Consider the following 115,343-nt stretch of genomic DNA (forward strand, 5'->3'; position numbering starts at 1 on the left):
GCAAATACAACAATCTTGCGAAAAAATATTTAAGCAATGGTTTTGGAGCCGTACTGTCTTTTGAACTAAACGGAAGCAAGGAAAATGCCACGCAGGTTATTGATCATTTGAAACTGGTTTCGCACCTAGCCAACGTGGGCGATGCCAAAACGCTGATCATCCAGCCATCGGCCACCACACACCAGCAATTGAGTGAAGAAGAACAACTGGCCGCGGGCGTAAAACCAAATGCCTTAAGGGTCTCAGTTGGGATTGAGCATATCGATGATATTAAAGCTGATTTCGAACAGGCATTTGCAGCCATTAACGCACAAGTTTCTACCGAGAGTTTATTAGCTTAAGCACATTTACCTTCCGATACAACAAAACAATGAGTACAGCATCAATATATAATCATCATAAACAGTTTAAATTAGAAAACGGAAAAAAAATCCGTAACCTGCAGGTTGCTTATCAAACTTATGGGAAACTAAATGCAGCTAAAGATAACGTTATCTGGGTTTGCCATGCACTTACTGCCAATGCAGATGTTTTTGAATGGTGGGAAGGTTTGTTCGGGCAAAATGCCTTGTTCAATTCTGCGGAACACTATATTGTGTGCGCCAATGTTTTAGGCTCTCATTATGGTAGCACTAGCCCCTTGAGTACAAATCCGGTAACAGGCCTGCCATATTACCTTTCTTTTCCACAGTTTACCATTCGCGATTTGGTGTCAGCACACCAGTTATTGGCTTCGCATTTAGGCATAAACTATATCAAGTTATTAATAGGTGGTTCTTTGGGCGGACAACAAGCAGTTGAATGGAGTATTTCAGACCCGAATAAAATTGAAAACCTGATTTTAATTGCCACTAATGCAGCACATTCTCCCTGGGGTATCGCTTTTAACGAAAGCCAGCGTTTGGCCATTACTACCGATAGAACTTTTTACGCTAACCAACCAAACGGTGGTAGCAAAGGTTTAAAAACTGCCCGTAGCATTGCACTTTTAAGCTATAGAACCTACGATGCTTATGGCAGTACACAGGTAGAAAGTGTTAACGATAAAACTGACCACTTCAGGTCGTCTTCTTATCAGAATTATCAGGGCGAAAAACTGATTAACCGCTTTAATGCTTACAGTTATTATTATTTAACTAAAGCAATGGACAGCCATAATGTTGGCCGTAACCGCAAAAGCATTGGCGATGCCTTAAAATTAATTAAGGCGAACACCCTGGTCATCGGAATAGAAAATGATGTGTTGTTCCCGCTTTCGGAGCAAAAATACCTGGCCGACCATATTGCCGGGGCAGAATTTATTGCCTTACACTCAGATTACGGACATGATGGTTTTTTAATCGAAACCAATGCATTGACCAATGTAATCGGAAATTTTATGAAAGAAAGCCGTAATAAGAAAATAATCAAACTACAGCATACGGCTTAGAAAGGTAGAGGGTTGAGGGTATAAAGGTAGAAGGTAAGAAAACTGGATACCGGAATAAAATTTGAAAAAAAATTACAAAAATAAGAACAGTTATATCGGTGTAACCGACCTATCTGTGTAATCATAAAAACAATAATGAGTAAGAATTTAAAAATTGGTTTATTTGGTTTCGGTGTTGTAGGACAAGGTTTATTGGATATTATCCAAAGCCAGAACTTAAACCTGGAGATCATTAAAATTGCGATAAAAGATCCGAGGAAGAAGCGTACCCTTAATCAAGATCTGTTTACTACTGATCGTAACGAGATACTGAATAATACGGAAATCAATACCATTGTAGAATTGATCAATGATGCCGACGCAGCCTATGAGATTGTAACGAGTGCATTAAAAAACGGTAAAAATGTAGTTTCTGCCAATAAAAAAATGATTGCCATACACTTAAAAGAGCTGGTTGATTTACAACAAAAGCACGGCACTTCACTATTGTATGAAGGTGCAGTTTGTGGCAGTATTCCGATTATCAGGAATTTAGAAGAGTACTACGATAATGAATTGTTTCATGCTTTGAGCGGAATTTTTAATGGCTCATCTAATTATATCCTTTCCAAGATATTTAATGAGAACCAAAGTTACGATTCGGCGTTAAAAGAAGCACAGGATTTAGGTTTTGCGGAAACTGATCCGATCTTAGACGTGGGCGGCTACGATCCAAAATACAAACTCGCGATTGCTACAGCGCATGCTTACGGTTTATTTGTTAATCCCGATGCTATTTTAAATATTGGTATACAGAACCTATCCAACAATGACATTAAATATGCCCGCGAAAAAAACTTTAAGATTAAATTGGTTCCTACCGCGCGTAAAGTAAATACAAAAGATATTGTGACTTATGTACTACCTAAACTCGTAGCTAAAGATGATTTTCTGTACAATGTAGAAAACGAATACAATGCAGTTGCCGTTCAGGCGGCTTTTGCGGATAAACAATTTTTCTACGGTAAAGGTGCGGGCGGCCACCCTACTGGTGCTGCCGTGCTTTCTGATATTGCTGCCTTAAGGTACGACTACCGTTATGAATACAAAAAATATCATTCGGAAAACGGCGTAAAACATACAGAAGAGATTCTTTTGGAAATTTATTTACGTTATGCAGATGAAGACCTGATTACGCTGTTGGAGTTTGATAACATTAGCGAGCGTTATGCGGCCAGCAGTTACAAATATGTAGTAGGTACGCTTAAGCTGGAAAGTTTGATCAGAAACCGTGATTTGCTTTTAGATAAATCTGTTTTTGTGGCCTATACGGGCAGACAGATTTATAAACAGGAGCAATTGAGCGAAAATGTTTTTGCTGCCGAACTGGCCAGCCTCTAACTTATTTTTTAAGGTTAATTTTTTTATTTGTTTTGTTGTTAAGTACAAAGGTCGGAGCGAGTCCGGCCTTTTGCATTATTTAAAATTATCCAAAATACGCTGCCGGTCTTCGTTTTCCTTATCATTTTTATGGTAAAGTTCAATAAAAACAATCTTTTTTTCTTCTGGGAAATAAGCATAAATTAATCTTAAACCTGAGTTTACTCCACGGCCTTTAAAAGATTTACAGGCCTTCTTTTTACTAAATCTTCTTGGGAAAGATCTTTTTCGAACGAAGGATAGCTATTCTTTCCCCGATTTCTTTTTTTGATATGTCATATGCCATAGTTCAACGATACAGCATGTTTCATAATAAAACAATAAGGTGATTGATTTTAAAACAAAAACACAATACTTCGCTTTGATTTGGAACTGCTAATTGCAAATAGCTATTGTTTTATTCTTAAGTATTTTTCGATTATCACCCGATCTACCCCTGCTGCTTCGACCTTTTCAACTCCTTTTTGGACCAGGGTATCTTGATGAATGTCTAGTTTGAAGTTAAACTTTTTGCCTTCCCAGTTTTTATTTTTGTAGTACTCAAGATGTTCAGTATAATCACTACCCTTCAAAACGAAAGTCCCTCCTCCTGCATCAAAGTTAGCAGTATCTTTCGGATCAAGGCTATGCCTTAGAAAAGCAAAATGGCTGTTATTAAATAACTTGATCATTTTTAGTTTTCCGGAATAATCAGTCGTTTCGCTTTTTCCTTTATCAATAGTTGTGGCTGAAACCAGTTGCCAGGTGCCTTGAATATCAAGAACTGAATCTTTTTTGTTTCCATCTTTGCGCTTACAAGCAAATAAGGAGAAAAGGAAAAGTAATATTAAGGTATATTTCATAAATCAAATGGTTTAGGTAATTAACAAATTTATCCTCTCCCGGCCATCTTAATCAGTTTGTGGGCTAGATCTTTCCCTAAATAACGATCGATAACCGTGTGTACAATATACAATATGGGCGTCATCAAGATAGCGACAATAAATTTATAGGTATAGTTAACCAAACCAATTGCAGCGACCATTTTCCAGCTATAATGGTATTGTGGATTTAAATAAAATGCAATAAAAATGACCACAAAACTATCGATCAGTTGAGAAACCAATGTGGAGCCGGTTGCACGCAGCCATAAGGCACGTTCACCTGTAATTTTTTTAATTCGGTGGAAAATGAGCACGTCTGCCATCTGTCCGATAATAAAAGCCGTAATGGAACCTGCAATAATCCACATGCCTTGCCCAAAAATCCCCGCAAAGGCATTATTCATATTAAGGTCTTCTCCATTGATGTTCTGATGTACCCAAAAATCTGCGGCACTTAAGTGCATTGATCCCCAAACCACCAGAAAAGCAAACGCAATTAAAATTGACGTAAGGATAGATAAGAACCGAACCTGTTTAACACCAAAATATTCGTTGATAATATCTGTCATAATGAAAATAATGGGCCAGGTTAATACCCCTGCCGACATCACAAAAGACAAGTTTGGAACACCCAGCAAATTGATATTGAACTTTTTAAAGCCCAATGTTTCCTCAACGCTGAATAGTTTAACCCCAATAAATTCTGATAATATAGCATTCGCTACAAAAAAGCTACCCAGAACAAGTAGCAAACGGCTTTCTTTTGTCTTAAAAGTCATAGGCAATAAATCTAAAAATAATCTGGCAAATTATCGAAGAGATTGGTTCATTTTAATAATTCGTATTTAATAACCCATCTGCCTTTTGATTGCGGCTCACAATTTTACAATCGTTCAACCTGTGGATTAGGTTAACAAAATTAATCTCCCAATCTTTGCGCCTCGGAAAATAATCAGATCAATGGCTAAAAAACAACACTTTTTATTAATCCTTATTTTAGGCTCGCTGGCTGCCCTCGGTCCTTTCTCTATTGATATGTACCTGCCTGGTTTTGTTGATATTGCAAAGGATTTAAAAAGTACAGAATCTACCGTAGCACTTTCTTTATCCAGTTTTTTTATTGGGATTTCAGCTGGTCAGTTATTGTATGGCCCGCTTTTAGATAAATTCGGCAGGAAAAAACCGCTATACTTTGGTTTGGCGCTTTATATTTTTTCTTCTTTTTTATGTTTAGCTGTAACTGATGTAAACCAGTTGATTGTGCTGCGTTTTGTACAAGCCATCGGAAGCTGTGCTACCGCTGTAGCCTCGGTTGCAATGGTTAGGGATCTGTTTTCGGTAGATGAAAGCCCAAAAGTATTTGCTTCACTGATGTTGGTAATTGCCGTTTCGCCTATGCTGGCTCCAACTGCAGGTGGATACCTGATCTCTGCGTTAGGCTGGAAATATGTGTTTGTATTTTTAGGGTTAATGGCCATCTTCATGCTACTGGCCTCCGTTTTCAAACTACCGGAGAGTTATACGCCAGATCCCAACTATTCTTTAAAACCTAAACCCATTTTAACCAATTTCCTTACGGTTTTAAAAGAACCACAGTTTTATACTTATGCGTTAATTAGTTCAATCACCTTTTCAGGTTTATTTGCTTATGTATCTTCATCCCCTACCGTATTTATGAAAATATATGAAGTAAGTAAAACCGGTTACGGATGGATCTTCGCCTTACTGTCGGTAGCGTTTATCGGTTCGAGCCAGGTAAATAGTCTGATATTAAAATGGTTTACCAGCAAAAAAATAGTCACTTATGCACTTATTGCTCAATGTATCGTCAGTTTAGTATTTTTGATCTTTGCCTTAAATAACTGGCTGGAGTTATACACTACCATTGGTTTTATCGCCTTATTTTTAGCCTGCCTGGGATTAATTAATCCTAATGCAGCTGCTTTATCACTCGCTCCGTTTTCTAAAAATGCAGGCAGTGCATCGGCCTTAATGGGCGCTTTGCAGATGGGATTGGGTGCCCTGGCTTCAGTAATGGTAAGTTTGTTTAGCGAACACTCGGTGGTGCCGATGCCATTGGTTATGACAGCCGCTGCCTTTATAGCTTTAGGCTGTCTGCTAATCGGCAGAAGGTTTATTACTTCTGAAGTGGAAGCCTCTTCAGATGCTGCCACAGTATCGCACTAATCTTTTCCCGTAAATTTCATAGCTATAATGATTCCATAGCTTCGAGTAAAACTTACCAAAACAAGTATTTAGTTTCTAAATAGTTATATACAAGCGCGTGATGATTTTCAACGAAATCCATATGCAATAATTGCTACAACCTATCATGGGCTTTTGCCATAGGCTTTCAAGTGTTAAACTTTTTTTTTCTATTTTCGCTTATAAGATGCTTCATATACAATCTAAACTTCCCGGCGTAAACACCACCATTTTTTCGGTGATGAGTAAAATTGCGGCTGAATATAATGCCATTAATCTTTCTCAGGGCTTCCCTGATTATTCATGTGATCCAAAACTAATTGAATTGGTCAATAAAGCCATGAAAGAAGGTTTCAATCAATATGCGCCCATGCCTGGTTCTATTTTTTTAAAAGAAACCATTGCAGAGAAAGTTGAAAAGCTATATAACATCAGGTATAATCCTGATACAGAAATTACCGTCACCGCAGGTGGAACACAGGCCATTTTTACTGCACTGGCATCCATTATTAATGCTGGTGATGAAGTGATTATTTTTGAGCCGGCTTACGATAGTTATGCACCTACTGTGAGACTGCTTGGAGGACTGGTCAAAACTTACGAATTAGCTCCGCCTGATTATGGCATTGACTGGGATATGGTTAAGAAGTTATTTACGGTAAAAACCAGGATGATCATCTTAAATAGCCCACAAAATCCTACGGGCAGTATTCTATCGTCAGACGATATGAAATCGCTTATAAAACTCGTGAGCGGTACCGATATTGTGATTTTAAGCGATGAAGTTTACGAGCACCTCATTTATGACGGGCAAACGCACCAGAGTGTAATGTCTTATCCCGAATTGAGGCAAAGAAGCTTTGTTGTGGCCTCTTTCGGTAAGCTCTTACATGCTACAGGGTGGAAACTGGGTTATTGCCTTGCGCCAGAGGATTTGACCAAAGAATTTAGGAAGGTACACCAATTTAATGTTTTCAGCGTTAATAGTCCCATGCAGCAGGCCATCGCCGAATACATTAAAGAACCCAAAAATTACACCGAAATTGGCAGTTTCTTTCAAATGAAACGGGATTATTTCAGAAATCTCCTGGCTGAAAGCCGCTTTAAACTTCTGCCTTGTAATGGTTCGTATTTTCAATGTGCAAGTTATAGCAGTATCAGTGATGAAAAAGATTCCGATTTTAGCATCAGGTTGGTGAAAGAGTTTGGAGTGGCCACCATTCCGGTTTCTGCATTCTACCAAAAGGCAACCGACCATAAAATTATCAGGTTCTGCTTTGCCAAAGAAAATGATACCCTCGCAAAGGCAGCCGAGAAATTAAAAAACGTTTAACCAGACCAACCGATATACCATGGAAGCACCTGTTTATACCCAAATAGAAAATCTGAAAGTAACTGTTTTTCAGGCTTATCTTTTCTGGGAGAACATTGATAAAAATCTTCTCAATCTGGCACTTCGACTGTCAATGGGTGTGAGGGAGAAAACCGATATCATTATTTTACCCGAAATGTTCAATACCGGTTTTAGTATGAATTCTGAAGCGTTAGCCGAAGAAATGGGTGGAAAAACGATGCAATGGATGCAGAAAATGGCACATCAGTACAATTGCGTGGTTACAGGTAGCCTGATTATAAAAGAAAACAAACAATATTTCAACCGCCTGATTTGGATGGAGCCAGATGGCAAGCACCAGCATTACGATAAACGCCATCTGTTTGGCATGGGCAATGAAGACCAGCACTTTAGTCCTGGTAAAGACAAACTCATTGTTGAGCTCAAAGGCTGGAAAATCAGATTGGCGATATGTTATGATTTACGCTTTCCGGTTTGGCTGCGTAATGTAGACGAAGAATATGATATTTTGCTCCTGGTAGCCAGCTGGCCTGATAAACGATCGGCACATTGGAAAGCCCTGATCCCCGCCAGAGCTATCGAAAACCAAAGTTATGTAATTGCCGTAAACCGTGTCGGGCATGATGGAAACCAAATTTACCATAGCGGATTATCAATGTGTCTGGATCCATACGGCAACACCGTTTATTATAAACCCGAAGATGAAGATTTATATACTTTCAGTATCAATTACGAAGAGCTGGTTAAAATCAGGAGGCAGTTTCCGTTTTTAAAAGATGCCGATCGATTTACCATTGAATAGCAATAATCAATGATCGAACCGCTATCTTTACACCATAGTAAAACGATTAATCTTGTTTTCGTAATTTTCAAACAACCCCAACCAATATTTCAATTAAACCGTTAACCAAACTACACCAATGTTTAACCGCCGTAAATTTATAAAGGCATCTGCCCTATCAGCCGGACTGATGGCTATTGATCAAAGTAGTATTGTCCAGGCTTTTCCAAAAAAATCATCAAAAGCAGTAAATATTCCGATTGTAATTTCTACCTGGGATTTTGGTATTGCAGCAAATGCTGACGCCTGGAAAGTTTTATCGTCTGGCGGTCGCGCTTTAGATGCTGTAGAACAGGGCGTTTGGGTGCCTGAAGCAGATGAGAAAAATCAATCGGTAGGTTATGGTGGTTTACCTGATCGTGACGGACACGTTACGCTGGATGCCTGCATTATGGATGAACTGGGAAATTGTGGTGCTGTTTTAGCACTGGAACACATTAAACACCCCATATCGGTAGCGCGCAAAGTAATGGAAAAAACACCACATGTGATGCTAGCCGGCGATGGTGCTTTGCAATTTGCATTAGAGCAAGGTTTTAAAAAAGAAAACCTGCTTACCCCGGCCAGCGAGAAAGCATGGAAAGAATGGCTAAAAACAGCCAAGTACGCGCCGGTAATGAATATTGAAAATAAACTTTACGAGAAAGCTGCTCCACAAAAATTACCAGGTAACCAATATAACCACGATACCATTGGGATGTTGGCTATTGATGCGAAAGGTAATATTTCTGGTGCCTGTACCACCAGTGGCATGGCTTATAAATTACATGGTAGGATTGGCGATAGTCCGATTATTGGTGCTGGCCTTTATGTAGACAATGAGGTTGGCGGTGCAACCTCAACGGGTGTGGGCGAAGAAGTGGTACGAAATGTGGGTTCTTTTTTAGTAGTAGAGCTCATGCGTCAGGGTTATACTCCGGAAGCAGCCTGTAAGGAGGCGGTGATGCGCATTATCAAAAAGAAGCCCGAAATAGCCAAAAATATTCAGGTTGGGTTTTTAGCCATCAATAAAAAAGGCGAATATGGCGCTTATGCCATCCAACAAGGTTTTAGTTATGCGGTCTGCAATGCGGAAAAACAGGATCTTTTAATCAAAGGCAAAAGTTATTATTAAGCTGAGTTCAAATATTTATCTGATTTTAATTTTTAATGGAGACTCGATTTGCAGCATCCTTACTTTTAAATAGACCCTGAAATAAACTTCCGGGTGACGATAAGAACCTTTTCCCGAATCCAAATACCATGAATAAAGAAGTAATTCCCTGCTTAGAAGTATGTGCCAATTCTTACCGATCGGCATTGGCTGCCCAAAATGGTGGTGCAAAAAGAGTTGAATTTTGTGATAACCTGGCAGAAGGTGGCACTACCCCAAGTTATGGTCAGCTGGCACTAGCCAAGAAAAATCTATCCATCGAAATCTGGCCGATTATCCGTCCCCGCGGAGGAGATTTTTTGTATTCCGAAATGGAATTCGAAATCATGAAAGAAGATATAAAAATTTGTAAATCATTAAATTGCGATGGTGTGGTTATCGGAATACTTAATGCAGATGGTACAATCGATAAAGAACGTTGCGCTGAACTCATTCAGTTAGCCGAACCTATGGGGGTAGCTTTCCACCGGGCATTTGATATGAGTAACGATATGGACCAGGCGCTGGAGGATCTGATCTCACTCCAGATCAAAAGGGTGCTTACCTCCGGAGGTGCTTCTTCAGCAATACTGGGCGCGGAAAAAATAGCGCAGTTGGTAAAAAGGGCAAACGGGCAGATTACCATTATGCCTGGTGCGGGAATCAATGAAAACAATATCAAAACCCTTATTGACCGAACCGGAGCCACACAATTCCACGCCTCTGCCAAGGCATTTGTTTCCAGTAAAATGGAATTCAGAAACACAGAAACCAAAATGGGCAGTATTGAAGACGAATATCGCTATGAACTCACTTCAGAAAACAAAGTGAAAGCGTTAGTTGACGTTATTAACAACGCGTTTAATTTAAAAGAAAACATACCTGGCAAATAGAATATCTCAATCATAGTGATCTCTACATCAGACATCGCTTCATCGTTCATCATACTATAACGCGAAATGTTATTGCATGGAAATTCGAAACGATCCCGCTTTAATCACCACTTCCAGGCACATAGTGTAACCCAGGTGTAAGGTAGTGAAGCAAAATCACCCTCGAATAGCGGTAGTTAATTGGCGACAACAATAACACACCTGATAATATCAGCCCAACATAGTACCATAGGTTATCATACACCAAATCCAATCCTAAGATATAAGATGCCACGCCGATAGTAATAATTTCAGCAACATTCATGGCATAACTCACAAACATGGCTACATAGAAAAATCCTGGTTCGCGCTCAAATTTCAGATTACAATGCGGACAGTGAACATTTGTTTTTTGCAACGTGAACGAATAAGCATTTCCTGTAAAAATATCTCCTTTGCGGCACCTCGGACACTTACATTGCAAAAAAGCCTGGAATTTCGATAACTCAGCCATAATCTCCTGATTTGATAGTACAAAGATAAGCCTTAGATTATTCAGTAATTTATGATCTAAGTCATGTTTTAAGCATTAGCTTAATGTTTCAACGGGTTATTGTTCATTTTATTGACTATATACCTATTGATCAGGAAGGTAGAGCAAGCCAAATGTTGCTAAACTTTAACAATTTTTCCTTTTACCGTTTTGATCAGGCCCTTTTCGACCAATAGTTTCGTTCCCCTGATCACCGTTTCTACCCGTAAACCAGTCATGTCAGCTAATTCCTGTCGTGTTACTTTTAAACTTTCGCCTACGTTCATGTCATTGAGGAGGTAATTGATGATGGTTAACAGGCGATGATCAGCCTTTTCGCTCGCCAGCTCTTCCAGCATCATCGATTTATAAAATAACCGTTTACTTAGCGTACGGATCAGCTCCATGCTAAAATCAGACTCGTTTTTAATTAATTCGAAAAAATCTTCCTTATTTACCGCAATAAGCTGTGAGTCTTTATTGGCAATGGTAAAAGCTAAGTAAGGCCGATCAATTAACATGGCTGGTTCACCAAAATATTGCCCGGCTTTGAAAACGCCCTGAATAAATTCCTTTCCTTCATCACTCACCGTAACCATGCGCACCTCACCCGATTTAATAAAATACACAAAGCGGGGCTGCATGCCGGGTTCGTAAATCACCGAATCTTTGGGATAATTTTTGAGTTTTAGACCTTTATCAATCAGTTTTTGAATGTTCATTGGTTCGCGGGCTTTGGCGAAATAGTATGTATCTATATCATTTTAAAATACCGATTTAGGAATACGTCGTAAAAAACCACATATACATAAACACAACGGTACTATTTAAAGATTCTTCATTGCATCCGGCATGACAAAGCTAAAGAAAACTATCCCAGCGTTTCTTTCATTAAACGGGTATAAAACTCTTTCAGGGTAATGCCCATTGCGGCGACTTGCTGTGGAATAAAACTGGTGGCTGTTTGTCCGGGAATGGTATTGATTTCTATAAAATAAAATTTACCGGATCCTTCTTCGAGAAAGTAATCAATGCGCACCACGCCCCTACAGTTCAACCTCCGATACACATCTTTTACCACCTGCTGCACACGGCTTAACTCTTCAGCATCCATTCTGCCTGGCGTAATTTCTTCCGTTGCACCTGGGGTATATTTGGCTTCAAAATCGAAAAACTCATTCTGCGGAATCACTTCCGTTGAAGGTAAAACAATCACTTTGCCTTCTGAACCAAAAATGCCGACCGAGAATTCCCTGCCGCTCACAAATTCCTCAATTAAAACTTGGTTATCCTCTTTAAAGGCTTTTTCAATGGCTTCTTCCAGATCATCAGCATGTTTTACCTTACTCATTCCAATGCTGCTGCCCCCGCTATTGGGTTTAACGAAATAAGGCAAGCGTAAATCCCGCTTAATCTGCACTAAATCATGGTTTCCACCTTTAAATATCTGAACAGATTTTGCAGTGAACAGGTTTTCAATGCCATTTACAATAGCTTTGGTATAACCTTTATTCATGGTAATGGACGAAGTTAATGCATCACAGGTGGTATACGGAATGCCCAGCATATCAAAATAGCCCTGTAATTTTCCATCCTCACCGGGAGAACCATGTATGGCAATAAAAACGCCGTCAAATTTAATTTTTCTTCCGTCCAGCGTTAAGGAGAAATCATTTTTATCAATTTCAATTTTAACAGAATCGGCAGGCTCATAAAACCAGCCTTTCTCGTTTAGCATAATCTTATACACATCGTATAAATTTGGATCGATATGCTGAGCAATGGTGGCTGCGCTTTTTACTGAAACAACCCATTCGCCTGTGGTACCGCCTGTTAACAATGCTATCGTTTTCTTCATGTTAAAAATCCTTTTATAAATAGAAATTGAATATAAATATATCCTCAAAAATATAAATATCTTTGTGCTTTAGTATGCCTGGATGAGAATTATTGAAAGCGTGTGATTGAACGATTGAGTGAAGAAATAGATTCGATCATCCCATCCATCATTTAAAATAGTTACATTTGAGCTTGTACGCATAACCCAAATTAAGATTCATGTCTAAATTTATAGAGTATTTAAAAACCAAATCGTTTAGAAACAACATTTTAGCCGCTATAGTAACAGTTATAGTTCTTTTATTGATTGCTTTTTTTAGTTTAAGATATTATACCAAACACGGCCAGGGCCTTAATGTACCGATGGTAAAAGGTTTGTCTTTCGAGCAGGCTGTGAAGAAACTGGAAGATGCCGGGCTAAAATATGAAGTAGATTCTGTTTTTATCATGGATCAGCCTCCTGGAATAGTGATTGATCAGGATCCTGACCCCAATACTTTCGTTAAAGATAACCGAACCATTTATTTAACCATTAACGCGGGCAAAACACCGAATACAAAATTCCCTGATATTGCGTTTAAAACACTAAGAGAAGCACAGGCGATTATAGAGAGTTCGAGATTAAAACTTGGCGATACTACCTATAAACCTGATGTAAGCCGTGATGTGGTATTAGAAGCTTCTTTTGGCGGCCAACCAATCACAGCGGGACAAATAGTGCCTGTTGGGTCAAGGATTAACCTGGTATTGGGTGATGGACGTGGAAACGAAGAAGTAGATATTCCGCAACTGATGGGCTTAACCATTGATGAAGCTAAATTTAGCTTGAGGGGATCGAACCTAAGTTTAGGCAATATCCTGTACGATGGGCCGATTACCGATAGTGCTGCAGCCATTATTGTTAAACAAGACCCGATGCTGCTTGATTCGGTAACCAAAGTGCCTATAGGCACCAGAATTAATATTACGCTATCTAACAAACAACCATAAACACGTATCTTAATTACAGATGACTGAAGTAGAAAAAAAAAATATGAGTACAGGCAAAAAAGCAGCGTTCGTGATTGCGCTTATAGTTGTCTTAATTGCCGGTTACTTTACATTGAATATTTACAGGCTTTACTTTGCCCCTAACGTTACCGAAAATCAAAAATACTTATACATCAAAACCGGAAGTAATTTTGATGATCTGGTTTCGGAAATCAAAAAGAAAGATCTCTTAAATAGCGTTTCTTCTTTTACAGCTGCCGCGCGGAAAATGAATTTAGCTGCAAGCGTTAAACCAGGCCGTTACCGCCTGAAAAAAGGGATGACCAACCGGACTTTAATTAACATGATCAAAGCTGGAAACCAGGATCCCGTTAAATTGAAATTCCAAAACATCCGTAAAAAAGAAAACTTTGCTGCCTACCTGGCCAACAATCTGGAAGCTGATTCGCTAAGTTTTATCAAAGTACTGGATTCTACAGCGCTGATCAGCAAGTATGGCTTTAATCAGGATAATGTGTATGCCATGTTCATTCCGAACACTTATGAAATGTACTGGAATGTTTCACCGGTCGATTTTTTTGAGCGCATGCACAAGGAATACGAAAAATTCTGGACAGCAGACCGCAAACAAAAAGCTGCAAGTTTAAACCTTACACCAGCTCAGGTGTACACTTTGGCTTCAATCGTTGATGCTGAGGCACTTTATGATAAGGAAATGCCGATTATAGCAGGTTTGTATTTAAACCGTTTAAATAAAGGCATATTGCTTCAGGCAGATCCGACGGTGATTTTTGCCAATAACGATTTTACAGTGAAAAGAGTAACCGGAAAATTATTGCAGGTACAATCGCTTTATAACACATATAAATATGCGGGTTTACCTCCAGGACCGATTATGATGCCGAGTATAAACGCCATTGATGCTGTACTGAACCGCGACAACAACGATTACATTTACATGTGTGCCAAGGAAGATTTCTCGGGTTACCATAACTTTGCCGAAACCAAAGAAGAACATGAGGTTAATGCACGGAAATACCGCGAGGCCTTAAACAAAAGAAATATATTTAAATAATGTTCAGTCACAGTACAAAAATCAGGGTTCGTTATGGCGAAACCGACCAGATGGGTTATATGTATTATGGCAATTATGCCCAGTACTACGAAGTAGGCCGGGTAGAAATGTTGCGCAGTTTAGGCATGAGCTATAGCTCAATGGAAGCTGCCGGGATTATGATGCCTGTGTTGGAACTAAAGTGCAAATACATTAAACCTGCCCTTTACGATCAGGAAATTACTGTAAAAACCATCATCAAAACCTTGCCAGGTGTCAGGATCTTTTTTGAGTACGAACTTTATAATGAAAAGGAAGAACTGATTAACATTGGTTCAACCACGCTGGTATTTGTTGACATGAAGAAAAATAAACCGACAAATCCACCCGAAAATTTTATGGAGAAATTATCGGTGTTTTTTAATTAATCAAATAATGGAATGGTTACACCGGCAGCTATTAAACCTTAAGCTCTATTCTAGATTTATTGAATGGACCAAAGGATGTATTTTGCCTGGTTTTAGCCCTCTTCCGTTATATACTGTAGCTACATTTTTCTTTCGTGAAATCGGAAAAGATGCATTGGTAAACAAGTCATCATCTTTGGCGTACAGTTTTATGCTGGCCATTTTCCCGGGGATTATCTTCTTGTTCACCTTAATTCCTTTTATTCCCATTAAAGGTTTCCAGGATCAGCTTTTAAATTTAATCCAGCTGGTATTGCCGCACAATGCATTTGACGCCTTTGAAGCGACATTGAAAGACATCATTAAAAATCAAAACCGGGGTTTATTATCTTTTGGTTTTTTATCGGCGCTGTTTTTTGCTACCAACGGGGTTAAAAACCTGATGAAGGCTTTTAATAAATCATCCTTAATCATCGAAACCAGAAGCTGGATCAAACAACGTTTAATCGCGCTTATACTTACCTTGATTATCTGTTTTTCCATCATCATTTGCATCAGTGCGATGGCCTTAGGTGAAATCCTGCTCAACAAAATCAATGATGAACTGCACCTGAAAGACAATTTTTTGAGTTATACCATCAAATTTACCCGTTGGGCCTTATTGGCCATCCTTTATTTCATTACCATCTCTATTTTATACCGCTACGGACCCTCACATACAAAAAAATGGCGCCTATTTAGTGCGGGTTCCTGGCTGGCTACCATCCTGGCCTTTCTTACCATCTGGGGATTTTCTTTTTACATTAACCATTTCGCGTCCTATAATAAGGTGTATGGCTCTATCGGCACATTAATCGTAGTGATGATCTGGCTTTACCTCAATTCGCTCATTTTATTGATTGGTTTCGAACTGAATGCCAGTGTTGATGTAAGTAAACGGAGTGTGAAAATTATCCGCCCGACGTTCAATTTGTTCAAAAAATCGGAGCCGATTGAAGAAAATATACAGAAGAAATAATTTTTTCTCCCTCTGTGTTAAGTAATTATCAAGTTTATATAAAAAAAAAGCTTTCCGAGTTTGCAGAGTTAAGCTGAGTTTGTACTTTTGCAGCGGAGAGCTGGCAGAGTGGTCGAATGCGGCAGTCTTGAAAACTGTTGACTGTAACAGGTCCGGGGGTTCGAATCCCTCGCTCTCCGCATCAAAAAAAGGAAGAATTAAATTAATTCTTCCTTTTTTTGTATATATACGAGGCCGAATCTTTAGGAGAATGGAAGCAATTATATTTTGTGGCATCCAGGCGACTGGAAAAACCACTTTTTTTAAAGAGCGGTTTTTTAAAACGCATGTACATATTTCCTTGGACTTATTAAACACGAGGAATAAAGAACTCAGATTTATTGAAACCTGCATCCTTACTTCTCAGCCTTTCGTGATAGATAATACGAACCCCTCTATAGAAGAGAGAGCAAAGTACATCAGCATTGCCAGAGCAAACAAATTCAAAGTAATCGGCTATTATTTTCAATCCAAATTAAGTAATGCTGTCGATCGTAATAATCAGCGCGTTGGTAAAGAGAAAATCCCTGAGATTGGTATAAGAGGAACTTTTAAAAGGTTAAATTTACCATCAATTAGTGAGGGCTTTGATGAACTTTATTATGTGAGTGCTGAGAATGATATATTTATTATAAAACCATGGTCAGATGAAGTTTAATGATTTAGATGCAAAGATGAGGGTTTATGAAACTGCTAATGATCGATGTATTTTACCTGCGATGTACATGGTTGCCAGAATTGATGGCCGCGGCTTTACCAGACTTACCAAGGAAGTGCACCAGTTTGAAGCTCCGTTTGATGAAAAATTCCGGAATATGATGATCGAGACCGTAAAACATTTGATGAATTGCGGTTTTAATATCATTTACGGTTACACGCAAAGCGATGAAATATCCCTGCTGTTTCACCCCAATGAAAATGTTATTGGGCGAAAGACAAGGAAATATATTTCTGTTTTGGCTGGCGAAGCCAGTGCTAAATTCTCCTCTCTTTTGGGAAGCGTTGGCGCATTTGACTGCCGTATTTCAGAATTGCCAAACAAAAAATTAGTTGAAGACTATTTCAGATGGCGCAGCGAAGATGCTCATAGAAATACCTTAAATGCCCATTGTTATTGGCGACTGAGGCAGGATAACCATACCAGAAGTCAAGCTTCAAACAAAATTGAGGGATTAAGTATTTCGGCCAAAAACGAATTACTTTTTCAATATGGCATCATTTCAACGATTTACCAGCCTGGCAAAAAAGAGGGATTGGACTTTATTGGCGATCCACAAAAAAACAGGGATTTAACCCCAAAACCAGTGAATATGTATTTTCAGATAAAAAGTTTCTTTATACAGATTTCGAGTTGCCGATGGGGGAAGAATACCATCATTTTATAAGTGATTTTTTCGGGGAATAACTGCATTCTAGCGCAAGTCTTAGTGCCGAAGGTCTTAGCCGTCGCCTGACTTGTTCTTTCATTAAATCAATCTTGATCAATCCTTGCAGGAAATATTTAAAAATGTTTACCAGAAAAGAATTTCACGTAGGCAAATAGACCGACATAAAAAAGCAAAGAAATTGCTAAGAGAATTCCCATTACAATTCCCATCAGTTTCCAAAAACCGATCTTTAATGTTTCAGTTTTCGTATTGTTCTGCAGTTTTATTGATGCTAAAAATCCAGCTACTATCACCAACAGCATTATTGCGAGTACAATCCGTACACGATAGATTTGATCTTTGAAATGCATCCACCTCGCACCAAGCTTTTCGCAACTTTCTATACCAACTGTGCAGGCATATTCGTTGCCTAGAAATGATCTTCCACACCTGATTGATACAGCTTTTCTATTTTTGAGGTAAAAGTAAACAAATGGCCTACCCTGAAAGGTATCAACTTTTTCAGCAATTTTTAGTGTTACCGAAGTAGAGTTGAAACTACTTTTGTAAAATACCTTACGAACCTCTATCACCTCCGCCCTTTTAAGACTTGGGGTTTTGATCGCTGAACTGATCAGAATATCACCGTTAACAACAATGTAATTGCCTGTAAACAGACCTAAAAGAGTATACATCACAAAATGCCCGATTGCTGAATACCATTTGTACTCTTTCGAAAAAACTGTTCTCACCGTTGCGTAGAGGCTGAAAGGTACGATGAGTATAAACAACCATTTCCACATTGATGAGGGTAAGTCGTCTGTATATATTTCCAGAAAAAACCTTGACAAAAGATACACTAACAACCAAATGGAAGCATACGCGATGAGGAAAATTTTTTCTATTAAGCGCAGATTTTTATTCAAAAGTTTAACTGTTTTTAAAACGGGTTTATATCTCCTAGTAGATATAAATTGCTGCTCAAGTAATATGCCATTGTAGTTATTGGGATTAAAAAATTAACCATCTTAGTTATTTCCCTTAGCATGAGAATTACTGTAACAATCTAGACCTCTTTTTTACAGCATTGATTAGATAGCATAAACTAGCGTTTATTTCAGTTTCCCACTCTAGCGCAGGTTTTCGTACTAAAAGTCTTAGCCGCCGCCTGACTTGTATGCTCATTAATACTTATCAATCTTGATCAATCCTTGCAGGAAATATTTTAAAATGCTAACCCGAGAAGAACGACATAGAAAAGCCAGGCAATTGTAAAATGAACTCCTGCTTTCATTAAATCGATAAATTAATTCTCCATAGAGTCCAATTGGTGAGGTAACACCGTGCTTTAGTAGGTGATCTTTTAATCTTTTTCCATTTTCTTATCATACTCCACCTGCAATTCATCCAGATAATCATAAAAGTTTTTCACATCCATAAAAGCAGCCGGATTATAGGAATCACCAGGTTTGTGTTTTTTGAGGAGATCAAATTGGATACCATGTGAGGCTACCCAGAGATCGAATTTTAAGTCTTTCATACTACGTAACGTATAATCGTAATCTTCTGCAATATGCGGATAAGCCGGAATATCTGTAAACTTTCTGTCTGTTACAATAGTCGGTAAATTGGCGATCAGCACCCTGTATATTCTGTTTTGGTCATTTACCGTGAACAAAAAACTGCACGAGCCTTTGGTATGTCCGGGGTGGTGAAGCATGACTAATTCCATTCCTCCAAGACTGATGATATCCTTATCGTGCAAAATGCGGTCTATTTTTACAGGTTTAAAAACTGAAACCTTACCATCCAGATCATAATCAGAGCGGCCACCATCAGCAGCTACCTGCGCATCTGCATAATCGACCATAAACTTGGCGCCTGTCGATTTCTTGATAGCAGCCATGGCGCCCAAATGATCAAAATGAGCTTGCGTCGTCAATAGGATTTTAGTGTCTGAAAGTTTAAAACCCAGCGTTTTGATGCTTTCCCTAATCATCTTCTCAGACGATGCCAGTCCGGTATTGATGAGGATATTTCCTTTTGGCGTAACGATGAGATAACAAGCCAGGTCGGCTGTGCCTACATAATACAGATTACCCACAATGCGAAATGGCGGGAAAGGTTTTGACCATTCAGGATGATTTTTTGAGGATGGCTCAAGTACTTCCTGCGCTTTTATGGTGCAGTGCAAAAGAGAAATGAAGATCAGCAACAGGATTTTTTTCATATATGGTTAAGACAATTTAATCTCTTATTTTTTAATTTCGAGGCCATAGCGATAAAGATCTTCATATATTTCGAAGAATTTATTTTCTTCCTGTTCGCTCAAAGAAGTATTGCTAAATAAGATAACTGCGACTTCTTTATTAAGATCAGAAAGCATAAAAACCCTTACTCCAGGGTCAGATCCATTATGGCCAATCCTCTTTGCTCCCATTTTTGTTGCCCAGAAAATACCTGAGTTTAATGTTTTAGGTTTTACATTTTCAGGGGTATAGGTTTCATCAAACTGAAACCTGAGCATTTCTCTAACCGTTTCTTCCTTAAGCACCTGCCTGTTTTGGTATTTTCCATCATTTAACAGACAAATGAAGAAATGGGTCAAGTCATCTACCGAACTGCGCACGCCACCATCAGGATAGGTGATACAACCATACAAAGGGATTTCCTGAATTTTATGATCCTTTTTCTCGTAAAGTTTGGTATGTTTTTTCAACTCTATTTCTGACAAAAACCATCCAGTATCATTCATTTTCAAAGGATTGAACAGGTATTTTTTACTGTATTCGTTCAATTTTTGACCAGTTCTGATTTCCACGATATAACCTGCCAGCGCTGCCCCGATATTGGAATACTCACGGAATGTTCCGGGTTTATGGTTCAGAAAGTTTTCTTTCGAATAATACTGCCCGCCCGGCATAAAATATTGCTGAAGAAAATTACCCAGTTCCTGTGGCGAATCTTTTCCATTAAAGTAAAGGCTATCGGTATAAAAGGGATATCGATCAGTCAGTCCTGAAGTGTGGGTAGCTAAATTTCGCAGCGTTACTTTAGCATCGGGAAAATATGGATTTCGGATTTGGAATGGAAGATAATGGTTGATATCCACGTCTAGTGACAGTTTACCCTGCTCTACTGCTTTCATGAGGCAGGCACCAGTTACCGTTTTGGAAACCGAAGCGATGTTCATTAAAGTCGAGGTAGTAAAAGCGGTTCCCGTTTCCCGATCAGAAAATCCGTATCCTTTTTTCCACGCTACCTTTTTATCAATAATAATGGCTGCACCGAGTCCAACGATACCACTCTCAGCCATTCGTTTTGTAATTAGGCTATCAATGTTCGTGCTTCCTGAGGTATCACCTTGTGCATAAACATTTGCAACAAGCAATAATGTAACCGAGCAAAAAAGGAGGATGTACCTGTAATACTTCATATAATTGATGTCTAAATTTAAATTAAAAATTTCATGATTGGTTCATTTAATTTTATCTGATTTAGCATTCCCATCATTTTAACTACATTTCAATAACCCGGTTCAAAGATCTCTTCAATCCGCTACACTATCCGTCGAGAATACGTTTTTTTTGGGATTCCGTAATGACTATTTCGTAAAGCCAGCAATCTGAAAATTACTGACCAGTACTCTCGCATCATTATCATATTGCCATGGTGCCGAGATATAAAAGTTTTTAGCCGCTGTAGGACTGAAAAGCACAGTATCGGCAAGTTTAACATTATCAAGATATACCGCCATTCGATCACCATTTACCGATAACACAACATGCAGTGGACGGTTGAGCCATGGCTCGAGGTCAAAGGTGGTACTCACGAATGTTTTAGGCTTATCACTGCCGATATTTACCTGGTCGGTATCGTAATAATGCAGTTGTACATAGGTCCCGATATTGCTATCATGCTGGCTGACACTGTTATCGCCTGCAAAGCCGAACGACATTGGAGCAATGTCTTTGATCTGATCTGCTTTTGCAATGATATCAAAAGCTAAGGTAAATTGCTTAGGGTAATTGAACTGGCGGGAAAATTTATAAATTGCCTTATCTTTTACATCCATCCATTTACCTTTTTGACCATTCATGGTTACAATATTAGCTACACCGTTTGTTTTGAAACTATTGGCTGTCGCACCGGTTTCAAATGAAGAAAAATCTTCTGCAAACAGAACCGAATCCCCAATAGCAACATTGCCGCTTCCTGAGTTAATTGCTGCTTTAGATTTCTTAGATGCGGCATTTTTGTCAATCTTTTTTTCAAGAGCTTTTTCCGCTTTCTCTTTGGCCTTTTCAAACAATCCGCCGAGTTGGGCATGTACCTCAATACTTGAAATCAATAGTATTAAAATTGTTATTGTTATATTTATTTTTGCTGTTTTCATAGGACTGGAGATTATGAGTTATCAATTAGTGTAATTTGACCTTAACTATTTCGCCGTTTTCCTTTACCTCCACAAATGTTTCAATGCGGTCCTGGATGTTTTTGAAATATTCTTTCTTCTGATAATAATCCGTTCTTCCGCCATAATCGTTATAACCCGAACCTGTATAGGCATTATAAGTACCTCTTAGCGTATAATCTAACATACCTTGTAAAAAATATTTACCTGGCTTCATATCCGGGAACGTAAATTCACCGTCGCTATTGGTGATGGCTTCCAATCTATAACGGTAAGCTTGGTCAGAGAGGTAAACAAAGCGTTTTCTTTTGATATTCTCTTTATCTTTTCTCAGTCGGTACCATTCCTCAAAATAAGGTGTTACGGGGAGTAGAACCACGGTAATTTTATTGGCAAGTATGCGTGGAGAAAAGGGAACGCTATAGCCTAACGGATGTTTCTGCTTGGTATAGGCAACCCCCTTGATAACGGCCGTGCCTTTAGCCAGCATCTTTTTTGCCAGCAAAGAGTCGAAAGGCATTTCCGGCCGGAAGATCTCTGCTTTATCTTTTTTCTCTGGTTCTTTGTACTGGGCATTAACCACTGTTATTGCTGATAACATACAAAAAAGTGTAAGGGCATATTTTTTAAGCTTCATGATATTGATATTAAGGATTAATGATTGTTTCGTAAGGAAGATTAAATGTACCATCGGTAATGCTGATGGCTTCTCCGGCCAGGTTTCTTACCGTACCGGAAAAAGTTCCTTTGATACCGGTTTTGCTTATGGCCTCAATTTTCACGGTAAATACATCGTCGCCATAAGAAGTATTGTAAATCAGCGTGCCATCACTTTTCTGGATAGCATAACGTGCGATCATATTTTCTGCAGGTGTAGCGTAAGTACCCGGGGTAATATTGCCGCCAATTTTCCAGATCTCAAAGTCCAAGGAAGGCGACACGGGGCCAGATGCGGGATAAGAAGTCTCGTGACCACCAATAACGATATGCTCGAACCGGTTATCATTGCCCCCGCCCTGAAAATTAACTTTATAGAAATTGATCGCTTTACCGCCCACTTTTGCACGGAGATAATAATCGCCGGTAGTTTCAACAACGCCGTCATCTTTTTTAGAACATGCCGAAAGGCATGTGATGATCATGATCAAACAAAGGATTGCCCAAAAACTGCCTGATGGATTTCGGATCGGCTTAGCTTTAGTTAAAAAAGCTCTCGAGGATAATATTTTCATAGTTTTATGCTATTTATGGTATAAGGGCAAAGCTATTGCAAGTATTGGCCAAAAGAAATACCGGTTTTTACCGTTTTTCTTCTACTGGTTTTCAGGTATTTTTCATTACTACCGGATGAAATGATGGCGGGTAAAGAATTATGTATGATATTTAACGATAAATTTGCTTACTGGCGAGATCAGCTCCTCTTCAGCCTGGCAAATGGTGTAAATTTTAAAGCATGACCAGATTTTTTTTATTCCTGATAGCGATTTTGATCTCATTTCAATCTGTTGGCCAACAGCAGGTTCCGCTTAATGAGCAGCATTATCTCGACAGCCTGAAGCATATTCTACAGAAAAAAATTCCAGACAGCTCGAGAGCAAATACGAATTTTCTCTTAGTAGAATATTGGAAATTCAAAGATACCTTGAAAAGTAAAGCTTATCTGGAAGCAGGTACAGCTGCCGCAAAAAACGATAAATATTTAAAGGCACTGGCACTTTTTTATAAAGGACAATATTATTTCAACTGGAATAAACCGAAAGCATCCGATGCTTTTAAAAGAGCCGCAGAAGCACTTTCGCCATTTAACACGAAAATTGCCTACGCCAAGCAGGCTGCATCCTGGTATAACTACGCTATCATGAACGTAGATAAAATGGGCTATGATTTTATCACAAAAATAACTTTGGAAAAGTCTATTCCCATTATAGAGAAAACCGGCGACCCAAAACGTATTGCCTATTATTATACACAGCTTGCCACTATTTTGATGAATAACTACCAATTTTCAAAAGCGGCAGATTATAATGAAAAAGCCATAACTTTACTGGAAAAAAAAGGCGCTGTTGATACCGATCTGTTATTTTCCTATCTTACCGGGGTAAGTATCTACTGTTACGATAACAAGGCCGACAGGGCTCATGTGCTTTTGGAAAAAGCACAACAGTTACTAAAGCCCTATCCTTCCTCTTTAAATTATCCGCTATACTATTATAATGAATCGCTTTACTATTTCACAAAATCGTCATTTGACAAATCACTTGCGAGTATAGACAAAGGCATTACGCTTGCCAAGAAATACAACCAGAAACAACTCTATCAACAGTTTTTCTTCCGCCGATATGAGATTTATCAGCAGCAAAAAAACTATGTAAAAGCGAGACAAATTTTACTGGATATCATTAAGGAAGGTACTTTAACTGCCAAAATTAATGACCGGGCCATGCTTTATTCGGAACTGGCCAAAGTAAATGAAAAGCTGGGGGATTATAAAGAGGCATACCGTTGGCTAAGTAAATACCGGCAGAGTAATGACAGCATAACCAACGACCAGACCAGGGTAAAAATCAATGAACTGGAAACGAAATATAGAACCGCGAAAAATCAGCAAAAAATACAGACCCTTCAATCGGAAAATAAGCAGGTACAGCTCAATGCCCGCAACGAACGTTTGTATAAGTTTATACTTGGGTTAGGATGCCTTTTTCTGCTTCTTTTATTGGTATTCGTTCTGCTCACCGCAAGGAACAGACGCAAACTGGCAGAACAAAAGGAGATTAATTACAAGCAACAGCTGAATGAAATGGAGAGAAAACAGCAGCTGAAGATTACCAAAGCCATGCTTGAAGGTGAAGAGTTGGAAAGAGAGCGGGTGGCCCGGGATCTTCATGATGGCTTAGGCGGGATGCTATCGGGTGTGAAAATTGGTCTTTCAGGCTGGACAGATACCCAACCGGCGATCTCAAACGATAAGGACCTGCATCGCATTATCGGACAACTAGATACTTCAGTTACGGAGTTACGTCGCATTGCCCGCAATATGGTGCCGGATACGCTACTTAAATTTGGGCTTGAAACGGCATTGAAAGATCTTTGTGAGTTCTATATGCGTGATGGATTACGCATAACCTCTGAAATGTTTGGCATTCAAAAAAATATTGCAATGAATGTGCAGCTCAATATTTACCGGATTGTGCAGGAACTTATCTCCAATGCAATCAAGCATGCGCAGGCAGATAACATCCTTTTGCAGTGCAGCCAAAACGAAAATACTATTTTCATCACTTTTGAGGATAATGGCCGGGGTTTTGATATGGCCACGCTTTCGGAGAAGAAGGGAATGGGACTGGATAACCTGAAGAACCGTATCGCATTTTTGCAAGGGAAATTTGAAGTGCATTCTGCTCCTGGCGAGGGAACAAGTATAGATATAGAACTTAAAACCAATATCAATGAATAAACTGCGTACGGTTATTGTAGATGACCACCCTATTGTTATTGAAGGACTGAAAACCTTGCTTAAAAATGAAGCTAATTTGGAAATTGTGGGTGGTTTTTCAGAAGGCACGGGGCTACTTTCTTATTTAAACACCAAGCCGGTAGATCTGATACTGCTGGATGTTACCCTGCCGGATATCAATGGAATGGACCTTTGCCAGATGATCAAAGAAAGATTTTCGACCATCACCATACTCATTCTGAGCAATCATACCGAGCGGAGTATTATTATGCAAACCATACAGAACGGTGCCAGTGGCTACCTGCTCAAGAACAGCTCACTTGACGAACTTCGGCAGTGCATTGCATCAGCAGTAACAGGAAATATCTGTTACAGTAAGGAAGTAGTTGAAATTATCAGCCGTCCGACTAAAAACCAGTTGCGCAATACGCCACAGCTCACCAGAAGGGAAAAGCAGATCCTATCACTTTTAGCAGAAGGAAAAACGAGTCAGAATATTGCCCAGGAACTATTTTTAAGTCCGCTGACAGTAGATACGCACCGGAGAAACCTGATACAGAAATTCGAAGTGAAGAATGTGGCCGAACTAATAGCAGCCGCTCACCAGCAACAATTGTTGTAAAACTACACTAATATTTATTTCCCCTACCCTATGAAAACGATCGCGTATAAATTGACATTGTTCTTTCAGCTTTTGTCATTATTTTCATTTGCACAGCAAAATGCCGGACTTAAAACCCTTTTAAATAAAAATAAGGAGTTTATTTTCCCTCAAACGCCAGAGAAAATCTCTGCAGTATTAGGTGTGAAAGCTGTTTTCTATGAGGATGCCAACGACGATGCCTATGCAAAATGGCTAACCAAATCAGGGCTGGAACTATACTGTAACCTAAGGGAAGACAAAACCATTACAGAAATGTTTTTTATCGTAGCTGATGATCAACCTATTGAGGTAGCGGGCCTGCCATTTAATCTGGTAATGAATAAGACAAGTCCTCAAGAAAGCATATTAAAGTTCAGTAAGTATAAAATCAGGAAAGAAAAGCTGGGAGAAGGCAGTCTATATCCCAGAGGTTTAAAATTGTATTTTAAGAAGGATGATCGTTTTATCACCCTTCTTTTTGACAGTAAAAACCTACTTAAATGTTTGTCGATTACAAATGAGATCATGGGGGCAGCCGTCAATTGATTTTGGAAAGGGGTTTCTATAGCTCGACCACATCTTTATTAAATTCACTTGTTTTTTTTAGTATACCAGTTTCTGACCTTTCCAATTGGTTTTGCGTAGAAAGCCTTCCCAGTTTAAGGTGCCAGGATCGATCCGTCGGCTCCATTCCAGATCCCGGTCCTTACTGAAATAACCGTATTCAACGGCAAATTCTGCCATACCTAAAATCTCACGTACCAAAATCTCATTCGACGCAAATTCCGGAAAATGCCGGAGCATTTCGTGCCTTTCGTATGCGGAACTATATTCGGCTTTTATTCCTGTAACTTTTGTAAAGGTATCAACCATTTCCTGTGGTGAAATGATATCGCCGATTACGGGCAATGATTTACCATCATATTGATCCGGATTGGACAGCATCTCTAAAACTGCAGGTCCTGTTGCAGTAAGCGGATCTACGAAAGGCGCAGCAAAATCCTTTGGTAAATAAATCGGAAATACGAGCGTATCGCCTATTAATTGAGGGGTATAAAACTCCATTAAGTTGGTAAAAAAGAATGCCATATAGATAAATGAACTCCGAACTGGTAGCGTACGGATATAGGCTTCCACTCTGGCTTTATCTGTAAAATGAGGTGCAAATAATTTTCCGTTTGTTAGCTTATCTACATTTTCCAGACTACTAAAAATAATCTGCTGTACTCCTGCTTCAACGGCTGCATCTGCCAGTTCTTTACCCAAATCAAATTCGTAGGTAGCCGGTGGGGCAATGTTGGGTGTCATTAGAAAAAGACTATCGGTGCCACGCAACGCTTCTGTAAATTCTTTCTTATAGCCGGGGATGAGCGGTAAGCCTATAAGTTCAACGCCCTGATCTGTAAGCTTAACTGCTTCAGGAACGTCAACACGGCGGGTTATGCCTCGTATATGGTATGCACCGCTTTCTAACAGTGTATGGGCAACACTGTAACCTTGTTTACCCAATATGCCAACAATGGTAACAACGGGTTTTTCCTTTTTCGAAGTTGACTGGTTTTCTATTGTATGATATAACATTTGCCTGATCTTTTTAAACTATCATTATTATAGTTGCAAAAGTATTTTGAGTAATCTACATTTGCAATAACTATCAAAATAGATAGCTAAAGGAAAAAATGATAAAAGCAGAATGTGTAGGCGATTATGTGGAATTAAAAGGCAAAATATACCCTTGTACGGTAAGCCTGACAATGGACTTGATCGGTGGAAAATGGAAGGCCGTAATTTTGTATCATTTAAAAAGCGGACCTAAACGATATAACGAGCTTCGTAAGGAAATGCCAGCCATTACCGAAATGACATTGAGCCTTCAGTTAAAGAAGTTGGAGAAAGATGGTTTGGTGCTTCGAAAAGTATATGGCAAAAAACCTCCCATTAAAGTTATTTATGATTTAACTGAATTTGGAAAAAGTTTTATTTCTGTATTGGATGCCATTACAAACTGTGGCAACTATGTGGCGAACGAATATGGAGCATTTATCAAAGGTTGATTGCATTCAATAGGTGTAATCAACAGATCAGCTTATAACCCACTCCCCTTAAACTCATGATCTGAACTTCAGGTTCGGTTTTTAACAGCTTGCGAAGGTGCGCCATAAAAACATCCATGCTACGGCCATTGTAAAAACTATCTTCACCCCAAATTTTGATCAATGCATCCTCACGTTCCAAAATGTTGTTGCGGTTCTTTAGTAGCAATTCGAGCAGAACGGTCTCTTTATAAGACAGCGAATATTCGCCAACAGAAGTTTTAAGCTTTTGGCCAACAGGATCTAGTTCACAGTTTCTGAACCGGTATTTTTTATCCAGCTCATTTTCATCTTTATTCACTGCACCAAACCTGTTTAAAAGTGATTCCATGCGCACCAGCAATTCATCAATACTAAATGGCTTTTTCAGGTAATCATTTCCCCCGCTTTTAAACCCTTTCACTACATCTTCGGTAAGTGCTTTTGCGCTTAAAAATATTATCGGAATGTCGGGGTCCGATTTCCTGATTTCGGTAGCCAGCGTATAACCATCTTTATGCGGCATCATGATATCGAGGATGCAGATATCGGGTTTGTTTTGATGAAATTGCATCCAGGCCAGTTGTCCATCCAAAGCCAGGTTTACGTCATAACCGCTACTGCTTAAGCCATCAAAAACAATACGTGCCAAAAATGGCTCATCTTCTGCATACAAAACCTTAATTTTCTTCATACAAAGGCAAAATAACCATAAAATTACATCCTTTTCCTGCTTTGCTGTACAACTCAACACGGCCACCATGCAACGCTACCACCTGTTTTACATAGTGAAGACCTAAACCAGATCCTTTTACGTTATGTATGTTATCCTGATTAAAAATCCTGAAAAAACGCTCAAAAACCTGCTGCTGATAAATTTCATTTATCCCGGGGCCATTATCCTTAAAACTGATTGTTAACTGATGACCAGCAATACTACAGGAAACATCAATTCTAGCATGAGGGGGAGAATACTTTACCGCATTATCAATCAGGTTGTAAAAAACATTCGAAATATGCATGGCATCGCCTTTGATAAATAACGGTTCATCTATCGGCAAAAAGATAATCGAAGCATTTTTCTCTTGTACCTGTACCTCCATCGCTTGAATGACCTGTTGCAGTATCGGCTGTATATCAATCAGGCTGAACTGCAATTTTGTTTCTCCCAGGTCCATCTGCTCCTGTTTAAGCACCTTTTCGATCATGGCCTGCAAGCGCTGTAATTCGTGGACACTGATGTTAATGTAATTCTCCAGTTTTTCCGGCTGGTCTATTAAATGATATTTTTTTATGGACTCCAGGGCTACCGAAATTGTTGAAATCGGGGTCTGTAGCTCATGTGTCATATTACTGGTAAAAGCTAACTTCGCCTGTGCATAAAGCTGCTGGTTTTTCATCAGCCTGATAAGCAGGTAAAAGGCTGCGGCCGTAAGGAAGAGCATTAGAAAAGATGATATAAGGTAATACCGCATTTGAAAAACAATCAGCCAGGTAATCGAAGGAACAATAAGTTGATACCTATTCTGAAACTTAAGGTTATAGGTATATTTACCACTTACGAAAGAAGAAACGGTTTGAGCAGGCAGCTGTCCCTTTATCAACCTCCCGTCCGAATAGTCATAAAGTGCATAATTTCTATTGATATGCCAACCCAAATGATCCAGCCGATGGTTTACCAAACTATCCATTATCTTTAGGTCACGCTGATCTTGCAATAAAACTTCCCGTTGCGATTTTCCATTAGTGACAGCTGAAGATTTATGATCGAATTTTAATTTAGCATCATTAAGAAACGACATTTTCATTTCTACAACGGAGCTATCATTGGTAATCCCATAATGGAACTGGCTTCGCAAATTATCAACCTTTAGTTCGTCAAAGGCCTGCCTTAATGCTAACCACTCCTGAGAAAGGAAAAACTGTTGGAAACGGCCACTTTTTTCGTGTCCTTTAGCGATACTTCGATAGGTTATCTGCTTGGAGGCATCACTGACTATGGATTCCAATTCTGTGGAAACCGATTTTTTTTGTGCCACGTACAACTGTCTAATCCATGCACACTGCAAACAGAGGCTGATGGCCAGTGTAATTACCGCCAATGGAAAAACATATCTGGATGTGAGCCATTTCATTCCCCTAAAATGAACAAATCATTTAAATGATGGAAGCACAGATTGAAGATTTAACCTTATTTAACCGAGCTTAACTTTGCTTTACATGGTGAGCCATTAGTTTTGGAACATGAAAAAGTTAGTCTTCCTCCTATTCTTCTGCCTCCCGTTCATGGCTTTTGCTCAATTACGTAAAGGTTTGGTAACCGATAAAAATGGTGTACCCATAGATGGGGTAACCATTAGCCTTCGGCATGCAGACTCTACTTTAGCCGTGCAGCTTTCTAAAACAGGTCTATTCAGTTTCCCACAGTCATTAAAAGGCACTTACAACTTAGCGTTACAGGCCGTCGGCTATAAGAATCTGACGAAAAGGCTTGATTTGCCGATCGATTCCGTTATCATTATAATGGCCAGTGATGAGAAAACATTGGAGCAAGTAACGGTATCGGCTTCAAAACCGGTTATTGTCAGAAAAATTGACAGGGTTATATTCAACGTCGAAAATAGTATTGTAGCCAGCGGCACCACTGTATGGGATGCATTGGGTAAAGCTCCAGGTGTACAAACAAAGTTTGATGGCGGAATAACAGCTAACAATAAAGGAGTAGTCATTTATATGGACGATAAACCGATTAGGTTATCCGGCGAAGATTTGGCTGCTTATCTGCGCAGTTTACCATCCGATAATATTTCGAAGATAGAAATTATTGCCAATCCAACAGCCAGATATGATGCACAGGGTGGTGCAGTAATTAACATCATTTCTAAAAAGCCAAAGGGTGATGGATATAATGCGGTACTGTCCGGCGGTTATACCCGATCAACTTACAGCAGCTACAATCCAAGTATGGTATTTAATTACCGGAAAGACAAGATAAATGTGTATGGCAGCTATGGTTACAGCCACCGTAAAAAAGATCATAGTGAAAGCGAATATGTTATTTTCGATTCACCAGCAAATTATGCAGACTGGAGGAATGAAAAATCAGGCATACGCATGGGCAATGCCAATAGTTATAAAATCGGTGCAGATTACAATCTTACAAAACAACAGGTAATCGGTATTTTGGTAAATGGCTACAACGGCGCAAACAACAGATCGAACCGTACACTAACGAATATCGTTAACAACCACGCTGCACTACCAGATTCTATTCTGCAAACCGAAAATGTTTCTGATGGGAAAGCAAGTCAATATAGTTTTAATTTCAATTACAAAATCAAATTAGATACCAACGGACGGAATATTAATGTGGATCTGGATTATGTGCCTTACCAGAATAAGAATAGCCAGCAGGTGGATACATATGGGATTTCGGGTAATGGTAGTCCACTACCAAATCAGTATCATATTTTTACGCCGTCTAATCAAAATATTGATATTTACTCTGGAAAAATTGATTATACGGATAAATTTTGGAAGAAATGGACATTTGAGTCTGGCTTAAAATATAGCAGCATCCGGACGCGAAACAGCTTTGATTTTTATAACAATCCGGCTACTGGTCTGCAATTGGTAAGCAGCCGCAGCGACCGTTTTGAGTATGCCGAAAATATATCAGCCGTTTATGCCAGTATAACTGGTGATGCAGGTAAATGGAGTTTTGAAAGCGGCTTAAGAGGTGAATATACCTATACAAATGGCAAGTCGATTGCATTAAATACCAATAATCAGAATCACTATTTTAAGCTATTCCCAACAGTTTTTATAGCATATAAGCTGAATAAAGATAATGAAATCAATCTTCACTATAATTCGAGGATCAGCCGCCCGGAATACTGGAGACTTAATCCTTTCAAATCTTACACCAGTCCTTACACCTACCTGGAAGGAAACCCTGCCCTGCAACCTGCGTTTATATACAACGGCGAGCTGGGTTATACCTACAAACAACAATATAACATTTCATTTTACCTCAGGCGTGTGGTTGATTATTTTAGTAATATTACCGTGCAGGATAACACCTCAAAACTTTTTTATGATACCCAGAGAAATCTGGATCTAAGCCAGGAGATTGGTTTCTCAGCATCTTTCCCAATTAAAGCGGCCGATTGGTGGGAAATTAACAATTATGCTCAGGGTTCTTATCGCCAGGAAAAGTCGGGATATTTACAAGCAAGATATGACTACCATGTTTGGGGCATTTATCTGAGTTCTAACCACGCCATTACCTTAAATAAGGCCCATGGTTTAAAGGCAGAAGTCAGCGCATGGTACTCTTCGCCTACCATACAAGGCATTTACAAACTGGCAAAACTTTATGATGTAAGCGCAGGTATGAGCAAAAGTATCTTTAAAAGCAAAGGAACTTTAAGGCTGGCAGTAAACGATATTTTCTATAGTAATGTTTATCGTATTGATGTAAATTATGACAACCAACGAAACGGCTTTGTTGAGAAAAGCGACACGCGAAGTGCTACTTTGAGTTTTTCTTACCGGCTGGGCGGAAACCCGACAGCGGCCAGAAAACGTACTTCTGCAAGTGAAGAGGAAAAGAAACGCGCACAGTAGAACCAGTTCATTGGTCATTAGTTTATTTGCAAACTAATTTATTGCGTGGTGTCTGATGGTTCCATCTGACACGGCGAAAAACGCTAACATAAATTATTTATATTTTAGAAAAGGAGTGCCTGTAGTGCTTCGGTTTTACCAGTCCCGCCCTTTGCTTAATCCCGATTAGCTCATCGTAAATAAGATGACTACTCAAATCGGGATAACGCTGCCGGTCGGGTTTATCTCACTCAGGCACACCGTTCTAACCTCCAGCGATGGCCATAGTGCCACTGCCAAGATACTGTTTGTGCTTAAAGGGTACTCCTGTTTGAATATAAAAGCTTAGTTTCAAAAGTACAAGTCAGCCCAACCGTCATTGTCCGGAGCACTAAGACTTGCGCTAGTATAGACTTGGGCTTGGTCAACTTAAAAGGCACAAGTCAGCCTGCCCGTTATCAAGGCAATAATACTTGCGCTGGCATCGGTTAATCTACTCCAAACTGCAAACGCCCAACTCTAAACTTATTCACCTACACTCTATCGAATGACCGTAGGTACCTGTATTTTTTGGTGAAAGAAATGGAATGCCCAAATCAGCGGAGCGTAAAATAAGTAAAGTGCCCATAAAAAGCATAAACCAGGGAACCAGCCTGTTGGTATTAAAACGGATGTACTTTTTCAGAAAGATCCCACCAAGAGAGATCATCAGCATGAGTGGCGTAGTCCCAAGGCCAAAAAGAAACATGAATGTAGCGCCGGATTGCACATTACCTGTATTTAAGGCAGTTGCCAGGGCCAGGTAAACCATACCACAGGGAATAACGCCATTAAGCATGCCTGCGAATAATGCCCATAATTTTAAATTAAAAACCTTGCCCATTAGTTTACTGAGTGGGCCCATCGCCTTCAACTGGAGGGCAGAGAACCGGTTTCTATAACGTTTATTAAATTGCAAAGCTGTGAATAGAATCAATATCAAGCCTATAAAAATACTCAGGGTTTTTTGATCGCTGAATAGGTTTATACTGCTCCCTACCAGGCCAACCAGCAAACCTAAAATGGTATAAACCGTAACCCTACCAAACTGATATAAAAGTAGTTGAAATGCGCTATAAAAAAAATCCTGTTTTCTGAATGGCATGCCCAGCATAATGGGGCCGCACATTACTGCGCAATGCAGGCTTCCAAATAGTCCCATCAAAAATGCCAATGGCAAATAGCCCGTCATAGGGTAATGTTATTTTTAAACAGATATTTCTTACCGGCGTTGTTACGCCAGGAAAGGTTAAGGAACCACATCCCCTTTGTCATTTTGGCCCGATCTACCAGGATAAGATTTGATGTTCCGGTTGTAGTTCCTTTTAGTTTAATATCGTCATTACTGTCGGCTGGACGCATGAGTAAAAGGTCATATTGTGCGCCATCTTTTAACTGTATAACTATCTGAGTACTGGTGATGGTAATTTTAGGTTTAGCATCATCTTGAAACACATTCTGTTTGGCATCGAATTCTGCATTGTAGTTGATTCCCTTTTCGTAATAATTCTCTTCAATCAGAGCGTCTTTACCGTGCATATGGAACATATAAATGACCATTGCAACAATAAAGACCATAAATGCAGACATCCCCATTACTATTTTCGTTCCCCAGTTCATATTCTTTATTTTAAATTTGAATGAGTGAATTTTTAATGAGAGAATGTTTAAAGCCAAATCGCTAAATTCAATATTCAATCATTTTATAATTCAATCATTCTCTAATTTTACCACTCTATCATTTCCCGCTCAATCATTCCCTTCCGGCTGCGCGAAAAAACTCGTTGTTGCTGTACTCACCACTTCGCCATTGGCAATCACTTCAAAAACTGCATCAGTTTTATATTTTTTAACCGAACTATTTTTTCTGATCAGAAAAAAGGTCAGGTATGCAGTACCCTCTTTTGGCAGTACTGTTGCCTTTTGGATAAAGTCGATCTCATCATTGCTATCCTGCGGCCTGAATGTAAATTTAACCTCCTTATTGGTTTTGTTTACCAGTTCTGCATTGTAAAGGTTGCTGGTTTTATCTGTTCCCCTGTTTTGATACAATGTACCACTGGCTCTTAAAACGGTAGTCTGAATATTTTCCCTTTTATAAATGAGTGAAGAGAAAACCATTAACACCACCAATAAAACAGCAGCATAACCATAGGATTTTAACGCAACTTTATAAGGTTTACGTTCTGCGATAAAATCCTGGTTAAAGAAACCGATCAGGTTTTTAGGCTTGCCTACTTTTAGCATCACCTCATTGCATGAATCGATACAGGCCGTGCAATTCACACATTCGAGCTGGGTTCCCTTGCGGATATCAATCCCGGTTGGGCAAACCTGCACACATAGCCCACAATCAATACAATCACCTTGTTTGTTCTCATGTGCATTTCGCTGCATATGTCCACGGGGCTCACCCCTGGTAAAATCATAAGCGACCACCAGGCTTTGGTTGTCAAGCAAAACACCCTGAAGCCTACCATAAGGACAGATTACCGTACACACCACCTCACGCACATAAGCAAATACGCCATAAAAAATAAAGGTAAACAGCCAGATGGATATAAAACCTGAAACATGTTTGGCGATCGGTTCTGTAATGATTTTAATCAGTACATCAGAGCCAATCATATAAGCCAGAAAAGTATTGGCAATGGCAAAAGAAATGATCAGGAAAATGAAATGTTTGCTTCCTTTTTTCCATACCTTTTCCACGGTCCAGGGACCTTCGTCCAGTTTCTTTTGCCTGTTTGCATCACCTTCTATCCAGTATTCTATCCTGCGGAAAACCATCTCCATGAAAATAGTCTGCGGACAGGCCCATCCACACCATAGCCTGCCCAACACTACTGTAAAACAGACAATGAAGATAATAAAGATGAGCATGGCCAGTGCAAACAGGTAAAAATCCTGTGGAGTAAAAATTAATCCAAAGAAAACAAATTTCCTTTCGATAAAATTTAACAGTACCAATTGCTCGCCATTGAGCTTTAAAAAAGGGCATGAAAACAGGAACAGCAAGAGTATATAACTTACCCATTTGCGGCAAGTATATAGTTTACCCGACGGTTTTTTAGGGTAAACTGGTCTTTTGTCCCTGCTTTTATTTCCAGGTTTATTTTTTGGTAACATCGGCTTGATTTACACTGTCTTTTGCGGCCTTCATCTCATTGTCTTTCACATCTTTCGCTTCGTACTTTTCGCCTTGCGGGGCTTTCGCACCGGCAGGATTACTTCCGTGTAAAGAAAGGATAAAATTGGCCACTGCACTGATCTGTTTAGGGTTAAGGTTTTTCTCCCAGCTGATCATTCCTTTCTCAGGAACACCATATTTAATCGTCTTAAATACGTTGTTGATTCCGCCGCCATGCAGCCAGTAATCGTCCGTTAAATTAGGACCGATCACGCCCTGTCCCTTATCGCCATGGCAAACTACACAGTTGGCATTAAAGATGGTCTTTCCTTCTTCCAGTACTGTAGGCGTATTATCAGCCTTTACCGAATTTTCGTCAATGGTATTGGCTGATTTTTCCAGGTAAGCTGTCTTTTCTACCTTAGCCTTAGCCATTTCATTTTCATATTCCTTATCCTGCAATTCGCCATACCCACCGATGTGGTAATAAAAGAGATAACATGCAGCAAAAATCATGGTGCCATAAAACAGGAAGTTAAACCATGCGGGTACCGGGTTATTCAACTCTTTAATACCATCGTAAGCATGATCAATAACCAGGTTCTTTTCTTCTTCAATAGGCTTTAAACCTAGCAATTTTGCCCAGATAGATGGTTTTACCGTTTTCTGTTTCAGCCAGCTGTCATAATCAAGTCGCGCTTCTTTTACGGGGCCAGTGTATTTGGTTGGGTTTAACTGCTCCTGGTACATTACTTTAAACGCATTAAGCAGCGTTATTGAAACAAAAAGCAGCACAAGTGCGAATAACAATAGCAATACAATGAGTAACTCTGATTGATTAAGTCCTAATCCTGGCTGAGAAGGTGCTATTGCTTCTGCTGTTTTTTGATCTGCCGCGTAAGTGGCCGCCGATAAAAACAGTGAAAATAATAATAGTTTAATCTTCTTCATATGGTTTGGTTTTGTGGTCTTGAAAAGGGATTTCGCTCATGGTTTTAATATGATTCTTGCTTAATTTGAAGAGGTAAACCCCAACAATTACAAAAAACAACATGAACATGAGCAGAGAGGTAACGAGGTATATTTCGCCGCCAGCTAAATCTTTTATCTGATTGAACATCTTTTTATTGGTTTGATGGAATGGTTTCTTTATTGGCTTTAATGTCGGTACCTAATCTTTGCAGGTAAGCGATAATGGCTACAATTTCACGGTCACTTTTAACTTTGATATTATTCTGCTTCAGGTCTGCGGCAATTTTTTCTGCCTGTATTTTTAAATCTTCATTGGCCTGTTTATCATATCCTTCAGGATACGGAACGCCCAATGTTTGCATGGCCCTGATTTTACTTGCAGTGGTATTGATATCCAGTTTCTGCTCAATTAGCCAAGGATATGGTGGCATAATACTTCCAGGCGACATCGAGGTAGGATCAACCAGGTGATTGTAGTGCCAGGCATCAGAATATTTTCCACCTACTCGATGAAGATCAGGTCCGGTACGTTTACTGCCCCATAAAAACGGGTGATCATAAACAAATTCCCCTGCCTTGCTGTATTCGCCGTAACGTTCGGTTTCTGAACGAAAAGGCCGTACCGTTTGCGAATGGCAGTTTACACAACCTTCTCTGATATAAAGATCCCTGCCCTGCAGTTCCAATGCGGTATAAGGTTTAACGCTTGCGATGGTAGGTACATTAGACTGGATGGTGAAGGTTGGCATCATCTCTACCATTCCTCCGATCAGGATAATGATTAATGATAACACCATGAATTTCATTGGCTTACGCTCAAGCACCCTGTGCCAGGCTTTATCTGCCGGACTGCTATCTACCACTATTTTTGGTAATGGCATGGCTTCTGCGGCTTCGTTGGCAACCAGTTTAGCACCCAGCATGGTTTTGGCCAGGTTATAGGTCATCACAATTACGCCAGCTAAATAGAGTGTACCGCCAATCGAACGCAAAACGTGCATCGGGATAATCTGTAAGGTTGTGGCAAGAAAATTCGGGTATTTCAACAAACCTTCAGCAGTAAACTCTTTCCACATCAATCCTTGCGTAAAACCTGCCCAATACATCGGGATGGCATAAAAGAGTATTCCCAAAGTACCGATCCAAAAGTGGAAACCTGCTAGTTTTTTAGAGTAAAGTTCGGTTTTATAAATGCGCGGGATTAACCAGTATAAAATACCGAATGTTAAAAAGCCATTCCATCCTAAAGCGCCAACATGAACGTGGGCAACAATCCAATCGGTAAAATGCGCTACCCCGTTTATCTGTTTTAACGATAACATTGGGCCTTCGAAAGTAGCCATACCATAGGCAGTAAGGGCAACTACCATAAATTTAAGGGTAACATCTTCCCTTACTTTATCCCAGGCGCCACGTAGGGTCAACAAACCATTAATCATACCGCCCCAGCTTGGTGCAATCAGCATAATAGAAAAGGCAACGCCTAACGATTGAGCCCAGCCCGGTAATGAAGTGTACAACAAGTGATGCGGTCCTGCCCAGATATAGATAAAAATAAGCGACCAAAAGTGCAGGATACTCAGTTTATAAGAGTAAACAGGCCTGCCCGCCATTTTTGGAAGGAAGTAATACATCATCCCCAGGTACGGCGTAGTTAGGAAAAACGCAACAGCATTATGCCCGTACCACCATTGTACCAATGCATCCTGAACGCCGGCATACAAATAGTAGCTTTTCATAAAAGAAACAGGCAACTCAAAAGAGTTTACAATGTGTAATACCGCAATGGTTACAAAAGTGGCAATGTAAAACCAGATGGCCACGTAGAGATGGTGTTCGCGCCTTTTAATAATGGTACCGAACATGTTGATCCCAAAAACCACCCAGATGAGGGTAATGGCAATATCAATTGGCCATTCGAGTTCGGCATATTCGTGTGAGGTGGTAAAACCCAGCGGAAGGGTAATTACGGCCGATAAGATAATGAGCTGCCAGCCCCAGAAATGGATTTTGCTCAGCGTATCGCTAAACATTCTGGCTTTAAGTAAACGCTGAAGGGAATAATAAACGCCCATAAAAATGGCATTCCCGACAAAGGCAAAAATTACAGCATTGGTATGCAATGGCCTGATCCTGCCAAATGTGGTATACTGGCTACCCATGTTCATGGCCGGCTTAAAGAGCTGCATGGCCACAAGCAGCCCAACAGTCATTCCTATAATTCCCCAAACAAGGGTGGCAATGCCAAAGTTTCTGACAATCCTGTTATCGTAAGTAAATTTTTCTAGCTGCATAATAGAAGCGGAATTTTGTATGTTTTGTACACCAAAGGTATCCTGCAGCAGAGAGATAAAGCATGACGTGTGTTAGCTGGAAAAGTGATCTTCTTCACTTTTTTCGCCGGTTACTTCATCGTCAAACAAGATGCGCATGCCAGGAGTGTGCACATCATCGTTCTGACCGGTTTTATAAGCCCAAAAGAAAGCACCCAAAAAAATGAGTGCCATTAAAACGCTGCAACCAACTAAGAAGTAAAGGATATTCATATCAATTTGTTTTTACGGGCAAACCAGCGGGTAGCCAGGGTAGTAAATAAAATAATGGTGACCGTACTGACCGGCATCAGCACCGCTGCAACCAGTGGATATAGCGTTCCCTGTACGGCATAGTAAATACCGATGCAGTTATATGCTGTAGCAATAGCAAAACTAATTTTAATAACTTTAAGCCCATCTTTACTGAGTTGGATAAAGTTTGGTAGAAAGTTCAATGCACTTCCCTGTAAAATGGCATCGCAGCCTGGTGTAAAATTATTGATGTTATCGGTTAAGGCTATCCCAAAATTACTCTGCTTCAAAGCGCCGGCGTCATTTAGCCCATCACCCAGCATCATTACTTTATTCCCATTTTCCTGAAGACTTAAAACGGCGGCCAATTTCTGGTGCGGACGCTGATGAAACCTGATAGACGTGTTTTCTGGAAAAATAGTCTTCAGCATGGAATGGTCCTTATCCGTATCGCCTGATAAAACCTGCAGTTTAAATTTAGAAAGTTTCGAAACCAACTGTCCCAATCCGGGCCGCCATTGTTGTTTAATATCAAAACATCCCTTGTAAACATGGTCAATCAAAATATGTACGCCGGTTTCACTAACCGATTTTATGGTTATAGGAAGCATAGATAAATGTCCTGCATAAATAACGTGATCATTGATCTTCGCTGATAAACCCTTCCCTACCACCTCCTTATAATCCTGAAGTGAATAAAATCTTTCAACGTTTAAGGCTTTTAAGATGTGCCGGCTTAAGGGGTGGGCAGAATTGCGCAACAGTGAAGCCACAATGAGTTTCTCCTCGTGTGTTAGAGATCCGCTAAAAGAAATTTCGGCATTTTCATTACTGGTCAGGGTACCTGTTTTATCAAAAATCAGCGTATCACATTTGGCCAGTTCTTCAACCGCATCAGTATTTTTAACATAAAATCCTTTTTTATCAAAAACAGATAAGATGGCTGATAACGTAAAAGGTGTACTTAATGCCAGTACGCATGGGCAAGCTACAATAATAACCGCGGTAAATGCCGACCAGGCTTTATGGCTATCGTGCTGAAACAACCAGTAGGCTGTAGCGGCAAAGGCAATCAGAAAAACGCCAATGCTGAAGTATTTCGCAACGGAATCGTTAAAATTTTGCTTTTCGACATTGCTTTTATAATTTTCATTGTTCCAGAGCCCAGTGAGGTAACTCTGCGAAACCGGTTTAATCACTTCAAGTTCTATTGCCCCGGTAGTTTGTCGTCCTCCCGCATAAATGATTTCACCCAGTACTTTATGTATCGGTTCCGATTCACCGGTAACAAAGCTCATATCTACCCAGGCATCACCTTTCATTAAAATGGCATCTGCAGGTACCAGTTCTCCGTTTCTGATCCACAACCTGTCACCTATTTTTATATCGTTAATGGCTACAGGCTTTTCTTTACCATTCTGGATGGTAGTAACGGCAATGGGAAAATAAGACCGATAATCACGATCGAAAGAAATATGGTGGTAAGTACGCTGTTTAAGCCACTTACCCATCAAAAGCAAGAATACAAGACCTGTTAAAGTATCAGCAAAACCAGGTCCGGTTGCAAAAATGACTTCAAATGCGGTACGTAAAAACAATACCGCAATAATTAGTGCTAATGGCGTATCTAAATTGATATGTTTGTGTTTGATGCTGGTAATGGCCGAGGTAAAATAATCGCGTCCACAATAGAAAGCAGCAGGAATAGAAAATGCCAGATTTAGCCAGCCGAATAAGTATTGAAACTGTTTTTCAAAACCCGATAAACCAAAGTATTCTGGAAAGCTGAAAAGCATCACATTCCCCATTAAAAACCCTGCGACAGCAATTTTCAGCACTAAAGCTTTGTCTACCGAACTGCTATGGGCTTTAACCACATCCTGAAGACTGATTAAGGGTTCGTAACCGATCTGGTTTAAGGTTTCAACCAAATGTTTTAGTGAAATCTCTTCATGGTTAAATTGAATAGTGACCTGCTTTTTAAGAAAATCGATCCGTGAGCTGAAAATAGCTGCGTTAATTTTATAGAGGTGTTCCAGTAGCCAAATGCAGGAGCTACAATGAATTGCGGGAATGTAAAACGTGATGATACTCGAATTTCCATGTTTATAATCAATTAATTGATCAATGATTTTTGGATCGTCGAGGTATTCTAAATGACTTTCATTTTTTAACTGCCTGCCTGGATTATTGTTATATACATAATAATTACAAAGGTTATTTTCTGAAAGAATCTTGAAAACAGCCATACAGCCCGCACAGCAAAAATCTTTATCGTCTGTTTGATATTTTACCTTAGGCAGATCTTCTCCACAGTGGTAGCAAATGGCTTTGGTTGCGGTTTTATGTTGATCTTCCATTGTAATCGTTTTTATATTGATGAACTGAAAAGTTGTGTTTTAGGCTGCTTAAGCCATAATTTCTCGTCGAATGCCATACAGACGTTTCTGAGGAAGGATTTTCCCCTGTTGGTGATGCTGATTTCTTTTTCCGTTACCGATATCAGCTGATCATGCAATAATGGCAAAAGCCGTTCCTGTACCCTTTCAGGGATTGTGTCGCGGTATGCAGTATTATTTTTACACATGATATTTAAGATATGCTTTCTTATATCGAGGTCCTCATCAGTCAGAAAATGCCCTTTTTCTACAGGTAGTGACTGCTGCGCAATTTTATCCAGATAAGCTTCTACTGTTTTGGGGTTCTGAGCAAAAGCGGTCCAGCTATCGCTGATCGATGAAACCCCAAGACCGATGAGTAAATGGGTATGCTGACTGGTATAGCCCATAAAATTACGATGGAGTTTATCCGTTGCCATTGACTGAAACAAAAGATCGCTTTTCAGGGCAAAATGGTCCATGCCTACATCTTCATAACCAACATTAATCAGTAAATTTCTGCCAAATTGGTAAAGTGCAAATTTTTCATCGCCCATGGGAATATCCTTTTCGGTATAATGCCTTTGCCCGGGCTTTAACCATGGCACGTGTGCATAACTGTAAAAGGCGATGCGATCCGGGTGCATATCAATCACATCATTTACGGTACGCTCCAGTCCGTCAATACACTGACCAGGCAGTCCATAAATCAGATCGAAGTTGATGGAAGTATAACCCATTTCCCTCGCCTCGCTGGTTACGTGAGCAACCTGTGCAGGTGTTTGAAAGCGGTTGATCAAAAACTGCACTTTAGGATCGAAGTCCTGAATGCCCAAACTTAATCTTCTAAAACCAAGCTGGTAAAGTGTTGTTAAATGTGCTTTGGTGGTATTGGCTGGATGAGCCTCGAAAGAAAGTTCAGCATCAGGAGCCAGACTTGCATCTTGCATAATGCCATTAATCAGCAGACCGAGATTTTCTGCACTAAAAAAAGTAGGCGTTCCACCACCAAGGTGTAACTCTTTTAGTTTCGGTTTCTCCCGCAAGGCATCTACATACATGCGCCATTCAGCAAGTACAGCTAAAATATAAGGAACCTCTACCGAATGATTTTTGGTAATACGGGTATTGCAGCCGCAGTAGGTACATAGGCTTTCGCAGAACGGGAGGTGGATATATAAGCTGATCCCTTCATCTTTGTGGCTTGCATAGGTTTTGGATACCCTGTTTAACCATTCCTGAGTATTAAAGCTTTCAATATCCCAGTATGGCACTGTTGGATAACTGGTATAGCGAGGAGCAGCAACGTTATATTTTTTAAGCAATTCTGCATCTTCCATTTTACAGTTTTTTAGTGGTTGCGCATTCACTCTGGCAGCAGCAGGCTTTACCTACGCATTTACCAGCTGCCCACTGATCAAGGTTTTTGATTACCTGTTCCATCCTCGCCTTGGTGTCGGCCTGATCAGCCTCCAACGGAACATTGGCAACCTTCATGCCTGCAAGCCCCGCGGCATTAAGGTCAAGATGATCTGTTTGTGAAGATGATGTCGCAATATATTTGATACCCAACGATCTAAGACCCAATATCATATCACTACTTAATTCATCGTTGTTAAAAACCAAAAGCGCTTCTTTACCAGTTGCAAATGAAAGCGTATCAGCTGTTAAGCTATTGGCAATTATAGTAATATCGTGTTTTTTGTAATTGGCCAGTACCAACCATTCCTTTTCATCGGGCTTAATGTTATAAGCTATAGCTTTCATATATGATAATTATATATACAAAACTATGAAGGAAGCTTAAGGCGACAGGTGAGAATGCTTAGAGAAAAAAATGATATTGGTTATTTTTTTTAGTCATAAGCCTTGAGTCTCTCTTCTAGCGCAAGTTTTAGCGCTTCGGGTACTGTGGGCTGGGCTTGACTTGTGCTTTAAATATATCTTAGTGTCAGATGGAAACATCCGACACCACAGATGTAATCAGTTTTCAGTTGACAATTTGGAGTTGACAACTAAGCCGAAGACCAATGACCCTCTTCCAGCGCAAGTCTTTGCGCTTCCGGTACCTTGGGTTGGCTTAACTTGTGCTTTAAAATTTCTTAGTGTCAGATGGAAACATATGACACCACAGATGTAATCAGTTTTCAGTTGATAATTTGGAGTTGACAAATAAGCCGAAGACCAATGACCTCTTCCAGCGTAAGTCTTAGCGCTTCGGGTACTGTGGGTTGGCTTGACTTATGCTTTAAATATATCTTAGTGTGAGATGGAAACATCTGACACCACATACAACAGATTTCTCGACTGCGTTGCACTCCGCTCGAAATGACGATCTCTCTGGGCACCAAGCCCAGTTAACCGATTAACCAATTAAACCTTTAACCCAACGAACAATGGGCCAAACGTTATTGCTTAATATTCCTGAGTTTCTCAATGGATAAAATATTAATGGCATTACCGGTTTTATCGATCAGTTTTTCATCTTTAAAATCAGCGAGCATTCTGCTTACCGTTTCACTGGCAGTACCTACCAATGCAGCAAGATCATCGCGCGAGATCCGGATCGTGCAGGTATTAGCCTCGCCGTCGCCAAATTTTGTAGCCACCTGTAATAAAGCTTCAGCTACCCTTTTCCGTACTGATGAATAGGCCAACTGCAGCATTTGTTTTCCTTTATCGCGTACATTGCCGGATAAAAGCCCAATAAATGTTTTGGATACAACCTGGTGACTGAGCAGATATTCCATAAAATCGGCTTTTGGAATATGGATAATTTCTGATTCGGTTAGCGTGGCAGCATTTTCTGCATAAAGTTCCCCGTTACATAAACTTTCATAACCGAAAAAATCGCCATCATGGTAAAGGCCCGAAGAAAGTTCCCTGCCATCTTTAAAACGTTTGTAGGTTTTTACCTGCCCTTTTACCACGTAATAAAGGTGTGTGGGTTCGTCACCTTCAATATAGATCACCTGTTTGCTGTTTACCGCACGTGGTTTACCTTTCTTACGCAGTTCATCCATTACCGTTTCACCATTGCCTTCTGCCAAACTAAAACTGCTGGCCTGCTGCTTTTTCTTAAACCTGCTTTCTATTGCCCTGAAAAGTTCAGTATCATCAAAGGGTTTAGTGAGGTAATCATCGGCGCCCATTTCCATGCCTTTTCTCATATCTGCACGCTCGGTTTTTGCCGTGATGAAAATAAAAGGAATATTGGCTGTTTTAGGATTTTTGTTCAGCAGGTACAAAACACCATATCCATCCAGCTCAGGCATCATGATATCACACAGAATTACATCAGGAAGATGATTAACCGCCATTTCGACACCGATTTTTCCGTGTTTAGCCGTAAAAGTTTTATAACCAGCCAGATCCAGTACTTCAGCAGTACTTTCCCTGATATCGTCATTATCTTCAATAATTAAAACTTTCCTGTTCATGCGATAGATCTAAATTATAAAATTATTTTTAAAGGGAAAAGTAAGCGTAAATACCGTACCCGAATGCTGCTTGCTATTGCAGGTAACCGTGCCGTTCATCAGGCCAACATATCTTTTAACAATATTAAGACCCAAGCCTGTCCCCGGAATATCGCCGGTATTGTGCGCCCTAAAAAATGGCTCAAAAAGATTGCCCTGATCAGCATCTGGAATACCGATACCATTATCTTTTACTTCTAAAATCAGTTCATCATCTTTCAAAATAGAATTGAACTGAATGAGTGTGTCCTCACCCGAATATTTGATCGAATTCGAAATCAGATTGATGATGCAATTTTTCAACAGATTAGGGTCTAGGTAAACCTCAGCTGTCGTTCCAGTATGTTCGTAAATAATGTGCTGGTTCTGTTTGGTCATCATCTGCATCTCTTCTGCTATCTCTTCTGCAAAACTGATGATGTTAAAAGCTTGTGCCGATACCTCTACTTTACCTGCTTCCAATTTTTCAAGCGAAAGAAAATCGTTCAATATCGTAGTGAGGTTATTAATGGAATTTTTGATTTTTAAGGTATGCTTCTCTACACTGGCTACGTCATGTTTGGTCGTATATTTGTCAATTAGCGATGCAGATAGCTGAATCGCACTGAGGGGTGTCCTAAACTCATGCGAAGCCATAGAAACAAACCGGGTTTTAAGCTGGTTGAGTTCTTTTTCCTTTTGAAAAAGTGCACGCATATTTTCTTTCGCCATTTCCAGTTCCGAAACAAGCTTAACCAGGTCCTGTGTACGTTCCTTTATCTTAACTTCAAGTTTTTCAGTATAACTTTTAATCTGTTCTTCGTTGGCCTTTTCTTTGCTGAGATCGTGAATAAAACCTGTATAAATTTTACGGTCCGGAAATTTGATCTCACTCACCCCCAGCCTGAACGGGAATATAGAGCCATCTTTACGCTTTCCGGAAACCTCACGTCCAATACCGATAATATGTTTCTGTCCCGTATTTTCATATCTGGCAAGGTACTCATCGTGGTGCGAATGGTCCGGTTCAGGCATCAGGACAGAAATGTTTCTGCCCACCAACTCCTCCCTGCTATAACCAAAAAGCTCAAGCGCCGCAGGATTTAGATGTTCTATCATCCCCTTTTCATCAATGGTGATAATCCCATCTATCGCGTTTTCAATAATCGCATCCAAAAATTTCGACCTATCCATTATTATGCTTCAAATATGTTGTAAATATAGAAAAAGTATCAACGATCTCTTTTCCTATCCAACAATCAGTGCATCAAGTTTATTTTTCGAACTTGCCAACTGTTCATATAATTGCCTAAAGTCGTCTGAAGCCTGATCTGCCATTTCGCTGAAAAGTTTTTTATAATAATTGATCCCCTCAGCCAGTTGTAGCTTAAAGCCATTCAGTTGTTTTATCTTTTTGTCACTAAATTGCTGTATATGTTGCTTAATATCCTCCTGCAGGTAATCGATATAAAGATTAAGCTCTTTGATAAAAACGTGCGGACGTTCAACCTGCTCCAACAGGTTAATTTTACCATAAATATGGCCAACCATTTCATCAAATGAGTATACATCAGAAAAATAAGCCAGGTTGGGTCCCGGGCAAATGGCAACAGCCTTATTTTCTTTTGGTTTCAGCATATCGTATTTTAGGTAGTTTGAAGAACAGAGTCCTTCGCAAAGGCATATTTTTCCAGTAATCTCAGTAAATTGTTTTTCGTATTCTTCAGCGGTTAGGCCGGCCGTTTGAAGGCTTTTGATCTTTAAGTGCTGATATTCCCGCGATGCAGTACAAATAGCCTGTTCAGTAAATTCGGTGTTGTTGCACAGGTATTTCTTGGTACAGGGGCTTCCTGGCCTACCCTTTTCAATCCGCTCGGTCCGCTGTTGTTCTATGCTGCTGTTTCTGAAATTATTAAAACGGATTCCCAATGGTGAAGCATTGCTTAAATAAAAATCCTGTTCGGTTGCAGCAGTGAGCTGTGTTAAAGTATTCGAATCCACATTGGTTACTTCTGGCACCAACAAAAAAGGACTTCCCCAGCCTGCGGCATCAAGTCGGTAGTGCTGCAATAAAAAGTTATGTTCTGCAGCGGTTCCGATTCCGCCCTGCACCGTGATCTTTTGTTTGGGTTCCTCTTCAACCAGAATTCCCTTTTTCACCAAAGCCAGCTGATACATTTCAAAAAGCTCCAGATACATTTCACTTCTTTTGGTTTTGAATTCCTCTAGGATCGGGCCGAGCAGATATCCATCGGTAGCAAACGCATGTCCACCACAGTTCAAACCCGATTCAATTCTGAACTCTGATACCCATAAACCTTTTTTGGCCAGGAATTTAGCCTGGATCAAAGCCGACCTGAAATCACTTACTTTTAAGATAATTTGTTTTTTTAACGATTCATTCTCATCTGGAAAAAAGTCTGCGAAATCCGCGATATAGCTATACAATTTGGGGTTCATCCCTGCAGAAAGTATAACCGATGCATGGAGCTTACTTTCAGCAAAACCCCGTAAAGCGGCCAGCGCATCTGTATGATCGTCGCCAGTGTATTCCCCGTCAACATAGTTCATTTTATCCACCTTGGCCATAATATTAACATCGATACTCCCCATACGCATTGTATTTCTGAGTACAGATTTGAAGATCTCCTTGGCTTCTCCATCAGGGTAATCCATCATCAGTTCATACCCATGTTTTAATTTTGAAGTGTCGGGCAAAAGTTCAAAGTAACGGCAGATATCAGTTCCCTTGCTAAAATCCTGCTGTTTTAAAGCTTTAAAATCCTGGTTTACGCAATCGGATAAAAAGTTGAGATAGGCGGTAATCCGTTTGCTGCGGCTATCAGGTTCATCTTTTCCGATTGCCTCGTAATATACTGATCTATTCTGCGAATGATAAGCGCGCATACGCTCTACCAATTCATCGTCAACAATAGAGAGTACAGAAGAAACGCCATATCTGGCAACTTTTAACGGGGTATCAATAGAATAACCCAGGCCCAAAACGGGAATATGAAATGAATGTAACATGGTATTTTGGTATAAAATAGCCTTTAACCTACTGAAAGACTAAATAATTCTCCAACAAAACTACCCTGCTTTAACGGATGTAGTGGTGATAAGGCTCAAACCAAAAAATGAGCGAAATCACTTTTTCGCGACAGAAAAGTTAAGCTCATCAGCTAAGATTCAACCCATAAATGCACAGGAACACACCTGATGGCATGCCCGGACTTTTATCTCTTTAAAATCACGCTAAATTTTATTTTTTACCTGTGTCAAGGGCTTGAATCGTTACGCGCCTCATCCGGACGAAATTGGCTGGAATTAGGTTCAAACAGGAACACAGTGAGCAGGAGGTAAAACCAAAAGCGGTAGCTGGATATGATCTGACATATCAACAGTATAACTTCCTTTAAGAAGATGATGAAGGAAACCATGTTTTCGGTGCACCATGGTCAGTATATCAATCTGTCCGTTTTCTACAATCCAGTCCAAACCATCTTTCACCTGCTCGCTTTTTACCTGACGGAGGTAAATATTTCGATAATTCACCTTGTCGGCAACCAGCTGCAGAAAGTCTGCAATTTGTTGATGGGAAATTTCCGGACCGTTAGCATCATCTGAATGCATAATCAAAATTTCGGCATTAAATGGCTTTGCCAATTCAGCGAGCGTGCATAAAACCGATATATCGCTCGAAGTAAGGTCGGTAGCAAAAGCGATCTTTTTGGGAGTATTAAACCGACAGCATGATGGAATAAACAGCACGGGCATTTTAAGTTCAATTATTTTCCTGGTGATGTTCCCCATAAACGCTTTCATCAACCGGTCTGCCCGGTTTAAACCGGCTACAATCAGGTTCATTTTACATTCGGCGAAGTATTTACCCACCTCCTGATCAATTTCTCCATGGAGTAATCTACCGAATACTTCTGCTTTAAAATCCAGTTCGTGGTGAGCTTTTTTAAATTTTTGCTCCACTTTTCCGACCAGTTTGTTCAAGGCTTTTTTAGCATCTTCTTCAAGCAGTTTATATTCCTCGTGAGGCCAAACCAGTGATGCGGCTGCAGGCGAAAACTCCGGCATCTGAAAAACATTAACCAATTCTACCCTCGCACCAATACCAAGGGCGAGTTCAGTTGCATAATCAGCCGCATTTTCTGCTGTTGCAGAGAAATCAACAGGTACAAGAATCTTTTTCATATTGGCTTTATTTAGTATAAAGTTTGAAAGCGCCGGGTGGAAATATGGGTATCCTCAATTTTCAGATGATTAACATATAGAAAACTGATTATTTAAAGTAGGTTACTTCTTTACCGGTTTATTATTAACAGGAAACATTAAACTTTCCAAAACCTGGTCGCGGTGATATACATCCGGATACACACGGAGCTGCCCGTCATTAACCTCGCAGGTGATATAAGTGATTTTTACCGGAACAGTATTTTTAAGATGGAAATCTTTTTTACGCATGTTAAGCATTGATGATTTCAAAGCAGGTACCTTATCGGCTGTTCCATCGTTCCTTAATAACAGTTCGGCAAGTAAACCAGCATTTTCTACCCGGATACAGCCATGACTGAATGCTCTTTCTTGTTTTTTAAATAATTTCTGTTCTGGAGTATCGTGCAGGTAAATATCAAAAACATTCGGAAACCGGAATACAACCTTGCCCAGTGCATTATCACAACCGGACGACTGCCTGGCATCATACAGATTAGGATTAGCTTTGATCGCAGCTATAGTCCCCTTGGTTAAGGGCACTATGTTTTGTTTTCTATCGTAAATACTGTAATGGTTATTGATCAGATAGGTCGAATCTTTCCATATTTTGGGTAACAGCTCAGTTGTAAATATTTTATGAGGCACTTTCCAGTCTGGCGATGTTGTGATGTACTTCACCTTACTTTCCAACTCTGGTGTCGGGCTGGAGGGCTTACCAACAATGGTTTTAAAGATCACTACGTGATCATTGTTAACCAGTTTAAGTGTGTAGGAAGGAATGTTGATCTGTATGAAATAACGATCTCCTGTATTTATCCACCGTAGGCGCTCCATATTAATGGCCATTTTTCTCGCATCACCTTCCGGAAATTCATAGCAGTCATCTATATACTGCCCCTTAACCAGATGGAGATAATCCTGAAGCATTTTATACATATCTGCCTGCGGCTGGGCCGAGGTAACATTGGCCATAAAATCTGGGTGTCCCATCGCTTTCTTAAGATGTGATACCGGATCAAAATCCAGTAGTATTTTCGACTCCAATCGTTCGGTGGTGAATACAGGGTTAAATTTACCGTAGTGAAGATGGTTGATGAGCGTGATCAGGGCATCTGTTAAATAAATATCAAAAATTTCCTGTTCCTGTAGTTTGGCATTTGGACTGGTAAGTGGGCGAAGCGCATCATAAGTGAGCTGATCGGGATGAAAATCGTTTCTGTTCAAACCAAACTGTAATACACAATCCATCAGTAACATCGACGCCCAGACATCTGAATGGACAGTATCCTGCATTACCCAGGCACGCTTGTACAGCCTGTCCTGATAAAAGCGATCAACCAGATTAGGATAGTTCAGCTTTTGCTGCAGGCTAACAATTTCTTTTTTAAGGGACAACGAATCGGTGTATATAACAGATCCATCTTTTTTAAGGCAAATTCCAAAAGCATTATAGACCAATAAGAAAGCCCACAAAAGCGTTAAGGAAATAAAAATCAGCGTTACCGTACCGAAGCGTCTCTGAATATTTTTATTTTTCATAACAGATTGATTTACAATGATAAATATCAAAATACAATCATCATATTTTAATGATTCCGATCACTTTTTGCAATGATATCTTACAGGTTATCGTTTGCTCATGAAAGCCTATGAATGCTCAAACAACCATTTAAAAGGCTTTATTTTTCGTTTTGGCCTCAGGTTGAATTTTTTGATGCTATGCATTTTAACAAAGGTCTCGGCTTCAGAAATATCGTCTGTTACCAAGAACAAACTGAGGTCATTTTCAGCGATTGTTCCCTCTTCTTTCATCTTTGTAATATGCTCTAAAAGGGATTGGTGATATTTTCGATCAAACACGATTACCGGAAAATCCTTGATCTTTTGAGTCTGGATGAGCGTCAGTGCTTCAAAACATTCATCAAGTGTACCATATCCCCCCGGCAGCACCACAAAAGCAAAAGAATATTTTACCAGTAAAATCTTGCGGGTAAAAAAATGATTCATGTTCACCCATTTGTCCAGATATGGGTTTGGTTTTTGTTCTCTTGCTAATGAAATATTGCAGCCCACCGAGCGGCCGCCAACTGCCTGCGCACCTTTATTCGCTGCTTCCATTAATCCAGGGCCTCCACCGGTCATAATCGTAAAGCCCAGTTTTGCAAAAGCTCCTGCAGCTTTTTCTGTAAATTTATAATAGGGATGATCGGGCGCAAAACGTGCAGAACCAAAAAAGGTAATGCAGGGGCCTACAAAATGTAATCCTCTAAATCCCCTGATCAGATCTAGTACCGTTTTTAGCGTAAAAATGAACTCCTTAGCTCTGGACCGTGGCCCTTCCAGGAATTCTATTTCTGATTTACTGGCCATTTTTTTTAACCAAATTTAACTCCCCGGCCAAGCAGCAGATATGATGGGTATCACTTTCGGAACTGCGCTGTATCATAACAGCCAAAATTTTAAATAATTAAAATTGTGTATGAAAAAAATTAGCATTAAACACCTTAATAACGTACACGGCGACAGTATCCGTGGACTCGATTTTTACGCGGAGACATTGGAAATCTTAAAAGAAAGGCTCAACGAAATTGCAAAAGCAAATACAGGTAAAGAAACCATGATTGGGATAGAACACTTTCAAAACCTTTTTATTATCCACCAGGACAAGATTGAAGTACTCAAACATCACCTGCTGAAAAATATAGAGATGCTGGCCGGCGAAATAAAAGATACAAAAGATTTTATAGAACAAAGTGTGTTCGAAAAGAACGAGGAGTTACAGGCCGAATACCTGCGTGAGGTTGATTTATTTGAAGAGATGAGACATGAATTCTATCGTTTTGCAGCAGAATGGATGTAAACGAAAAACATAGCCCCGTTGGTTGATGAAAGCAACATTGATAGCCCGCCTTAAACAGCAAAAAATACGTCTTAAAAACTGGGCAAAGCTTTTAGGGCCGGGCCTAACCACAGGGGCAGCTGATGATGATCCGTCGGGCATAGCCACCTATACCCAGACGGGAGCAAAATTTGGCTATAGTCAGCTTTGGACTGCGGTTTATATGTTGCCGTTAATGATTGTGGTCCAGGAAACCTGCGCCCGCATTGGATTAGTACAGGGAAAAGGAATTGCAGCCGTTATAAAAGAATATTACAGCAAAAGAGTACTCTATTTTATTGTAGGTACCGTGCTTGTTGCAAATACCATAAACATCGGAGCAGATATTGGCGCTATGGCTTCAGCAGCAGCGTTAATCATACCCCTGCCATTTGCAGTACTTGCCCTTGCTTTTACTTCTGTCACTTTATTACTCGAAATATTTACGACCTACAAAACCTATTCAAGGATATTAAAATGGCTTGCCCTGAGCCTGCTGGCCTACCCTTTAACCCTGATCATTGTTAAACAACCGTGGCTTACTTTATTGAAAGCCTCTTTCATTCCCAGTTTCAGCTTTAATTTTGAATACATTTTTATCATCATAGGCGTTTTAGGAACCACCATCTCGCCCTATATGTTTTTTTGGCAGGCCTCTCAGGAAGTTGAGGAAGAAAAATCAAAACGCCTGTTAAGAAATGGCAAACCTTTGGTTACCAAGAGGCTGTTACATAACATGCGGATAGACAATGCAACCGGAATGATTATGTCAGAACTCACTACGTGGTGCATCATTGTTGTAGCCGCTACTGTTCTCCACCGTTCGGGCAATACAGATATTAAAGATGCCGCTGATGCAGCCAGGGCGCTTGAACCGCTGGTCAGATCGTTTCCTAATTCAGGCTACATTGCAAAATTGATTTTCTCCACTGGTATTATCGGATTGGGCCTTTTGGCAATACCTATATTTTCAGGCTCGGCAGCTTATGCCATTTCAGAAACTCTCGATTGGAAAACCGGTTTAAATCTAAAGTTTAAAAAAGCACATGGTTTTTATGGCGTAATCACGATTGCAACCCTTATTGGCCTGATGATTAATTTTATCGGAATCGATCCGATAAAAGCTTTAATATATGCTGCTGTTTTAAATGGAATTGCTGCGGTTCCGCTGCTTTTTATTATCGCCAGAATTTCTTCCAGTGAACTTATTATGGGAAAGTACAAAAGCTCAAAAACCGCTAATATAGTAGTCTGGATCACTTTCGGGGCTATGGCACTGGCAATTATTGGTATGATTGTTTCTTTCGTAAACAACTAATATTGGCCGTAGCGACTGCATTAACTTAGCTACGGTACAGGGCAAACGAGCTATAGCATTTTAAACCTGTTCTGGTTTAAAAACAGTGAAAATCATCCATTCGTAAAGGAGCTTATCAGGATTTTCCCTTATGCTAAATCGACAATCCACTTCCCGGCTTTTCATTTCTCCAGATTAAAAATTTTTGCCTGAATGTGATCTAAAGGTATCAGCTTTTTGTTCCGAATCCTCTATCATATTGCAGATATATGGCAACATTAAGGTTCATCAGTTTATATTTGCTATGCAAAAAACAATATCTTTAATTAAAATAATTCACCAGTAATGAAAGCGATAGGATTTAAAACATCACTCCCTATAAACGAAAGCGAAAGTTTCATCATGTTTGAAACACCGGTTCCAGAACCAAAAGGGAGAGACTTACTTGTAAAGATAAAAGCCATCAGCGTAAACCCGGTTGATTTTAAAATCCGGCAGAACAGCGCAAAAGACACCGTATTGGAAACACCCAAGGTAATTGGCTGGGATGCTGTTGGCACGGTTGAAGCCGTTGGTGAGGATGTTACCTTTTTTAAAGCCGGAGATGAAGTCTACTATGCCGGAGATTTAACCCGAAGCGGCTCCAATGCCGAATATCAATTGATTGATGAACGCATAACAGGTTTAAAACCCTCATCACTTACCCATGCTGAGGCGGCAGCCATGCCGTTAACCGCTCTTACCGCATGGGAATCACTTTACGATCGCATCCGTATCGCCGAACCTAAAGATAAAGGAAAAAGCATCCTGATTATTGGTGGTGCAGGGGGCGTTGGCTCTATTGCCATACAATTGGCCAGGAAAATAAGTGGCTTAAAAGTACTTGCCACAGCCTCGAGACCAGAGACAAAAGATTGGTGTAAGGCCATGGGTGCAGATTTGGTAGTAGATCATAAAAACCTGGTTGAAGAAGTACACGCAGCAGGTTTAAAGGAAGTAGATTTTATTCTCGATCTGGTTGACCTGAATAACTATTGGGATACTTTGGTGGAACTGATTAAACCTCAAGGCCATATTGTATCAATAACGGGCTCTGCCACACCTGTCGCGCTGAATAAGTTAAAAAACAAAAGTGTTACTTTCTCCTGGGAGCTGATGTACACCCGTTCCATGTACCAGACTGACGATATGGAACAACAGCACCATATTTTAAACGCGTTAGCAAAATTATTAGATGATGGCACCCTTAAAACTACATTAAACCAAACGCTTAAGGGATTTTCAGTAGAGAACTTAAAAGAGGCTCACCGCCTGTTGGAGAGTGGAAAAACCATTGGCAAAGTGGTTATTGAATATTAAAAAATGCCTGTAAAAAAAAGGAGAGAAAAACCTGACCAGCTTCTCTCCTTTTTTATATCCTATTTTCAACTAAACTTTAGCCCTGCTCTCTGAACTTCTTTTTAGCTGCGCGTTAATGCGTTCCAACACGTTATAAATATCGAAAGGCTTGCTGATGTAATCATCAGCAAATGCATCAATTGCTTTTTGCTCGCTATTGTTCTGTGCAGACATTACAATAATCGGGATATGTTTGGTGAAAATATCAGTTTTTAAATCTTCACATATCTCAGCTCCGTTTCCATCTGGTAACATTACATCTAATAAGAAAAGATCAGGCATTGCATCCTGGATATTTTTTTTCAGTTCCGCAAAGGACGAAGAAAGCTGTAATTCAAAACCCTCTTCTTTTAACAGGATTTCAATAACGTTTCTGATTTCCTGATCGTCTTCTAAAATGTGTATTCGTTTTTTTTCCATGTTCAAATTATATGTTTGGGATGTCAGTTCGCGTGGAATGCGCTACACGATAGTAACAGTAACACCCAAACCCTCTAAATGTTTTACAATTTGTTCAGAAATTCCTTTATCGGTTATGATATGATCAATTTCTTCTAATCCGCATATCTTTCCGAAACCTCTTTTTCCAAATTTAGTAGAATCAGCAAGTACGATCGTTTTTTGTGATGCACCGATCATTTTGCGATTCAAATGCGCCTCCATGGCATTGGTAGTGGTCACACCAAAATCTAAATCAATGCCATCTACCCCTAAAAAAAGTTTATTAAAATAAAAATCCTGCAAAACCTGCTCCGCATAAGCGCCCATAACCGAGGAAGAACTTTTTCTGAGTAAGCCACCCAATTGTATCACTTCAATACCAGGTTCGCGCATTAATTCGAGCGCCACATTTAATGCAGAAGTAACAACAGTTAAATTGGTTGCAGGGGCAATGTTCTTCGCAAAATAAAGCACTGTAGTACCCGAAGCAATCACAATAGAATCGTTATCGTTCAGCAATGCGGCTGCAGCCATTCCAATTTTATTCTTCTCCGCCGATTGTATTTTTTCTTTCTCGTTAACCGGACGGTCTACCGTGTAGGGATTGTTTATCGTGGCACCACCGTGTGTTCTAAACAGCAGACTCTTGTCTTCCAGTAGTTTTAAGTCCTTTCTTATTGTTACCGAAGACACTTTCAATTCCTTACACAAATCCACAACATTGATGTACTGATCACGTTGCAGGCGACTTAAAATAAACTGATGCCTCTCAGCCAAATTCATCATAGTAAATTAAATTAGCGTGCTGCAAATTAGCAATAAAAACATTCTTTAACATATTTTAGATAAATATTTAATAAATTTTTAACCTGCTTAACATATTATTTCGATTAGTATTTCTTATAATTGCGAATAGTTTCGTTTTGTTATCAATTATTATTAAACCAATGAAAAGATTGCATGCACATCAACCGGCTGATGATATAAATTGGGATTTTATTATTATTGGTGGCGGTGCAACAGGTTTAGGTACGGCACTAGATGCTGCAAGCCGCGGTTTTAAAACGCTATTGGTAGAACAGGCGGATTTTGCCAAAGGAACATCCAGCAGAAGTACCAAGCTGGTTCACGGAGGTGTCCGCTACCTTGCGCAGGGCGACATTTCTTTGGTTAAACATGCACTGAAAGAACGTGGTCTGTTACAACAAAACGCGCCACACCTTGTAGATAAAGAACAATTTCTGATTCCATGCTATGATTGGTTTTCTGTTATAAAATATTTAACGGGGCTTACCCTTTATGATTGGCTGGCAGGCAAATACAGCTTTGGCAAATCTAAATTTTTATCCGAGAGAGAAACCCTAAATATGATGCCTGGCATTAAGGCACGGGGATTAAAAGGAAGCATCAGGTACTATGACGGCAAGTTTGATGATGCCCGTTTGGCCATTAACATTGCGCAAACCGCTATCGAAAAGGGTGCATCATTACTCAGCTACACCAAAGTAACAGCCCTTTTAAAAAGCGGTGATGCGGTTACCGGTATTGAAACAGAAGACACTATAACGGGTTCAACAGCTCAATACAAGGGTAAAATCGTCATTAATGCAACGGGAGTATTTGTCGATGAGATCCTACAAATGAATAATCCTGCTACAAAGAAGATGGTAAGGCCCAGTCAAGGTGTACATGTGGTCCTCAGCAAAACCTTTTTAAATAGTGAATCAGCACTAATGATCCCAAAAACCACTGATGGGCGGGTCTTATTTGCTGTTCCCTGGCATGAGCATTTACTGGTAGGCACTACCGATACGCCGTTAAACGAACATAGTTTGGAACCGAGGGCATTAAAAGAAGAAGTAGATTTTATTATCAGTACGGCAGCAGGCTATTTCAACCGTAAACCCATGGCAAAAGATATCTTAAGTGTATTCTCAGGTTTACGTCCCCTGGCTGCCCCTACCTCTGGTGATCCGAACAGCACAAAGGAAATCAGCAGAGACCATAAACTGATTGTATCCGCAAAGGGATTGATTACGATTACAGGCGGCAAATGGACTACCTACCGCCTAATGGCGGAAGAAACAGTGAATTTAGCTATTGCACATGCGGGTTTAAAACATAAAGCATGTGTAACTCAGAATTTAAATATACACGGGAGTACAGTAAGTTCGGGAAGTGGTCATCTGGCCATATATGGATCAGATCGTAGTAAAATTGAAACCTTGATTAAACAAAACCCGGGCCTTGAAAAACCATTACATCCGTCTTTTCCTTTCATTGAGGCCGAAGTGGTTTGGTCTGCAAGGAACGAAATGGCAGAAACTGTAGAAGATATCTTAAGCAGAAGACTGAGGGTGTTATTTATTGATGCACAGGCTGCTAAAGATATGGCGCCTCGGGTAGCGGCTCTCCTGTGCAAAGAATTAGCTGCAGATGAAAACTGGAAAACCGAGCAAATTAAAACTTTCAATAAATTAGCTGATGGTTACCTTTATGATGATTATATAAAATAACTAAAAGGCAGAAACCGCTAACCAAATTTTAATGATGAGTAAATACGTCTTGTCCATCGATCAGGGAACCACAAGTTCGAGGGCTATTATTTTTAATTATAATGGCGAAATTGTTGCCATCGCACAGCGCGAATTTACACAGGTTTATCCTAAAGCAGGCTGGGTAGAACATGATCCAATGGAAATCTGGTCTACACAATTGGCTGTTGTAACAGAAGTAATTGTTAGAGCAGGCCTAACCGTAGCCGATATTGAAGCTATCGGAATTACCAATCAACGCGAAACCACTGTGGTTTGGGATAAAGAAACCGGAAAACCGGTTTATAACGCAATTGTATGGCAAGACAGGCGTACTGCTGGCTATTGCGATGAAATTAAGGCAAAAGGGCTCGGCGATAAAATACAGCAGAAAACAGGTTTGATCATAGATTCTTATTTCTCTGCCACTAAAGCCCGGTGGATTTTGGAAAATGTTGAAGGTGCGCGTGAAAAAGCAGAAAGAGGGAAACTGGCTTTTGGTACCATAGATACCTGGCTGATCTGGAAATTAACAGCAGGTGAAAAACATGTAACTGATGTAACCAATGCGTCCCGAACCATGCTCTATAACATCCATACTTTAAGCTGGGATGAAGAACTGCTCGAGCTTTTCTCTATCCCAAAAGCAATGCTTCCGGAGGTAAAATCATCAAGCGAGGTTTATGGCGAAACAGCGGGAAGAATACTGGCTGCAAAAATCCTGATTGCAGGGATAGCCGGCGATCAGCAATCGGCTTTATTTGGGCAAATGTGTACCGAAATCGGAATGGTAAAAAACACCTACGGCACAGGTTGTTTTATGCTGATGAATATCGGAGAAAAGCCAAAAATTTCCGTCAACAACCTGTTAACCACCGTGGCCTGGCAAATTAATGGTAAAGTAAATTATGCTTTAGAAGGCAGTATTTTTATAGGTGGCGCTGTTGTGCAGTGGTTGCGTGATGAAATGGGACTGATTTCTAAATCGGCTGACGTAGAAACTTTAGCTAAAAAAGTAAATGATACCGATGGCGTTTATGTGGTTCCTGCTTTTGCAGGTTTGGGCGCTCCGCATTGGGATCAACATGCACGCGGCACCATAACCGGATTAACCCGCGGCACGAACAAATCACATATTGCCAGGGCAGCATTAGAAAGTATTGCTTACCAAACGATGGATGTGTTGAAAGCGATGGAAGCAGATGCGGGTGTAAATATTTCAGAGTTAAGAGTAGATGGTGGCGCTACCACCAATGATTTGTTGATGCAGTTTCAGGCCGATCTGCTAAACTGTAAGGTAATCAGACCTGATGTAACTGAAGTAACCGCTATTGGCGCTGCCTACCTTGCCGGTTTAGCTACCGGTTTTTGGGAAAGTATCGATCAGATCCGTTCGCAATGGAAAATCAACAAAACTTTCATTGCTGAAGCAGGAATTGATAATACAGAACGAATAAAAGGCTGGAACAGGGCTGTAAAAGCAGCCAGGGTGAGTGCAGAAAGCCAGTAAACGACTATCGCAGAGGGCCATAAAATAAATTTCAATTCATCGCAACAGCTTGTAAGAGATTTAAAGCATGCCATTCGACTAACTCAGGATTGACAATTGATATTTATGCGGGCATCCTAAGCTTGGATTAAACAGATGCCTGCTGCAAATTGCTTTTAATTCTAAACGACCTAATAAATTAATTCAATCGCTTAAAATTTTATAATGAATGTATATCTCTCAGAATTTATAGGTACTGCAATCATGATTCTTTTAGGAAACAGTGTTGTAGCTAATGTAGTGCTTAAAGGCACAAAAGGTAATAACGGAGGGTGGATAGTTATTACAACGGCATGGGCCCTGGCGGTATTTACAGGGGTTGTTGTTGCAGGTCCTTATAGCGGGGCACATTTAAATCCGGCAGTAACCCTCGCACTTGCCATTGGCAAAGGCTTTAGCTGGGCACTGGTTCCATTTTATGTTTTAGCCCAGTTGGCCGGAGCCATGACAGGATCGTTTCTGGTTTGGTTGATATATAAAGACCATTTTGACGCTACTGACGATCAGGCATTAAAGGCCGCACCTTTTGCAACTGCTCCGGCCATCAGAAACATGTCCTCAAATTTGTTATCAGAAATTGTCGGAACATTCGTGCTAATATTTGTGATTTTTTATTTTACCGATGCCAGCATGGGCACGAAAGAAACGGTGACCACCCCTATTGGCTTAGGTTCCATCGGTGCAATCCCCGTAGCATTTTTAGTTTGGGTAATTGGTTTGGGATTAGGTGGAACAACTGGCTATGCCATCAATCCGGCGAGAGATTTGGGTCCGCGGGTTATTCACTTTTTAATCCCAATGAAAGGAAAAGCAAGCAGCGACTGGGCATATGCCTGGGTACCGATTGTTGGTCCTGCTATAGGTTCGATACTGGCCGCTCTGGCATTTTTGCTCATTAGTAAATCGTGATATCTTCGGAAATACCCGTCGAATACATTCAAAAAAATAATATTAATATCGACTGAAACGGATAGCGCTGTCTACACAGATTTTGTTTGGCAGAGCTTACTAATTTTGTGATATTTTCTCAAAGCAACACTCAATTTAATTATGCCGCTACCGAATAATACTTATCTTTGAAATAACATCCAGCTACTATTTATCTAACCAATCAAAATTGCAAGCATACTTCCTCGTTGTTGATACCGAAACCTCGGGCCTGCCTAAAAATTGGACTGCCCCATATTCTAAGGAAAAGAACTGGCCTTATATTGTTCAAATTGCATGGATTATTTATGATCAGGCCTATCAAGAAATTAAGCGTGAGAATCACTACATCAAGAATACCGATTTCAGCATTGACCAGTCAGCACTAAAAATTCATAAAATCACCCCAGAATACCTGCATAAGCATGGAGAAAACAAAGAGAAGGTGATGTTCCAGTTTGCTGACGATATAGAGAAGTACAAACCTTTGGTTATAGGCCACTTTATTGAACTTGATTATCATATGGTAAATGTTGAATTATATCGTCTTGGTAGAGAAAACATATTTAAAAACCTCTCATTTTTCTGTACCATGAAGGCAAGTGCACCTTATATTACCAATACCGTAATCAGTCACTTAAAACTGGATAAATTTTACACCATCTTATTTAATGAGGCGCCCGAAAGCATCCACAACGCTTTATCTGATACACTAAACACTGCAAAGATTTTCTTTCACCTTTTAAAAACAGATAAAATTAACTTACCTTCAATTTACCAACAGGAGCATACCTTTAACATGGAGAAAGAAAAGAGAAAAGAATTTTCGTTTAAAAGAATTTTAAAGGAACTTTTTAATGGAAGATAGACTCGCCGATCGAATTTATACTGCCCGTATTGGAGATATTACTTTCAGAAAAATTGTGAGTTGTAGCCCCCACACACCAATTTTTGAAGCTGCGATTAAAATGTCGGAGCAAAAAACCAGCTGTCTTTTTGTTAAAAATGACGAAGGAGATTATTTAGGATTTGTAACTGACATTACTTTGAGAGACAATGTCATCGCCAGGCAATTGAGTGCAGATTTACCTATTGATGAAGTAATGGACACCAATATCATGACCATAACACCAGATGCTTATGTTTATGAGGCCATACTGATGATGTTCAGCAAAAAATCGCGGTATCTATTGGTAAACGATAACGGAAATTTTGTTGGTTTTTTAAGCAGAAACCGCCTGTTGAGCGAACAGGCGGAGTCTCCATTGGTTTTTATCCAATCGGTAAAGTCGGCTGTAAATACAAACGATTTAAAACTTAAATGGCAGAAAGTACCGGGCATCGTATCTCAACTGCTTACGCGGGGTGTGCACTCGAAGATTGTAAACGAGGTAGTGACCACCATTGCCGATACCATCTCTTTTAAAATTATTGAAGATGTTATTGCTAAATTAGGTCCACCGCCTGCCAAATTTGTGTTTATGGTTTTGGGCAGTGAGGGTAGAAAAGAACTGAGTTTAAAAACCGATCAGGACAATGCCATTATATATGAAGATACGGCGGAAGAAAACAGAGCGGCCGTACGCTCTTACTTTCTCGATCTGGCAACCCAGGTTTCTGATAAGTTGAACTTTGTGGGCTTTGTATATTGCGACGGCGACTATATGGCCACCAATCCAAACTGGACGCATTCATTATCGCACTGGAAGTATAATTATAAAAACTGGATTGAAGAAGCTCTGCCTGAAACTGCTGTGAAATTTGCTGCATTCTTCGATTGCAGGGCCATCTATGGCGATCTGGCAATCATGGAAAGCCTAAGGTCATTCGTAAATGAAGAGTTGCAAAAACCCATTGAAAAATTCTACGTATACCTGGCTAAAAATGCTTTGCTTTACGAGCCGCCCCTTACCTATTTTAAAAATATCAGAACGCAAAAAATTCACAAAAAAGAGGTATTTGATATTAAAACTGCCATGACCCCCATTGTTGACCTGGCGAGGGTATATGCTTTACAAAACAGGATTTTTCAAAAGGAGAATACCGGCGAACGTTTAAAGGCTTTAAGAGATCTGGGCGTTTTTAGCGAAAAGCAATTTAATGAGCTTTCCCAATCCTATTATTACCTGATGGGATTAAGATTAAAACACCAGGCCAATCTGATCATGAATAATCAGGCATCGCCAAATAACTTTATTGAAATTGATAGTTTAACTAAAATTGAGAAGGTAACACTGATCGAAATCTTTAAAATCATCCTCAACTTTCAGAGTGGGATTAGAATGAAGTTTACCAATAGCCTCGGTTAGGCTGCAGTGCGTAGGGCGTTTGATATTAAGCGTTTATAATACGCAGCCGTCACGCTGAATAAATTCAGCATCTATTATCCTATTAACACTTTAATGGAAGATCAGGACATAAATTTACTGTCTAGCTTTCCACTTGCGCTACAGGTCTGGGTGATGATCCTTTTTTAAAGAAAAAAGGTCCCGATTTGCATCGGAACCTTTTTAAAATATGAATATCGCTTAGGCGAAAATTTCTATTTTACTGCATCAATTACAGCTTTGAAAGCTTCTGGGTGATTCATTGCTAAATCAGCCAATACTTTACGGTTTAAACCGATTTCTTTTGAAGCTAATTTACCGATTAATTGAGAATAAGAAATACCGTGTTGACGTGCACCAGCGTTGATACGTTGGATCCACAATCCGCGGAATTCTCTTTTCTTAACTTTACGGTCACGGTATGCATATTGCAAACCTTTTTCTACTGTGTTTTTAGCAACAGTATAAACCTTACTTCTTGCTCCCCAATAACCTTTGGCTAAATTAAGGATCTTTTTTCTTCTTCTTCTCGAAGCTACTGCGTTTACCGAACGTGGCATGTTGTTGTTGTTTTTTGGTAAGCGGCGTCCTGTTAAGGAACTTTAATGCCTGATACCTGGTGAAATTAATGAATTACTTTCCGATGCAAAGCATACGTTTTACGTTACCTGAATCTGCATCTGTTACAATTCCTGCATTTCCAAGCGCGCGTTTACGTTTAGTACTCATCTTGGTTAAGATGTGACTTTTGTATGCTTTGTTTCTTTTGATTTTACCTGTTCCAGTAAGCGAAAAACGCTTTTTAGCACTGGAATTGGTTTTCATTTTTGGCATAACCTGTTATTTAATTTATAAAATTGTTTTTATTTTTTTGCTACTTTAGGCGCAACGGTCAGGAACATCCGTTTACCTTCCAATTTAGGCAACAGTTCCACTTTCCCTACATCTTCCAAAGCCTGGGCAAATTTTAACAATAAAATTTCTCCTTGTTCTTTGTACACAATTGCCCTGCCTTTAAAATGCACGTAAGCCCTAACTTTTTCACCGTTTTCTAAAAAGCTTACTGCATGTTTTAATTTAAACTGGAAATCGTGGTCGTTGGTATTAGGCCCAAAACGGATCTCCTTAATTACAGTTTGTTTGGCATTAGCTTTAATTTCTTTCTGCTTTTTCTTTTGCTCGTAAACAAACTTACTATAATCAATAATTCTACAAACTGGCGGTACAGCGTTTGGAGAAATCTCTACCAAATCCAATTCCAGTTCATCAGCAAGTGCCAAAGCTTTCGCCAAAGGATAAATCCCCGGTTCAACATTATCGCCAGCTAAACGCACTTCAGGCGATTTTATATACTGATTAATGTTATGCTCTGCTTCTTTTTTCTTAAAAGGTGGACGTGGTCCCCTGTTAAATCCTGGTCTTCCTAATGCCAAATTTGTATTATTTTAATTTAAACTGTTATTTCTTTTCTTAATAAATTGTTGAACTCTTCCAACGTCATTTCGCCTAAATCTCCCTCACCATGTTTACGAACAGAAACTTTTCCTTCTGCCATCTCTTTATCGCCGATAATGAGCATGTATGGGATCTTTTTAACTTCCGCGTCGCGTATTTTGCGACCGATTTTCTCATCACGAAAGTCAATCAGCCCGCGAATATCGGAATTATTTAGTTCATCTAAAACTTTTTTTGCATATTCTTCATATTTTTCTGAAATAGGAAGAATAATAAACTGTTCAGGACTTAACCATAACGGAAAGTTTCCGGCACAATGTTCGATCAAAACAGCAATAAATCGCTCCAGTGAACCGAAAGGCGCACGATGAATCATTACCGGTCTGTGCTTCTGGTTATCACTACCGGTATATTCCAATTCGAAACGTTCAGGTAGATTATAATCGACCTGAATAGTACCCAATTGCCATTTTCTTCCCAAGGCATCCTTCACCATAAAATCGAGCTTAGGACCATAAAACGCAGCTTCACCATATTCTACAACAGTGTTTAAGCCTTTTTCTGCAGCAGCTTCGATAATGGCCGTCTCTGATAATTTCCAGTTTTCATCAGAGCCGATGTATTTCGATTTGTTTTCAGGATCTCTTAAAGAAACCTGTGCAGTATAGTTTTCAAAACCTAAGGATTTAAATACATAAAGCACTAAATCGATCACTTTTTTAAACTCGTCTTTCACCTGCTCTGGCATACAGAACAAATGCGCATCATCCTGCGTAAAACCACGTACACGGGTTAAACCATGTAACTCACCACTTTGTTCGTAACGGTAAACAGTACCAAACTCTGCAAACCGAACCGGAAGGTCTTTGTAAGAACGTGGTTTGGTTTTGTAAATTTCACAGTGGTGCGGGCAGTTCATCGGTTTCAGGAAGAACTCCTCTCCTTCCTGCGGAGTTTTGATCGGCTGGAAAGAATCTTTACCGTATTTTTCCCAGTGACCAGAAGTTACATATAAGTTTTTATGCCCAATGTGTGGTGTTACTACTTGCTCGTACCCTGCTTTAGCCTGTGCTTTAGTTAAAAAGTTCACCAAACGTTCGCGTAAAGCAGTTCCTTTAGGCAACCATAGCGGTAAGCCCATACCTACTTTTTCAGAGAAAGCAAAAAGCTCCAGCTCTTTTCCTAATTTTCGGTGGTCGCGTTTTTTTGCTTCCTCAATCATTAAAAGATATTCGGTAAGCTCGCTTGCCTTAGGAAAAGTAACCCCATAGATGCGGGTTAACTGTTTTTTAGTTTCATCACCTCTCCAGTAAGCACCAGCCACATTCATTAGTTTCACGGCTTTTACAAAACCAGTATTGGGAATATGTGGGCCACGGCATAAATCGGTAAATGAACCCTGGGTATAAAAAGTAATTTTACCATCTTCAAGGCCATCAATTAAATCCAATTTATACTCATCGCCTTTTTTGGTAAAGTATTTTACCGCATCAGCCTTGCTTACACTTTCGCGCACAAAAGTTTCCTTTTGTTTAGCCAGTTCGATCATTTTGGTTTCAATGGCTTTGAAATCATCCGAAGAAAATTCGCGGTCGCCAAAGTCTACATCATAATAAAAACCGGTTTCAATTGCCGGACCGATACCAAATTTAGTGCCGGGGTAAAGCGCTTCCAGCGCTTCTGCCATTAAGTGTGCGGAAGAATGCCAGAAAGTAGATTTTCCGGCTGCATCATTCCAGGTCAACAGTTTTACTGTAGAATCTGATTCAATCGGCCTAGTTGAATCCCAAACTTCGCCATTAACCTCAGCGGCTAACACGTTACGGGCTAAGCCCTCAGAAATTGATAATGCAATCTGGTGGGCAGAAGTGCCCTTTTCGTACTGACGGACCGAGCCGTCAGGTAAAGTAATGTTAATCATCTACAACTATGATTTAAATTTTAAATAAAAAAGTTTTAAAGATCACTTACAATGTGATTCTATTTTGTGCGAAGATATGGTTTTATTGATCAAAAAGCAAGATTCAATCCATATCACCTCAGGCTTCACTTACTAATTTACCTTTCAAATATTTACGTAAAGGTGTATCAACAAACCGCATAATGAGGTAAGCTAAAATAACAAGCAGGATTACCGAAACCGGAATCACACCAAAAAGTATCATACCTTTAGGTTTATCCACTGTTACATAGGTAAGATAAACCCATATAAATGGATAATGCGTCATATAAAGTGGATAAGATAGTTCGCCGGATAACCGGCAAATCTTTCTTAAAGCCGGACTCAACATTGCGCCCGCACCTAGCGAGACCAATAATGGAAAATAGAGCAACACAATTATCGATTCGCTAATCCAATTATAATCATCATTAAAAGGAAATAAGAAAGCTACCAATAATAGTGCAGTAATTCCCAAAAACCCTAATTCGTTTTTAATGATAAGGTTAAACCGGTAAACGAGCATACCGGCTGAAAATGAATATAATACCCTTGCTCCACCGTCCCAGAAATTTTGTCCGCCCCAGCCACCGCTGAGATTTTTAGATTGTACAGCTACGTAACAAAGTACTGCCGCGCCAACCAAAGCAAGAATTATTAATGCTTTTTTATTGATTTTATAAAGCAGCAGGATGTAAAATATATTAGCGATGTATTCCCAAAACAGTGACCATGCTGGTGCATTTAAACAAAATAAATTGGTGTAACGCTCTGGCATAATTGGGTATGGGATGAGGAAAGCAGAGGTTAAAAATAACAAAGCTGTTTTACCGAAGCCATAAACAGGGTAAAAATCACTAAAAGGATCAAATAAAAAGGTTAGCAGGCCCAACACGGCACCAACAATCACCAAAGGATGTAAACGGATTAGTCTTAGTTTAAAAAATTGCGTAATACCAATGTGCGCCGCCCGGTTATCGTAGGCGTACGCAATGACAAAGCCCGATAAACAAAAAAAGAAATCAACAGCCAGGTAACCATGACCGATAAAATTTTTGCTATAATCGGTAATGGCAATTTCCATAAAATGGAAAATGACCACTACTATGGCAGCTATGCCCCTCAATCCATCCAAAATTTCAAAATGTTGTTTGGTGTGGAGCAACTCTGCCCTATTTTCTGCTATAATCACTTGGTTAGGCTTTTATCTGAACCCAATTATAGGAAATATGTCAGCATTACAAATAATCGCTTCAAAAATGATACAAAAAAAGCCCCGAAGCTTAAAAACTTCAGGGCTTGATATATATATTATTTGATTCTTAATTAATTTATTCCAAAAGCTCTTCCCTGGCCGCCACCTGCTGGCCTGTTCTGCCTAAAACGTTTCATCATATTTTCCATCTTGGTTTTGTATTCTTCAGGGGTAATCAATTTTGCTTTTTTAGGTGCAGTAACATCTTTTGCACTTACATTTCTATATTCAATGCTCTTGGCAATCGAGCTGTTCCCTCTACCCTCAATAGCTAATACCGCACCTTCTGTCCACATATTTGGATTAGGAGAAAAATCGAAACCTAAATCGTTGGTGTACCAGATTTTGGTTTCTTCCACCACATTTTTATCCATATCTAAAATTTTGATGGCTCTGGTAGACCTTACAATTGCCTGGTGACAGGTAAAACCTAAAATCTGTTTGGTTGAGTCCGTTTTAACCACTTCAATTTTTGGTGCCTGAGCTATTTTTGACCTTGTCGTATCATTTGAGTTGCCACCGCCCGTTCTGAACGAAGAAATTGGACCGGAAGTAGATAGGGTTAACTTGCTCGGCATATAATAAGTCGTATCATTCAGGTCGAATACTTCAGTTAAACTTTTATCAGCAAAGTTGTAATAGTATTCCCGATTGCCGCCGCCACCACCAAAACGCATCATCATCCGGCCCATTCCGCCGCCGCCGCCACCTGCACCGTTGCTATCTTCCGTTTCTTCAACCGGCATATAACTGGCATTGGTTGCTGTAAATAATAATTCAAAATTGGTTTTGCTTGATGAAGGCATCCTCGCTTTCATCTGATCAGTTAACTGTATGCCATTGGCTGAAGCCATAGCTGCAGGATCTATGGTGTTTTCAAACTGTATAGCTCCCGAAGTTTTTTTCTTTTGTGCATGCGCAACCGATACAATTGATAAAAATCCAAGTAGAGCGAAGGTTATTTTTTTCATTACGATTTAGTTTTGTGGATTAGATACGAAAGCTTAAAAAAGGTTTAACAAAGATATTTTAGATTATAATTTAAACGTGTTAAATTGTGTTAAAGTCAACCTCTATATCGCCTGCGCAAGCTATTTAAAGCAGATGTAATTTATTTTTTACAATAGATTTTTTGGAAAGCAATTGCAGTAGCTTTTCGGTAACGATAGTCCCGCCCTTTGCTTAATCCCGATTAAATCGACTTTATTCTAAAATCGCTCTTTAAATCGGGATAACGCTGTCGGTCAGGTTTATTTAACCTAAAACAGTTTTCCTCGGTCTGTGTCCTCACAGACCATGGAGAAAATCAAACCGTCTATGTTTAAGTTAATATTCCGTACTCTCCAGCCAGCCATTACAAAGCACATCCGCAATATGCATGGTTTTGATCGGCAGGTTATTTTTATCAATGTAACCTTGCAGGTGCAGAAGACAAGAAAGATCCGTTGATATAATATAATCAGCACCCTGAGCCAGGGCATGGTTCACTTTCTGTTCGGCCATTGCAGATGAAATGGCATCAAATTTAACGGCAAATGTCCCGCCAAAACCACAGCACATATCGGTATCTTCCATTTCGATCATTTCCAGTCCATGTACTTTCGAAAGTAAGTGACGCGGCTCGTCTTTAATTTTGCACTCGCGTAACGCACTGCAAGAATCATGATACACTGCTTTCCCTTCCAGCTCGGCACCGAAATAATCTTTTTTCGCCACCTTAACCAAAAAATCGGATAATTCCCAGATGTTGGATTGCAAACTCCTGCATTTATTGTGAACAATAGTATTGGTAAACAGGTCGTTATAACCACCTTTTACCATTCCCACACACGATGCAGAGGGAGCAACGATATAAGTATTTTCGGAAAAATCGTTCAAGAATTTAGTTCCTACCTGTTTGGCTTCATCCCAATAACCCGCGTTATAGGCCGGTTGGCCGCAACAAGTCTGTTTCGGGTTGTATGTTACGTTACATCCCGACTTTTCTAATAATCTCAACGTATTGAAAGCGGTTTCGGGATATAACTGGTCTACAAAACAGGGAACAAACAATTCTACTTTCATCAACAAATTCTTTAGTCTGCAAACTTACAATTTTGCGGTTTCATTGCGCTCGGTTTTTTTCAGGAATGCTAAAGATACCAATCCAACTATAAAAAAGGATGCCAAAGCAATGATGGATTGGCGCATATTATGGGTTAAACCCTCAATAAATGCAAAACTAAACAAACCAATTACAATTGCCAGTTTCTCTGTCGCATCGTAGAAGCTAAAAAATGAAGCAGTATCGGTTGTGTGCTCCGGAATATGTTTAGAGTAAGTGGAACGGGATAAAGATTGTATTCCGCCCATAATCAGACCAACAATGGCGGCCAACGCATAAAATTGATATTGATTTGTTATGGAGTATCCATAAATGCAACAACCTATCCAAATCAGTACAACAATCATTAAAACATTAATATTTCCCAATTTTTTGGCTAAAATCGACATTAACCATGCACCCAGAATTGCAACAAGCTGGATGATTAAGATCACTGCAATTAAACTACCCGATTCCAGTTTTAAAACCTTTGCACCGAAACCGGCAGCAGCGAGCATAATGGTTTGCACGCCCATTGAATAAAAGAAGAAAGCAATTAAATAGGTTTTCAAAAACTTCATTTGCTTTAACTGGCCCCATACCTTTGCAAATTCGCCAAAACTGCTTTTAATGATTCCTTTGTTAATGTATCCTGCGTTAGGAACATCTTTCGGTAATGCCTTGAAAGGTATTTGGGCGAATAGAAACCACCATATCCCAACCAGCAGGAACGATATCTGAGCTGGCAACGACTGATCAGTAATTCCAAACAGTTCAGGTTTTAGTACAAAAACGAAACAGACCAGCTGTAAAATTACACTGCCAATATAGCCGTATGAAAACCCCTGAGCACTTACCTTATCCTGATTATCCTTTGAAGCAATTATCGGCAAATAAGCATTGTTAAACATTACACCGCCCACATAACCCATTGCGGCCAGAACAAAGCAAATAATTCCAGCTTCTAAAGTTTCTAATTTGAAGAAAAACAAACCCATACAGGAGAACGATCCGATATAGGTAAACAATTTCATGAAGAATTTCTTTTTGCCCTTTGCATCAGCATAAGAAGATAATACCGGCAACAATACGACCATTAATAAGTAAGCTACGGCAAGTGCATAGTTCGATAGCACGGTATTTATAACCGTTTTACCAAAAAAAGTTACTTCGTCGCCATGCAGTTTGGTTGTGGTAATGGCAACGTAGTAAACAGGAAAAATAGTGGAGGTAATAACTAAATTATAGGCAGAATTTGCCCAGTCGAAGAAAGCCCATGAGCGTATGGTTTTCTTATTGTCTTTTTCTATCATTTATTTTTCGCTTCTAGGAAGACTGCGCTGATTGTTTGAGGATATAGTTTAAATAGTTCATTACAAAACTAATATTTTATTGCTAACTTGATAGGCATTTTTCTCACATCTCACATCTCACATCTCACATCTCACCTCTCACATCTCCAAATAATACTTCTTCCCATCAGTTTTAATTTTCCCTGCATCCAGTAACTCTCTTATAGCATCAATTCTATCTGTTTCTGTGCCATTTTTAATATGACTAACCAAATCATCAAGGCTGAGCGTTTGTTGTTGGAGCAAAGAAATAATCTCATAATCGATTTCTTCACGTTCAGATTGGTGGTTTTCGGCTTTCTTTTCAGCCAGACAAACATCGCAGACACCACACTTTTTGGTATGATGTTCGTCAAAGTAATTAAGCAATTGAATGCTTCTGCACAAATTGGATGAGGCATAAGCTACCACCGCATTGATCTGCTTGTGTAAAATCTCTTTTCTCAGTTCCAGGTATTTTACATCCAGATCAAAGTGATCCATATCTACCCTCGGTCTAATATACTGCAACTGCGGTTGATCTGTTTGCTGGATATAGGTAAGCAATTCAATGGTCTGCAATTTATTCAGCAAAGCAATAATATCATTATAAGATAAACCTGTTCTCTTGGCTAAATCCGCTTCATTAATTTTAACGAAACCATCAAAAGCGCCTCCATAAGAGCGTAAAATGGTCTTTATTATTCCATCATAAGCCTTATTTTCAATCTGGAAACGATAAACATCCTCATGGCCGGCAATAAACATTATCCTGGAAGGTAAAAAAACACTTTCAGAAAAGGTAAGATAGCCATCATGTTCTAAAAACTTTAGTGCAGAAATTGTTTTTAAAACATTTACATTAAACCGTTTGCAAAAATCAGCGATATCGAATGGAAAGGTTAAACCTTCACCCGCTCCAAATGCCAGTTGAAAATAGTTGCCGAGATAATGATAGGTTTTTCTGATTTCATCTGGCGAGGGAAAGCTATCCAAATATCGCGACTCCAGGCCCATGATGTCGGATCGATTGGCCAATAAAACGGCGTAACTTCTTTTTTCATCACGACCTGCCCTGCCTGCCTCCTGGTAATAAGCCTCCAAACTTTCAGGCAAATCCAGATGCACCACAAAACGAACATCTGCTTTATCAATACCCATACCGAAAGCGTTAGTAGCCACCATGATCCGGGTTTTATTATTCTTCCATTCTTCCTGCTTCAGAAAGCGTACATCGCGTTCCAGTCCGGCATGGTAAAAATCGGCTTTAATTCCGTTCCGGTTGATAAAATTGGCCACCTCTGCAGTTTCCCGTCGGTTGCGAACATACACTAAACCTGTACCTTTAACATTTTTACAGATATTGATCAGCTTTTTGTATTTATCCTCATGATCAACAACCACATAACTTAAATTATCCCTGGCGAAGCTTTTTACAAAGACCTGTGGATCTTTCATTTCCAGTTTTTCTACAATATCCTCCCGCACAAATTCAGTAGCGGTTGCAGTAAGCGCTAAAACCGGGATACCTCGTAAGATTTCGCGCAGTTTGGATAGCTGAAGATATGGCGGGCGAAAATCGTAACCCCATTGCGAAATACAGTGTGCTTCATCAACCGCAATGAGGTTAACATTCATGTAAGAAATCCTGACCTGAACCAATTCTGAAAGCAATCTTTCTGGCGAAAGGTACAGGAATTTAACCTTGCCATAAATACAGTTATCCAGCAAAATATCGATTTCGCGTTTACCCATACCTGCATAAATGGCAATGGCCTCAATCCCTTTCGATTTCAGGTTTTCTACCTGATCTTTCATCAGGGCAATTAGTGGAGAAACCACGATACAGATTCCCTCCTTCACCAATACCGGCACCTGAAAACAGATTGATTTACCACCTCCTGTTGGTAAAAGCGCTAAAGTATCTTTTCCCTCCAAAACCGAAGCAATAATCTCTTCCTGTAGTGGCCTAAAAGCCTGGTGCCCCCAATATTTTTGTAAAATCTCTATTGCTGTCATAAATCGGCGGTATCAAAACTATACATTTAATCTAAAATCGCCACCTATTATTGTTGGAAATTGAAAAAATCATCTATAGGAAAGATTATTAACTTTGCTAAATAAGAAGGATTAAATGTTAGACACGCAGTTTGCAGGTTATTCCCTTTTTCTTAATTTCGTCACCATGAATTTATTTCAGGGTCTGAATAGAGGGAAAGATGCTGAAATAAATTCAGCATGACGACACGATTAAACTGCGTTTTTTTATTTAAATGTAGGTGTAAAAACCATTCAAATTTTCAGCAGTGCTTAAATAGATACATTTTTAAAAAATGTTTCAAAAAAAAACACACGAATTGTTCAAATAACCATCCAATATATAATGAAACACCTTTATTTTCTAACCGCTCTTTCGCTATTGTTTTTCAGTGCTAATGCCCAGGAAAAAAAGTGGGACATTGAAAAATACCAGGGAACAACCAAAAATTTCACTTTAAATACGGATGAAGGTACCTGGATGAACCTGGATGTAAGTCCCGACGGGCAGGAAATTGTTTTTGATTTATTAGGCGATATTTACGCAATGCCAATTACAGGTGGCGTTGCCAAATTAATTAGCGGAGGTATTGCCTGGGATGTTCAGCCGCGCTTTAGCCCTAATGGAAAATACATTTCTTACACCAGCGACAAAAGTGGTGGAGATAACATCTGGATCATGAACCGGGATGGTTCTGGTAAAAAACAAATTACCAAAGAAAGCTTTAGGTTATTGAACAATGCCACCTGGATGCCAAATAGCGAATATATTATTGCGCGTAAGCATTTTACAGCAAGCCGTTCGCTAGGCGCAGGCGAAATGTGGATGTATAGCATAAATGGTGGTGATGGCCTGCAGTTAACGAAGCGTAAAAATGGTCAGCAAGATGCCGGCGAGCCAAATGTTTCGCCAGATGGCCGTTATGTTTACTTTAGTGAAGATGTGAGTCCGGGACCTAATTTCGAATACAGTAAAGACCCTAACGGAACCATTTATGCCATTCGTCAACTCGATTTAACAACAGGTAAATTAAATACATTGATTGATGAACAGGGCGGTGCTTGTCGCCCGCAGGTTTCTCCTGACGGAAATTTAATTGCTTTTGTAAAACGCGTAAGGCTAAAGTCTACCTTATATGTTCAGAACCTTAAAACAGGAGAAGAGTGGCCAATAAATGAAGATTTATCGCATGATCAGCAGGAAACATGGGCCATTTTTGGGGTTTATCCAAACTTTGCCTGGACACCAGATAGCAAAAGCATTGTTTTTTATGCAAAAGGAAAAATCAGAAAAACGGAAATTGGTACCTTGATCAACACCACCATACCTTTTCAGGCAAATACGATCCAAACCGTACAAAAAGCATTACATTTTGAGCAGCAGGTTTTCAATAATGAATTTTCGGCAAAAATGTTAAGGCAGTTAACCACCTCGCCCGATGGCAAAACAGTTGTTTTTAATGCAGCAGGGTACCTTTACAAACAGGAACTGCCTACTGGAATACCGGAAAGGTTGACCAACGGACTGGATTTTGAATTCGAACCGGCCTTTAGTCCTGACGGAAAATACGTTGTTTATACTACCTGGAGCGACGAGCTACGTGGAGCAATAAAACGGACGGATCTAAAATCGGGAAAAACCATTATGCTAACAGATGAAAAAGGGTTTTATTACTCACCGCAATATTCTACTAAAGGAGATAAAATCGTTTTCAGAAAAGGAAGCGGAAACGATGTTTTAGGCTATAATTTTGGCCGTGGCACAGGTATTTTTCTTATGCAAGCCAATGGTGGGGCCAAAACTTTAATTTCGGATAATGGAATCCGTCCGCAGTTTAACAATACCGATACCCGCATCTATTTCCAGAGTTATGCTGACGGGAAAAAAGCACTAAAGAGTATTGACCTTAACGGAGCAAATGAAAGAATTCATTTCACTTCTCAATATGCAAACCAGTTTGTGATTAGTCCAGACAATAAATGGCTGGCGTTTAATGAATTATTCAATATTTATATCACACCGATGATTAGCATTGGTACAGCACAGGAAGCCTCTGCAGGCAATAAGGCTATCCCTGTTACCAAAGTGACTACAGATGGCGGAACCTATATTCAATGGAGTGCTGACAGCAAAAACCTGCACTGGACATTAGGCCCAAAGTATTTTACCATCGACGTAAATAGTGCCTTCAATTTTGACGGAGCTACCCCCAAAACTGAGGCTTCTGCCATTGATATTAACCTCGTATTGAAATCTGATGTTCCTAGGGGGATACTGGCATTTAAAGGAGCAAGGATTATTTCGATGAAAGGCGATGAAGTGATTGAAAACGGCACCATCGTTATAGATGGAAATAAAATTACAGCGATAGGAAAAGCAGATGTGGTAACTATCCCGGCTAATGCCAAAACTATTGATGTTAATGGCAAAACAATCATGCCGGGCATTGTTGATGTTCATGCCCACTTAAGGACGAGTCCGGATGGAATAACGCCACAGAGCGACTGGAGTTATATGGCCAACCTGGCTTTTGGAGTAACCACTTCGCACGATCCATCAAGCAATACCGAAATGGTTTTTAGCCAGAGTGAAATGCTTAAGGCTGGTAGAATGGTTGGTCCGCGGGTTTATTCTACAGGGTCTATTTTGTATGGTGCAGATGGTGATTTTAAAGTGGTGATTAATAGTTTGGATGATGCATTGGCTCACCTGCGCCGTTTAAAGGCGGTAGGTGCATTTTCAGTTAAATCATATAATCAACCACGTAGAGAGCAGCGTCAACAGATCCTGGAAGCGGCCCGTCAGCTCAAAATGGAAGTCGTACCCGAAGGTGGTTCTACATTTTTTACGAACATGAATATGGTTGCAGATGGACATACCGGCATTGAGCACAGTATACCGGTTTTGCCAGTCTATAAAGATGTTACTACCCTTTGGAACAACACGGAAGTAGCCTACACCCCTACGTTAATTGTAGCTTATGGTGGTCAATGGGGCGAAAATTACTGGTATGACAGGACCAACGTTTGGGAAAACGAAAAACTAATGACTTACACGCCACGTTCAATTATCGATGCACGGGCAAGACGCAGAACCACCTCTGAATATAGCGATTATAACCACATCGAGGTTGCTAAGGCCACCAAACAAATTGCTGATGGCGGCACCAGGGTTAACCTGGGCGCACATGGGCAGATTCAGGGTTTGGGAGCACACTGGGAGCTGTGGATGCTGGTTCAGGGGGGCTTTAGTCCGCTGCAGGCCATTAGGGCGGCAACTTTAAATGGCGCAGGCTATTTGGGCATGAACAAAGAAATCGGTTCATTAGAAGTAGGTAAACTGGCAGATATGGTCATTATGGATGCCAATCCTTTGGATGATATCCGGAACTCTGAAAAAATCAAATATGTGATGATTAATGGCCGGCTTTACGATAGCGCTACCTTAAACGAAGTAGGAACCAGAGAAAAATTAAGAGCTAAGCTGTGGTTCGAGAATGCAAAAGGAAATGGTTACATTATTCCAAATGGAGAATCAGAAACCTGGACTTTTACGGTTCCACATTGTGATTAATCAATTAGTATCTGTAATATCTAATTAAATAATATAAGATGCATATCATCATCAAATGATGATGGGCATCTATGATCAAGAAATAACAAACGAACTGTTAACCGTAGTTGCATAGTATATGTTATTAGACTAATAAATACCGATATGAAACCGAACAAGCTCTATAGTATAGCGTCAATTATATTCTTAATCTTAAGCATAGCGGTATTCTCTTACAGCGGATATTACATTTTAGGCATTCAGACTGTAAACCTGTTTTTAGCACTAATTGCAATGGCCTATATCACCGCGTTTATATCGGTAATGAAAAACAGAAAATCGGTTATTTCGTGGTTGCTTTTAATCGTAAATTCAATCGTACTCATTTGCATCATTTACTTTTTGACGCACTTTAAAATGAAGATGTAGTAAGAATAATGTTTGCGCTCGTTTTTAACGGGTGCATGTCTCGAAATGAGAAATTCAATAATAGCAATAGAATTAAAGTTGGCGATGTCGTCATGCTCAGCTTGACTGGGCATCTTAATGCTTTGTATGGACTTATTTAGTTGCCGTTCTATCTCATTAAGATTCCCGTTTTCACGGGAATGTCGCCCTTTCAAAATATTATTCTGCCAAAATCTCCAAAATCATTTCTGATGACAGCCTCATTTTACGCTCGTTGGCAAACGAGCGTCAGCATTTAATGCTAAGAAGTTTACAATTAAACAATTTACAATACCAGTAAACCGTATGCTCTTAATGTATTGATTGGTTTAGAATACCAGAAAAGTTCAAAATTCTCCATTTCCTGTTCAAAATCTGCTTTAACTTCCTGAAAAGTATATACTTTTTCATTCCAGACCGAAATTTTATTCAAAATGGCAGTTAACCACTCGCCTTCCTTTTTATTCGTCTGAATGGCAAAAGTTTCCTTTTTACCATGAAAGGTAAGCGACGCCATTTCCCATGTATTTCCTTTTTTTGATTTCGTAAAATAATCAGCAAAGGGCTTTCCTCCTATCCATATTACTTTTGCAGTCGGTTTAGTGGTAAACTGATCACTGTCAATCAATGCCTTTTCGATAAAATTAGCAGGAATTTTTGTTCTCGGGATTTTAAAATCGAACCAATCCTGCAATTCGTAATCAAAACAGATACCATGCATAAAATTGAACAGCGATTTTTTTAGCCCATAACTGAATTTATCGTGATCGATCCCGGTTTTATCGGTATAACTGATGTCGTTATTGGCAAAAGTTCCGATAACTTCAGTATCTTTTACTACGCCGAATTTTTCAGGATACATCCCGACAGGGCTATGCGCCGTCATGGCAAACTGGTGCCAAAAGCCTGATTGTAATATTCCAGCTTCAAACAATTGCCGCACCATCTCTAAACTATCTATCGTTTCCTGTATGGTTTGCGTAGGATATCCGTACATCAGATAAGCATGGACCATAATCCCTGCTTCGGTAAAATTACGGGTAACCTTTGCTACCTGTTCTACTGTTACGCCTTTATCAATCAGTTTTAACAAACGATCAGAGGCGACCTCCAATCCTCCCGAAACCGCAATACAGCCTGAGGCCTTTAACAACAAACATAAATCCTGCGTAAAACTTTTCTCAAACCGGATATTCGTCCACCAGGTAACCGCTAATTTCCTTCTGATAATTTCCAAAGCGACTTCGCGCATTAATGCCGGTGGTGCCGCCTCGTCTACAAAATGAAACCCATTCTGTCCGGTTTTAGCATATAAATCCTCAATACGGTCAACAATTAACCTGGCTGCAACGGGTTCATAAACCTTAATGTAATCGAGTGAGATATCACAAAAAGTACATTTGCCCCAGTAACAGCCATGGGCCATGGTGAGCTTGTTCCAGCGTCCATCACTCCACATACGGTGCATCGGGTTCACAATTTCGATTACCGAGATGTATTGATCCAAAAGCAAACCTGTATAATCTGGCGTGCCTACATCAGCCTGTTTATAATCGTTCCTGAAAGCATCATTGCGATAAACAACTTCACCCTTTTCGAGCAAAAAAGTTCTTTTATAAAGGTGGGCTTCTGTTGGAATAGGGTGCGTAATATTATGATATAATAATTCGATAGGCAACTCGCCATCATCCAAAGTAATGTAATCGAAAAATTCAAAAACCCGAACATCTGATAACGATCTTAATTCGGTATTGGGAAAACCACCACCCATTGAAATTTTAATTTCGGGATGATTGGCCTTTATCCATTGTGCACAGCGAAAAGCACTGTATAGGTTGCCGGGAAAAGGAACAGAAATCAGGAATAGTTTAGGCTGAACTGTTTCAATTTTATCCTTTAAAACTGATATTAAGATCTGATCAATGTAAGTGGGTTCCTTTGATAACGCGTTATATAACTCGTCAAAAGAATTTGCGCTTCTGCCCAGCCGTTCAGCATAACGGCTAAAACCAAAATTTTCGTCGACGCATTCTACAATGTAATCAGATATGTCTTCCAGGTAAAGCGTGGCCAGATGTTTTGCTTTATCCTGCGTACCCATCGCCCCAAAAGCCCAATCTAATTCTTCCAACTGTAAAAAACGGAAAGCCTGTGGCAAAAAATCATCGCTGCAGATCTGTAAGGCCAATGTAGGGTTCTTGCCCTGTAAAAACGCAATTACGGCATCAATGGTTTTTAAATATTCATCCTGTAAAGCGAAGATTCGTTTGGCGTTGTCACTTATGTGTTTCTTATTATCTACATTACGTTCAGTGTGACGGAACAAATCTTGCAGTCCCTTTTTAGAAAACAGCTCTAGAATGACTTCAATTCCTAAATCGGCCTGTGTAGCACTGATATTTTTGGTGTTCAAAAAACCTTTTATATACGCCGTTGCCGGATATGGAGTATTCAGTTGGGTAAAAGGTGGCGTAATGGCAAAGATTTCGGTTTTCAAAAGGAATTGTTTTTCTGCAAAAGTACATGATTTCCGGAAGTTTATTGTTGTAATTTTAAGACTAGCGCGCTAGCGAATAATGAACTCCAATTAATTTCTCGCGTTTTTGTGATGGCGTAACCTACTAATTGCCTTTAAACTTAATAATAAACTAAAAGCCAGATTAACACGTTTTATAATTACATCAACACCTTTTTTCCACCTGGATGAAGATTTTTTGCCTTTACTTCCTGATGCTGTGCGTGCAAATCAGCTTTGCACAGAAAACATTTACATTCCCAAAAATTAAAATACAAGGAACTTCCATTGAACAGGTTACGCCTGTCAACTGGACAGCCATAAATCAGGCTCATGGCGATTTAAACAACGACGGTTCAGATGATTTAGCGGTAATCTTTGAATACAATAAGACAATCAACGAAACACGGGCATACGGCGATAACAATAGTTCGATTATAAAGGAAACACAGAAACCCAGGATACTGGCCATATTTTTCAAAGATCAGTCAACTGGAGCACTGACTTTATCTATACAAAACAACGATTTTATTTTACGTTCAGAAGAAGGTGGTAAATTAGGAGATCCTCTACAGCAAATTGCGGTCAAAGATCAACAACTTTACCTCCGTTTCCAGGGTGGTTCTGAGTGGCGCTGGGAATTAGGCTATACCTTTAAATTTGAAAATAGAGATTGGTTTTTAACCAGCGCGATTAACCTTTATTTTAATCAGAACACCGGAGACATGACCGAAAGAGTTTATGATTTTAGAACCCGGGAATTATTTACCACTGTTGGGAACCTGCACAGAAGAGATATTGCAAACCGGAAAACCAGCGAGGTTTTATATTTTTCACAGTTAAGGACTTTCAGGACATTTAAAAAGCCATGGGCATGGGAAATTATGCCGAATGTTTATTTGTAAGTAATAATATTAGAGCCAGCTTTTAGATTGGATTTTAGCAATGACAAAACCTGAGGAACAAGTTCTTTTAGCGTTAAATAGGTATTGTCTAATGCATTTAAAACAATGATCGGCAGTGTATACTTTGCGAAATTTTGCTGAAACTGCAAATTCTTATCGAACGTAATCAGTATATGAAAATCATTTGCGATCATTAGTTTTAGCAATTCACCATTCTTAACGCCATTCCACCCCATATCCCTAACGGTATAAATTTCATACTCGGGAAAATGTTCTTTTAATCTTTTAGGAAGATTTTCATCAAGAAGCAATCTCATATATTTTATCTATATGATCAGAAGTTAACAACTTATTTGCAACTTCTAACACACTAACCACTTGAATCTTAGACACACTTGGAAAGTCTTCTAAAAATTCATCAATGGTAATTCCCTTCTCTATATGAAAAAATAAGGTTTCAACAGGAACTCTCGTACCCGTAAAAACAGGCAAACCGCCTAAAACATCAGTATTGGCTGAAATGATATTTTTTAATGATTCCATAGTATATCAAATTTACTAAATTGTAATGGCATAATCTAATAACTTTTCCGTTTTCGCCAAAGGCACTGTTTTTTATTAAATAAAATTGATAGGATAGAAAACCCGGAGTGTAGTGAGGAATTACGGGAATAGCAGAGCTGCAATAACCAAGGTATCACGACGCTCATTTTCGAAAAAATATTGAGCACCCTTACAAACCTATCAGGTTTCAAAAACCTGATAGGTTTAATAACCGTTAAATATTCTGCGCAATTACAAAACCACTGGCCCAGGCCCATTGAAAGTTATAGCCGCCAAGCCAACCGGTTACATCCAAACACTCGCCACCGAAAAACAGGTTTGGGATTTTTTTGCATTCCAAAGTTTTAGAAGAAATTTCGTTCGTATCGATTCCGCCACGCATTACCTCAGCCTTATCATAACCTTTATCTCCTGCAGGCTTTACCTTAAAATGGTGGATGGTTTGTTCTATTAAATCAATTTCCCCTTTGGTTAGTGCAGCAACGGGTTTATTCAAAGGTAAAAACTTACCCAACGCATCCGTAAATTTCCTGGTATAAATCCGGTTTAGCAATGTAGACACTAAGGTTTTACCGTTTGTTTTTCTTTCTACATCTAATAAAGAAACTATATTTTGACGTGGCAGCAAATTTAAATTAACCGTCTCGCCTCTTCTCCAAAATGAAGAGATCTGCAAAATAGCCGGACCACTCAGTCCCCAGTGCGTAAAAAGAATATTCTCTTCAAATGATATTTCGTCGTTGCTCACTTCACAAAAAACGGCATTGCCCGAAAGTTGTGCAAACCACTCTTCGTCTTTTCCGGTAATGGTTAAAGGAACCAGGGCCGGTGCAGTTTCAACAATTTTTAAGTTGTGTTTTCTGGCAAAGCGTAAAGCAAAATCAGTAGCCCCCATTTTCGGGATCGGTAATCCACCGGTGGCAATGACCAGTTTCGCCGCACTTAGTGTAACCGTTTTACCATTCCTTTCATAATTAACCCTAAAGCCATCAGGTAAAATTTCAATTTCTTTTACATCAGCACTGCACCTGATTTCCTGTCCAAAGTCTTCACAAATAGCCGTAAAAACCTGTACCACATCTTTGGCATTTTTATGATCCGGGAATAATTGCCCTAAAGTTTTTTCTTTTCCATCAATGCCGTAAGTTTCAAAAAAGCTAATGGTATCGTCAACCGTCCACTGGGTAAAAGCAGATTTTACAAAGTGCGGGTTGGCCGATATAAATTGCTCTGCTGATGCGAATTGGTTGGTATAATTACAGCGGCCACCTCCTGAAATTAGAATTTTTGCGCCAGGTTTTTCATTTTTCTCCAGCACAATAACTCTCTTGCCCAGATAGCCTGCCTGCACTGCGCACATCAGTCCACACGCACCTGCCCCAATAATTATTGCATCAGCATTCATCTATAAAATTTATTATGGTTACTTTTGCACAAAAGTAGCATTATTTTCAAGCGCATGGCAAAACAGATTAGCGAATTAAAATTAGGTATTTTAGGTGGCGGGCAACTGGGCAGAATGCTCATTCAACAAGCCATAAACTATAATGTAACCACATTAGTTTTAGACCCGGATCCTGATGCTCCCTGTAAACACATTTCCAATTATTTCGAAAATGGCTCCATCACAGATTTTGACACCGTTTATAATTTTGGCAAGAAAGCTGACATCATCACCATTGAAATTGAAAAGGTAAATATTGATGCACTTGAGCAGCTCGAGAAGGAAGGCAAAAAAGTATTTCCGCAATCAAGGGTAATTCGTTTAATCCAGGATAAAGGAGTACAGAAACAGTTTTTCAAAGAGAACGATATCCCGACCTCTCCTTTTCAGATTGTAAATACAAAGGAAGATATGGAAAACTGCAATATTCCTTTTCCATATATATTAAAACTGCGCAAGGATGGTTACGACGGTAAAGGGGTGATGAAAATCAACGGTGCCGCCGATCTGGAAAAAGCTTTTGATGCACCCTGCATTGTTGAAAAACTGGTTGATTTTGAAAAAGAAGTAGCCGTAATTGTGGCACGTAACGCCAATGGCGATGTAAAGACATTCCCAATGGTGGAAATGGAATTTAATCCGGAAGCCAATCTGGTTGAGTTTCTCATCTCACCATCCACTTTTGCTGAAAGTTTACAACAAAAGGCCGAAAACATCGCTAAGAATATAGCTTCAGCAATGAATATTACCGGTATTTTAGCGGTGGAAATGTTTGTATGTAAAGACGGTGAGTTACTGGTGAATGAGGTTGCTCCCCGCCCGCATAATAGCGGTCATCAAACTATTGAAGGCAATTACGTTTCTCAGTTCGAACAACATTTACGCTCCATTTATAATTTGCCGCTTGGCGATACCAGCAGCATTACCAATGCCATTATGATCAATCTGCTTGGAGAAAAAGGTTTTGAAGGTGTGGCTCAATATGAAAACCTGGAAAAAGTACTCGCCATAGATGGTGTTTATGTTCACCTATACGGCAAAAAGTACACGAAACCTTTCCGCAAGATGGGCCATGTTACCATTGTTGATATCGACAGGGAAAAAGCGATTGAAAAAGCAAGGTTTGTACAAAAAACACTAAAGGTAATTGCTTAAGCCCCTACCTCGCCGAATTGGAGCAAAAAGCAGGATAAAGAAATAAATTTAGAAGAAATAAAAACAGATATGAGTCAAGGAAATTCAAATTCAGCATTAGTAGGGATTATTATGGGAAGCAAATCAGACCTGCCGGTGATGCAGGATGCTGCTGATGTACTAAAAGAATTTGGAATCAATTACGAAATTACGGTAGTTTCTGCACATAGAACACCAGAACGTATGTTCAATTATGCTAAAGAAGCTCAGGGCCGTGGCTTAAAGGTTATTATTGCAGGCGCTGGTGGCGCTGCCCATTTACCCGGAATGGTAGCTTCGATCACCACCTTGCCCGTAATCGGTGTCCCGGTAAAATCATCAAACTCTATTGATGGTTGGGATAGTATTTTATCTATCTTACAAATGCCTAACGGTATTCCGGTAGCCACAGTAGCTTTAAATGCAGCTAAAAATGCGGGCCTGCTGGCATCTCAGATTTTAGCTACCGCTGATGAATCTTTAACGGTTAAAATGCAGGCTTATAAAGATGAGTTGAGAAAAAAGGTGGAGGAAAGCGCTGATAGCATTTAGTTTGGAGTGACAAGTTGGGAGTTTGGAGCAACGGCATTCACTCAAAACTCTAAACACTAAACTCCAAACTAGTTCAAACTCGGATCTACCGGAAAATTACTGATATGCGCATACTTTGGTCCCAGGTTCACAATCACATCGCGCCAAAGTTTTTCGTCATCATTACTAAAAATCAGATCAGGGTTAAAGCTATCACTTACCATCCAGGCATTTTGCTGTATTTCACGATCAAGCTGACCATCATCCCAGCCCGAATATCCCATAAAAAATTTGACTTCGTCCTGCTGTATCGCATTGGTATTGATCAGGATCTTAAGTGTTTCAAAATTTCCACCCCAGTATAAACCGTTTCCGATTGGTTCGCCACTTTGTAACCTGTCATAACACCTGTGGATAAAATGTAAGGTATCTTCTGCAACAGGACCGCCGAAATAAATATAATTTTTGGCATCCCATAAATCGGGAATTACATCATTCAATACCAGATTGCCTACCTGATTAAGAATATAACCTACAGTGCCATCCTCGCCATGTTCTGTTAATAACACAACAGATCTTTTAAAATTGGGATCGGCCATAAAGGGTTCTGATATGAGCAAGCGACCGGTTTTTGGTTTTATATTGTTCAGCATGATGATAATCATTTGTTACACCGTAAAAGATGCCTATTTTTGTTAAATGCAAGTTACAAATGAATTTCTACAAAACCTGCGCCAAGATTACAAAAGCGCTTCACTAGATGAATCTGACGTTGATCCAGATCCGATTGTTCAGTTTCAAAACTGGTTTCAACACGCGGTTGATGCTCAGATATACGAACCTAATGTAATGACTTTGGCCACTGCAGATAAAGCTGGCAGGCCCGATGCCCGCATTGTTTTACTTAAAGGTGTTGATAAAGACGGCTTTCGGTTTTTCACCAATTACCTCAGTGCCAAAGGAAAAGAGCTAAAACGCAATCCTTATGCTGCATTAGTGTTTTTCTGGCCCGAATTGGAAAGACAGGTGAGAATTGAAGGTACCGTAGAAAAACTGGATAAAGAAACCTCGGAAGCCTATTTTAATACCAGACCGGTTGCCAGTCAGATTGGTGCGGTAGTTTCGCCGCAAAGCCAGATTATTCCAAACAGGGCATTTCTGGAAGAAAAAGTTGAAGAACTGAAAGCTAAAAGTACCGAAAAGGGCATTGTTAAACCGGCACATTGGGGCGGTTATATTGTAAAACCGACCAGAATAGAGTTTTGGCAAGGCCGAAGAAGTCGGTTGCACGATAGGATAAACTTTGAACTGGTAAAAGGAAGCTGGACAAAAACCAGGTTGGCACCATAACCTTTTTTATAAAATTAATATAGATTGGTTTTGCAACAAATCTTTTCTACCAAATCGTTTATTAGTAATTTCCGTTTAATCATTAAAGAATGAAACAAATCGCAGTTATCGGATCCGGAACTATGGGAAATGGCATTGCCCATACCTTTGCACAATTTAATTACAAGGTCAACCTGGTTGACATCAGCCAGTCTGCGTTGGATAAGGCCATGCAGACCATCACCAAGAACCTTGACAGACAGGTTGCCAAAGGAACCTTAACAAACGAGCAGAAATCAGCTTCATTGGATAATATCACTACTTATACCTCAATAAAAGATGGGGTTCAAAATTGCGATTTAATTGTTGAAGCCGCTACAGAAAACATTGACTTAAAGCTGAAGATCTTTAGGGATTTAGATGAATATGCGCCTGCACATGCCATTCTGGCTTCCAATACTTCGTCTATATCGATTACTCAAATTGCTGCCGTAACCGGCAGAGGTGATCAGGTAATCGGAATGCACTTTATGAATCCCGTGCCGGTGATGAAGTTAGTAGAAGTAATAAGAGGTTATGCCACAAGCGATGAAACAACCAGCACCATTATGCAGCTGTCTCAGCGTCTGGAAAAGGTTCCTGTGGAGGTAAATGATTATCCGGGCTTTGTGGCCAACCGAATTTTAATGCCCATGATTAACGAGGCAATCTATACGCTATACGAAGGTGTGGCGGGTGTCCACGAAATTGATACCGTAATGAAACTTGGAATGGCACACCCGATGGGCCCCTTGCAGTTAGCCGATTTTATTGGCCTTGATGTTTGCCTGGCGATATTAAAAGTATTAAACGATGGTTTCGGAAACCCGAAATATGCACCTTGCCCGTTACTGGTAAACATGGTGGCAGCGGGAAAAAAAGGGGCTAAAACCGGTGAAGGCTTTTATCAACACGTTTCAGGATCAAAAGATCTCATTGTTTCTGATAAATTTAAAAAATCCTAAATTTTTTAGCATTTAATTTTATATTTGCTGCATGAATGAGCATCTGGACCCTGAAGCAAGCCACTTAACCCCTACCGATCGCGATATTGAAAGGGTTTTAAGGCCGCAGGCATTTGAAGATTTTACAGGACAAGAAAAAGTGATGGAAAACCTGAAAATTTTTGTTCAGGCAGCTAAACTCCGTGGCGAAGCTTTAGACCATGTGCTTCTGCATGGTCCTCCGGGATTAGGTAAAACCACACTTTCTCATATCATCGCCAACGAAATGGCAACCGGGATCAAAGTAACATCAGGCCCTGTATTGGATAAACCCGGCGATTTGGCTGGCTTATTAACCGGGCTGGATGAAGGTGATATTCTTTTTATTGATGAAATCCACCGTTTATCCCCTTTGGTTGAAGAGTATCTATACTCAGCCATGGAAGATTTCAAAATCGATATCATGCTCGAAACTGGTCCTAATGCCCGTTCAGTACAGATATCACTTAATCCTTTTACATTAGTGGGTGCAACCACACGCTCCGGCTTGTTAACAGCACCGCTGAGAGCCCGTTTCGGAATTAATGCCCGTTTGGCTTACTATGACGCTAAATTACTCACGACAATTGTACTCCGCTCCTCCGAGATATTAAAAACACCCATCAGCGATGAAGGTGCCTATGAAATTGCCAGACGCAGCCGCGGTACGCCCCGTATAGCCAATGCCTTATTACGCAGAACCAGAGATTTTGCACAGATTAAAGGTAATGGAACTATCGACACCGAAATCGCCCGTTATGCATTAGACGCATTGAACGTAGATGAACATGGTCTGGATGAAATGGATAATAAGATTCTGGTTACAATTATTGATAAATTTAAAGGCGGTCCGGTGGGCTTAAAGACCATTGCCACTGCCGTTGGAGAAGATGAAGGTACTATTGAAGAGGTTTATGAACCATTTTTAATTCAGGAAGGCTATATCATGCGTACATCACGTGGACGAGAAGTTACCGAGGCTGCATACAAACATTTAAAGAAAAATTTTCCTGGACAAACCGGAAAGTTGTTTTAGGAAACGTTGGTTGCGTCAAAATTGCCAAATAAACTAACGTCCAACCGAATGAAAAAGTCTATTGACTGACCTCAAAACCTCACTGCTACGGTTGAGGTGCAGACCGTAAATAAAATTAACTGCCATTCCAGCGCAGGCTTGATCTTAAGGGCTTGGTACCACTCATTACCATTTCCATCAGACGTGTATTGAACGGAATAAATAGAAAGAAGCAATATCTTTTACAATAAACATCGCTTTATTCACTCAATTGGGCATGATAATTTACATTCGGTAAACACCGAGCTGTTTTAAAAAAAAACAAATTGAAGTTCCTTTTTTATATATCTGTTACAATAGAAGTTTTGGCACAGCGTTTGAATTATTTGAACCACACACAAATAAATTGGATTATTATGAAAAAGTTATTCATCATCTCCGCGATTTTAGGTATCGTGGCGTTAACTTCTAATCAATCTAACGCTCAGGTAAATATTAATGTGAACATTGGTCCTCAACCAACTTGGATTCCTGCTGGTTACCAAAACGTTAATTATTATTATCTTCCAGAAGTTCAATCTTACTATTATGTCCCTCAAAGGCAGTTTGTTTATTTGAATGGCAACCGTTGGATCAGATCAAGGTATTTACCTGCCAGGTATAGAGGTTATGATCTGCATCACGGACGAAAAATTGTAATGCGCGGAAATAGTCCATACCGTGATTACCACAAACATAGGGTAACTTATGTAAGTCGAAATAACTATTACCGCTCATCTTATGGCGGCGGTGTCGACAGGATTAGAAACCGCGCACCAAAGCATCATTATAAACCACATCACCTTGACAATAGGCACCATGATAAAAGGGTAAATACAAGTTTATTCTCCAGAGGTTACCGAGAGAAACATGGTCATGGCAGACATTAAAATAAAAAAGAGGCTTAAAGCCTCTTTTTTATTGAGAAAGCAAGCTGACGTGAATCAGTGCAGCTTTTTTCATTCTATTGATGTGGAATAAAACTTTCTGCTTTTTCCAGAACAACCTTTAAACCTGCCGGATTTTTACCTCCTGCTGTAGCATAAAACGGCTGTCCACCGCCACCACCCTGGATTTCTTTACCCAGTTCCCGAACGATATTTGAAGCATTTAATCCTTGTTTCACCAGCTGATCAGCCAGCATCACTGTTATTCCTGGTTTGCCATCAATTTCTGTCGTGAAAACCAGGAAAAGATTATCAACCATATCTCTTAAAGAGAAAGCCAGGTTTTTAACGGCCTCAGCACTTTGTAGATCAATGTGTTTAGTAATCAAGTTAACACCATTTATACCTCTTACATGATGTACAATATCTTGTTTCAACGTATTTACACGTTCTATCGTCGATTTTTCGATTTCCTTTTTCAGTTTTGCATTTTCATCAATCAACGCCTGCACAGCTGCAGATAAATCTTTGCTCCCGTTTAGTAAAGCTTTTAAATGACCCAGTTCTTTTCTTTGATCCAGGAAATACTGTTCAGCTTTATCAGCGGTTATGGCTTCGATCCGGCGAACCCCGGCTGCAACAGCGCTTTCTGAAACAATTTTGAACGAGCCGATCTGTCCGGTCGCTTTTACGTGCGTACCGCCACAAAGCTCTTTGGAAAAATGATCGTCAAAAGTGATCATGCGGACAAAATCGCCATACTTTTCGCCAAATAAAGCCGTAACACCACTTTCAATGGCATCCTGATAAGGAACATTACGTTGTTCTTTTAACTTAATGTTTTGCCTGATTTTCTGATTTACAATTACTTCAATCTGTGCTAATTCCTCATCAGTCACTTTAGCAAAGTGAGAAAAATCAAAACGCAGGTAATCTGCATTCACCAACGAACCTTTCTGGTTGACATGTTTGCCCAGCACCTGTTTTAAAGCGGCGTGTAACAAGTGCGTAGCCGAGTGGTTATCTTCAGTTAAGATCCGTTTATCTTCATCTACAACTGCCCAGAACTTTCCTTCCAGATTATCGGGCAATATATCGGTAAAATGAACGGTCAGACCGTTTTCTTTTTTTGTATCGGTGATGTCGACCCAAAACTGGCGGCTATGGTCTTCTAAACGTCCGGTATCGCCTACCTGACCACCACTTTCGGCATAAAATGGCGTTTGGCGCAATACAATCTGATACTGTTCTTTCCCTTTAGCTTTTACTTTACGATATTTTAAGATCTCGGTTTCAATTTCCAAATCATCATATCCCACAAACTCACTTTGATCATCAGCATTTACGATAATCCAGTCACCCATATCAATGGCGGTTGCGGCACGGGAACGATTTTTTTGTTCCTGTAAATGCTTATTAAATTCTTCAATATCGACCCCTAATAATTTTTTTTCTTTTACTATTAGTTCAGTTAAATCAATTGGGAATCCGTAGGTGTCGTATAATTCAAATGCAAAATAGCCAGATAATTTAATTTTAAAATTTCCACTTTCATCTAAAGAGTCTTTCTCAATTTCATTGGCAATTTGACCCAAAATATATTTATCCAACTTTTCAATCCCGGTTGATAAAGTCCTCAAGAAAGAAACCTCTTCTTCCAAGACCACTTTTTGTACAAAATCCTGCTGCGAAATCAGTTCATCAAACACCCCTTTAAACTGCTCTGCCAATAGCGGCACCAATTGATTTAAAAATGGTTCTTTAAAGTTTAAAAAGGTATAGGCATAACGTACAGCCCTGCGTAAAATCCTGCGGATGACGTAACCGGCTTTATTGTTAGAAGGCAACTGACCATCGGCAATCACAAAGGAAATGGCACGGATGTGATCGGCCATGACGCGCATGGCAATATCGGTTTTCTCGTCGGCACCGTATTTAATACCCGATTTTTCTGCAATGAATTGAATCATCGGTTGGAAAACATCGGTATCATAGTTGGAGGTTTTTTCCTGTAAAACGCGCACCAAACGTTCAAAGCCCATCCCGGTATCAACATGTTTGGCTGGCAAGCTCTGCAATGAACCATTTTTTAAGCGGTTAAACTGCATAAATACATTGTTCCAGATTTCGATTACCTGCGGGTGATCTGCATTGACCAGCGTAGCCCCATCAACCAAAGCCCTTTCTTCATCCGTACGGCAGTCTACATGGATTTCGGAACATGGTCCGCACGGCCCTGTATCGCCCATTTCCCAAAAGTTATCTTTTTTGTTTCCAGGTAAAATATGGCTTTCGTCTACATATTGTTTCCATAAATCGTAGGCTTCCTGATCTTTCTCCAGCCCTTCTTTTTCATCGCCTTCGAAATAAGTAACATATAATTTATCCTTAGGGATTTTATAAACCTCCGTCAACAATTCCCAACTCCAGGCAATCGCCTCCTTTTTGAAATAATCGCCAAAGCTCCAGTTGCCCAACATTTCGAACATGGTATGGTGATAGGTATCAATACCAACCTCTTCCAGATCGTTATGTTTACCCGAAACACGTAAACAGCGTTGTGTATCTGCAACCCGAGAATATTTTATAGCGGCTTCCCCTAAAAAAAGATCTTTAAACTGGTTCATACCGGCGTTGGTAAACATTAAAGTGGGATCGTTTTTAACCACTATCGGTGCCGAAGGAACAACATGATGTTGTTTCGATTCAAAAAAACTAAGGAATGCCTGTCTAATCTCTTTTGCTGTCATTTCAATATTATTGGAGGGAACAAAATTAAAATTTTATTGCGTTAATAAGGAAAAATCAAGCTACATTTGAATACTTTAATTAAATGATATAAAACGCTCATAATCAACAATAAAATATGCCTTATAAAGAAAGAGACATTAATAAAATGTATTATACCATGGGCGAGGTGACTGAAATGTTTAATGTCAACGCATCGCAGATCCGTTTTTACGAAAAGGAATTCGACATCCTCCAGCCCAAAAAAAACAAAAAAGGCAACCGCCTTTTTACGCCTGAAGACATTGAAAATCTAAAAATCATTTTCAACCTCGTTGATGAAAAAGGTTTTACCTTAAAAGGTGCTAAAGAATATCTGAAGAATAATAAAACGGGTGTGAAAGAGAATCAAAAAATTATTGATTCATTGGAAAAACTGAAAAGTTTTCTGGTCAATCTGGCACAAGAACTTTAATTGTCCTGTTAAGTTACCTAAACCGTATATATTTCCACATTAAGTCAACTATTTAAAATACATTTTTGTAGTTTTTAATGATTTCCATATATTAGAACTACCAATACAAAATCACCCTAATTTTTTATTAACCAGCTTAAACCCTGCTTATGAAAATTTTGTGTGTAGTATTGCTCGCTTTTTTATCCTATTCATTATTTCCAAAAAAGCATTTTGGTATCGGTTCCCCTGTATTAACAGGTAATCTGCTTCGACTGACAAGTCTTTTAAGGAACACGCTTATTCTCATCCTGCATTTGATAAGGTCATGGTTTACTGCCCTTTATCATCGATTGTTAATTGTAAGTAGTTGTGCTTTTAGGTTTTTAACTGCCGCTTTAATAATGATCGGCTTTATGGCAAATGCGCAAACCAATACACAGGAGGAAGATATACGTGATATTTTGGAAAGCGTGGCCGAAAACCTTCCCGATGATTACGATATGACCGAGTTGGTTGATGTATTGGAAAGGTATCGTAAACACCCAATTAACCTGAACAAAACATCGGTTGATGAGCTAAATACTCTGGTATTTTTATCTCCGCTGCAGATTGCTAATTTCTTTACCCATATCAAGGAAAACGGCCCGCTTGCCGATGTGCTGGAATTACAGAGTATCCCTGGCTTTGATGTTAAAACGGTTCAAACCCTGCTCCCATTTATAACCTTAACCGACATGACTGATTATCAGCATCTCGGTTTTAAAAACCTTATTCATGCAGGTGAGAATGACATCATGATGCGGCTGGCGCGAACCCTGCAAAAACAAAAAGGCTACACCGATTTACCCGGAAACCGGTATTTAGGTTCACCAGAAAAATTTCAGATGCGATATCGGTATCAATACAGCTCAATTCTATCAGCAGCCTTCACCTTGGATAAAGATGCGGGAGAAAAATTTATTGGCAAACCTTTCGATTTTTATTCAGGTAACATCGCGCTATTCAAATTGGGCAAATTAAAAAAATTGGTGATTGGCGATTATACGCAGCAGTTTGGGCAGGGCCTAACCTTATGGTCGGGTTTTTCTTTTGGCAAAGGACCTGATGTCACCAGCGTAGCTAAAAAAGATTTGGGTTTAAGACCTTACAATTCTACCAACGAATACTCCTTTTTTAGAGGTGTGGCTGCAACCCTTAACTTATTTAAAAATGTAGATGTAACCCCATTTATTTCTTTCCGCAAGCTGGATGCGAGTCAAAAGTTAGATGCCGATGGAAATTTAGTTCAGTCAACGATCAATCAAACCGGTTTGCACAGGACACCTACAGAGCTTAAAAATAAAGGTGTTTTGGCACAGACCGTATTTGGCACCACCATTCAATATGCTAAAAACGACCTTGCCATTGGTGCAATTGCCTATCATACCCATTTTAAGAGTGGTTTTATCACACAGACTGCAGCTTATGACCGGTATAGTTTTACAGGAAAATCTTTAACCAATCTGGGTTTATTTTATAATTATACCTATAAAAACATGTACCTATATGGGGAGGGCGCCAAAGGTTTAGGTGGTGGCTTTGCTTATATCAATGGTGTATTGGTGAGTTTATCATCGACAGTTTCTGCGGCTTTAACCTATTGCAATTATGCCAAAGATTATCATAGTTTCTTTAATCAGGCAGTATCCGAATCGAGTGAGGCGGTAAATGAAAGGGGCTTATATGCAGGATTAAATATCAACCCAAATAAACGTTGGGCATTCTCTTTTTATGGAGATTTATTCCGGTTTCCCTGGTTAAAATACCGTGTGGATGAGCCTTCGAAAGGCTATGAAGTTTTAGCGCAAGCCATTTATATGCCCAGCAAAGCTTTTAAAATTTTGGTCCGGTACAAATCAGAAAAAAAGCAACAGAACACCGATCTGAATGTACCGGTAAAGTTTTTAGACGACGTAAAAAGAGATGGCTACCGTACAGAGACAAATTGGCAACTGAATAAGAACTGGCAATTTCAAAACCGCGTGGAGATTTCCCAATATAAGAAAGGAAGTGCCAAAAGGGAATTTGGATACCTCATTTATCAGGATGTAGACTATTCGCCAATGTTTGCCAGGTTAAGTGGAAATGTACGGTTTGCATATTTTAATACGCCGAGTTATAATAGTAGAATTTACGCTTACGAAGATGATGTGTTATACAGTTTTGCCTTTGGAATGTATAATGGAAAAGGGTTTAGAACCTATCTGAACCTGAGATATAATGTGATCAAAAAGCTCAACGTGTGGTTTCGATATGGGCTGTTTATTTATCAGGACGTAAAAACGGTAGGTACCTATCTGGACGAGATTAAGGGTAATAAAAAATCGGAGGTTAAAATTCAGGTACGCTATCAATTTTAACCGATGTTTAAAACGGAATATATTTTTGCCAGAATCCTCTTGCCTTTTATTCTGGGTATCTGTATTTTTTATTATTTCCCGGCATTGACATCTGTTAAATGCCTGATCATAATTGTATTCACTATTTTAACAGGACTATTATTCTTAAATGTTGTGTATAAAAAATACAACGTATACCGTTATAAAGGCACCGTTGGTTTTTTAATTTACATTTTTTTCTTCAGCCTTGGTGGCTTATTTTGCCTGCTCAAAAATGAAAGGTTAAAACAAAACTACTTTGCAAACACCGGGTGCAATCATTTTAAAGTTTGGGTAAATAGCGAACCTCAACGGAATCATGATATTGTACGCTTAAAGGTTGAAATACTATCCGGGTATCTGAAAGATAAGCAGATCAAGGCATCAGGCCAATTGTTGCTGAACGTCAAATTAGATAGCCTGAAACCCCTCAGGATAAAATATGGCGATGAAATGATGATCTCAGTTAGATACACCGAAATAGAACCTCCATACAACCCTGCAGAATTTGACTTTAAAGCTTGGCTGGCCAGTCAGCAAATTTATCATCAGGCATTTATAGATCAGGATCACATGATTAGCACCAAAAACAACGTTGGCAATCCGATCAAAAAAATAGCCTTAAGCTTAAGGGAAAGGCAAGTTGCAAAATATAGAAGTTTGATTAAAAGTGATGAGGCTTTTGCCGTGGCCTCTACCCTTATTTTAGGATACCGTGCTGATTTAAGTAAAGAAACGTTGTCGGCTTACTCCAAAACAGGAACCATTCATGCTTTATCTGTTTCAGGGGCGCATGTAGCCATCATCTATGTCATTTTGGATTTTATGTTTTTCTTTTTGAATAATAACCGGACGTTACGAATAGTGAAACTGATATTCATCTGCACCTTGATCTGGGGATATGCCTTGATGACCGGTTTATCGCCCTCTGTCGTCCGTTCAGCCATCATGATCAGTATTTTAATCGCGGCCAAAGTTTTATCGAAGAAAACCAATAGTTATAATGTATTGGCCTTTTCGGCATTTTGTCAACTCGTTTACAATCCATTTTTAATCTGGGATGTGGGCTTTCAACTTTCCTATCTCGCCGTATTTGGCCTGATTTATCTTCAGCCAAAAATATACAAGCTTATCTACACTGATAGTGGTTGGTTGGATAAAATATGGAGTCTGACATCTATGTCTCTTGCTGCGCAAATAGTCACATTTCCATTGAGTATCTATTATTTTCATCAATTCCCCCTTTATTTTTTATTTGCTAATCTTTTCATAACCATTCCGTTAATATTAATGATGTATTTAGGGATTGCTGTATTAATCCCATCGTTCGGATTTCTGGCTCCCGTATTCGAATGGATTATAAATTTTACAAATGCAGTGCTAAACTGGATCGCCAATTTGCCATACGCCAGCTTTTCATCCATATGGATTGATCTGCCAGAATTTATGTTATTGAGTTGCTCGCTGGGCATGTTCATTTATGCATTGACAAAACTTAACAAGCGATTTTTATTTGGCTCTTTATTCTTATTTGTCTGTTATCAACTTTTGATTTTGCGCGATGACCTGATGGTTTTTCAGCAGCGGAAAATTATTTTCTTTTCGTTGAGAAAAAATTATGCGGCCGCCTTTATTGATGGAAAGGAAGCGGTTTTGGTTTCCGATTTAAATCGTGAAGATAAAAACTATACCTTTTCGGTTGAACCTGCATTATCTCAGCTGCAGGTAGATAACATACATTTTATAAGTTTAAAAAAAGACACTGTTTTAAAGCGCTTCGTATCAAACAACAATCAGATTGCCTTTTTTCAATATAAAATGCTCTTGGTTGGTGAAGATTTGAATGATAAAGAGATCAATGGAAATGCCAGCTTTTCTGGCATCTGGGTAAGTGGAAATACAAAATTTAATTTAGCAAAAATACACCGAGATATTAAATATAAAACGGCAATAATAGATGCGACCAATAGAGATTATAAAATTCGGATCTTTAAAAAAGAATTCGAGAATAATAATATAGATGTATATGTTTTAAAGAAAAATAAAGCATATTTGGTGCAACTAAGCCAATAACATGGAAAATCTGGTTTTATATCAGGTTGCTGAAAGGATAGCAACAATAACAATCAACAGGCCCGAAAAGAGAAATGCGCTAAACCCACAACTTGTTGCCGAGTTAACTGCAGCATTTATAAGGGCATCAGAAGATGATCTGGTGAAAGTGGTCATATTAAATGCAAATGGCGATGCGTTCAGCGCAGGTGCAGACTTGACTTATCTTCAACAATTACAATATAATACATTTGAAGAAAACGTAGCCGATTCCAATCATTTAAAGAAACTCTTCACAACGATTTATTATCTGCCAAAGGTTGTGATTGCTCAGGTAGAGGGACATGCTATTGCCGGTGGCTGTGGTTTGGCAACCGTTTGCGATATTATTTTTGCAACCCCTGAAAGTAATTTTGGCTATACCGAAGTAAAAATCGGCTTTGTTCCGGCTATAGTTTCCTGTTTTTTAAAACAGAAGGTAAGCGAATCCATCGCCAAAGAAATTTTACTAACCGGCAAAACTTTCTCTGCGGAGCAGGCATTAAAATATAATTTGATCAATTTTGTAACAAATTCATCCGATATCCATCAAAAAACACGAGAATTTGCATTAAGTTTGTGTACAGGAAGTTCGGGCAATTCGCTGATGATAACCAAACAGCTGATTACCCAAACGGTTAATCTGCATTTAGAAAAGAGTTTGGAAACCGCAGTACAGATTAATGCGAGGGTAAGAGAAAGTGAGGATTTTAAAAAAGGGATCTCGTCATTTTTAAATAAAGAGAAAATTAATTGGTAAATAACTTAACAACAATAAAAACATGTTCAAATCAATCAAAACCAGCATTGTAGCTTTAATCTTGGTGAGTACAGCTATAATTGCCCATGCACAAAAGAAAGTTGCTGAAGGTACTTTAGTATTTGCTGTAACGGCAAATGGTACCACAACTGAAGTTAAAACTAAATTTAATGGCAACTTAACTAAAATCGAAATTGAAAATGGCCCCGCCCTGGTAAATATCATTTCGAATACAGCGGATAAAACCGGATTATTATTGATTGATGTTCCGGTAGCTCAAAAACAGTTTGCAGTAAAGGTGAGCAAAGCAGAAACAGAAGCACAGGAAGCTTTAATGCCAAAATATTCTGATTATAAAGCAACTGGCGAAAAACAGACCATTGCCGGATTTAATGCAGAAAAGTATACCTACAAAGATGACAAAGGCGGAGCGCATGAATTATGGGCAACAAAAGATGTTGATATTGCTGCAATTACAAGTGGAGGCCTATTTAAAGGCTTGGGTGCACTTCCTGTAAAATATTCTGCATTAATTAACGGTGTAAATTCTGACCTGGTTTTAAAATCTCTTTCTGAAGCCAAAGTTGGTGCCATTAATACTGAAGTGCCTGCCGGTTATGAAGTAGTAACTATGGAAGATTTGAAAGCCATGCAAGGTGGTGGTGAATAATTAACCAATTCAAGGTAATTTACAGCTTTTTAACTGCAGGCTTTTTATTTAAATTAGCCCGAAAGTTAAAAAGCTTTTTTTATGTCCAAAAATTATATATGATTAAAAAATTATTATTCAGATTATCAGTTGCTTGTATAGCATTTTGTTCGCTTATTGATGCAAAAGCTCAAAATATCAACTGGGCAAAAGACGGTAATTCCTACTATCAGATTGCAAATGGAGAAATTATTTCGGTTGCCCTCCCTAAAGGTGATAGAAAAACAGTCATATCCAGGGCACTGTTAACACCTGCCGGAAAAGCTAATGCCATTCCGGTAAGGAGTTTTCAACTGTCTGACGATGGTACAAAAGCATTAATCTACACCAACAGTAAAAAAGTTTGGCGTTACGATACCCGTGGTGATTATTGGCTGGCTGATTTAACCGCGAATAAGATTACCCAGATTGGAAAAGACAAACCAGCCTCATCATTAATGTTTGCTAAATTATCGCCTGATGGCAGCAAAGTAGCCTATGTAAGCAAACATAACCTATATGTAGAAAATGTTGATGGTACCGGGGCCAAAGCTTTAACAACTGATGGTACAGAACGCATGATTAATGGTACTTTCGATTGGGTTTATGAAGAAGAATTTGATTGCCGGGATGGCTTTAGATGGAGTCCGGATGGTAAATCTATCGCATATTGGCAGCTGGATGCAACCAAGATCAAAAATTTCTTAATGATCAATAATACTGATTCTATTTATCCATTTACTATTCCTGTAGAATATCCAAAGGTGGGTCAAAACCCATCTGCCTGCAAAGTTGGCGTAGTTGATATTGCAACAGCCAAAACCAACTGGCTAGATGTTCCTGGTGATAATATTCAGCACTATATTCCACGCATGCAGTGGGTACCCAACAGTAACAATATTATTTTACAGCAGCTGAACCGTGAGCAGAATGAAAGTATCGTATTTATCTGTAATGCAGCTACAGGATCGGCAAAAGCTGTTTATACCGAGAAAGCCAAAGCCTGGATTGATGCACAGGATGAATGGAAATGGTTAAACGATAACAAAGAGTTTACCATTTTATCGGATAAAGATGGCTGGAACCACCTGTACAGGATTAGTTTGGATGGGAAGAAAGAAACATTGGTTACAAAAGGTAATTATGATGTAATTGATGTAAAACTGATTGATGTAAAAAATAACCAGGTTTATTTCCTGGCCTCGCCAACAAATGCAACCCAGAAATATCTCTTTAAAACCAAATTGGATGGAAAAGGTAAGCTGGAGCAGGTTACACCATCTGTTTTACCCGGTACCCACAATTACGACATTTCACCTAATGCGGCTTTTGCCCGCCATTCTTATAACAGTTCGGTTGTTAGATTCATTACAGAATGGATGAACTTTACTACCGGAAATCCATTTACAATGGATGGAAGCATTACTTCGCAACTGGCGAAACAATCAGTATCGAAAAACAAGGTTGAGTTTTTTAAAGTAACGACCGAAGATGGAATTGAAATGGATGGGTGGATGAAAAAGCCGGATAATTTTAATCCAGATAAAAAGTATCCCGTTTTATTTTATGTATATGGTGAGCCTGCAGGTGCAACAGCGCTGGATGTTGACGGTGCCGGCACAAATCATTTATATGACGGCGATATGGCTAAAGATGGTTATATCTATATTTCAATGGATAATAGAGGTGCACCTGTTCCGAAAGGGAGCGCCTGGCGTAAAAGCATCTATAAAAATATTGGTGTAATTAATATCCGCGATCAGGCAATGGCCGCTAAAAAATTATTGGCTACCCATGCGTATATGGATAAAGACCGTGTAGCGGTTTGGGGATGGAGCGGAGGCGGCTCTTCTACATTAAACCTGATGTTCCAATATCCTGAAATTTATAAAACAGGTATTGCTATTGCGGCGGTTGGTAATCAGTTAACCTATGATAATGTTTATCAGGAACGTTATATGGGTACACCTTTTCCGAGCAAAGAGGCATACATTAAAGGTTCGCCAATTACACATGCTAAAAACCTAAAAGGCAATTTGTTGTATATCCATGGCACGGGCGACGATAATGTGCATTATCAAAATGCCGAAATGCTGATTAATGAGTTAATTAAAAACGGAAAGGTTTTTCAACTGATGAGTTATCCAAACCGTACTCACAGCATTTCTGAAGGTGAAGGTACCAGCAAACACTTATCTTTAACCTACACTAAGTTTTTAAAAGAAAATTGCCCTCCGGGAGCAAGATAGAAATTTAGAAGCAGCTTTCGGGCTGCTTTTTTTATGCAATAAACATTTGAATCAGCATGGCCGTTACAATGGCAATACCAAAGCTTAACAAAGTTCCAATCAGTACATATTCGGTTAATTTGAGATCGTGTTTTTCTTTTAAATCACCGAACCGGAATATGGATTTCGCTGCAAGTAAAAAACCAACGGCCTCAAAATGGTTGGTAAGAATAAACAGAAAAATCAAAGTCCTTTCCAATATCCCGATGTATTTGCCCGCGTTCTCCAACGATTTGGGACTGTCAGGCTGGTTATCAGGAATCCATTTAGCAATAATCACTTTCATGATAATTGATGTAGGGAGGGTTAAAAATAAGGCGCCTGAAATAAGTAGCCAGGTGTGCGGATTGTTAAAAAAAACAATATTTAAACTTCCATTATAGAAAAGATGCCATACAGCTACAATCGAGCTGAAATGCAAAACCTGATCAACAAAAAACAGTATCCGTGCATTTTTTTGGGTTTGAAAGATGGATTTTAGCGCATCAATAATCAAATGGATTACACCTATTGTTAATGCCGTTTTCCAAACATCAAAGCTCAAAAAAACAATAAATATCAAAGCCACATGGATCATTACATGCAAATAGAGCTTGCCTGACTTTAATTTTTTCCTTTCCTTATCTTTTACCCAGGCATTAGGCTGCAAAAAGAAATCCCCGATTAAATGGGCAAGAATAAGTTTGATTAAATAGATGTCCATTATTTTAAAATCATTTGGTTCAATTTTTTACGGTAAATCCTGTCCATTTCCATGATTTCGCTGTAATGTGCGCGTTTTAATGCTTCACTAACCGATGATTGCGTTCGGCCTGAAATAGCGGCCAGTTCGCTCTGCAATAAATCGTTATTTTCCAGGGCCATTTTTACCATTTCGGCAGCTACAACACCCCAACTATCCATCGCAATCAACGATAACTTAATTAAAACATTAATTTCCTCGTCAAAATCAGCAGAATCTGTTTTAACTGCTAAATTAACCTTAGCCTGTTTTAAACTGTCAAAAGCCGCTCCTGAATACACAAAAGCATCTCCACTGGATTCTGAAAGTTTTTTACGTTTAGTTTTTATTGCTCCAATTCCGATTCCCATTCGTACATCTGCAGGTTTATTTACCTTGATACAGGCTTTTAAATAGGCCGCGGTTTTGATGGCATTTTCTGGTCCTACTTCTAACTGAAAGCTATCTCCCCGATAAATTTCCCACTTACCACTATGATCAGAAACTACTTTTAAGGCCGTTTTCAGGTCCGATAACCAGCTGTCTTTAATTTTTCTTGAGCCTATAATATCACCTGTTATAATACAAATCATATTACAATATCGAACTTATTATTTATATTTTAAAATAATATCGGGTATTTAGCCGATATTTCAAATTATCGGGTATTTAGCCGATATTTCAAATTATCGGGTAAATACCCGATAATCATCCAAAACTAATCATTGGTTTTATTGTTAAGTAGCTATGGCATTAATAGAATTTACCAAAAGAGGAATTTACTGTAAGCAGGGCGATTTTTATGTAGACCCCTGGTGGCCTGTAGATTATGCAGTAACTACACATGGCCATAGCGATCACGTTCGTTTCGGAAATAAATACTACCTCTGCCATACCTTAACCAAACCCATCATCAAACGCAGGATCAGTGAAGATTTAAACGTAGAAACACTGGAGTATGGAGAAAGCATTACCCGTAACGGCGTAAATATTTCTTTTTTTCCGGCCGGACATATTATTGGCTCTGCACAAGTACGCCTGGAATACAAAGGTGAAATTTGCGTCATATCTGGTGATTATAAAATTGAAGATGATGGCATCACCACACCATTCGAGGCTGTAAAATGTCATTCTTTTGTTTCAGAAAGCACTTTTGGCCTGCCAGTTTACAAATGGCAAAAACAGGAAATTGTTTTCAATGGAATAAAGAACTGGGTTAATGATAACATCAACCAACAGAAAACAAGTGTATTAATTGCCTATAGTTTGGGCAAAGCGCAGCGTTTAATTAAAAACCTGGCAGGCAATACCCCTATTTATGTACATAACAGCATTGCCAACCTTAATGAAGTGATTATAGAAGCTGGTGTAAAGCTTCCCAAAACGATTAGGATTACTCCTGAAACCACAAAAGACGAGTTACAGAAAGGAATTGTAATTGTACCGCCCGCCATGCGCGATAGCCGCTGGATCAAAAATTTATCCCACCCGGTTACCGGTATATGTTCTGGCTGGATGCAGGTACGGGCACACCGCCGCTGGCAAAGTGCTGATGCCGGTTTTGCGCTGAGCGACCATGCAGACTGGCCTGGCTTAATGGAAGCCATTACTGCAACAGGTGCCGAAAAAGTATATGTTACTCATGGTTTTACAGCCGCTTTTAGCCGCTTTTTAAATGATGAGGGAATAGAAGCTGCAGAAGTTTTAACCAGGTTTGGCCAGGAAGATGATGAAGAAAACAAAGTTGATTTAGCCGGGCAGAACGAAAATTAAACAACCATGAAACGCTTTGCAAAACTGATCCAGCAGCTCGAACTGAGCAATAAAACCAACGATAAAATCGCGGCCCTGGTTGATTATTTTAACTATGCCGACGATAAAGATAAAGTGTGGGTAATAGCCTTATTTACGGGTAAGAAACCTAAAAGACCAATTAAATCAGCCTTGTTGAAATACTGGGCGATAGACATTACCCAAACACCAGAATGGTTGTTTGCTGAAAGCTACGCTAATGTTGGCGATTTAAGCGAAACCATTGCTTTACTATTGCCCCCCGCTGAGAATACCTCTGACTTTCAACTACATAAATGGGTTGAAGACTTGCACGATTTAGAAGGCAAAGATGATGAAACCAAAAAAGATTTCATTTTAAGTGCCTGGAACAAACTCGAAACACAGGAACGTTTCATTTTTAACAAATTGATTTCGGGTAATTTCAGGATTGGCGTTTCCAATAAAATGCTGGTAAATGCCTTGGCCAAACAAAGCAGCTTAGATAGCGCCCAGATTATGCACAGCATTATGGGGAAATGGAACCCTTATGAAATTACTTTTCATGAGCTGATTAATGGCATCCATGTAAATACAGATAATTCCTGGCCTTACCCATTTTGCCTGGCATATGCACTGGAGCAAGAGCCTGAAAAACTGGGCGATATTGCTGAATGGCAGGCCGAATGGAAATGGGATGGTATCCGCGGGCAGATTGTAAAGCGCAATGGAGAACTTTTTATCTGGAGCCGTGGAGAAGAACTGGTTACAGAACAGTTTCCCGAATTGCATTTTATGATCGATGTTTTGCTTGATGGCGTAGTTTTAGACGGCGAAATACTGGCAGTACAAGATAAACAGGTTTTATCATTTAGCACATTACAACAGCGTTTAAACCGGAAAACGATTAGTAAAAAACAGCTGGACGATGCACCCATCGGATTTTTTGTTTATGATATTTTAGAATATGGAGCTAAAGATTTCAGGGAAGAACCTTTAAGCATAAGGCGTAATACATTAGAAAAGCTGATCGGTGGTTTAGACGAAAGTCCGGTGATGATATCTCCTGTAATCAATTGCAGCTCGTGGGAGGAGCTGGCAGACTTAAGACAAACCTCGCGTTCCATTAACAGTGAAGGCATTATGCTTAAAAAATTAAATTCTCACTATCACAGCGGAAGAAAACGGGGCGATTGGTGGAAGTGGAAGATTAACCCCTATACGGTTGATGCAGTAATGATTTATGCGCAAAAAGGAAGTGGAAGAAGGGCTAATTTTTTTACTGATTATACCTTTGCCGTTCGTGACGGCGAGAATTTAGTGACGATTGCCAAAGCTTACTCCGGCTTAACAGATAAAGAAATTAAAGAGGTAAATGCTTTTGTAAACCGTAATGCAATTGAAAAATTCGGTCCGGTACGCACCGTAAAACCCGAACTGGTTTTTGAAATTGCGTTTGAGGGAATTGCAGAAAGCAAACGACATAAGGCAGGTTTAGCTTTACGTTTTCCACGTATATTGCGGTGGCGAAAAGATAAAAAAGCTGATGAAATTAATACTTTAGAGGATTTGAGGCAGCTATTGCAATCAACACTTTAGCGTCTCCATGGTCCGCCACCATGGTGTGTGTCCTCACAGACCATTACATTATAACTTGAAAGATTTCGGTCTGTGAGGACACAGACCGAGGAGTTGGGAGTTGCTGAAAAAAGTAAAGTGCGTGGCAGAAATGCTTTAACCGAAGCATTACTGCAATTGCTTTTCAAAAAACTAAAAACAGATCAATATAAAATCATAAGGAAAAACAAAAAGAATGGACCAAACCAAAACCAAAGGTTATAAAAAGATAAAAGCCTGGTTAAAGGCAAATAAACGCAGGCCTTTTCAATTTCAGGAAGATGCCTGGCAGTATTATCTTAATGGCTATAGTGGTTTGGTTAACGCGCCTACTGGTTTTGGAAAAACATTTTCACTTTTTTTGGCTGTAGTAATTGAAGCTTTAAATGCCTCAGCAACCCATAATAAAAAAGCTAAAGACCGTTTACAATTGATCTGGATTACCCCACTCCGATCTTTGGCCAAAGATATTGCAAGAGCGATGCGTGAAACTTTACTGGAACTGGAACTGGATTGGCACGTAGGTGTCCGCAATGGCGATACTTCGCAGGCAGAGAAAGTACAACAGAAAAAATCGATGCCCGAAATTCTATTGATAACCCCGGAAAGCCTGCACCTGTTGCTGGCACAAAAAGGTTCATCAACACTGTTCCGTAATCTTAAATGCATTGTGGCGGATGAATGGCACGAACTTTTGGGCAGCAAACGGGGCGTACTGGTTGAGTTAGCCGTTTCCCGTATTAAAGGTTTACAAAAGCTGGAAAAAAACCAATTCTTGAGGATTTGGGGAATTTCAGCAACCATTGGAAATATTGAAGAGGCTTTAGATGTATTGACGCCGGATTTAGCAGCCAAAAGAGTGATTGTTAAGGCCGATCTGGAAAAGAAAATCCAGATTAAATCCATCCTGCCTGATGATATCGATACATTGCCCTGGGCGGGGCATTTGGGTTTAAAGCTCGCTTATAAGCTCTTACCCATTATAGAAAAAAGTAAAACGACGTTAATTTTCATCAATACCCGCGGACAATCGGAAATGTGGTACCAGCATTTACTTAACATTGAACCCGAACTTGCGGGACGCATTGCCATACATCATGGATCGATAGATTTTGAACTCCGCAACTGGATTGAGGATGCACTACATACCGGACAGCTCAAAGCTGTTATTGCTACATCATCGTTAGATCTAGGCGTAGATTTTAAGCCCGTTGATACAGTGGTTCAGGTAGGATCGCCAAAAGGTGTTGCCAGGTTTTTGCAAAGAGCAGGACGCTCCGGACACTCCCCTCATGAAATTTCCAAAATATATTTTTTACCAACCCACGCTTTAGAACTGGTTGAGGCGGCAGCAATTAAAGAAGCTGCTAAAACAAACAATATAGAGAGCCGTGAACCCTTTATTATGGTATTTGATACCCTGATCCAATATTTGGTTACGCTGGCCATAGGCGACGGATTTGATGATAAAATCATTTATGAAGAAATTAAGGGTACACACGCCTTTAAAATGATCTTACCCGAAGAATGGGCCTGGGTGATGCAGTTTATTACCTCAGGAGGAGATAGTTTAAGTGCCTATACCGAATTCAAAAAAGTAATTAAAGATGAAGACGGACTTTGGAAAGTAAAGAGCAGACAACTGGCCATGCGGCACAGGTTACATATCGGAACCATTGTAAGTGACGCGATGTTGAAAGTGAAATTCATTTCTGGCGGTTATATCGGCATGGTAGAAGAATATTTTGTAACCCGATTAAAAGCCGGAGATAATTTCCGCTTAGCCGGAAGGGTTCTGGAATTTGTTCAGGTGAAAGATATGACCGTTGTTGTGCGGGTGAGTAAACAGAAAAATGCAATCTCTCCTAGCTGGAATGGTGGTCGCTTACCGCTATCTTCCAATTTAGGATCAGTTTTAAGAAAAAAATATAATGAAGCCCTGGACAAAACCCATCAGGATGAGGAATTAGACACGGTCTATCCACTATTCTTATTACAGGAAAAACGTTCCCATGTTCCCAAAAACGACGAGTTACTGATAGAGCTTATTAACAATAAAGAAGGTTTTCACCTCTTTGCCTACCCTTTTGAGGGGCGATTGGTACATGAAGTTTTGGCGGCCCTGGTGGCCTATCGCCTGAGTAAACTGTTGCCTATCAGTTTTTCTATTGCCATGAACGATTATGGTTTTGAACTTTTAAGTGAAACAGAAATACCTATGGACGAATCGATTGCCTACGAAGTTTTTTCACCTAAGAATTTAACTGAAGATATTACACAAAGTATCAATTCAACTGAAATGGCAAGAAGGAAATTCAGAGATATTGCCTGCATCTCCGGACTCGTTTTTCAGGGCTATCCTGGCAAATATGTGGCCAATAAACACCTCCAGTCATCTGCCGGTCTGTTTTTTAATGTTTTTAGCGATTATGATAAACATAATTTACTTTTGCGACAGGCATACGATGAGGTTTTTTACCAACAACTGGAAGAACCCAGATTGGCAGCTGCTTTAGAAAGAATTCAAAATGGAGCAATTATTATCACCAATCCAAAAAGTTTCACACCACTGTCTTTTCCTATTAAAGTAGACAGTTTACGCGAAAACATGAGTTCTGAAGAGTTAGAGCAACGGATTGCCAGAATGAAAGCCGAAGCAGAGAGAATTAGATAAAAACATTTTCTTGTAACCTGTCTAAAATTAAAGATCCTTCGACAGGCTCAGGATGACAATAGCGTAAATAAATGACCATTATAAGCCAGGGTGAAGAGTTGATTTTAGATAAAGAAAGGGCTTTGTTCTTACCCAAACATCAGCTTTTAGCAATAAGCGATTTACATTTGGGCAAATCTGCCCATTTTCGTCAGGCCGGTTTGCAAGTGCCTGCAACCATTGCCCAAACAGATTTACAACGTTTAAGCTGGTTAATTAAGCAATATCAGCCTGAAACATTGCTGATCAATGGTGATATGTTTCACCATGGTTTAAATACAGACATTGAAGAGTTTTCTGTTTGGAGAAAGCAATACCAGGAACTTAATTTTTTATTGGTAAAAGGAAATCACGACAGGCTTTCGAACGCGAATTATGCGGAAATGGGCATCGAAATACATGAACCCAGTTTTTGTTTGGGGCCGTTTTGTTTTATTCATGATGCTCCACAATGTACCGAAGATGAATTATACCCCATTAGCGGCCATATCCATCCAGGGGTTACCATAGTCGGGAAAGCAAAGCAAAGATTAAAATTTCCTTGTTTTTATTTTGGCAAGGAATATGCTGTTCTGCCTGCTTTTAGTCTTTTTACAGGACTATACAATATCTACCCTAAAACGAGTGAGCGGATATTTGCCGTTACCCCTAAAAGCGTGCTGGAAGTTTAAGCATGGGCATCAATCACCTGTTTTAGTTGCGAAGCCTGCAGTACACCACTTTGCCTCCAAACTTGTTTTCCATTTTTGAATAGAATGAGTGTAGGCACGCTTTGAACATTAAACGATGAAGCAGCCGGTTGATTTTTATCGATATCTACTTTGATAATCGAAACCGAGTCGCCCACTTGAGATTTCAGTTGCTCCAAAATCGGTTTCATCATTTTACACGGGCCACACCACTCAGCAAAAAAGTCGACCAGCACTGGTTTATCACCGTTAATTAAATCTGAAAATTTAGCCATGATAATTATATTTACTAAGAAAACAAAGGTTAGCTGGATTGGTTTTTATGAGATCTTGCTACTTCTATTGACTCACTCAATATTTTGATAATTAGTTCTGCATCTTCCTGATTGATCCAGTCTACTGCAGTAATTTTAGAAGAACCATCATTAAAGATGATTGATTTTGTATTGGTTGAGAATAAGTAATTGGGTCTCGTAAAATATTTGGTGCTTTCTATATCTTTATTCAATATCATTAAATCAGTTATTCCTGTTAAACTGATATATTTTGAGGAAGAAATAAAATCAAATTTCTTTTTAATGATGAGTTTGTTGTTTTGAATACTTAAAATAGTCTTGCAAAATACTTCCCAAAGCCATGTTTTAATAAAGAACAGCCCTATTGCCGTCCATCCTAAGAACCAAATACTTAATGAGCTTATGGCTTTTAGATTAGCAAGGATTATGATCGAAAAAAAAAGTTCAACAGCTAGCCATACCAGCAAAAATGGCGCAAACGCAATAATAAAGAACCAATTTTTAGTTGAGGAGATTACAAATTCTTTTATATCATTATTCTCAGCAAAACTGATTCTTTTCATTAATTATACCAGTTTAAAACTAATAGAATTAAGCATTTACAGGAAGTTCCGCGGCTAAAGCAGTAACCCAATCTTCAAATAGCGCTTTTTCAATTTTAATGACCTCAGCTGCATGGTTTTCCCAATCATCAGAAAAATTAACCAATTGGCTCATCATTTCCTCCAGATGCCCCTCTTCCTCCAGAATAATCGATTTCACATTTACCCTGCTTTTTGCTTCATCAAGAGCTGCCTGATAGATTGGATACAATTCATCGGCACGTACTTCAATGGCATAAGTAACAAATAAATAAGCAGCGAATTTTAAATCATAACCCGAAAGATTAAATACAGCTTTTAAATAGCGACAAACTGCAATATCCAGGGCATGTAAATAGTATTTGGTATGATTTGGCGATAACAGCTCGGCGTTGGTATAAGTTTTACAAAGAGCCTCATCAAGCTTCGAAATCTGCTTTTTTAAATAGTAAGCATGACGGTGTTCTTCTGCAGCATGTTTAAGAATAATGAGGTTTACATTTTCTTTATGTTCTGAAGCGGAGATCTTCTTCGCACCTGCATTTTCCATATAAGACAATGTATTTAACCATTTGGCATGCAACACATTATCTGAAACTATTGATTTTAAATTTGAAGCTAACATTATTGATTGTTTAACTACTAGGTTGTTCTAATTTTGTGAATTACACCAATCGAAAGCCGTTAATTGAAACCTGAGAAATGATTAAATTTCCCTGTTTAGATCCCAGCTTTCTAAATAATCTGCCACCCTACGCACAAACATTCCGCCCAACGAACCATCTACAACCCTGTGATCATATGATAGTGACAAAAACATCATGTGCCTGATCGCAATTACGTCGCCATGCTCGGTTTCCAATACGGCAGGTTTCTTTTTAATCGCACCTACCGCCAAAATAGCGACTTGGGGTTGGTTAATAATCGGCGTACCCATCACATTCCCAAAACTACCTACATTGGTTAAGGTAAATGTTCCGCCTTGTGTTTCGTCAGGTTTTAATTTAGAATTTCTTGCTCTTGCAGCCAGATCGTTAACAGCCTTGGTTAAGCCTACCAGGTTTAGCTGATCAGCGTTTTTAATTACCGGAACAATTAAGTTGCCACTTGGTAAAGCCGCGGCCATACCAATATTGATATTTCCTTTTTTGATGATCTGGTTCCCATTAACCGAAACATTGATCATCGGGAAATCTTTAATGGCTTTGGCAACCGCCTCCACAAATATTGGGGTAAACGTTATTTTTTCATTTTCACGTTTCTCGAAACTGTTTTTGACTTTATTGCGCCACAATACCATGTTGGTTACATCTGCCTCTACAAAAGAAGTAACATGCGGTGATGTTGCTTTACTCATTACCATATGATCGGAAATGAGCTTGCGCATCCTATCCATCTCGATAACTTCATCTCCACCATTAACACTTGTGGTAGAAGGTTTATTTACAGATGGAGTTTGTGGAGAATGATCATTTTTTTGAAGTACAACTTCGTTAACCGATGGAGCAGGTGGAGTTAATACCACTGTAGCCGTTTTTGTGGTGCCACTATTTTTCCGGGCAATATAATCCAATAAGTCATCTTTATTTAAACGTCCGTCAACACCAGAACCTTTTATGGCATCTAATTCAGCCAATGAAATATTTTCCTGGGCTGCAATGCTCTTAACCAAAGGAGAATAAAAGCGATCGGATGAACTAAAGTCGTTTGTGTTTACCGCATGATCCTCATCAGGCAACTGTTCAATTCCAGGTATAGCAGCGATCTTTTCTTCTGCCACTGGCTCTTCTGCAACAGGCGCTTCAACTTCAGGAGCGTTGCCGCCTTCCGTTTCGATAATGGCAATTACATCCCCTACCTGGGCAACTTCATCTTCAGCAAATAATTGTTTTACTAATTTACCGGCAACCGGCGACGGCACCTCAGAATCTACCTTATCAGTAGCGATTTCTAAAACGGTATCGTCTAATTCAATAACATCACCAGGTTGTTTTACCCATTTAATCACCGTTGCTTCTGCAACACTTTCACCCATCTTTGGTAACAGTAGTTCGTATTGAGCCATATTAAATTACAGTATTATATATTGGTAACGCGACAAAAATACAGTTTTTATTCTTTCTAAACTGTTTCTTTAAGGAGATTTAATAACATCGCTAAAGCCGAAGCGGCAGAACGTTCGATGTTTTGAATCCGTTTGTTACTGAAATTAAACACCTTAGCGACCGTTTTGTGTTTTGAAGAAACTGCAATCCAAACCGTACCAACCGGTTTTTCTTCTGTCCCACCATCCGGACCCGCGATACCACTTACTGCAAGTGCATAATCCGTTTTGAAATGTTTAATTGCTCCTTCCGCCATTTCAGTTACGGTTTCTTCGCTTACTGCACCGAAAGTGCTTAAAGTGCTTTCTTTTACGCCCAGAATGGATTCCTTAAGTTCGTAAGCGTATGCTACAGCCCCGCCCCAATAAACTGATGAAGATCCGGGATGCTGCGTAATTAAATGTGCAATATATCCGCCAGTACAGCTTTCAGCCGTTGATAAAGTGACCCCTTTACTTTTCATCAGATCCAGAATAGCTTTTTCCATTGGAATATCTTCATCCGTTACCACAAACTTATTCACTTTAGAAATGATCTGCCTGGCGTAATTCTCAACTTCTTTATTCAACTCTGCTTCGTTATGGCCTTTGGCCGATAAGCGTAAGCGAACTTGTCCCAATTTTGGCAGATATGCCAGTTTGATATGTGTCGGCAGGTTATCCTCTATTTCTTCAATCTCTTTGGCCAGAAATGATTCTCCGATATTTGCCGTAAGAATAGTTTTATGTACAATAAACGGCAGCTTAAATCGCTTTGTAATCCTTGGAAGAATCTCGTCATCCATAAGATACATCATCTCATAAGGTACGCCCGGCATTGATACAAAAATTGTATTGTTTTGTTCAAACCACATACAGGGCGCAGTACCATTTTTATTGACAATAACGTCACAACCATCAGGGACATCGGCTTGCTGTATATTGATATCCAATAACGGGCGCTTATGTTTTTCGAAAATCTGACGGACCATTTCCAATGCAGCGGGGTCATTGCGGAAGCCCATATTAAAATACTTTGCCAAAGTTTTTTTAGTAATGTCATCTTTGGTTGGTCCCAGGCCACCGGTAATTAATATCAGATCTGCGCGTTTCTCAGCAAGTTCGAGTGCTTCTAAAATATGCTGTTCGTCGTCAGAAACTGAGGTAATCTGCTTAACGGCAACCCCAATTAAATTTAACTGTTTAGCCATCCATGCAGAATTGGTATCAACGATCTGGCCAATGAGTATCTCATCGCCAATGGTAATAATTTCGGCTAGCATAAATTTATCGGTATGTGTTGTAAAAACCCTGTCTTTTGCTCAATTTTAAGTCCTGTAATATAGATGCCTTAACCTTTATAGTTACGGAATAACTTTTATAAGCACCATACGGAACCCAGTTTACACTCATATCCCAGCAATGTAAATCGCGGTAAATAGCCAAATTCATAGGCGTTAAACCATTGTTCTTAAAATCGTATCCTGAATTAAAGGTAATCTTCCATTTTGGTGTTAAATTAACATCGCCATTAAAGTTTAATGTATTCGAAACGGTATTAATGTTTCCATCATTTGAATATTGAAAACTGTAGGAGAATGAGAAATTCCAGGGAATGTTAAAATCAACGAATGCATTCGGATCACGGCTGATCGCGGCTAACTGTTCAGACTGTATATCTGTTAGCCCCTTCTTGTTGGCCGCCGCCCCTAACTTGTCATTAGCCTCATTTTTACGTTTCAAAGCCTCCGGATTTAAACTGTAGTCGAATGAGAAACCAAAATTGGCCAGGCGCGGCAAAAATTTACCACTTTGCCAGAAATAACGATCTTGTCTGATCCGGCGTGTAGAACCCGGTATGGTATCAGCCGCTAGCGAATATGGATCTAACGTTCCGTTATAGTTTATCCCTAATTTATCGGTGAACTGAGACCGTCCGCTAAAACCAATTGTAGACAACTTATAAGATGTAGCCAGGAAATTATACGAGCCACTGAAACTCAAACCTTGAATGATCGGAATTTTTTTAGAACCTGTTCCGGTTGTATCATTCTTATTCCTCACCTTTAATTCTACCGTATTATCCAGGCCAAAACCAATAGATGCATTAGGACCGCCAAACGAGCCTTGCTGCGCCATGCCATCAAAAATAGAATATTTTAAAGGCTGTCCACTGGTATAAATCTGATTTCCATTCTGATCTATTGCCGGGCGAAAAGGTCCTGCGCCTGCTTTTGTAAAATCTGGTGAATAAGAAAAAGATACGTTTGGAGTCATTACATGACGCAATGCCTGAATCTTACCTGCAGGATTAAAATCCCTTCTGCCATATATTTTCGTCGACATACTTGTTGATAAGCTATAACTACCGGCTCTTTTAAAACCACTAACGGTATCTTCCCTGAAAGAAAAAGTATTATCGGCAAAACTCGTATATCTTCTGTTCACACTCTGAAAATTCCATACCTCGTTATAGGTGCCGCCCAGACTGAAATTAAGGTATTTCAGAGCTGTAAACGACATATTTAACGGTATACTGTGTGCAAAACCACTTCTTAGCCGTTTTAAACCATCATTTTGAAACAGCAAACTATCAAAAGTGTCGATGCGGTTTGTTCCTTGTAAACTATAGCCCACTGTAATTTTTTGATACCATTTTTGTTCGCCGACAGCGCTTTTAGAACTAAACGGATTAAAAGTAGGCACGTTAAAGGTCATTTCCGGCAGCCTTAGCGATATTGCCCTGGTACTTAAGGTCTGATCACTTGATGCAGCCAAAGAGAAATTCATACCGTTTGAATAGGCCTTTGCATAACTGATGCTACTACTTGTTGAGTTAGTAGCGATGGTATTAATATCATAAGTAGTCCCGGCTGCCGTATTTCTATAATATCCCTTTCTTCCTGTTGAAACCAGTCTTACACTCGCGCTGAACGTTGTACCTGGGTTAGCATTGGCATTTTGACTGTGGCTCCAGTTAATACTGAAGTTTTTGGTCGGATTGTTAAATGCATCAGTCCCTTCCAAACCATCTTTAAAGCTAGCGTAAGCAAGGTTAATATTACCGTTAAACTTATATCTTTTGGTATAGTTACTGAGTAAACTTGTTTCATAAGAACCATTGGTATAAATAGAACCGAGAAGTTTAGCATCCCAATAATCATTTAATCCGAGATAATACCCCCCGTTTTGTAAGAAAAAGCCTCTCGTTGCATCTTCACCCGGTGTAGGCAGGATAACACCCGACGTTCGTTTATTCGGTTTAGGAAAAAATGCAAATGGCAAACCCAAAAAAGTGGGAACATCTTCAATAATCATGTAAACCGGACCGGTAATGATCTGTTTTTCTGTTACTACCCCTTTAGAAATCATCAACCCAAAATGCGGATGAGGAAGGTTACAGGTACTGTACATCACGTTTTTAACGTGTAGTTCATCATCTATCTGCTTTTTACTTTGCCCACCGGAGAAAAAGCCGCCCTCCTGTTCAGAAAAAACGCCATATACTTTGGCCCGGGTTGTTTCTGAATTGTAAAAAATAGAATCCGCAATCGCAGTGCCTTCAGCACCCGATTTAAAGATCGGTTTTCCTGTATACCTACCGGTTTTTGGATCTTTAACACCACGGGCATAAATAGAATTTTGCTTTTTATCATATTTGATATAAGCCGCATCCAGCTCAAAATCACCATATACCACCCTTGCGTTTCCATACAAATAGACAATGCTTTTGTCAGCGCTCATTTTAACGGAATCTTCTGCTTTGTATTCAACCTTCTGGTCGATACTACTATTATTTTTACCTGTCTTTTTAACTGAATCTTTTTTGACAGTGTCTTGCTGAACGATCTGTTGCAATGAAAAACGAGAAAATGCGTTAGCTTTACTAACAACATGTGTTAATAAAATGACAGATATTAGAAAAATAGAGCTCTTGAGGGGTTTCAAATTCGTATTTGAATGTTATTTTTGCACAAATGTTTAATCAAAAACGTTCAAAATTAGTGAAAAATATACCATTGATGTATCTTAAATCCATTTTAACCATTATTATTTATCTGACGCTATCAAATTTAACTGATAATCAAGTGCTTGCACAGGGTTATAAAATTAAAACAATTGTGATAGATGCCGGTCACGGTGGTAAAGACGGTGCAACTCACGGGGTGTATTCAAAGGAAAAAGATGTGGCGCTTAAAACCGCGTTAAACCTTGGTCGTGCACTTCAGGATAGCTTAAAAGATATTAAAGTGATTTACACCCGTGAGACTGATGTGTTTATTCCGCTTTATGAGCGGATCAACATTGCAAATAATGCAAAAGCAGATTTATTTATTTCCATTCACTTAAATGATATGCCGGTTAGGGTATCCAGAGTGGTAGATTATTATAAAAAAGTAAGAGGCAGAAAAGTACCGGTTTACCGTACGGTTACCTCTAAAAGTACTTCAACCAGGGGAACTGAAACTTTTGTGTCCGGAACGGGCCGTTTAGGGGAGCAGGATGAAGTGATAAAACGGGAAAATGCATCGATGTTTCTGGAAGAGAATTACCAGAAAAACTATGAGGGATTTATCGCGAATACCCCTGAGAGTGACATTATGTTATCCTTAATGAAACAAACCAACAGAGAAAGAAGTTTAAAGTTTTCATCATTGCTCCAACAGGAATATGTAAATGCCGGACGCATCAACAGAGGAGTACAGGAAAAAAGCCTTGCGGTATTGGCACGTGCAGCAATGCCAGCAGTATTAACTGAGATAGGTTTTGTGAGTAACCCTGAAGAAGAAGATTACATGAATTCTCCTGAGGGACAAAATGAAATTGTAAGTGGAATTGTTAAAGCAATTAAAAATTATAAACGTATAGCCGAAACATCATTTTAACAACCTGCCTGCATGAAGTTTAAACTGCTGATCACAATCATCTTATTTTCGTTAGTGGCTGTTCAAAAAGCACCTGCTCAGGGCTATAAGATCAAAACAATTGTTATTGACCCCGGTCATGGCGGAAGAAAACCCGGCGCATCAGGTAGTTTTTCGAAAGAAAAAGATATAGCCCTGAAAGTAGCATTAAAATTAGGGGCGTTATTAAACGACGAAATGCCTGAAATTAAAGTCATTTTTACGCGCAAAACCGATGTAGATGTTGATTTATACAAACGTGCAGAAATAGCTAATGAAGCCAATGCAGATCTTTTTATATCCATCCACTGTAATTCGATGCCGCCAGGCAACAAACATA

At 39.5% G+C, this 115,343-nt stretch carries 103 protein-coding genes and 1 tRNA gene (2 of these 104 cut by a window edge); 49 read left to right on the forward strand and 55 right to left on the reverse strand.

Annotated elements, in window-relative coordinates; genetic code table 11:
- From BM107_RS01210 to BM107_RS01220, 3 genes are all read left to right on the forward strand, one after another.
- Positions 1 to 341: the 3' portion of an O-acetylhomoserine aminocarboxypropyltransferase/cysteine synthase family protein gene (locus BM107_RS01210; protein ID WP_090979417.1), read on the forward strand. 991 nt of this gene lie to the left of the window's left edge; 341 of the gene's 1,332 nt are visible here — the last part of the coding sequence; its start codon lies beyond the left edge, outside the window; the stop codon is at positions 339 to 341.
- Between the two features lie 29 nt (positions 342 to 370).
- On the forward strand, positions 371 to 1,429 hold the full coding sequence (locus tag BM107_RS01215; RefSeq protein ID WP_090979419.1) for a homoserine O-acetyltransferase family protein: 1,059 nt from the start codon (positions 371 to 373) through the stop codon (positions 1,427 to 1,429).
- 135 nt (positions 1,430 to 1,564) lie between these two features.
- Entirely contained in the window at positions 1,565 to 2,809 is a 1,245-nt protein-coding gene (locus BM107_RS01220; RefSeq protein WP_090979421.1) for a homoserine dehydrogenase, read from the forward strand.
- A 428-nt stretch (positions 2,810 to 3,237) separates the two neighbouring features.
- Here BM107_RS01220 and BM107_RS01225 read toward each other — a convergent pair whose 3' ends face one another.
- On the reverse strand, positions 3,238 to 3,690 hold the full coding sequence (locus BM107_RS01225; protein ID WP_090979423.1) for a hypothetical protein: 453 nt from the start codon (positions 3,688 to 3,690) through the stop codon (positions 3,238 to 3,240).
- 29 nt (positions 3,691 to 3,719) lie between these two features.
- Positions 3,720 to 4,490 carry a queuosine precursor transporter gene (locus BM107_RS01230; RefSeq protein WP_090979425.1) on the reverse strand — a complete coding sequence of 257 codons (771 nt, stop codon included), beginning with the start codon at positions 4,488 to 4,490 and terminating at the stop codon, positions 3,720 to 3,722.
- A 181-nt stretch (positions 4,491 to 4,671) separates the two neighbouring features.
- Between BM107_RS01230 and BM107_RS01235 the strand changes: the two genes are divergently transcribed.
- From BM107_RS01235 to BM107_RS01255, 5 genes are all read left to right on the forward strand, one after another.
- Entirely contained in the window at positions 4,672 to 5,898 is a 1,227-nt protein-coding gene (locus BM107_RS01235; protein WP_090979427.1) for a multidrug effflux MFS transporter, read from the forward strand.
- Positions 5,899 to 6,103: 205 nt separating this feature from the next.
- Complete coding sequence (locus BM107_RS01240) at positions 6,104 to 7,249, forward strand: methionine aminotransferase (RefSeq protein ID WP_090979429.1); 1,146 nt, start codon at positions 6,104 to 6,106, stop codon at positions 7,247 to 7,249.
- 19 nt (positions 7,250 to 7,268) lie between these two features.
- Positions 7,269 to 8,072: a nitrilase family protein gene (locus BM107_RS01245; protein ID WP_208864308.1), complete on the forward strand. Its 804-nt coding sequence runs from the start codon at positions 7,269 to 7,271 to the stop codon at positions 8,070 to 8,072.
- Between the two features lie 118 nt (positions 8,073 to 8,190).
- Complete coding sequence (locus BM107_RS01250; protein WP_090979432.1) at positions 8,191 to 9,225, forward strand: glycosylasparaginase; 1,035 nt, start codon at positions 8,191 to 8,193, stop codon at positions 9,223 to 9,225.
- Positions 9,226 to 9,353: 128 nt separating this feature from the next.
- On the forward strand, positions 9,354 to 10,136 hold the full coding sequence (locus tag BM107_RS01255) for a copper homeostasis protein CutC (RefSeq protein WP_090979434.1): 783 nt from the start codon (positions 9,354 to 9,356) through the stop codon (positions 10,134 to 10,136).
- Between the two features lie 100 nt (positions 10,137 to 10,236).
- Here BM107_RS01255 and BM107_RS01260 read toward each other — a convergent pair whose 3' ends face one another.
- The 3 genes from BM107_RS01260 to BM107_RS01270 form a co-directional block, all read right to left on the reverse strand.
- Complete coding sequence (locus tag BM107_RS01260; RefSeq protein ID WP_090979436.1) at positions 10,237 to 10,629, reverse strand: DUF983 domain-containing protein; 393 nt, start codon at positions 10,627 to 10,629, stop codon at positions 10,237 to 10,239.
- A gap of 158 nt (positions 10,630 to 10,787) precedes the next feature.
- Entirely contained in the window at positions 10,788 to 11,369 is a 582-nt protein-coding gene (locus BM107_RS01265) for a Crp/Fnr family transcriptional regulator (protein ID WP_090979438.1), read from the reverse strand.
- Between the two features lie 149 nt (positions 11,370 to 11,518).
- On the reverse strand, positions 11,519 to 12,505 hold the full coding sequence (locus BM107_RS01270) for a D-alanine--D-alanine ligase (RefSeq protein WP_090979440.1): 987 nt from the start codon (positions 12,503 to 12,505) through the stop codon (positions 11,519 to 11,521).
- A 200-nt stretch (positions 12,506 to 12,705) separates the two neighbouring features.
- Between BM107_RS01270 and BM107_RS01275 the strand changes: the two genes are divergently transcribed.
- The 7 genes from BM107_RS01275 to BM107_RS01305 all read left to right on the forward strand — a co-directional run bounded on the left by BM107_RS01275 (position 12,706) and on the right by BM107_RS01305 (position 17,379).
- Positions 12,706 to 13,476, forward strand: a complete 771-nt coding sequence (locus tag BM107_RS01275) for a PASTA domain-containing protein (protein WP_090979442.1) — start codon at positions 12,706 to 12,708, stop codon at positions 13,474 to 13,476.
- A 43-nt stretch (positions 13,477 to 13,519) separates the two neighbouring features.
- The gene (gene mltG / locus BM107_RS01280) at positions 13,520 to 14,551 is read left to right on the forward strand and encodes an endolytic transglycosylase MltG (RefSeq protein ID WP_244278693.1); all 1,032 of its coding nucleotides are present in this window, start codon (positions 13,520 to 13,522) and stop codon (positions 14,549 to 14,551) included.
- On the forward strand, positions 14,551 to 14,958 hold the full coding sequence (locus BM107_RS01285; protein ID WP_090979446.1) for an acyl-CoA thioesterase: 408 nt from the start codon (positions 14,551 to 14,553) through the stop codon (positions 14,956 to 14,958). The genes mltG and BM107_RS01285 overlap by 1 nt, the downstream gene beginning before the upstream one ends.
- Positions 14,959 to 14,965: 7 nt before the next feature.
- Positions 14,966 to 15,955 carry a YihY/virulence factor BrkB family protein gene (locus BM107_RS01290; protein WP_090979448.1) on the forward strand — a complete coding sequence of 330 codons (990 nt, stop codon included), beginning with the start codon at positions 14,966 to 14,968 and terminating at the stop codon, positions 15,953 to 15,955.
- A gap of 94 nt (positions 15,956 to 16,049) precedes the next feature.
- A tRNA-Ser gene (locus BM107_RS01295) sits at positions 16,050 to 16,134 on the forward strand.
- 71 nt (positions 16,135 to 16,205) lie between these two features.
- The gene (locus BM107_RS01300) at positions 16,206 to 16,652 is read left to right on the forward strand and encodes an AAA family ATPase (RefSeq protein ID WP_090979450.1); all 447 of its coding nucleotides are present in this window, start codon (positions 16,206 to 16,208) and stop codon (positions 16,650 to 16,652) included.
- Positions 16,642 to 17,379 (forward strand): tRNA(His) guanylyltransferase Thg1 family protein, encoded by a 738-nt coding sequence (locus BM107_RS01305; protein ID WP_208864309.1) that lies wholly within the window; start codon positions 16,642 to 16,644, stop codon positions 17,377 to 17,379. The genes BM107_RS01300 and BM107_RS01305 overlap by 11 nt, the downstream gene beginning before the upstream one ends.
- A gap of 116 nt (positions 17,380 to 17,495) precedes the next feature.
- Here the strand turns inward: BM107_RS01305 and BM107_RS01310 are convergent, their stop codons facing one another.
- The 6 genes from BM107_RS01310 to BM107_RS01335 all read right to left on the reverse strand — a co-directional run bounded on the left by BM107_RS01310 (position 17,496) and on the right by BM107_RS01335 (position 23,007).
- Complete coding sequence (locus tag BM107_RS01310) at positions 17,496 to 18,287, reverse strand: hypothetical protein (RefSeq protein WP_134203626.1); 792 nt, start codon at positions 18,285 to 18,287, stop codon at positions 17,496 to 17,498.
- 437 nt (positions 18,288 to 18,724) lie between these two features.
- A complete protein-coding gene (gene bla / locus BM107_RS01315) occupies positions 18,725 to 19,591 on the reverse strand; it encodes a subclass B3 metallo-beta-lactamase (protein ID WP_090979454.1) in 867 nt (288 codons plus the stop codon).
- 24 nt (positions 19,592 to 19,615) lie between these two features.
- Entirely contained in the window at positions 19,616 to 20,797 is a 1,182-nt protein-coding gene (locus BM107_RS01320; RefSeq protein WP_090979457.1) for a serine hydrolase domain-containing protein, read from the reverse strand.
- 168 nt (positions 20,798 to 20,965) lie between these two features.
- A complete protein-coding gene (locus tag BM107_RS01325; protein ID WP_090979459.1) occupies positions 20,966 to 21,757 on the reverse strand; it encodes a hypothetical protein in 792 nt (263 codons plus the stop codon).
- A 25-nt stretch (positions 21,758 to 21,782) separates the two neighbouring features.
- Positions 21,783 to 22,412, reverse strand: a complete 630-nt coding sequence (locus tag BM107_RS01330) for a carboxypeptidase-like regulatory domain-containing protein (RefSeq protein ID WP_208864310.1) — start codon at positions 22,410 to 22,412, stop codon at positions 21,783 to 21,785.
- A gap of 10 nt (positions 22,413 to 22,422) precedes the next feature.
- Complete coding sequence (locus BM107_RS01335) at positions 22,423 to 23,007, reverse strand: hypothetical protein (RefSeq protein ID WP_134203627.1); 585 nt, start codon at positions 23,005 to 23,007, stop codon at positions 22,423 to 22,425.
- 221 nt (positions 23,008 to 23,228) lie between these two features.
- Here BM107_RS01335 and BM107_RS01345 point away from each other — a divergent pair, with 221 nt between their 5' ends.
- The 3 genes from BM107_RS01345 to BM107_RS01355 are packed head-to-tail and all read left to right on the forward strand — an operon-like array spanning position 23,229 to position 26,421.
- The gene (locus tag BM107_RS01345; protein ID WP_090979465.1) at positions 23,229 to 25,232 is read left to right on the forward strand and encodes a tetratricopeptide repeat-containing sensor histidine kinase; all 2,004 of its coding nucleotides are present in this window, start codon (positions 23,229 to 23,231) and stop codon (positions 25,230 to 25,232) included.
- The gene (locus BM107_RS01350) at positions 25,225 to 25,854 is read left to right on the forward strand and encodes a response regulator (protein ID WP_090979467.1); all 630 of its coding nucleotides are present in this window, start codon (positions 25,225 to 25,227) and stop codon (positions 25,852 to 25,854) included. Before BM107_RS01345 ends, BM107_RS01350 begins: the two co-directional genes overlap by 8 nt.
- A 30-nt stretch (positions 25,855 to 25,884) precedes the next feature.
- The gene (locus BM107_RS01355) at positions 25,885 to 26,421 is read left to right on the forward strand and encodes a hypothetical protein (protein WP_090979469.1); all 537 of its coding nucleotides are present in this window, start codon (positions 25,885 to 25,887) and stop codon (positions 26,419 to 26,421) included.
- A gap of 57 nt (positions 26,422 to 26,478) precedes the next feature.
- On the opposite strand, the gene BM107_RS01360 is transcribed toward BM107_RS01355, so the two are convergent.
- A complete protein-coding gene (locus BM107_RS01360) occupies positions 26,479 to 27,456 on the reverse strand; it encodes an NmrA/HSCARG family protein (RefSeq protein WP_090979473.1) in 978 nt (325 codons plus the stop codon).
- 98 nt (positions 27,457 to 27,554) lie between these two features.
- Here BM107_RS01360 and BM107_RS01365 point away from each other — a divergent pair, with 98 nt between their 5' ends.
- Entirely contained in the window at positions 27,555 to 27,929 is a 375-nt protein-coding gene (locus BM107_RS01365; RefSeq protein WP_090979476.1) for a winged helix-turn-helix transcriptional regulator, read from the forward strand.
- Positions 27,930 to 27,948: 19 nt separating this feature from the next.
- Here BM107_RS01365 and BM107_RS01370 read toward each other — a convergent pair whose 3' ends face one another.
- Positions 27,949 to 28,641 carry a response regulator transcription factor gene (locus BM107_RS01370; RefSeq protein WP_090979478.1) on the reverse strand — a complete coding sequence of 231 codons (693 nt, stop codon included), beginning with the start codon at positions 28,639 to 28,641 and terminating at the stop codon, positions 27,949 to 27,951.
- Positions 28,628 to 30,082 (reverse strand): sensor histidine kinase, encoded by a 1,455-nt coding sequence (locus BM107_RS01375; RefSeq protein ID WP_090979480.1) that lies wholly within the window; start codon positions 30,080 to 30,082, stop codon positions 28,628 to 28,630. Before BM107_RS01375 ends, BM107_RS01370 begins: the two co-directional genes overlap by 14 nt.
- 109 nt (positions 30,083 to 30,191) lie before the next feature.
- Between BM107_RS01375 and BM107_RS01380 the strand changes: the two genes are divergently transcribed.
- A complete protein-coding gene (locus BM107_RS01380; RefSeq protein WP_090979482.1) occupies positions 30,192 to 32,576 on the forward strand; it encodes a TonB-dependent receptor in 2,385 nt (794 codons plus the stop codon).
- 508 nt (positions 32,577 to 33,084) lie between these two features.
- Here the strand turns inward: BM107_RS01380 and BM107_RS01385 are convergent.
- The 16 genes from BM107_RS01385 to BM107_RS01460 all read right to left on the reverse strand — a co-directional run bounded on the left by BM107_RS01385 (position 33,085) and on the right by BM107_RS01460 (position 51,696).
- On the reverse strand, positions 33,085 to 33,786 hold the full coding sequence (locus BM107_RS01385; RefSeq protein ID WP_090979484.1) for a sulfite exporter TauE/SafE family protein: 702 nt from the start codon (positions 33,784 to 33,786) through the stop codon (positions 33,085 to 33,087).
- A complete protein-coding gene (locus BM107_RS01390; RefSeq protein WP_090979486.1) occupies positions 33,783 to 34,214 on the reverse strand; it encodes a FixH family protein in 432 nt (143 codons plus the stop codon). Before BM107_RS01390 ends, BM107_RS01385 begins: the two co-directional genes overlap by 4 nt.
- A gap of 129 nt (positions 34,215 to 34,343) precedes the next feature.
- The gene (gene ccoG / locus BM107_RS01395) at positions 34,344 to 35,723 is read right to left on the reverse strand and encodes a cytochrome c oxidase accessory protein CcoG (protein ID WP_090979488.1); all 1,380 of its coding nucleotides are present in this window, start codon (positions 35,721 to 35,723) and stop codon (positions 34,344 to 34,346) included.
- Positions 35,707 to 36,675: a cbb3-type cytochrome c oxidase N-terminal domain-containing protein gene (locus tag BM107_RS01400; protein ID WP_244278694.1), complete on the reverse strand. Its 969-nt coding sequence runs from the start codon at positions 36,673 to 36,675 to the stop codon at positions 35,707 to 35,709. Before BM107_RS01400 ends, ccoG begins: the two co-directional genes overlap by 17 nt.
- The gene (locus BM107_RS01405) at positions 36,662 to 36,844 is read right to left on the reverse strand and encodes a hypothetical protein (RefSeq protein ID WP_090979490.1); all 183 of its coding nucleotides are present in this window, start codon (positions 36,842 to 36,844) and stop codon (positions 36,662 to 36,664) included. Before BM107_RS01405 ends, BM107_RS01400 begins: the two co-directional genes overlap by 14 nt.
- A 4-nt stretch (positions 36,845 to 36,848) precedes the next feature.
- Positions 36,849 to 38,990: a cytochrome-c oxidase, cbb3-type subunit I gene (ccoN, locus tag BM107_RS01410; RefSeq protein ID WP_090979492.1), complete on the reverse strand. Its 2,142-nt coding sequence runs from the start codon at positions 38,988 to 38,990 to the stop codon at positions 36,849 to 36,851.
- 72 nt (positions 38,991 to 39,062) lie between these two features.
- Positions 39,063 to 39,242, reverse strand: coding sequence for a cbb3-type cytochrome oxidase assembly protein CcoS (ccoS, locus tag BM107_RS01415; RefSeq protein ID WP_090979494.1), 180 nt, complete (start codon positions 39,240 to 39,242; stop codon positions 39,063 to 39,065).
- Entirely contained in the window at positions 39,239 to 41,623 is a 2,385-nt protein-coding gene (locus BM107_RS01420; protein WP_090979496.1) for a heavy metal translocating P-type ATPase, read from the reverse strand. The genes ccoS and BM107_RS01420 overlap by 4 nt, the downstream gene beginning before the upstream one ends.
- Before the next feature lie 11 nt (positions 41,624 to 41,634).
- On the reverse strand, positions 41,635 to 42,981 hold the full coding sequence (gene hemN, locus BM107_RS01425) for an oxygen-independent coproporphyrinogen III oxidase (RefSeq protein ID WP_090979498.1): 1,347 nt from the start codon (positions 42,979 to 42,981) through the stop codon (positions 41,635 to 41,637).
- Between the two features lies 1 nt (position 42,982).
- A complete protein-coding gene (locus tag BM107_RS01430) occupies positions 42,983 to 43,408 on the reverse strand; it encodes a Rossmann-fold NAD(P)-binding domain-containing protein (RefSeq protein WP_090979501.1) in 426 nt (141 codons plus the stop codon).
- A 641-nt stretch (positions 43,409 to 44,049) separates the two neighbouring features.
- Positions 44,050 to 45,081, reverse strand: coding sequence for a response regulator (locus BM107_RS01435; RefSeq protein ID WP_090979504.1), 1,032 nt, complete (start codon positions 45,079 to 45,081; stop codon positions 44,050 to 44,052).
- Between the two features lie 9 nt (positions 45,082 to 45,090).
- Positions 45,091 to 46,293 carry a PAS domain-containing sensor histidine kinase gene (locus tag BM107_RS01440; RefSeq protein ID WP_090979506.1) on the reverse strand — a complete coding sequence of 401 codons (1,203 nt, stop codon included), beginning with the start codon at positions 46,291 to 46,293 and terminating at the stop codon, positions 45,091 to 45,093.
- A gap of 54 nt (positions 46,294 to 46,347) precedes the next feature.
- Positions 46,348 to 48,129 carry a hypothetical protein gene (locus BM107_RS01445; protein WP_090979508.1) on the reverse strand — a complete coding sequence of 594 codons (1,782 nt, stop codon included), beginning with the start codon at positions 48,127 to 48,129 and terminating at the stop codon, positions 46,348 to 46,350.
- Between the two features lie 303 nt (positions 48,130 to 48,432).
- A complete protein-coding gene (locus BM107_RS01450; RefSeq protein ID WP_090979510.1) occupies positions 48,433 to 49,305 on the reverse strand; it encodes a universal stress protein in 873 nt (290 codons plus the stop codon).
- 102 nt (positions 49,306 to 49,407) lie between these two features.
- Positions 49,408 to 50,865 (reverse strand): L,D-transpeptidase family protein, encoded by a 1,458-nt coding sequence (locus BM107_RS01455; protein WP_090979513.1) that lies wholly within the window; start codon positions 50,863 to 50,865, stop codon positions 49,408 to 49,410.
- A 108-nt stretch (positions 50,866 to 50,973) separates the two neighbouring features.
- Positions 50,974 to 51,696, reverse strand: a complete 723-nt coding sequence (locus tag BM107_RS01460) for an LOG family protein (protein ID WP_090979514.1) — start codon at positions 51,694 to 51,696, stop codon at positions 50,974 to 50,976.
- A gap of 109 nt (positions 51,697 to 51,805) precedes the next feature.
- Here BM107_RS01460 and BM107_RS01465 point away from each other — a divergent pair, with 109 nt between their 5' ends.
- The 3 genes from BM107_RS01465 to BM107_RS01475 all read left to right on the forward strand — a co-directional run bounded on the left by BM107_RS01465 (position 51,806) and on the right by BM107_RS01475 (position 54,860).
- Complete coding sequence (locus BM107_RS01465) at positions 51,806 to 52,186, forward strand: hypothetical protein (protein WP_090979516.1); 381 nt, start codon at positions 51,806 to 51,808, stop codon at positions 52,184 to 52,186.
- A 25-nt stretch (positions 52,187 to 52,211) separates the two neighbouring features.
- Entirely contained in the window at positions 52,212 to 53,522 is a 1,311-nt protein-coding gene (locus BM107_RS01470) for an NRAMP family divalent metal transporter (protein ID WP_090979518.1), read from the forward strand.
- A 324-nt stretch (positions 53,523 to 53,846) separates the two neighbouring features.
- Complete coding sequence (locus BM107_RS01475; protein WP_090979520.1) at positions 53,847 to 54,860, forward strand: zinc-binding alcohol dehydrogenase family protein; 1,014 nt, start codon at positions 53,847 to 53,849, stop codon at positions 54,858 to 54,860.
- 69 nt (positions 54,861 to 54,929) lie between these two features.
- Here BM107_RS01475 and BM107_RS01480 read toward each other — a convergent pair whose 3' ends face one another.
- A complete protein-coding gene (locus BM107_RS01480; RefSeq protein WP_090979522.1) occupies positions 54,930 to 55,319 on the reverse strand; it encodes a response regulator transcription factor in 390 nt (129 codons plus the stop codon).
- Positions 55,320 to 55,361: 42 nt separating this feature from the next.
- A complete protein-coding gene (locus BM107_RS01485; RefSeq protein WP_090979524.1) occupies positions 55,362 to 56,126 on the reverse strand; it encodes a DeoR/GlpR family DNA-binding transcription regulator in 765 nt (254 codons plus the stop codon).
- Positions 56,127 to 56,287: 161 nt separating this feature from the next.
- On the opposite strand from BM107_RS01485, the gene BM107_RS01490 reads away from it, so the two are divergent.
- The 5 genes from BM107_RS01490 to BM107_RS01510 all read left to right on the forward strand — a co-directional run bounded on the left by BM107_RS01490 (position 56,288) and on the right by BM107_RS01510 (position 62,659).
- Positions 56,288 to 57,856: a glycerol-3-phosphate dehydrogenase/oxidase gene (locus tag BM107_RS01490; protein WP_090979528.1), complete on the forward strand. Its 1,569-nt coding sequence runs from the start codon at positions 56,288 to 56,290 to the stop codon at positions 57,854 to 57,856.
- Between the two features lie 34 nt (positions 57,857 to 57,890).
- Positions 57,891 to 59,384 carry a glycerol kinase GlpK gene (gene glpK, locus BM107_RS01495; RefSeq protein ID WP_090979530.1) on the forward strand — a complete coding sequence of 498 codons (1,494 nt, stop codon included), beginning with the start codon at positions 57,891 to 57,893 and terminating at the stop codon, positions 59,382 to 59,384.
- 204 nt (positions 59,385 to 59,588) lie between these two features.
- The gene (locus BM107_RS01500; protein ID WP_090979532.1) at positions 59,589 to 60,332 is read left to right on the forward strand and encodes an MIP/aquaporin family protein; all 744 of its coding nucleotides are present in this window, start codon (positions 59,589 to 59,591) and stop codon (positions 60,330 to 60,332) included.
- Between the two features lie 208 nt (positions 60,333 to 60,540).
- Complete coding sequence (locus BM107_RS01505; RefSeq protein WP_159435177.1) at positions 60,541 to 61,218, forward strand: 3'-5' exonuclease; 678 nt, start codon at positions 60,541 to 60,543, stop codon at positions 61,216 to 61,218.
- Positions 61,208 to 62,659, forward strand: coding sequence for a DUF294 nucleotidyltransferase-like domain-containing protein (locus BM107_RS01510; protein ID WP_090979536.1), 1,452 nt, complete (start codon positions 61,208 to 61,210; stop codon positions 62,657 to 62,659). The genes BM107_RS01505 and BM107_RS01510 overlap by 11 nt, the downstream gene beginning before the upstream one ends.
- A gap of 233 nt (positions 62,660 to 62,892) precedes the next feature.
- Here BM107_RS01510 and rplT read toward each other — a convergent pair whose 3' ends face one another.
- The 9 genes from rplT to BM107_RS01555 form a co-directional block, all read right to left on the reverse strand.
- A complete protein-coding gene (gene rplT, locus BM107_RS01515; protein ID WP_025144714.1) occupies positions 62,893 to 63,237 on the reverse strand; it encodes a 50S ribosomal protein L20 in 345 nt (114 codons plus the stop codon).
- Positions 63,238 to 63,310: 73 nt separating this feature from the next.
- On the reverse strand, positions 63,311 to 63,511 hold the full coding sequence (rpmI, locus tag BM107_RS01520; RefSeq protein WP_010600880.1) for a 50S ribosomal protein L35: 201 nt from the start codon (positions 63,509 to 63,511) through the stop codon (positions 63,311 to 63,313).
- Between the two features lie 29 nt (positions 63,512 to 63,540).
- Complete coding sequence (gene infC / locus BM107_RS01525) at positions 63,541 to 64,110, reverse strand: translation initiation factor IF-3 (RefSeq protein WP_051691975.1); 570 nt, start codon at positions 64,108 to 64,110, stop codon at positions 63,541 to 63,543.
- Positions 64,111 to 64,127: 17 nt separating this feature from the next.
- Positions 64,128 to 66,053, reverse strand: coding sequence for a threonine--tRNA ligase (thrS, locus tag BM107_RS01530; protein WP_090979538.1), 1,926 nt, complete (start codon positions 66,051 to 66,053; stop codon positions 64,128 to 64,130).
- A gap of 118 nt (positions 66,054 to 66,171) precedes the next feature.
- Positions 66,172 to 67,263: an acyltransferase family protein gene (locus BM107_RS01535; protein ID WP_090979540.1), complete on the reverse strand. Its 1,092-nt coding sequence runs from the start codon at positions 67,261 to 67,263 to the stop codon at positions 66,172 to 66,174.
- Between the two features lie 134 nt (positions 67,264 to 67,397).
- Entirely contained in the window at positions 67,398 to 68,297 is a 900-nt protein-coding gene (locus tag BM107_RS01540; protein WP_090979542.1) for a hypothetical protein, read from the reverse strand.
- A gap of 355 nt (positions 68,298 to 68,652) precedes the next feature.
- Positions 68,653 to 69,390, reverse strand: coding sequence for a (Fe-S)-binding protein (locus BM107_RS01545; protein WP_090979544.1), 738 nt, complete (start codon positions 69,388 to 69,390; stop codon positions 68,653 to 68,655).
- Between the two features lie 24 nt (positions 69,391 to 69,414).
- The gene (locus tag BM107_RS01550) at positions 69,415 to 70,722 is read right to left on the reverse strand and encodes an MFS transporter (protein WP_090979546.1); all 1,308 of its coding nucleotides are present in this window, start codon (positions 70,720 to 70,722) and stop codon (positions 69,415 to 69,417) included.
- Positions 70,723 to 70,860: 138 nt separating this feature from the next.
- Positions 70,861 to 72,759, reverse strand: a complete 1,899-nt coding sequence (locus BM107_RS01555) for a RecQ family ATP-dependent DNA helicase (protein WP_090979547.1) — start codon at positions 72,757 to 72,759, stop codon at positions 70,861 to 70,863.
- A 364-nt stretch (positions 72,760 to 73,123) separates the two neighbouring features.
- Here BM107_RS01555 and BM107_RS01560 point away from each other — a divergent pair, with 364 nt between their 5' ends.
- Complete coding sequence (locus BM107_RS01560; RefSeq protein WP_244278695.1) at positions 73,124 to 76,351, forward strand: amidohydrolase family protein; 3,228 nt, start codon at positions 73,124 to 73,126, stop codon at positions 76,349 to 76,351.
- Between the two features lie 144 nt (positions 76,352 to 76,495).
- Positions 76,496 to 76,759: a hypothetical protein gene (locus tag BM107_RS24450; protein WP_134203629.1), complete on the forward strand. Its 264-nt coding sequence runs from the start codon at positions 76,496 to 76,498 to the stop codon at positions 76,757 to 76,759.
- A gap of 304 nt (positions 76,760 to 77,063) precedes the next feature.
- On the opposite strand, the gene BM107_RS01570 is transcribed toward BM107_RS24450, so the two are convergent.
- Positions 77,064 to 79,274 carry a B12-binding domain-containing radical SAM protein gene (locus BM107_RS01570; RefSeq protein WP_090979551.1) on the reverse strand — a complete coding sequence of 737 codons (2,211 nt, stop codon included), beginning with the start codon at positions 79,272 to 79,274 and terminating at the stop codon, positions 77,064 to 77,066.
- A 206-nt stretch (positions 79,275 to 79,480) separates the two neighbouring features.
- On the opposite strand from BM107_RS01570, the gene BM107_RS01575 reads away from it, so the two are divergent.
- Positions 79,481 to 80,197 (forward strand): hypothetical protein, encoded by a 717-nt coding sequence (locus BM107_RS01575; protein ID WP_134203630.1) that lies wholly within the window; start codon positions 79,481 to 79,483, stop codon positions 80,195 to 80,197.
- On the opposite strand, the gene BM107_RS01580 is transcribed toward BM107_RS01575, so the two are convergent.
- The 3 genes from BM107_RS01580 to BM107_RS01590 all read right to left on the reverse strand — a co-directional run bounded on the left by BM107_RS01580 (position 80,188) and on the right by BM107_RS01590 (position 82,166).
- Positions 80,188 to 80,514, reverse strand: coding sequence for a DUF5615 family PIN-like protein (locus tag BM107_RS01580; RefSeq protein WP_090979555.1), 327 nt, complete (start codon positions 80,512 to 80,514; stop codon positions 80,188 to 80,190). The genes BM107_RS01575 and BM107_RS01580 overlap by 10 nt on opposite strands.
- Complete coding sequence (locus BM107_RS01585) at positions 80,498 to 80,740, reverse strand: DUF433 domain-containing protein (protein ID WP_090979557.1); 243 nt, start codon at positions 80,738 to 80,740, stop codon at positions 80,498 to 80,500. The genes BM107_RS01580 and BM107_RS01585 overlap by 17 nt, the downstream gene beginning before the upstream one ends.
- A 235-nt stretch (positions 80,741 to 80,975) precedes the next feature.
- The gene (locus BM107_RS01590; RefSeq protein WP_090979559.1) at positions 80,976 to 82,166 is read right to left on the reverse strand and encodes a BaiN/RdsA family NAD(P)/FAD-dependent oxidoreductase; all 1,191 of its coding nucleotides are present in this window, start codon (positions 82,164 to 82,166) and stop codon (positions 80,976 to 80,978) included.
- Positions 82,167 to 82,220: 54 nt separating this feature from the next.
- Here BM107_RS01590 and BM107_RS01595 point away from each other — a divergent pair, with 54 nt between their 5' ends.
- Positions 82,221 to 83,360, forward strand: a complete 1,140-nt coding sequence (locus BM107_RS01595) for a 5-(carboxyamino)imidazole ribonucleotide synthase (protein ID WP_090979562.1) — start codon at positions 82,221 to 82,223, stop codon at positions 83,358 to 83,360.
- A gap of 69 nt (positions 83,361 to 83,429) precedes the next feature.
- Positions 83,430 to 83,930 (forward strand): 5-(carboxyamino)imidazole ribonucleotide mutase, encoded by a 501-nt coding sequence (gene purE, locus BM107_RS01600; protein ID WP_090979564.1) that lies wholly within the window; start codon positions 83,430 to 83,432, stop codon positions 83,928 to 83,930.
- Positions 83,931 to 83,998: 68 nt separating this feature from the next.
- Here the strand turns inward: purE and BM107_RS01605 are convergent, their stop codons facing one another.
- Positions 83,999 to 84,562 (reverse strand): YqgE/AlgH family protein, encoded by a 564-nt coding sequence (locus BM107_RS01605; protein ID WP_090979976.1) that lies wholly within the window; start codon positions 84,560 to 84,562, stop codon positions 83,999 to 84,001.
- Positions 84,563 to 84,608: 46 nt separating this feature from the next.
- Here BM107_RS01605 and pdxH point away from each other — a divergent pair, with 46 nt between their 5' ends.
- The 4 genes from pdxH (at position 84,609) to BM107_RS01625 (ending at position 88,204) form a co-directional block, all read left to right on the forward strand.
- Positions 84,609 to 85,259, forward strand: a complete 651-nt coding sequence (gene pdxH, locus BM107_RS01610) for a pyridoxamine 5'-phosphate oxidase (protein ID WP_090979566.1) — start codon at positions 84,609 to 84,611, stop codon at positions 85,257 to 85,259.
- A gap of 89 nt (positions 85,260 to 85,348) precedes the next feature.
- Positions 85,349 to 86,242, forward strand: coding sequence for a 3-hydroxyacyl-CoA dehydrogenase family protein (locus BM107_RS01615; RefSeq protein ID WP_090979568.1), 894 nt, complete (start codon positions 85,349 to 85,351; stop codon positions 86,240 to 86,242).
- Positions 86,243 to 86,273: 31 nt separating this feature from the next.
- The gene (ruvB, locus tag BM107_RS01620; RefSeq protein ID WP_090979571.1) at positions 86,274 to 87,296 is read left to right on the forward strand and encodes a Holliday junction branch migration DNA helicase RuvB; all 1,023 of its coding nucleotides are present in this window, start codon (positions 86,274 to 86,276) and stop codon (positions 87,294 to 87,296) included.
- A gap of 395 nt (positions 87,297 to 87,691) precedes the next feature.
- Complete coding sequence (locus BM107_RS01625) at positions 87,692 to 88,204, forward strand: hypothetical protein (RefSeq protein WP_090979573.1); 513 nt, start codon at positions 87,692 to 87,694, stop codon at positions 88,202 to 88,204.
- 74 nt (positions 88,205 to 88,278) lie between these two features.
- Here BM107_RS01625 and alaS read toward each other — a convergent pair whose 3' ends face one another.
- Positions 88,279 to 90,951, reverse strand: a complete 2,673-nt coding sequence (gene alaS, locus BM107_RS01630) for an alanine--tRNA ligase (protein WP_090979575.1) — start codon at positions 90,949 to 90,951, stop codon at positions 88,279 to 88,281.
- 116 nt (positions 90,952 to 91,067) lie between these two features.
- Here alaS and BM107_RS01635 point away from each other — a divergent pair, with 116 nt between their 5' ends.
- The 6 genes from BM107_RS01635 to BM107_RS01660 all read left to right on the forward strand — a co-directional run bounded on the left by BM107_RS01635 (position 91,068) and on the right by BM107_RS01660 (position 99,590).
- On the forward strand, positions 91,068 to 91,403 hold the full coding sequence (locus BM107_RS01635; protein ID WP_090979577.1) for a MerR family transcriptional regulator: 336 nt from the start codon (positions 91,068 to 91,070) through the stop codon (positions 91,401 to 91,403).
- Positions 91,404 to 91,786: 383 nt separating this feature from the next.
- Complete coding sequence (locus BM107_RS01640; protein WP_090979579.1) at positions 91,787 to 93,784, forward strand: helix-hairpin-helix domain-containing protein; 1,998 nt, start codon at positions 91,787 to 91,789, stop codon at positions 93,782 to 93,784.
- 3 nt (positions 93,785 to 93,787) lie between these two features.
- Positions 93,788 to 95,875 carry a ComEC/Rec2 family competence protein gene (locus BM107_RS01645; protein WP_090979581.1) on the forward strand — a complete coding sequence of 696 codons (2,088 nt, stop codon included), beginning with the start codon at positions 93,788 to 93,790 and terminating at the stop codon, positions 95,873 to 95,875.
- Position 95,876: 1 nt separating this feature from the next.
- Positions 95,877 to 96,653 (forward strand): enoyl-CoA hydratase/isomerase family protein, encoded by a 777-nt coding sequence (locus BM107_RS01650; RefSeq protein WP_090979583.1) that lies wholly within the window; start codon positions 95,877 to 95,879, stop codon positions 96,651 to 96,653.
- A gap of 22 nt (positions 96,654 to 96,675) precedes the next feature.
- On the forward strand, positions 96,676 to 97,323 hold the full coding sequence (locus BM107_RS01655) for a DUF4412 domain-containing protein (protein WP_090979586.1): 648 nt from the start codon (positions 96,676 to 96,678) through the stop codon (positions 97,321 to 97,323).
- 98 nt (positions 97,324 to 97,421) lie between these two features.
- Positions 97,422 to 99,590 (forward strand): S9 family peptidase, encoded by a 2,169-nt coding sequence (locus BM107_RS01660; protein ID WP_090979588.1) that lies wholly within the window; start codon positions 97,422 to 97,424, stop codon positions 99,588 to 99,590.
- 31 nt (positions 99,591 to 99,621) lie between these two features.
- Here the strand turns inward: BM107_RS01660 and BM107_RS01665 are convergent, their stop codons facing one another.
- Both BM107_RS01665 and BM107_RS01670 read right to left on the reverse strand, forming a co-directional pair.
- On the reverse strand, positions 99,622 to 100,332 hold the full coding sequence (locus BM107_RS01665) for a DUF3307 domain-containing protein (RefSeq protein ID WP_090979590.1): 711 nt from the start codon (positions 100,330 to 100,332) through the stop codon (positions 99,622 to 99,624).
- Entirely contained in the window at positions 100,332 to 100,943 is a 612-nt protein-coding gene (locus BM107_RS01670; protein ID WP_090979592.1) for a SatD family protein, read from the reverse strand. The genes BM107_RS01665 and BM107_RS01670 overlap by 1 nt, the downstream gene beginning before the upstream one ends.
- 154 nt (positions 100,944 to 101,097) lie before the next feature.
- Between BM107_RS01670 and BM107_RS01675 the strand changes: the two genes are divergently transcribed.
- The 4 genes from BM107_RS01675 (at position 101,098) to pdeM (ending at position 107,121) form a co-directional block, all read left to right on the forward strand.
- Positions 101,098 to 102,123 carry a ligase-associated DNA damage response exonuclease gene (locus tag BM107_RS01675; RefSeq protein ID WP_090979594.1) on the forward strand — a complete coding sequence of 342 codons (1,026 nt, stop codon included), beginning with the start codon at positions 101,098 to 101,100 and terminating at the stop codon, positions 102,121 to 102,123.
- A 6-nt stretch (positions 102,124 to 102,129) separates the two neighbouring features.
- Positions 102,130 to 103,719 carry an ATP-dependent DNA ligase gene (locus BM107_RS01680; RefSeq protein ID WP_090979596.1) on the forward strand — a complete coding sequence of 530 codons (1,590 nt, stop codon included), beginning with the start codon at positions 102,130 to 102,132 and terminating at the stop codon, positions 103,717 to 103,719.
- Positions 103,720 to 103,933: 214 nt separating this feature from the next.
- Positions 103,934 to 106,411, forward strand: a complete 2,478-nt coding sequence (locus BM107_RS01685) for a ligase-associated DNA damage response DEXH box helicase (RefSeq protein WP_090979598.1) — start codon at positions 103,934 to 103,936, stop codon at positions 106,409 to 106,411.
- Between the two features lie 71 nt (positions 106,412 to 106,482).
- Positions 106,483 to 107,121, forward strand: a complete 639-nt coding sequence (pdeM, locus tag BM107_RS01690; RefSeq protein WP_090979600.1) for a ligase-associated DNA damage response endonuclease PdeM — start codon at positions 106,483 to 106,485, stop codon at positions 107,119 to 107,121.
- Here the strand turns inward: pdeM and trxA are convergent.
- The 6 genes from trxA to BM107_RS01720 all read right to left on the reverse strand — a co-directional run bounded on the left by trxA (position 107,118) and on the right by BM107_RS01720 (position 113,957).
- Entirely contained in the window at positions 107,118 to 107,414 is a 297-nt protein-coding gene (trxA, locus tag BM107_RS01695) for a thioredoxin (protein ID WP_090979602.1), read from the reverse strand. The genes pdeM and trxA overlap by 4 nt on opposite strands.
- Positions 107,415 to 107,443: 29 nt before the next feature.
- Positions 107,444 to 107,998: a hypothetical protein gene (locus BM107_RS01700; protein ID WP_090979604.1), complete on the reverse strand. Its 555-nt coding sequence runs from the start codon at positions 107,996 to 107,998 to the stop codon at positions 107,444 to 107,446.
- A gap of 28 nt (positions 107,999 to 108,026) precedes the next feature.
- Positions 108,027 to 108,641: a hypothetical protein gene (locus BM107_RS01705; RefSeq protein WP_090979607.1), complete on the reverse strand. Its 615-nt coding sequence runs from the start codon at positions 108,639 to 108,641 to the stop codon at positions 108,027 to 108,029.
- Positions 108,642 to 108,722: 81 nt separating this feature from the next.
- Positions 108,723 to 110,081, reverse strand: a complete 1,359-nt coding sequence (locus BM107_RS01710; protein ID WP_090979610.1) for a dihydrolipoamide acetyltransferase family protein — start codon at positions 110,079 to 110,081, stop codon at positions 108,723 to 108,725.
- Positions 110,082 to 110,137: 56 nt separating this feature from the next.
- Positions 110,138 to 111,382, reverse strand: coding sequence for a competence/damage-inducible protein A (locus tag BM107_RS01715; RefSeq protein WP_090979612.1), 1,245 nt, complete (start codon positions 111,380 to 111,382; stop codon positions 110,138 to 110,140).
- A 4-nt stretch (positions 111,383 to 111,386) separates the two neighbouring features.
- Positions 111,387 to 113,957, reverse strand: coding sequence for a putative LPS assembly protein LptD (locus tag BM107_RS01720; RefSeq protein ID WP_244278696.1), 2,571 nt, complete (start codon positions 113,955 to 113,957; stop codon positions 111,387 to 111,389).
- Positions 113,958 to 114,121: 164 nt separating this feature from the next.
- On the opposite strand from BM107_RS01720, the gene BM107_RS01725 reads away from it, so the two are divergent.
- A complete protein-coding gene (locus BM107_RS01725) occupies positions 114,122 to 114,985 on the forward strand; it encodes an N-acetylmuramoyl-L-alanine amidase family protein (RefSeq protein WP_090979978.1) in 864 nt (287 codons plus the stop codon).
- Between the two features lie 12 nt (positions 114,986 to 114,997).
- On the forward strand, positions 114,998 to 115,343 hold the 5' portion of the coding sequence (locus BM107_RS01730; protein WP_090979616.1) for an N-acetylmuramoyl-L-alanine amidase family protein. Its footprint extends 431 nt past the window's final position; the window shows 346 of its 777 coding nt (coding positions 1-346); the start codon lies at positions 114,998 to 115,000; the stop codon falls past the right edge of the window.

The sequence above is a fragment of the Pedobacter suwonensis genome (assembly GCF_900111825.1).
Taxonomy (GTDB): domain Bacteria; phylum Bacteroidota; class Bacteroidia; order Sphingobacteriales; family Sphingobacteriaceae; genus Pedobacter; species Pedobacter suwonensis.

Excerpts from the sequence above, each read along its gene's own strand:
- BM107_RS01300 (WP_090979450.1), top strand. The coding sequence starts at position 16,206 with ATGGAAGCAATTATATTTTGTGGCATCCAGGCGACTGGAAAAACCACT.
- ccoS (WP_090979494.1), bottom strand. The coding sequence starts at position 39,242 with ATGAATATCCTTTACTTCTTAGTTGGTTGCAGCGTTTTAATGGCACTC.
- BM107_RS01335 (WP_134203627.1), bottom strand. The coding sequence starts at position 23,007 with ATGAAAATATTATCCTCGAGAGCTTTTTTAACTAAAGCTAAGCCGATC.
- BM107_RS01460 (WP_090979514.1), bottom strand. The coding sequence starts at position 51,696 with ATGGCCAGTAAATCAGAAATAGAATTCCTGGAAGGGCCACGGTCCAGA.
- BM107_RS01595 (WP_090979562.1), top strand. The coding sequence starts at position 82,221 with ATGGCAAAACAGATTAGCGAATTAAAATTAGGTATTTTAGGTGGCGGG.
- BM107_RS01330 (WP_208864310.1), bottom strand. The coding sequence starts at position 22,412 with ATGAAGCTTAAAAAATATGCCCTTACACTTTTTTGTATGTTATCAGCA.
- BM107_RS01220 (WP_090979421.1), top strand. The coding sequence starts at position 1,565 with ATGAGTAAGAATTTAAAAATTGGTTTATTTGGTTTCGGTGTTGTAGGA.
- BM107_RS01615 (WP_090979568.1), top strand. The coding sequence starts at position 85,349 with ATGAAACAAATCGCAGTTATCGGATCCGGAACTATGGGAAATGGCATT.
- BM107_RS01355 (WP_090979469.1), top strand. The coding sequence starts at position 25,885 with ATGAAAACGATCGCGTATAAATTGACATTGTTCTTTCAGCTTTTGTCA.
- ccoN (WP_090979492.1), bottom strand. The coding sequence starts at position 38,990 with ATGCAGCTAGAAAAATTTACTTACGATAACAGGATTGTCAGAAACTTT.
- hemN (WP_090979498.1), bottom strand. The coding sequence starts at position 42,981 with ATGGAAGATGCAGAATTGCTTAAAAAATATAACGTTGCTGCTCCTCGC.
- BM107_RS01555 (WP_090979547.1), bottom strand. The coding sequence starts at position 72,759 with ATGACAGCAATAGAGATTTTACAAAAATATTGGGGGCACCAGGCTTTT.
- rpmI (WP_010600880.1), bottom strand. The coding sequence starts at position 63,511 with ATGCCAAAAATGAAAACCAATTCCAGTGCTAAAAAGCGTTTTTCGCTT.
- BM107_RS01590 (WP_090979559.1), bottom strand. The coding sequence starts at position 82,166 with ATGAATGCTGATGCAATAATTATTGGGGCAGGTGCGTGTGGACTGATG.
- BM107_RS01255 (WP_090979434.1), top strand. The coding sequence starts at position 9,354 with ATGAATAAAGAAGTAATTCCCTGCTTAGAAGTATGTGCCAATTCTTAC.
- BM107_RS01485 (WP_090979524.1), bottom strand. The coding sequence starts at position 56,126 with ATGATGAATTTGGCTGAGAGGCATCAGTTTATTTTAAGTCGCCTGCAA.
- BM107_RS01420 (WP_090979496.1), bottom strand. The coding sequence starts at position 41,623 with ATGGAAGATCAACATAAAACCGCAACCAAAGCCATTTGCTACCACTGT.
- BM107_RS01660 (WP_090979588.1), top strand. The coding sequence starts at position 97,422 with ATGATTAAAAAATTATTATTCAGATTATCAGTTGCTTGTATAGCATTT.
- BM107_RS01480 (WP_090979522.1), bottom strand. The coding sequence starts at position 55,319 with ATGGAAAAAAAACGAATACACATTTTAGAAGACGATCAGGAAATCAGA.
- glpK (WP_090979530.1), top strand. The coding sequence starts at position 57,891 with ATGAGTAAATACGTCTTGTCCATCGATCAGGGAACCACAAGTTCGAGG.
- BM107_RS01545 (WP_090979544.1), bottom strand. The coding sequence starts at position 69,390 with ATGAAAGTAGAATTGTTTGTTCCCTGTTTTGTAGACCAGTTATATCCC.
- trxA (WP_090979602.1), bottom strand. The coding sequence starts at position 107,414 with ATGGCTAAATTTTCAGATTTAATTAACGGTGATAAACCAGTGCTGGTC.
- BM107_RS01305 (WP_208864309.1), top strand. The coding sequence starts at position 16,642 with ATGAAGTTTAATGATTTAGATGCAAAGATGAGGGTTTATGAAACTGCT.
- BM107_RS01360 (WP_090979473.1), bottom strand. The coding sequence starts at position 27,456 with ATGTTATATCATACAATAGAAAACCAGTCAACTTCGAAAAAGGAAAAA.
- BM107_RS01390 (WP_090979486.1), bottom strand. The coding sequence starts at position 34,214 with ATGAACTGGGGAACGAAAATAGTAATGGGGATGTCTGCATTTATGGTC.
- BM107_RS01285 (WP_090979446.1), top strand. The coding sequence starts at position 14,551 with ATGTTCAGTCACAGTACAAAAATCAGGGTTCGTTATGGCGAAACCGAC.
- BM107_RS01380 (WP_090979482.1), top strand. The coding sequence starts at position 30,192 with ATGAAAAAGTTAGTCTTCCTCCTATTCTTCTGCCTCCCGTTCATGGCT.
- mltG (WP_244278693.1), top strand. The coding sequence starts at position 13,520 with ATGAGTACAGGCAAAAAAGCAGCGTTCGTGATTGCGCTTATAGTTGTC.
- BM107_RS01680 (WP_090979596.1), top strand. The coding sequence starts at position 102,130 with ATGAAACGCTTTGCAAAACTGATCCAGCAGCTCGAACTGAGCAATAAA.
- BM107_RS01350 (WP_090979467.1), top strand. The coding sequence starts at position 25,225 with ATGAATAAACTGCGTACGGTTATTGTAGATGACCACCCTATTGTTATT.
- BM107_RS01260 (WP_090979436.1), bottom strand. The coding sequence starts at position 10,629 with ATGGCTGAGTTATCGAAATTCCAGGCTTTTTTGCAATGTAAGTGTCCG.
- BM107_RS01365 (WP_090979476.1), top strand. The coding sequence starts at position 27,555 with ATGATAAAAGCAGAATGTGTAGGCGATTATGTGGAATTAAAAGGCAAA.
- BM107_RS01675 (WP_090979594.1), top strand. The coding sequence starts at position 101,098 with ATGGCATTAATAGAATTTACCAAAAGAGGAATTTACTGTAAGCAGGGC.
- BM107_RS01400 (WP_244278694.1), bottom strand. The coding sequence starts at position 36,675 with ATGAAGAAGATTAAACTATTATTATTTTCACTGTTTTTATCGGCGGCC.
- BM107_RS01450 (WP_090979510.1), bottom strand. The coding sequence starts at position 49,305 with ATGAAAAAGATTCTTGTACCTGTTGATTTCTCTGCAACAGCAGAAAAT.
- BM107_RS01650 (WP_090979583.1), top strand. The coding sequence starts at position 95,877 with ATGGAAAATCTGGTTTTATATCAGGTTGCTGAAAGGATAGCAACAATA.
- BM107_RS01345 (WP_090979465.1), top strand. The coding sequence starts at position 23,229 with ATGACCAGATTTTTTTTATTCCTGATAGCGATTTTGATCTCATTTCAA.
- BM107_RS01490 (WP_090979528.1), top strand. The coding sequence starts at position 56,288 with ATGAAAAGATTGCATGCACATCAACCGGCTGATGATATAAATTGGGAT.
- bla (WP_090979454.1), bottom strand. The coding sequence starts at position 19,591 with ATGAAAAAAATCCTGTTGCTGATCTTCATTTCTCTTTTGCACTGCACC.
- BM107_RS01235 (WP_090979427.1), top strand. The coding sequence starts at position 4,672 with ATGGCTAAAAAACAACACTTTTTATTAATCCTTATTTTAGGCTCGCTG.
- BM107_RS01275 (WP_090979442.1), top strand. The coding sequence starts at position 12,706 with ATGTCTAAATTTATAGAGTATTTAAAAACCAAATCGTTTAGAAACAAC.
- BM107_RS01240 (WP_090979429.1), top strand. The coding sequence starts at position 6,104 with ATGCTTCATATACAATCTAAACTTCCCGGCGTAAACACCACCATTTTT.
- BM107_RS01470 (WP_090979518.1), top strand. The coding sequence starts at position 52,212 with ATGAAAGCAACATTGATAGCCCGCCTTAAACAGCAAAAAATACGTCTT.
- BM107_RS01710 (WP_090979610.1), bottom strand. The coding sequence starts at position 110,081 with ATGGCTCAATACGAACTACTGTTACCAAAGATGGGTGAAAGTGTTGCA.
- BM107_RS01560 (WP_244278695.1), top strand. The coding sequence starts at position 73,124 with ATGAAACACCTTTATTTTCTAACCGCTCTTTCGCTATTGTTTTTCAGT.
- BM107_RS01655 (WP_090979586.1), top strand. The coding sequence starts at position 96,676 with ATGTTCAAATCAATCAAAACCAGCATTGTAGCTTTAATCTTGGTGAGT.
- BM107_RS01430 (WP_090979501.1), bottom strand. The coding sequence starts at position 43,408 with ATGAAAGCTATAGCTTATAACATTAAGCCCGATGAAAAGGAATGGTTG.
- BM107_RS01640 (WP_090979579.1), top strand. The coding sequence starts at position 91,787 with ATGATCGGCTTTATGGCAAATGCGCAAACCAATACACAGGAGGAAGAT.
- BM107_RS01725 (WP_090979978.1), top strand. The coding sequence starts at position 114,122 with ATGTATCTTAAATCCATTTTAACCATTATTATTTATCTGACGCTATCA.
- BM107_RS01635 (WP_090979577.1), top strand. The coding sequence starts at position 91,068 with ATGCCTTATAAAGAAAGAGACATTAATAAAATGTATTATACCATGGGC.
- BM107_RS01715 (WP_090979612.1), bottom strand. The coding sequence starts at position 111,382 with ATGCTAGCCGAAATTATTACCATTGGCGATGAGATACTCATTGGCCAG.
- BM107_RS01575 (WP_134203630.1), top strand. The coding sequence starts at position 79,481 with ATGAAGATTTTTTGCCTTTACTTCCTGATGCTGTGCGTGCAAATCAGC.
- BM107_RS01670 (WP_090979592.1), bottom strand. The coding sequence starts at position 100,943 with ATGATTTGTATTATAACAGGTGATATTATAGGCTCAAGAAAAATTAAA.
- BM107_RS01375 (WP_090979480.1), bottom strand. The coding sequence starts at position 30,082 with ATGAAATGGCTCACATCCAGATATGTTTTTCCATTGGCGGTAATTACA.
- BM107_RS01625 (WP_090979573.1), top strand. The coding sequence starts at position 87,692 with ATGAAAAAGTTATTCATCATCTCCGCGATTTTAGGTATCGTGGCGTTA.
- BM107_RS01265 (WP_090979438.1), bottom strand. The coding sequence starts at position 11,369 with ATGAACATTCAAAAACTGATTGATAAAGGTCTAAAACTCAAAAATTAT.
- BM107_RS01370 (WP_090979478.1), bottom strand. The coding sequence starts at position 28,641 with ATGAAGAAAATTAAGGTTTTGTATGCAGAAGATGAGCCATTTTTGGCA.
- BM107_RS01455 (WP_090979513.1), bottom strand. The coding sequence starts at position 50,865 with ATGAAAAATAAAAATATTCAGAGACGCTTCGGTACGGTAACGCTGATT.
- alaS (WP_090979575.1), bottom strand. The coding sequence starts at position 90,951 with ATGACAGCAAAAGAGATTAGACAGGCATTCCTTAGTTTTTTTGAATCG.
- BM107_RS01385 (WP_090979484.1), bottom strand. The coding sequence starts at position 33,786 with ATGACGGGCTATTTGCCATTGGCATTTTTGATGGGACTATTTGGAAGC.
- BM107_RS01325 (WP_090979459.1), bottom strand. The coding sequence starts at position 21,757 with ATGAAAACAGCAAAAATAAATATAACAATAACAATTTTAATACTATTG.
- BM107_RS01705 (WP_090979607.1), bottom strand. The coding sequence starts at position 108,641 with ATGTTAGCTTCAAATTTAAAATCAATAGTTTCAGATAATGTGTTGCAT.
- BM107_RS01270 (WP_090979440.1), bottom strand. The coding sequence starts at position 12,505 with ATGAAGAAAACGATAGCATTGTTAACAGGCGGTACCACAGGCGAATGG.
- BM107_RS01500 (WP_090979532.1), top strand. The coding sequence starts at position 59,589 with ATGAATGTATATCTCTCAGAATTTATAGGTACTGCAATCATGATTCTT.
- BM107_RS01585 (WP_090979557.1), bottom strand. The coding sequence starts at position 80,740 with ATGGAATCATTAAAAAATATCATTTCAGCCAATACTGATGTTTTAGGC.
- purE (WP_090979564.1), top strand. The coding sequence starts at position 83,430 with ATGAGTCAAGGAAATTCAAATTCAGCATTAGTAGGGATTATTATGGGA.
- BM107_RS01700 (WP_090979604.1), bottom strand. The coding sequence starts at position 107,998 with ATGAAAAGAATCAGTTTTGCTGAGAATAATGATATAAAAGAATTTGTA.
- BM107_RS01580 (WP_090979555.1), bottom strand. The coding sequence starts at position 80,514 with ATGAGATTGCTTCTTGATGAAAATCTTCCTAAAAGATTAAAAGAACAT.
- BM107_RS01250 (WP_090979432.1), top strand. The coding sequence starts at position 8,191 with ATGTTTAACCGCCGTAAATTTATAAAGGCATCTGCCCTATCAGCCGGA.
- BM107_RS01440 (WP_090979506.1), bottom strand. The coding sequence starts at position 46,293 with ATGGATAGGTCGAAATTTTTGGATGCGATTATTGAAAACGCGATAGAT.
- BM107_RS01465 (WP_090979516.1), top strand. The coding sequence starts at position 51,806 with ATGAAAAAAATTAGCATTAAACACCTTAATAACGTACACGGCGACAGT.
- pdxH (WP_090979566.1), top strand. The coding sequence starts at position 84,609 with ATGCAAGTTACAAATGAATTTCTACAAAACCTGCGCCAAGATTACAAA.
- ruvB (WP_090979571.1), top strand. The coding sequence starts at position 86,274 with ATGAATGAGCATCTGGACCCTGAAGCAAGCCACTTAACCCCTACCGAT.
- BM107_RS24450 (WP_134203629.1), top strand. The coding sequence starts at position 76,496 with ATGAAACCGAACAAGCTCTATAGTATAGCGTCAATTATATTCTTAATC.
- BM107_RS01230 (WP_090979425.1), bottom strand. The coding sequence starts at position 4,490 with ATGACTTTTAAGACAAAAGAAAGCCGTTTGCTACTTGTTCTGGGTAGC.
- BM107_RS01510 (WP_090979536.1), top strand. The coding sequence starts at position 61,208 with ATGGAAGATAGACTCGCCGATCGAATTTATACTGCCCGTATTGGAGAT.
- pdeM (WP_090979600.1), top strand. The coding sequence starts at position 106,483 with ATGACCATTATAAGCCAGGGTGAAGAGTTGATTTTAGATAAAGAAAGG.
- BM107_RS01475 (WP_090979520.1), top strand. The coding sequence starts at position 53,847 with ATGAAAGCGATAGGATTTAAAACATCACTCCCTATAAACGAAAGCGAA.
- BM107_RS01665 (WP_090979590.1), bottom strand. The coding sequence starts at position 100,332 with ATGGACATCTATTTAATCAAACTTATTCTTGCCCATTTAATCGGGGAT.
- BM107_RS01445 (WP_090979508.1), bottom strand. The coding sequence starts at position 48,129 with ATGTTACATTCATTTCATATTCCCGTTTTGGGCCTGGGTTATTCTATT.
- BM107_RS01605 (WP_090979976.1), bottom strand. The coding sequence starts at position 84,562 with ATGCTGAACAATATAAAACCAAAAACCGGTCGCTTGCTCATATCAGAA.
- ccoG (WP_090979488.1), bottom strand. The coding sequence starts at position 35,723 with ATGTTACCAAAAAATAAACCTGGAAATAAAAGCAGGGACAAAAGACCA.
- BM107_RS01550 (WP_090979546.1), bottom strand. The coding sequence starts at position 70,722 with ATGATAGAAAAAGACAATAAGAAAACCATACGCTCATGGGCTTTCTTC.
- BM107_RS01290 (WP_090979448.1), top strand. The coding sequence starts at position 14,966 with ATGGAATGGTTACACCGGCAGCTATTAAACCTTAAGCTCTATTCTAGA.
- BM107_RS01435 (WP_090979504.1), bottom strand. The coding sequence starts at position 45,081 with ATGAACAGGAAAGTTTTAATTATTGAAGATAATGACGATATCAGGGAA.
- BM107_RS01215 (WP_090979419.1), top strand. The coding sequence starts at position 371 with ATGAGTACAGCATCAATATATAATCATCATAAACAGTTTAAATTAGAA.
- thrS (WP_090979538.1), bottom strand. The coding sequence starts at position 66,053 with ATGATTAACATTACTTTACCTGACGGCTCGGTCCGTCAGTACGAAAAG.
- BM107_RS01320 (WP_090979457.1), bottom strand. The coding sequence starts at position 20,797 with ATGAAGTATTACAGGTACATCCTCCTTTTTTGCTCGGTTACATTATTG.
- BM107_RS01685 (WP_090979598.1), top strand. The coding sequence starts at position 103,934 with ATGGACCAAACCAAAACCAAAGGTTATAAAAAGATAAAAGCCTGGTTA.
- rplT (WP_025144714.1), bottom strand. The coding sequence starts at position 63,237 with ATGCCACGTTCGGTAAACGCAGTAGCTTCGAGAAGAAGAAGAAAAAAG.
- BM107_RS01645 (WP_090979581.1), top strand. The coding sequence starts at position 93,788 with ATGTTTAAAACGGAATATATTTTTGCCAGAATCCTCTTGCCTTTTATT.
- BM107_RS01225 (WP_090979423.1), bottom strand. The coding sequence starts at position 3,690 with ATGAAATATACCTTAATATTACTTTTCCTTTTCTCCTTATTTGCTTGT.
- BM107_RS01540 (WP_090979542.1), bottom strand. The coding sequence starts at position 68,297 with ATGAAAAAAATAACCTTCGCTCTACTTGGATTTTTATCAATTGTATCG.
- BM107_RS01245 (WP_208864308.1), top strand. The coding sequence starts at position 7,269 with ATGGAAGCACCTGTTTATACCCAAATAGAAAATCTGAAAGTAACTGTT.
- BM107_RS01405 (WP_090979490.1), bottom strand. The coding sequence starts at position 36,844 with ATGTTCAATCAGATAAAAGATTTAGCTGGCGGCGAAATATACCTCGTT.